At 65.2% G+C, this 111,593-nt stretch carries 113 protein-coding genes, 2 tRNA genes and 2 pseudogenes (2 of these 117 cut by a window edge); 35 read left to right on the forward strand and 82 right to left on the reverse strand.

Translation table 11 applies throughout. From position 1 onward, the window contains the following. The 4 genes from AWB66_RS14945 to AWB66_RS14960 all read right to left on the reverse strand — a co-directional run. Positions 1 to 458, reverse strand: the 5' end (the start) of a protein-coding gene (locus AWB66_RS14945; RefSeq protein WP_087631053.1) for an amine dehydrogenase large subunit. It extends 697 nt beyond the left edge of the window; only the first 458 of its 1,155 coding nucleotides appear in the window; it begins with the start codon at positions 456 to 458; its stop codon lies off the left edge, out of view. A 164-nt stretch (positions 459 to 622) separates the two neighbouring features. Next, a complete protein-coding gene (locus AWB66_RS14950) occupies positions 623 to 1,561 on the reverse strand; it encodes a helix-turn-helix domain-containing protein (protein WP_087631054.1) in 939 nt (312 codons plus the stop codon). A 279-nt stretch (positions 1,562 to 1,840) separates the two neighbouring features. Then, on the reverse strand, positions 1,841 to 2,716 hold the full coding sequence (gene bla, locus AWB66_RS14955; protein ID WP_087631055.1) for a class A beta-lactamase: 876 nt from the start codon (positions 2,714 to 2,716) through the stop codon (positions 1,841 to 1,843). 382 nt (positions 2,717 to 3,098) lie between these two features. Next, a complete protein-coding gene (locus tag AWB66_RS14960; protein ID WP_087631056.1) occupies positions 3,099 to 4,004 on the reverse strand; it encodes a LysR family transcriptional regulator in 906 nt (301 codons plus the stop codon). Between the two features lie 94 nt (positions 4,005 to 4,098). On the opposite strand from AWB66_RS14960, the gene AWB66_RS14965 reads away from it, so the two are divergent. From AWB66_RS14965 to AWB66_RS14995, 7 genes are all read left to right on the forward strand, one after another. Then, positions 4,099 to 5,043: a ketopantoate reductase family protein gene (locus tag AWB66_RS14965; protein WP_087631057.1), complete on the forward strand. Its 945-nt coding sequence runs from the start codon at positions 4,099 to 4,101 to the stop codon at positions 5,041 to 5,043. Between the two features lie 55 nt (positions 5,044 to 5,098). Then, entirely contained in the window at positions 5,099 to 5,491 is a 393-nt protein-coding gene (locus AWB66_RS14970) for a VOC family protein (protein WP_087631058.1), read from the forward strand. Between the two features lies 1 nt (position 5,492). Further along, a complete protein-coding gene (locus AWB66_RS14975; protein ID WP_087631059.1) occupies positions 5,493 to 5,951 on the forward strand; it encodes a MaoC family dehydratase in 459 nt (152 codons plus the stop codon). Then, positions 5,951 to 7,171, forward strand: a complete 1,221-nt coding sequence (locus AWB66_RS14980) for a CaiB/BaiF CoA transferase family protein (RefSeq protein ID WP_087631060.1) — start codon at positions 5,951 to 5,953, stop codon at positions 7,169 to 7,171. The genes AWB66_RS14975 and AWB66_RS14980 overlap by 1 nt, the downstream gene beginning before the upstream one ends. After that, the gene (gene aroE / locus AWB66_RS14985; RefSeq protein WP_087631162.1) at positions 7,171 to 8,004 is read left to right on the forward strand and encodes a shikimate dehydrogenase; all 834 of its coding nucleotides are present in this window, start codon (positions 7,171 to 7,173) and stop codon (positions 8,002 to 8,004) included. Before AWB66_RS14980 ends, aroE begins: the two co-directional genes overlap by 1 nt. A 540-nt stretch (positions 8,005 to 8,544) precedes the next feature. Beyond that, positions 8,545 to 8,952 (forward strand): SRPBCC family protein, encoded by a 408-nt coding sequence (locus AWB66_RS14990; protein WP_087631061.1) that lies wholly within the window; start codon positions 8,545 to 8,547, stop codon positions 8,950 to 8,952. Between the two features lie 10 nt (positions 8,953 to 8,962). Next, the gene (locus AWB66_RS14995) at positions 8,963 to 10,216 is read left to right on the forward strand and encodes an NAD(P)/FAD-dependent oxidoreductase (RefSeq protein ID WP_087631062.1); all 1,254 of its coding nucleotides are present in this window, start codon (positions 8,963 to 8,965) and stop codon (positions 10,214 to 10,216) included. Positions 10,217 to 10,225: 9 nt separating this feature from the next. On the opposite strand, the gene AWB66_RS15000 is transcribed toward AWB66_RS14995, so the two are convergent. The 4 genes from AWB66_RS15000 to AWB66_RS15015 all read right to left on the reverse strand — a co-directional run bounded on the left by AWB66_RS15000 (position 10,226) and on the right by AWB66_RS15015 (position 17,447). Beyond that, positions 10,226 to 11,722, reverse strand: coding sequence for an efflux transporter outer membrane subunit (locus AWB66_RS15000; RefSeq protein WP_087631063.1), 1,497 nt, complete (start codon positions 11,720 to 11,722; stop codon positions 10,226 to 10,228). Further along, positions 11,719 to 12,909, reverse strand: a complete 1,191-nt coding sequence (locus AWB66_RS15005; protein ID WP_087631064.1) for an efflux RND transporter periplasmic adaptor subunit — start codon at positions 12,907 to 12,909, stop codon at positions 11,719 to 11,721. Before AWB66_RS15005 ends, AWB66_RS15000 begins: the two co-directional genes overlap by 4 nt. 22 nt (positions 12,910 to 12,931) lie before the next feature. After that, on the reverse strand, positions 12,932 to 16,126 hold the full coding sequence (locus AWB66_RS15010; RefSeq protein ID WP_087631065.1) for an efflux RND transporter permease subunit: 3,195 nt from the start codon (positions 16,124 to 16,126) through the stop codon (positions 12,932 to 12,934). Positions 16,127 to 16,376: 250 nt separating this feature from the next. Next, complete coding sequence (locus tag AWB66_RS15015; protein ID WP_125469733.1) at positions 16,377 to 17,447, reverse strand: hypothetical protein; 1,071 nt, start codon at positions 17,445 to 17,447, stop codon at positions 16,377 to 16,379. A 228-nt stretch (positions 17,448 to 17,675) separates the two neighbouring features. Here AWB66_RS15015 and AWB66_RS33685 point away from each other — a divergent pair, with 228 nt between their 5' ends. Beyond that, positions 17,676 to 17,921, forward strand: a complete 246-nt coding sequence (locus tag AWB66_RS33685; protein WP_159462909.1) for a hypothetical protein — start codon at positions 17,676 to 17,678, stop codon at positions 17,919 to 17,921. 94 nt (positions 17,922 to 18,015) lie between these two features. Here the strand turns inward: AWB66_RS33685 and AWB66_RS15025 are convergent, their stop codons facing one another. The 7 genes from AWB66_RS15025 to AWB66_RS15055 all read right to left on the reverse strand — a co-directional run bounded on the left by AWB66_RS15025 (position 18,016) and on the right by AWB66_RS15055 (position 23,989). Next, the gene (locus tag AWB66_RS15025) at positions 18,016 to 18,390 is read right to left on the reverse strand and encodes a hypothetical protein (protein WP_087631066.1); all 375 of its coding nucleotides are present in this window, start codon (positions 18,388 to 18,390) and stop codon (positions 18,016 to 18,018) included. Between the two features lie 34 nt (positions 18,391 to 18,424). After that, a complete protein-coding gene (locus AWB66_RS15030; RefSeq protein ID WP_087631067.1) occupies positions 18,425 to 18,610 on the reverse strand; it encodes a hypothetical protein in 186 nt (61 codons plus the stop codon). Positions 18,611 to 18,816: 206 nt separating this feature from the next. Then, positions 18,817 to 19,788 carry a hypothetical protein gene (locus tag AWB66_RS15035; protein ID WP_125469734.1) on the reverse strand — a complete coding sequence of 324 codons (972 nt, stop codon included), beginning with the start codon at positions 19,786 to 19,788 and terminating at the stop codon, positions 18,817 to 18,819. A gap of 220 nt (positions 19,789 to 20,008) precedes the next feature. After that, positions 20,009 to 21,253: a porin gene (locus AWB66_RS15040; RefSeq protein ID WP_087631069.1), complete on the reverse strand. Its 1,245-nt coding sequence runs from the start codon at positions 21,251 to 21,253 to the stop codon at positions 20,009 to 20,011. Positions 21,254 to 21,633: 380 nt separating this feature from the next. Then, on the reverse strand, positions 21,634 to 22,272 hold the full coding sequence (locus tag AWB66_RS15045) for a LysE family translocator (RefSeq protein WP_087631070.1): 639 nt from the start codon (positions 22,270 to 22,272) through the stop codon (positions 21,634 to 21,636). A gap of 169 nt (positions 22,273 to 22,441) precedes the next feature. Beyond that, positions 22,442 to 22,717: a hypothetical protein gene (locus tag AWB66_RS15050; RefSeq protein WP_087631071.1), complete on the reverse strand. Its 276-nt coding sequence runs from the start codon at positions 22,715 to 22,717 to the stop codon at positions 22,442 to 22,444. Between the two features lie 96 nt (positions 22,718 to 22,813). After that, complete coding sequence (locus AWB66_RS15055) at positions 22,814 to 23,989, reverse strand: aromatic ring-hydroxylating oxygenase subunit alpha (RefSeq protein WP_087631072.1); 1,176 nt, start codon at positions 23,987 to 23,989, stop codon at positions 22,814 to 22,816. A 273-nt stretch (positions 23,990 to 24,262) separates the two neighbouring features. Here AWB66_RS15055 and AWB66_RS34360 point away from each other — a divergent pair. After that, a pseudogene (locus AWB66_RS34360) lies at positions 24,263 to 24,510 on the forward strand (EamA family transporter); the annotation flags it as partial. A gap of 20 nt (positions 24,511 to 24,530) precedes the next feature. On the opposite strand, the gene AWB66_RS15065 reads toward AWB66_RS34360, so the two are convergent. After that, positions 24,531 to 25,157: a DUF938 domain-containing protein gene (locus AWB66_RS15065; protein WP_087631073.1), complete on the reverse strand. Its 627-nt coding sequence runs from the start codon at positions 25,155 to 25,157 to the stop codon at positions 24,531 to 24,533. 339 nt (positions 25,158 to 25,496) lie between these two features. Between AWB66_RS15065 and AWB66_RS15070 the strand changes: the two genes are divergently transcribed. The 3 genes from AWB66_RS15070 to AWB66_RS15080 all read left to right on the forward strand — a co-directional run bounded on the left by AWB66_RS15070 (position 25,497) and on the right by AWB66_RS15080 (position 28,612). Beyond that, positions 25,497 to 26,048 carry an ankyrin repeat domain-containing protein gene (locus AWB66_RS15070; RefSeq protein ID WP_087631074.1) on the forward strand — a complete coding sequence of 184 codons (552 nt, stop codon included), beginning with the start codon at positions 25,497 to 25,499 and terminating at the stop codon, positions 26,046 to 26,048. 143 nt (positions 26,049 to 26,191) lie between these two features. Further along, complete coding sequence (locus AWB66_RS15075; protein WP_087631075.1) at positions 26,192 to 27,346, forward strand: hypothetical protein; 1,155 nt, start codon at positions 26,192 to 26,194, stop codon at positions 27,344 to 27,346. 24 nt (positions 27,347 to 27,370) lie between these two features. Beyond that, entirely contained in the window at positions 27,371 to 28,612 is a 1,242-nt protein-coding gene (locus AWB66_RS15080) for an MFS transporter (RefSeq protein WP_087631076.1), read from the forward strand. Here the strand turns inward: AWB66_RS15080 and AWB66_RS15085 are convergent, their stop codons facing one another. Further along, the gene (locus tag AWB66_RS15085; protein WP_087631077.1) at positions 28,613 to 30,007 is read right to left on the reverse strand and encodes an FAD-containing oxidoreductase; all 1,395 of its coding nucleotides are present in this window, start codon (positions 30,005 to 30,007) and stop codon (positions 28,613 to 28,615) included. Positions 30,008 to 30,192: 185 nt separating this feature from the next. Between AWB66_RS15085 and AWB66_RS15090 the strand changes: the two genes are divergently transcribed. Further along, a complete protein-coding gene (locus AWB66_RS15090; RefSeq protein WP_087631078.1) occupies positions 30,193 to 31,497 on the forward strand; it encodes a cation:proton antiporter in 1,305 nt (434 codons plus the stop codon). Between the two features lie 51 nt (positions 31,498 to 31,548). Continuing rightward, positions 31,549 to 32,124, forward strand: coding sequence for a P-loop nucleotide/nucleoside kinase family protein (locus tag AWB66_RS15095; protein WP_087631079.1), 576 nt, complete (start codon positions 31,549 to 31,551; stop codon positions 32,122 to 32,124). Positions 32,125 to 32,171: 47 nt separating this feature from the next. Here the strand turns inward: AWB66_RS15095 and AWB66_RS15100 are convergent, their stop codons facing one another. The 9 genes from AWB66_RS15100 to AWB66_RS15140 all read right to left on the reverse strand — a co-directional run bounded on the left by AWB66_RS15100 (position 32,172) and on the right by AWB66_RS15140 (position 40,918). Further along, positions 32,172 to 33,281: a saccharopine dehydrogenase family protein gene (locus AWB66_RS15100; RefSeq protein ID WP_087631080.1), complete on the reverse strand. Its 1,110-nt coding sequence runs from the start codon at positions 33,279 to 33,281 to the stop codon at positions 32,172 to 32,174. A gap of 134 nt (positions 33,282 to 33,415) precedes the next feature. Beyond that, complete coding sequence (locus tag AWB66_RS15105) at positions 33,416 to 33,871, reverse strand: Lrp/AsnC family transcriptional regulator (protein WP_087631081.1); 456 nt, start codon at positions 33,869 to 33,871, stop codon at positions 33,416 to 33,418. Positions 33,872 to 33,959: 88 nt separating this feature from the next. Then, a complete protein-coding gene (locus AWB66_RS15110) occupies positions 33,960 to 34,499 on the reverse strand; it encodes a hypothetical protein (RefSeq protein ID WP_235021121.1) in 540 nt (179 codons plus the stop codon). 42 nt (positions 34,500 to 34,541) lie between these two features. Then, entirely contained in the window at positions 34,542 to 34,895 is a 354-nt protein-coding gene (locus AWB66_RS15115) for a hypothetical protein (RefSeq protein WP_125469735.1), read from the reverse strand. Positions 34,896 to 34,915: 20 nt separating this feature from the next. Then, complete coding sequence (kdpC, locus tag AWB66_RS15120) at positions 34,916 to 35,494, reverse strand: potassium-transporting ATPase subunit KdpC (protein WP_087631084.1); 579 nt, start codon at positions 35,492 to 35,494, stop codon at positions 34,916 to 34,918. Between the two features lie 43 nt (positions 35,495 to 35,537). Beyond that, on the reverse strand, positions 35,538 to 37,595 hold the full coding sequence (gene kdpB / locus AWB66_RS15125) for a potassium-transporting ATPase subunit KdpB (protein WP_087631085.1): 2,058 nt from the start codon (positions 37,593 to 37,595) through the stop codon (positions 35,538 to 35,540). A 120-nt stretch (positions 37,596 to 37,715) separates the two neighbouring features. Then, positions 37,716 to 39,524, reverse strand: a complete 1,809-nt coding sequence (kdpA, locus tag AWB66_RS15130; protein ID WP_087631086.1) for a potassium-transporting ATPase subunit KdpA — start codon at positions 39,522 to 39,524, stop codon at positions 37,716 to 37,718. Beyond that, positions 39,521 to 39,616, reverse strand: a complete 96-nt coding sequence (gene kdpF / locus AWB66_RS15135) for a K(+)-transporting ATPase subunit F (RefSeq protein WP_087631087.1) — start codon at positions 39,614 to 39,616, stop codon at positions 39,521 to 39,523. The genes kdpA and kdpF overlap by 4 nt, the downstream gene beginning before the upstream one ends. Positions 39,617 to 40,021: 405 nt before the next feature. Continuing rightward, the gene (locus tag AWB66_RS15140; protein ID WP_087631165.1) at positions 40,022 to 40,918 is read right to left on the reverse strand and encodes a fructose bisphosphate aldolase; all 897 of its coding nucleotides are present in this window, start codon (positions 40,916 to 40,918) and stop codon (positions 40,022 to 40,024) included. Between the two features lie 166 nt (positions 40,919 to 41,084). On the opposite strand from AWB66_RS15140, the gene AWB66_RS15145 reads away from it, so the two are divergent. Beyond that, entirely contained in the window at positions 41,085 to 41,711 is a 627-nt protein-coding gene (locus AWB66_RS15145; protein WP_087631166.1) for a dihydrofolate reductase family protein, read from the forward strand. Positions 41,712 to 41,848: 137 nt separating this feature from the next. Here AWB66_RS15145 and AWB66_RS15150 read toward each other — a convergent pair. Further along, positions 41,849 to 41,924, reverse strand: a tRNA-His gene (locus AWB66_RS15150). A gap of 106 nt (positions 41,925 to 42,030) precedes the next feature. After that, complete coding sequence (dusA, locus tag AWB66_RS15155) at positions 42,031 to 43,047, reverse strand: tRNA dihydrouridine(20/20a) synthase DusA (protein WP_087631088.1); 1,017 nt, start codon at positions 43,045 to 43,047, stop codon at positions 42,031 to 42,033. 184 nt (positions 43,048 to 43,231) lie between these two features. On the opposite strand from dusA, the gene AWB66_RS15160 reads away from it, so the two are divergent. Continuing rightward, entirely contained in the window at positions 43,232 to 43,480 is a 249-nt protein-coding gene (locus AWB66_RS15160; RefSeq protein WP_087631167.1) for a hypothetical protein, read from the forward strand. Between the two features lie 26 nt (positions 43,481 to 43,506). Here the strand turns inward: AWB66_RS15160 and AWB66_RS15165 are convergent, their stop codons facing one another. From AWB66_RS15165 to ssuE, 5 genes are all read right to left on the reverse strand, one after another. Continuing rightward, positions 43,507 to 43,722, reverse strand: coding sequence for a TOBE domain-containing protein (locus tag AWB66_RS15165; RefSeq protein WP_087631089.1), 216 nt, complete (start codon positions 43,720 to 43,722; stop codon positions 43,507 to 43,509). Positions 43,723 to 43,749: 27 nt separating this feature from the next. Further along, entirely contained in the window at positions 43,750 to 44,622 is an 873-nt protein-coding gene (locus AWB66_RS15170; protein ID WP_087631090.1) for an ATP-binding cassette domain-containing protein, read from the reverse strand. Beyond that, entirely contained in the window at positions 44,622 to 45,461 is an 840-nt protein-coding gene (ssuC, locus tag AWB66_RS15175) for an aliphatic sulfonate ABC transporter permease SsuC (protein ID WP_087631091.1), read from the reverse strand. Before ssuC ends, AWB66_RS15170 begins: the two co-directional genes overlap by 1 nt. Positions 45,462 to 45,475: 14 nt before the next feature. Continuing rightward, a complete protein-coding gene (gene ssuD, locus AWB66_RS15180) occupies positions 45,476 to 46,624 on the reverse strand; it encodes an FMNH2-dependent alkanesulfonate monooxygenase (RefSeq protein ID WP_087631092.1) in 1,149 nt (382 codons plus the stop codon). Between the two features lie 101 nt (positions 46,625 to 46,725). Then, positions 46,726 to 47,358, reverse strand: a complete 633-nt coding sequence (gene ssuE / locus AWB66_RS15185) for an NADPH-dependent FMN reductase (RefSeq protein WP_087631093.1) — start codon at positions 47,356 to 47,358, stop codon at positions 46,726 to 46,728. A gap of 265 nt (positions 47,359 to 47,623) precedes the next feature. Here ssuE and AWB66_RS15190 point away from each other — a divergent pair, with 265 nt between their 5' ends. Continuing rightward, the gene (locus AWB66_RS15190; RefSeq protein WP_087631168.1) at positions 47,624 to 48,082 is read left to right on the forward strand and encodes a hypothetical protein; all 459 of its coding nucleotides are present in this window, start codon (positions 47,624 to 47,626) and stop codon (positions 48,080 to 48,082) included. A 4-nt stretch (positions 48,083 to 48,086) separates the two neighbouring features. Here AWB66_RS15190 and AWB66_RS15195 read toward each other — a convergent pair whose 3' ends face one another. The 6 genes from AWB66_RS15195 to AWB66_RS15220 all read right to left on the reverse strand — a co-directional run bounded on the left by AWB66_RS15195 (position 48,087) and on the right by AWB66_RS15220 (position 51,532). Further along, a complete protein-coding gene (locus tag AWB66_RS15195) occupies positions 48,087 to 49,202 on the reverse strand; it encodes an enoyl-CoA hydratase/isomerase family protein (protein ID WP_087631094.1) in 1,116 nt (371 codons plus the stop codon). A 51-nt stretch (positions 49,203 to 49,253) separates the two neighbouring features. Then, the gene (locus AWB66_RS15200; RefSeq protein WP_087631095.1) at positions 49,254 to 49,919 is read right to left on the reverse strand and encodes a TetR/AcrR family transcriptional regulator; all 666 of its coding nucleotides are present in this window, start codon (positions 49,917 to 49,919) and stop codon (positions 49,254 to 49,256) included. 57 nt (positions 49,920 to 49,976) lie between these two features. Then, positions 49,977 to 50,159 carry a hypothetical protein gene (locus AWB66_RS15205; RefSeq protein WP_087631096.1) on the reverse strand — a complete coding sequence of 61 codons (183 nt, stop codon included), beginning with the start codon at positions 50,157 to 50,159 and terminating at the stop codon, positions 49,977 to 49,979. Between the two features lie 306 nt (positions 50,160 to 50,465). Continuing rightward, positions 50,466 to 50,750 carry a DUF1488 family protein gene (locus tag AWB66_RS15210; RefSeq protein ID WP_087631097.1) on the reverse strand — a complete coding sequence of 95 codons (285 nt, stop codon included), beginning with the start codon at positions 50,748 to 50,750 and terminating at the stop codon, positions 50,466 to 50,468. A 159-nt stretch (positions 50,751 to 50,909) separates the two neighbouring features. Further along, positions 50,910 to 51,263, reverse strand: a complete 354-nt coding sequence (locus tag AWB66_RS15215) for a hypothetical protein (RefSeq protein ID WP_235021123.1) — start codon at positions 51,261 to 51,263, stop codon at positions 50,910 to 50,912. Next, positions 51,263 to 51,532, reverse strand: a complete 270-nt coding sequence (locus AWB66_RS15220; RefSeq protein ID WP_087631098.1) for a hypothetical protein — start codon at positions 51,530 to 51,532, stop codon at positions 51,263 to 51,265. The genes AWB66_RS15215 and AWB66_RS15220 overlap by 1 nt, the downstream gene beginning before the upstream one ends. Before the next feature lie 299 nt (positions 51,533 to 51,831). On the opposite strand from AWB66_RS15220, the gene AWB66_RS15225 reads away from it, so the two are divergent. Beyond that, complete coding sequence (locus AWB66_RS15225; protein WP_125469736.1) at positions 51,832 to 52,182, forward strand: hypothetical protein; 351 nt, start codon at positions 51,832 to 51,834, stop codon at positions 52,180 to 52,182. 37 nt (positions 52,183 to 52,219) lie between these two features. On the opposite strand, the gene AWB66_RS15230 is transcribed toward AWB66_RS15225, so the two are convergent. Beyond that, complete coding sequence (locus tag AWB66_RS15230; RefSeq protein ID WP_062637728.1) at positions 52,220 to 52,558, reverse strand: DMT family transporter; 339 nt, start codon at positions 52,556 to 52,558, stop codon at positions 52,220 to 52,222. A gap of 5 nt (positions 52,559 to 52,563) precedes the next feature. Next, positions 52,564 to 53,079 carry a heme-degrading domain-containing protein gene (locus AWB66_RS15235; protein ID WP_087631099.1) on the reverse strand — a complete coding sequence of 172 codons (516 nt, stop codon included), beginning with the start codon at positions 53,077 to 53,079 and terminating at the stop codon, positions 52,564 to 52,566. 612 nt (positions 53,080 to 53,691) lie between these two features. On the opposite strand from AWB66_RS15235, the gene AWB66_RS34910 reads away from it, so the two are divergent. The 3 genes from AWB66_RS34910 (at position 53,692) to AWB66_RS15245 (ending at position 54,137) form a co-directional block, all read left to right on the forward strand. Beyond that, a complete protein-coding gene (locus AWB66_RS34910) occupies positions 53,692 to 53,799 on the forward strand; it encodes a hypothetical protein (RefSeq protein WP_268811154.1) in 108 nt (35 codons plus the stop codon). Further along, the gene (locus AWB66_RS34915; RefSeq protein ID WP_268811152.1) at positions 53,796 to 54,044 is read left to right on the forward strand and encodes a hypothetical protein; all 249 of its coding nucleotides are present in this window, start codon (positions 53,796 to 53,798) and stop codon (positions 54,042 to 54,044) included. Before AWB66_RS34910 ends, AWB66_RS34915 begins: the two co-directional genes overlap by 4 nt. 16 nt (positions 54,045 to 54,060) lie before the next feature. Continuing rightward, positions 54,061 to 54,137 (forward strand) — tRNA-Met (locus AWB66_RS15245). A 5-nt stretch (positions 54,138 to 54,142) separates the two neighbouring features. Here AWB66_RS15245 and AWB66_RS34050 read toward each other — a convergent pair. Then, complete coding sequence (locus tag AWB66_RS34050; RefSeq protein ID WP_200818995.1) at positions 54,143 to 54,298, reverse strand: hypothetical protein; 156 nt, start codon at positions 54,296 to 54,298, stop codon at positions 54,143 to 54,145. Here AWB66_RS34050 and AWB66_RS15250 point away from each other — a divergent pair. From AWB66_RS15250 to AWB66_RS15260, 3 genes are all read left to right on the forward strand, one after another. Beyond that, positions 54,297 to 54,659 carry a DUF2946 domain-containing protein gene (locus AWB66_RS15250; protein WP_235021124.1) on the forward strand — a complete coding sequence of 121 codons (363 nt, stop codon included), beginning with the start codon at positions 54,297 to 54,299 and terminating at the stop codon, positions 54,657 to 54,659. The two genes, AWB66_RS34050 and AWB66_RS15250, sit on opposite strands and share 2 nt — an antisense overlap. Positions 54,660 to 54,755: 96 nt before the next feature. Next, entirely contained in the window at positions 54,756 to 55,118 is a 363-nt protein-coding gene (gene copC / locus AWB66_RS15255; RefSeq protein ID WP_087631100.1) for a copper homeostasis periplasmic binding protein CopC, read from the forward strand. Positions 55,119 to 55,125: 7 nt separating this feature from the next. Beyond that, positions 55,126 to 55,581: a copper chaperone PCu(A)C gene (locus tag AWB66_RS15260; protein ID WP_087631101.1), complete on the forward strand. Its 456-nt coding sequence runs from the start codon at positions 55,126 to 55,128 to the stop codon at positions 55,579 to 55,581. An 83-nt stretch (positions 55,582 to 55,664) separates the two neighbouring features. On the opposite strand, the gene AWB66_RS15265 is transcribed toward AWB66_RS15260, so the two are convergent. Beyond that, on the reverse strand, positions 55,665 to 58,172 hold the full coding sequence (locus tag AWB66_RS15265) for a penicillin-binding protein 1A (RefSeq protein ID WP_087631102.1): 2,508 nt from the start codon (positions 58,170 to 58,172) through the stop codon (positions 55,665 to 55,667). Positions 58,173 to 58,749: 577 nt separating this feature from the next. Between AWB66_RS15265 and AWB66_RS35105 the strand changes: the two genes are divergently transcribed. Beyond that, the gene (locus AWB66_RS35105; RefSeq protein WP_087631103.1) at positions 58,750 to 59,175 is read left to right on the forward strand and encodes a plasmid mobilization protein; all 426 of its coding nucleotides are present in this window, start codon (positions 58,750 to 58,752) and stop codon (positions 59,173 to 59,175) included. Positions 59,176 to 59,253: 78 nt separating this feature from the next. Here AWB66_RS35105 and AWB66_RS15275 read toward each other — a convergent pair whose 3' ends face one another. Beyond that, on the reverse strand, positions 59,254 to 59,451 hold the full coding sequence (locus AWB66_RS15275) for a DUF2177 family protein (RefSeq protein WP_087631104.1): 198 nt from the start codon (positions 59,449 to 59,451) through the stop codon (positions 59,254 to 59,256). A 270-nt stretch (positions 59,452 to 59,721) separates the two neighbouring features. On the opposite strand from AWB66_RS15275, the gene AWB66_RS15280 reads away from it, so the two are divergent. Both AWB66_RS15280 and AWB66_RS15285 read left to right on the forward strand, forming a co-directional pair. Continuing rightward, positions 59,722 to 60,402, forward strand: a complete 681-nt coding sequence (locus AWB66_RS15280) for a PspA/IM30 family protein (protein ID WP_087631105.1) — start codon at positions 59,722 to 59,724, stop codon at positions 60,400 to 60,402. A 121-nt stretch (positions 60,403 to 60,523) separates the two neighbouring features. After that, entirely contained in the window at positions 60,524 to 61,729 is a 1,206-nt protein-coding gene (locus AWB66_RS15285; RefSeq protein ID WP_087631106.1) for a tetratricopeptide repeat protein, read from the forward strand. A gap of 347 nt (positions 61,730 to 62,076) precedes the next feature. Here AWB66_RS15285 and glgX read toward each other — a convergent pair whose 3' ends face one another. Beyond that, the gene (gene glgX, locus AWB66_RS15290) at positions 62,077 to 64,287 is read right to left on the reverse strand and encodes a glycogen debranching protein GlgX (RefSeq protein WP_087631107.1); all 2,211 of its coding nucleotides are present in this window, start codon (positions 64,285 to 64,287) and stop codon (positions 62,077 to 62,079) included. Positions 64,288 to 64,587: 300 nt separating this feature from the next. Between glgX and AWB66_RS15295 the strand changes: the two genes are divergently transcribed. From AWB66_RS15295 to AWB66_RS15310, 4 genes are all read left to right on the forward strand, one after another. Further along, the gene (locus AWB66_RS15295) at positions 64,588 to 65,997 is read left to right on the forward strand and encodes a DUF2252 domain-containing protein (RefSeq protein WP_087631108.1); all 1,410 of its coding nucleotides are present in this window, start codon (positions 64,588 to 64,590) and stop codon (positions 65,995 to 65,997) included. 182 nt (positions 65,998 to 66,179) lie between these two features. Further along, entirely contained in the window at positions 66,180 to 66,620 is a 441-nt protein-coding gene (mscL, locus tag AWB66_RS15300) for a large conductance mechanosensitive channel protein MscL (protein WP_087631109.1), read from the forward strand. 384 nt (positions 66,621 to 67,004) lie between these two features. After that, complete coding sequence (locus tag AWB66_RS15305; protein WP_087631110.1) at positions 67,005 to 67,496, forward strand: hypothetical protein; 492 nt, start codon at positions 67,005 to 67,007, stop codon at positions 67,494 to 67,496. A 354-nt stretch (positions 67,497 to 67,850) separates the two neighbouring features. Further along, positions 67,851 to 68,060: a dodecin gene (locus AWB66_RS15310; RefSeq protein WP_087631111.1), complete on the forward strand. Its 210-nt coding sequence runs from the start codon at positions 67,851 to 67,853 to the stop codon at positions 68,058 to 68,060. Between the two features lie 105 nt (positions 68,061 to 68,165). Here AWB66_RS15310 and AWB66_RS15315 read toward each other — a convergent pair whose 3' ends face one another. From AWB66_RS15315 to AWB66_RS15330, 4 genes are all read right to left on the reverse strand, one after another. Then, positions 68,166 to 69,260, reverse strand: a complete 1,095-nt coding sequence (locus AWB66_RS15315) for a BMP family ABC transporter substrate-binding protein (protein WP_087631112.1) — start codon at positions 69,258 to 69,260, stop codon at positions 68,166 to 68,168. Positions 69,261 to 69,402: 142 nt separating this feature from the next. Next, positions 69,403 to 70,332 (reverse strand): ABC transporter permease, encoded by a 930-nt coding sequence (locus AWB66_RS15320; RefSeq protein ID WP_087631113.1) that lies wholly within the window; start codon positions 70,330 to 70,332, stop codon positions 69,403 to 69,405. Between the two features lie 19 nt (positions 70,333 to 70,351). Further along, entirely contained in the window at positions 70,352 to 71,464 is a 1,113-nt protein-coding gene (locus AWB66_RS15325) for an ABC transporter permease (protein ID WP_087631114.1), read from the reverse strand. A 5-nt stretch (positions 71,465 to 71,469) separates the two neighbouring features. Further along, the gene (locus AWB66_RS15330; RefSeq protein WP_087631115.1) at positions 71,470 to 73,041 is read right to left on the reverse strand and encodes an ABC transporter ATP-binding protein; all 1,572 of its coding nucleotides are present in this window, start codon (positions 73,039 to 73,041) and stop codon (positions 71,470 to 71,472) included. A 237-nt stretch (positions 73,042 to 73,278) separates the two neighbouring features. Between AWB66_RS15330 and AWB66_RS15335 the strand changes: the two genes are divergently transcribed. Continuing rightward, complete coding sequence (locus AWB66_RS15335) at positions 73,279 to 74,211, forward strand: LysR substrate-binding domain-containing protein (protein WP_062636860.1); 933 nt, start codon at positions 73,279 to 73,281, stop codon at positions 74,209 to 74,211. Positions 74,212 to 74,251: 40 nt separating this feature from the next. On the opposite strand, the gene AWB66_RS15340 is transcribed toward AWB66_RS15335, so the two are convergent. Further along, entirely contained in the window at positions 74,252 to 75,619 is a 1,368-nt protein-coding gene (locus AWB66_RS15340) for an 8-oxoguanine deaminase (RefSeq protein WP_087631116.1), read from the reverse strand. A 453-nt stretch (positions 75,620 to 76,072) separates the two neighbouring features. Between AWB66_RS15340 and uraH the strand changes: the two genes are divergently transcribed. Together uraH and AWB66_RS15350 are read left to right on the forward strand one after the other, a co-directional pair. Beyond that, positions 76,073 to 76,426, forward strand: coding sequence for a hydroxyisourate hydrolase (gene uraH, locus AWB66_RS15345; RefSeq protein WP_087631117.1), 354 nt, complete (start codon positions 76,073 to 76,075; stop codon positions 76,424 to 76,426). 72 nt (positions 76,427 to 76,498) lie between these two features. Then, a complete protein-coding gene (locus AWB66_RS15350; protein WP_087631118.1) occupies positions 76,499 to 77,692 on the forward strand; it encodes a urate hydroxylase PuuD in 1,194 nt (397 codons plus the stop codon). Positions 77,693 to 77,743: 51 nt separating this feature from the next. Here the strand turns inward: AWB66_RS15350 and AWB66_RS15355 are convergent, their stop codons facing one another. The 21 genes from AWB66_RS15355 to guaB all read right to left on the reverse strand — a co-directional run bounded on the left by AWB66_RS15355 (position 77,744) and on the right by guaB (position 98,395). Next, the gene (locus tag AWB66_RS15355) at positions 77,744 to 78,226 is read right to left on the reverse strand and encodes a DUF1579 domain-containing protein (protein ID WP_087631119.1); all 483 of its coding nucleotides are present in this window, start codon (positions 78,224 to 78,226) and stop codon (positions 77,744 to 77,746) included. 188 nt (positions 78,227 to 78,414) lie between these two features. Further along, entirely contained in the window at positions 78,415 to 78,915 is a 501-nt protein-coding gene (locus AWB66_RS15360; RefSeq protein WP_087631120.1) for an ureidoglycolate lyase, read from the reverse strand. Continuing rightward, on the reverse strand, positions 78,912 to 79,925 hold the full coding sequence (gene alc, locus AWB66_RS15365; RefSeq protein ID WP_087631121.1) for an allantoicase: 1,014 nt from the start codon (positions 79,923 to 79,925) through the stop codon (positions 78,912 to 78,914). Before alc ends, AWB66_RS15360 begins: the two co-directional genes overlap by 4 nt. Positions 79,926 to 79,975: 50 nt before the next feature. Next, positions 79,976 to 80,494, reverse strand: a complete 519-nt coding sequence (gene uraD, locus AWB66_RS15370) for a 2-oxo-4-hydroxy-4-carboxy-5-ureidoimidazoline decarboxylase (RefSeq protein WP_087631122.1) — start codon at positions 80,492 to 80,494, stop codon at positions 79,976 to 79,978. Further along, positions 80,491 to 81,447, reverse strand: a complete 957-nt coding sequence (gene puuE / locus AWB66_RS15375) for an allantoinase PuuE (protein WP_087631172.1) — start codon at positions 81,445 to 81,447, stop codon at positions 80,491 to 80,493. Before puuE ends, uraD begins: the two co-directional genes overlap by 4 nt. A 96-nt stretch (positions 81,448 to 81,543) precedes the next feature. After that, positions 81,544 to 82,305: an aspartate/glutamate racemase family protein gene (locus AWB66_RS15380; protein ID WP_087631123.1), complete on the reverse strand. Its 762-nt coding sequence runs from the start codon at positions 82,303 to 82,305 to the stop codon at positions 81,544 to 81,546. 94 nt (positions 82,306 to 82,399) lie between these two features. Next, the gene (locus AWB66_RS15385) at positions 82,400 to 83,896 is read right to left on the reverse strand and encodes an NCS1 family nucleobase:cation symporter-1 (protein WP_087631124.1); all 1,497 of its coding nucleotides are present in this window, start codon (positions 83,894 to 83,896) and stop codon (positions 82,400 to 82,402) included. Between the two features lie 353 nt (positions 83,897 to 84,249). Then, positions 84,250 to 84,984, reverse strand: coding sequence for a GntR family transcriptional regulator (locus AWB66_RS15390; protein WP_087631125.1), 735 nt, complete (start codon positions 84,982 to 84,984; stop codon positions 84,250 to 84,252). Between the two features lie 288 nt (positions 84,985 to 85,272). Beyond that, on the reverse strand, positions 85,273 to 86,202 hold the full coding sequence (gene ldcA, locus AWB66_RS15395; protein ID WP_087631126.1) for a muramoyltetrapeptide carboxypeptidase: 930 nt from the start codon (positions 86,200 to 86,202) through the stop codon (positions 85,273 to 85,275). Further along, entirely contained in the window at positions 86,199 to 86,786 is a 588-nt protein-coding gene (gene tadA / locus AWB66_RS15400; protein ID WP_235021125.1) for a tRNA adenosine(34) deaminase TadA, read from the reverse strand. Before tadA ends, ldcA begins: the two co-directional genes overlap by 4 nt. Then, on the reverse strand, positions 86,783 to 87,172 hold the full coding sequence (locus AWB66_RS15405; RefSeq protein WP_087631127.1) for a DnaJ family domain-containing protein: 390 nt from the start codon (positions 87,170 to 87,172) through the stop codon (positions 86,783 to 86,785). The genes tadA and AWB66_RS15405 overlap by 4 nt, the downstream gene beginning before the upstream one ends. A 231-nt stretch (positions 87,173 to 87,403) precedes the next feature. Next, on the reverse strand, positions 87,404 to 88,186 hold the full coding sequence (locus AWB66_RS15410; RefSeq protein ID WP_087631128.1) for an ABC transporter ATP-binding protein: 783 nt from the start codon (positions 88,184 to 88,186) through the stop codon (positions 87,404 to 87,406). A 3-nt stretch (positions 88,187 to 88,189) separates the two neighbouring features. Continuing rightward, positions 88,190 to 89,068: an ABC transporter ATP-binding protein gene (locus tag AWB66_RS15415; protein ID WP_087631129.1), complete on the reverse strand. Its 879-nt coding sequence runs from the start codon at positions 89,066 to 89,068 to the stop codon at positions 88,190 to 88,192. Further along, complete coding sequence (locus AWB66_RS15420; RefSeq protein WP_087631130.1) at positions 89,058 to 89,972, reverse strand: ABC transporter permease; 915 nt, start codon at positions 89,970 to 89,972, stop codon at positions 89,058 to 89,060. Before AWB66_RS15420 ends, AWB66_RS15415 begins: the two co-directional genes overlap by 11 nt. 53 nt (positions 89,973 to 90,025) lie before the next feature. Next, positions 90,026 to 91,096: an ABC transporter permease gene (locus AWB66_RS15425; RefSeq protein ID WP_087631131.1), complete on the reverse strand. Its 1,071-nt coding sequence runs from the start codon at positions 91,094 to 91,096 to the stop codon at positions 90,026 to 90,028. Continuing rightward, complete coding sequence (locus AWB66_RS15430; RefSeq protein WP_087631132.1) at positions 91,097 to 92,725, reverse strand: ABC transporter substrate-binding protein; 1,629 nt, start codon at positions 92,723 to 92,725, stop codon at positions 91,097 to 91,099. A gap of 46 nt (positions 92,726 to 92,771) precedes the next feature. After that, positions 92,772 to 93,335, reverse strand: coding sequence for a D-alanyl-D-alanine dipeptidase (gene ddpX / locus AWB66_RS15435; RefSeq protein ID WP_087631174.1), 564 nt, complete (start codon positions 93,333 to 93,335; stop codon positions 92,772 to 92,774). Between the two features lie 382 nt (positions 93,336 to 93,717). After that, complete coding sequence (locus AWB66_RS15440) at positions 93,718 to 94,272, reverse strand: 2'-5' RNA ligase family protein (protein ID WP_087631133.1); 555 nt, start codon at positions 94,270 to 94,272, stop codon at positions 93,718 to 93,720. Positions 94,273 to 94,336: 64 nt separating this feature from the next. Continuing rightward, positions 94,337 to 95,920, reverse strand: coding sequence for a glutamine-hydrolyzing GMP synthase (gene guaA, locus AWB66_RS15445; RefSeq protein WP_087631134.1), 1,584 nt, complete (start codon positions 95,918 to 95,920; stop codon positions 94,337 to 94,339). Positions 95,921 to 96,097: 177 nt separating this feature from the next. Then, a complete protein-coding gene (locus AWB66_RS15450; RefSeq protein WP_087631135.1) occupies positions 96,098 to 96,931 on the reverse strand; it encodes a hypothetical protein in 834 nt (277 codons plus the stop codon). A 3-nt stretch (positions 96,932 to 96,934) separates the two neighbouring features. Next, positions 96,935 to 98,395, reverse strand: a complete 1,461-nt coding sequence (gene guaB / locus AWB66_RS15455) for an IMP dehydrogenase (protein ID WP_087631136.1) — start codon at positions 98,393 to 98,395, stop codon at positions 96,935 to 96,937. A gap of 284 nt (positions 98,396 to 98,679) precedes the next feature. Between guaB and AWB66_RS15460 the strand changes: the two genes are divergently transcribed. Further along, complete coding sequence (locus tag AWB66_RS15460; protein WP_087631175.1) at positions 98,680 to 99,645, forward strand: DMT family transporter; 966 nt, start codon at positions 98,680 to 98,682, stop codon at positions 99,643 to 99,645. Positions 99,646 to 99,727: 82 nt separating this feature from the next. Here the strand turns inward: AWB66_RS15460 and AWB66_RS15465 are convergent, their stop codons facing one another. The 11 genes and pseudogenes from AWB66_RS15465 to bamB all read right to left on the reverse strand — a co-directional run. After that, on the reverse strand, positions 99,728 to 101,620 hold the full coding sequence (locus AWB66_RS15465) for a potassium transporter Kup (protein WP_087631176.1): 1,893 nt from the start codon (positions 101,618 to 101,620) through the stop codon (positions 99,728 to 99,730). Positions 101,621 to 101,898: 278 nt separating this feature from the next. Next, entirely contained in the window at positions 101,899 to 102,459 is a 561-nt protein-coding gene (locus AWB66_RS15470; RefSeq protein WP_087631137.1) for a phosphoribosyltransferase, read from the reverse strand. 92 nt (positions 102,460 to 102,551) lie between these two features. After that, a complete protein-coding gene (locus AWB66_RS15475) occupies positions 102,552 to 103,898 on the reverse strand; it encodes an adenylosuccinate synthase (protein WP_087631138.1) in 1,347 nt (448 codons plus the stop codon). 138 nt (positions 103,899 to 104,036) lie between these two features. Continuing rightward, positions 104,037 to 105,188: an ATP phosphoribosyltransferase regulatory subunit gene (locus AWB66_RS15480; RefSeq protein ID WP_087631139.1), complete on the reverse strand. Its 1,152-nt coding sequence runs from the start codon at positions 105,186 to 105,188 to the stop codon at positions 104,037 to 104,039. Between the two features lie 100 nt (positions 105,189 to 105,288). Beyond that, the gene (locus AWB66_RS15485) at positions 105,289 to 105,480 is read right to left on the reverse strand and encodes a DUF2065 domain-containing protein (RefSeq protein ID WP_035930454.1); all 192 of its coding nucleotides are present in this window, start codon (positions 105,478 to 105,480) and stop codon (positions 105,289 to 105,291) included. Positions 105,481 to 105,518: 38 nt separating this feature from the next. After that, positions 105,519 to 106,412, reverse strand: coding sequence for a protease modulator HflC (hflC, locus tag AWB66_RS15490; protein WP_087631140.1), 894 nt, complete (start codon positions 106,410 to 106,412; stop codon positions 105,519 to 105,521). Between the two features lie 11 nt (positions 106,413 to 106,423). After that, on the reverse strand, positions 106,424 to 107,821 hold the full coding sequence (hflK, locus tag AWB66_RS15495) for an FtsH protease activity modulator HflK (protein ID WP_087631177.1): 1,398 nt from the start codon (positions 107,819 to 107,821) through the stop codon (positions 106,424 to 106,426). A gap of 300 nt (positions 107,822 to 108,121) precedes the next feature. Continuing rightward, positions 108,122 to 109,204: pseudogene (hflX, locus tag AWB66_RS15500) on the reverse strand (GTPase HflX); the annotation flags it as partial. 75 nt (positions 109,205 to 109,279) lie between these two features. Continuing rightward, the gene (gene hfq / locus AWB66_RS15505; RefSeq protein WP_035930711.1) at positions 109,280 to 109,516 is read right to left on the reverse strand and encodes an RNA chaperone Hfq; all 237 of its coding nucleotides are present in this window, start codon (positions 109,514 to 109,516) and stop codon (positions 109,280 to 109,282) included. Positions 109,517 to 109,658: 142 nt separating this feature from the next. Then, a complete protein-coding gene (gene der, locus AWB66_RS15510) occupies positions 109,659 to 110,996 on the reverse strand; it encodes a ribosome biogenesis GTPase Der (protein WP_087631142.1) in 1,338 nt (445 codons plus the stop codon). Between the two features lie 399 nt (positions 110,997 to 111,395). After that, positions 111,396 to 111,593 carry the 3' portion of an outer membrane protein assembly factor BamB gene (gene bamB / locus AWB66_RS15515; protein ID WP_087631143.1) on the reverse strand. The gene runs 945 nt beyond the window's last position, so the window shows 198 of its 1,143 coding nt (coding positions 946–1,143); its start codon lies beyond the right edge, outside the window; it ends in the stop codon at positions 111,396 to 111,398.

Genomic DNA, 111,593 nt, shown 5'->3' on the forward strand with positions numbered 1-111,593 from the left:
TTCGCGACATAGAGGAAGTGGCCGTCGTCGGATAGCGCGGTGTTGTACGGCGACGGCACGTGCTGTCCGTGCTTCGGCGGAATCGCGATTTCGCCGGTGACGGCGAGCGTCGTGTTGTCGATCAGTTCCACGACGTCGGTGCGATCGCCGTGCGAGCCGCGCGCGAAATACGTGGTCGCGATGTAGCTCGTCTTGTGGTCCGGCGAGATCGCGAAGCCCGGTGCAAAGCCGCCGTCGATCTGGCCGAGGAAGCGGTTGGCATCGGCATCGAAGACATGCACGCGCGCATCGGTCATGCTCGCGAACGAGATGTCCGGCACGTAGATCTGGTGCGGACTATAGGGCGGAACCTTGGCGACGGTCAGCTCTTCCGGCTTCTCGGCGGCGCTCGCCAGATGCCATGCCACCACACCAGACATCACTGCCGCCATCGAGGCGGCCAGCCGTCTGCGTTTCATCGTATCCCCTCCGTAGGTCTATCGTGGGACAGACTCTAAGGCGAGGAAAAACGGCGGTCGCGCCGGGAACGGCAAGGCGTGCTTGCCGATTTGGGATAGTCGAAAGACGGGTGAAAGAGAGGACCGCGAACGCTTGTTCTAAACGTTCGCTGGGCGGCGGAGGCTTAAGAACGGCGAGCGGTCTGCGACGGCAGTTCGCCGAACTGGTTGCAATAGTCGCTCGCGAAATGGCCCAGATGCGTGAAGCCCCAGCGGGCCGCGGCTTCGGCAACCGGGACGTCGCACTGAGGCGTCGAAAGCAACAGGCGCCGCACCTCCATCAGCCGGATCGAGCGCAGGTAGTTCGCGGGATTCGTCTGCGCGACCGCCTGAAAGCTGTTTTGAATCGTGCGGCGGGAGACGCGCAGCGCCGCGCACAGATCGAGCACCGACACCGGTTCCTCCGGGCGCGCGAGCACGAGTTCGTGGCTGCGCCACACGATCTCGTGCTGGCAGGCCTGCGTGAGGCGGCTCGTCTGGTCGGGGAAATAATAGGTGATGAGATCGAGGATGCCCTCCGCCACTTCCTGCGCGAAGCGGCGCTGCCCGTCCTGATCGGCGATGCGCTCGGGCTGCGCGAGCACGCGTTCGAGCGCCTCGACCATCCGCCGGCCCGCCCGGATGCCGGCCGCGGGCGGAATGTCGATCACATCGCGGTCGAACAGGTCGTCGTCCAGGTCGATGCCGGCGGCGTCCGCGACCCTGCCGAGCACGCGCGGTTCGATGGCGATGCCGACGAGCGACATGTCCGCCGGCGAATGCAGCGTGAATTCCTTCGCGCCCGATGCGACGACCATCGCGCCCTGCGCCAGCTTCACGCCGCGAAAGGTGAAGGGCGCGCCGTTGAGCGCGAGTCCGAACGTGGTGTAGCCCGCCGGCAGGCCGCCGCACTGGACCACGCGCACGTTCGCCGCCTCCTGGAAGACCTGCACGCCTTCTACGGCGACCTGCTTGACCGTGCTTTGGAACGCGCCCGCACCGATCTGGTCGTAGCGCTGGTCCCAGCCGCGCAGCGAGGCCGCATGCCGGTCTGCGTCGTTGAATACTTCGTGATTGACGTACACGGCGTCTCCTTTGTCCCATGCAACCGGTTGCCGAGGCGTCTTGCGCGCCGATCGGCAAGGATAAACCGGCCACGCGGATGGTCAATAAAGATTAACCATGTCTCGCCTAAAGGATTGGCCGGTGCGGTTTTGGGGTCAGGTCTGCGCGCGGTCGAAACAATTTGCGGCGGAGTCACGACGCACAGCGGCACAGCAGGCAGCGGCTCGTCGATAGAAATTTTCACGAGGCGCTCCCCGAGCGTCCGCACGCTCATCGCGACCGCGTGACGCGCTGTATGCTCAGCCGAATTTCCCCGCGACGATCTTCGCCGCCGATGCGAGCACGTCGTTGCGCGCCTTGGCATCCTGCTCGCGTTGCGTGAAATAGATCACGACGACGATCGGCGCCTTCGATGGCGGCCACAGCACGGCGACGTCGTTCGAGGTGCCGTAGTCGCCCGTGCCGGTCTTGTCGGCGACTTGCCAGTCGAGCGGCACGCCGGCGCGAATGCGCGCGTCGCCTGTCGTGTTGCCGCGCATCCACGCCTGAAGCTGGTCGCGCTCGCGTGCGCCGAGCGCATCGCCTAGCGCGAGCCGCTTAAGCGACCGAAGCATCGCGGCGGGCGTCGTCGTGTCGCGCAGGTCGCCGGGAATCGCCGTGTTGAGCTCGGTCTCCGTGCGGTCGAGGCGGAATTCGTCGTCGCCGATCGAGCGCGCGAATGCCGTCACCGCCGATGATCCGCCGAGCAGCCGGATCAACAGGTTCGCCGCCGAATTGTCGCTGTACTGAATGGCGGCGGCGCACAGTTCGGCAACCGTCATGCCGTCGGCGACGTGCTTCTCGGACACCGGCGAATAATTGACGAGATCGCTTTGCGTGTAGCGGATGCGCTGGTCAAGGAGACCGTCTTCGTGCGTGCTGCGCGTGAGAATCGCGGACGCGAGCAGCACCTTGAACGTGCTGCAAAACGGGAAGCGTTCGTCCGCGCGATAGTTGACGATCGCGCCGTCGCCGGTATTGAGCGCCGCCACGCCGAGGCGCCCGTTCGATGCGGCTTCGAGCGCCTTCAGCTGCGATGCGGCGGATTGGTCCGCGGGCCATGCGGTGCAGGCACTGGCGAACGGAACGGATGCGATAGCGGCGAGCAATGCGCGGCGAACGGGGGAATGCGTCATCTGGCATGGACCTCGATGGTGGACAGAGGGCGCAATTTTACGGGCGTATTCGTGGGCGGTTCCACAGGCGGGGTTCACGTCACTCTGAACTATCCCGATCCCGGTTCGCTTAACGCTGAACTTTCGGCCGCCACTTCCAACGTCAGAAATAGCGCGGCCTGCTGCTCTGCGATCCATTGCGGCCGTTCAATGCTGTGTCAACCGACGGCCGCTTCCGGCAGTAGAATTAACGATCGTATTGCCGGTCGGACGCTGTGGCACGGCTAGGAATTCCCGCATGGCGACTTCCCGTTGCAGACGACGTCAGCGAGAAACCAGTTTCACAAACGGCAACAAGTTAGAGCCCCCGGCACGGCACGACAACCGCAGCCAACGCGCATCGTCACCGCAAACTACTGAACAACTGCGCCACCAGATCGCGCAGCCAGCGATTTCCCGCTTCATGGTGATAGCGGGCATGCCAGTGCTGCCGCACTGCAAATCCCTCCACCGGGATCGGACACGGATGCACCGACAGGTCATTAACCCTCCCCAGCGTCTCACCGATATGCCTCGGCAACGTGGCGATCAGATCGGTGCTCTTGATGATGGCCCCGAGCCCCAGAAAACCCGGCAGTTCAAGTACGACGCCCCGTTCGACGTGCTCGCGCACCAGCGCCTGCTCCAGCAATTGCGCCCCCGTCCCTGCCGAGATGGCGACATGGCCCTCCGTGCGGTAATGCTTAAGCCCAAGCTTGCCGCGCACGCGCGGATGATGCCTGTTCATCAGACACACCCAGTCCTGCGTGTATAGCTGCTGCTGGTAGATGCCGCCGCCGAGCCAGGGCACGTGACCGATTGCAAGGTCGGCCTCGCCCGATTCCAGCGCGCGTTCAGTATTGCCGTCGATCCTCGCGGCTTCGAGACGGATCCCCGGCGCCTGCGCACGCACGTGCGCCAGCATTCGCGGAAGCAGCGTGATATGGCTCGCGTCGGTCATGCAGATGCGGAACCGCCGCTTGGCGGTGGTGGGATCAAAGGCAATTTCCCACGCCGCAAAGCGCCGCAGCGATTCGAGAATCTCCCGGCACGGACCGATCAGCGCGTCGGCTTGCGGCGTCGGCGCCATGCCGGCTGGCGTTCGTATGAAGAGCGGGTCTTGCAGATGCTGCCGCAAACGGCCGAGCCAGATGCTGATGGTCGGCTGGCTTTGCCCGAGCTGCTCCGCGACGCGCGTCACGCTGCGAACGTCGTAGAGAAGATCGAAAAGCTGCAGCAGTTTCAGATCGGGGAGTTCTGCCGGGTTCATGGCGATATTGTCTGGCGCAATGGCGTCATTGTATCCATTGCATTGCCTGCATGACCACCGAATCGTATCTTGATCTCCAGACAAGGAGACGACAGTGAAGATTGCGATTCTGGGTGCGGGTGCACTGGGCTGCGCCATCGGCGCGGCGCTGACGGAAGGCGGCAACGAGGTCTGGCTGCTGAACCGATCGCCCCCCCACGTGGGAGCGATGCGGCGTAACGGGCTGCTCGTAGACGATGCAAACGGCTCACGTCGCGTGCGTGTGCAGGCCACGACGCGGGCCGCCGAAGCGGGTGCCGTCGATCTGGTCGTCGTGCTGGTCAAGTCCTTTCATACCGACGCGGCGATGCGCGGTGCGCTGGCGCTGCTCGGCCCCGAAACCGTGGTGCTGTCGCTGCAAAACGGCCTTGGACACGAAGACGTGCTCGCGGACATCGTGGGTCGCGAGCGCGTGCTGGCGGGCAAGACCTACGTCGGCGGTGTGATGCGCAATCCGGGGCACATCGAGTCCGGCGTCGCCGGCAAGGCGACTTACATCGGCGAACTCGACGGCCGCATCACGTCCCGTGTGACGGCCATCGCCGCAACCTTCAACGCCGCCGGACTGGTCACCACGGTCAGCGACAACATCGTCGGCACGATGTGGGACAAGCTGCTGGTCAATGTCGCAACGGGCGCACTAACGGGCACGACCGGCTTGACCTACGGCCAGCTCTACGACGAGCCGCTTCTGAAAACAGCCGCACTGGCAGCCGTCGCCGAAGCGATCGCAGTCGCGCAGGCCGCCGGCGTGACGCTTTCCACCACCGATCCCGAACGCCCGTGGACCCTTGCCGGCGAAGGGCTTTCCGCCGGCTTCAAGACTTCGATGCTGCAAAGCCTCGAAAAAGGCTCCATCACCGAGATCGACTTTATTAACGGCGCGGTCGTGCGCTGGGGACAACGCCTTGGTGTGCCGACGCCCGTCAACGCGACGCTGGTGGCATGCATCAAGGGCATCGAACGCGCGATGGCCGACCGACAACACGCAACAACTTGAATGGGGCCCGGGTCAGTGCGTCGCACCAATTCGGGTCGACAACGGAGACAACCTTATGAACGGCAGCAAAGCCTATCTTGAGCATGTCGCTATCTGGGTGAAGGACATCCACTGGCACATCCGCTTTTTCGAAGACGTGCTCGGCATGACGATGCGGGAGGTCGACGGCACGATAGAGGAACCCCGTCAGTACTGGACGCTCGGCGGCTTGCAATTCATCCATGACCCGCAACACGATGCGCCCGAAGGCCGCCTCGGCCACCTCGGCGTGATGTGCGAAGACATGGAGGCAGCGCTCGCTGCAGCGCAAACGTACGGCGTCAGCGAAATGCCGCAAGGACGCAACTGGTTGCGCCTGCCCGACGGCCTCGCCGTCGAACTGATTCAGGCCAGACCTGCCACATGCGTCGCGCAGGCACTGGCGATCAACCCACGTTCAGAGGTGTGACATGACAACAATTGAAAAATACTGGGATGACGCCAGCGAAGGCGACGAGTGCGTGAGCCCGGCTTATACCGTCACCAAAGAACGGATTCTCGCCTACGCCGACCTCACAGGCGACCACACGCCCGTGCATGTGGACGAGGAATACGCGAACGCGAGCCACTTCGGTTCGATCGTCGCCCACGGTCTCTTTGGCCTGTCTATCGCCGATGGCCTCAAGACTCAAAGCGATTACCGTTTCCTGCCAGGCATGTCGCTCGGCTGGACGTGGGACTTCAATCTGCCCATCAAGGTCAACGACGTGCTGCACGTCAAGTTCCGCGTCGGCGCGATGCGCGCGAGCAAGAGCCGTCCAGACTGGGGGATCGTCGTACTCCCGTCCGAGCTTGTTAGCCAGGACGGCAAGGTCGTCCAGCATGGCGAGCATCGTCTGATGGTGCCGCGCCGCCCGGGAGCATTCTGATGCAGGCACGTCCTCTCGAAGGTATTCGCGTCGTCGACTACAGCCATTTTCTGGCCGGTCCGTATGTCGGGCGCTGTCTTGCGGCGCTGGGTGCCGAGGTCATCAAGGTCGAACGTCCCGGCAGCGGCGACGCGGGACGTCAGCATGCCACGGTGCTCGATGACGAACAGAGCGGTTACTTCCTGCAACTCAACATGGGCAAGCGCGGCGTCAGCGTCAACATGCGCGACCCGCGTGGCAAGGCGTTCATGCAACGGCTGTGCGACTCGGCGGATGTGTTCGTCGAAAACTACCGGCCCGGTGCGCTGAACAAACTCGGGCTCGGTTACGACGAACTGTCTGCGCGCAATCCGAAGCTCGTCTACTGCTCGATCTCGGCCTACGGCCATACGGGACCGGATGCGCATCGCGCCGGTTTCGGTCTAATTGCCGAAGCGAAGAGCGGGATCATGCAGATGATCGGCACGCCCGGCGAGCCGCCGCCGCTGATGCGCATTTCGCTCGGCGACATGTACACGGGCATTCACGCGGTGGCGGCGATCAACGCCGCGCTGCTCGGTCGCGTGAAGAGCGGCCGCGGCCAGCATATCGACATGGCGCTTTACGACACACTGGTGTCGATGCACGAATACGCCGTGCAGTGCTACACGATGCAAGGCATCCTGCCGGAGCAGACGGGTCATGACATGCCCACGTCGACGCTCTATGGCGTGTTCCGTGCCGCCGACGGCGACCTCGTCATCGCCGCGCAGGTGGACGACGCGTGGAAGCGCTTCGCGGCGCTCGTCGAAGCGCACGGCGGACCAGCCGCCTTCGGCACCGACGCACGGTTCCACACGCTCGCAGGACGCAACACGAACCGTGCGGATATTTTGTCCGTCGTGAAGCCCTGGGTGGCTAGCCGACCCGTCGCACAGGTGCTCGAACTGCTGGATGGCGTCGACGTGCCGTGCGCCAAGGTGCAGCGCATTGACGAAGTGCTTGCCGATCCGCAGATCGTCGCGCGCGGCATGGTGGTCGAGCAGGAGCATCCGCGCTACGGCAAGTTGCGGATGCCGAACCTGCCCTTTCGCTTCTCCGACTGCGACACGACGATCCGCGAGGTCGCGCCCGACCTGGGTCAGCACAACGCGGAAGTGGCGCGATCGCTCGGCTTCGGCGCGGCCGAGATCGACGCGATGCAAACCGATGGCGTGTTGTATTCAAAAGTGAGGCCATGATGAGCGACCAGTACGCAGTGATCGGCAGCCCGATCGGACACACGAAATCTCCGCTGATCCATGGTCTCTTTGCACAGGAGACCCGGCAGGACATGTCCTATACGGCTATAGAAGGCCCGCTGGAGCCGCAGGACGCATTTGCCGCGACCGTGCGTGCGTTCATTGCGGCGGGCGGCAAAGGCATGAACGTGACCGCACCGTTCAAGCTGAAGGCCTTCGCCATGGCCGACGAACGTAGCGAACGGGCGGAACTCGCGGGCGCCGCCAACGCGCTGAGCTTCAAGGACGGCCGGATCATCGCCGAGAACTTCGACGGCGTCGGCCTGTTACGCGACATCGAGGTCAATCTGAACCTGCCGATGAGCGGCAAGCGCGTGTTGATCCTCGGCGCGGGCGGCGCAGTGCATGGCGCATTGCTGCCCTTCCTTGCCGCGCGACCCGCCGAACTGGTCGTCGTCAATAGAGACGTCGCGAAGGTCAAGGCGCTGGCGGCGCAGGTCGTCGCGGGCGGCGCACTCCTCGCCTGCGGCTACGGCGATCTCGAGGCAATGGGGCAGTTCGATCTGGTGGTCAACGCGACGTCGGCCAGTCTCACCGGCGATCTGCCACCCGTGCCGCCGGGCGTTTTCAGTCCCGCAGGCGCGGCTTACGAGCTCGCCTACGGCAAGCGATTGACACCATTCCTGCGACTCGCGCGCAATGCAGGCGTGCGGACGATTGCGGACGGCGTGGGCATGCTGGTCGAGCAGGCGGCAGAGGCCTTCGCCTGGTGGCGCGGAGTGCGGCCGGAGACGCGGCCTGTGATCGACCGGCTAACGGTGCCGCTGGATTGAAAGTGCAATGGAGTTACGACTGAAAACGATCGCGATGACAAGCGGACAGGTGACGATCGCCAGCGCGCCACGACCCGTAGCTGTGGTGCGACCAGATCCCGGCGCGATCGGCACAAATCACAACCTTTCTCCAAGGCCCGAAGCTTTCGGGCTTGAGTGGCAGCTTTCGAAGCAAATGCGACTTTTGAGGTCCGTCTGCACGTGCGCGCGAACGATTGTAGTTGGCCGAACCGAGCCGGGCGCCCTCCCGATCATCCACACCTACACGCCGCGCCCCTCGACCGACCCCCCTTGGCCTGCGCCGCGAGTTAAAAGTCAAGTGAATCTCGACAGTCGGGGTTGCTCATCGTGTTCCTGATGAAGCACACTTGAGGCAAGCCTTCCATCAGGCGCTGTTCGTTCGGGCCCGGACGGTTCATCTGAAATCCTCCTGATCGACAGCCGTGTTGTCACGGCCATTCGCGCGCTTCGACAAAAATAAGCGCGTGGAACGGGCTGCCCGTGAGCCGTTTTTTCCCTAATGACATCGAGGAGCCAAGTATGTGGACGCATCACGAGAGCATCGAGATCGCCGCGGAGCCTGAGCGCATCTGGGCGCTATTCAGTGATGTGGCGAGCTGGCCGCGATGGAACAGCGGTATCGAGCGCATCGAGCTTCACGGACCGTTCGTGACCGGCACGACGTTTTCCATGACCGTACCCGGCGCGGACACGTTCACGAGCCGGCTTCTGAACGTTCACGAGAACGCCTCCTTCGTCGACGAAACCATTCTGGACGGCACGCGCGTCGCGGTGCTGCACAATATCGCCCCGCTGTCTTCCGGCAAAAGCCGCGTGACCTACAGCACCGAGATCACCGGTCCGAACGAGGATGAATTCGGCCCGATGGTCACCGGCGATTTCGGGGATGTCCTGAAGGCGCTGAAGTCGCTCGCAGAATCATCCTGAGCAGCACGCCATGACCAAAGACGTGATCGTGCTCGGCGCGGGCATCGTCGGCGTGAGTGCCGCCTTGCATCTGAGGCAGCGCGGCTGCGACGTCCTGCTCGTCGACAAACGCGCGCCCGGCGAAGAAACCAGCTTCGGCAATGCAGGCCTGATCGAGGCGTCGTCGGTCGTGCCCTACGCGTTCCCGCGCGACTGGCGCACCGTGCTGCGCTTCGCATGCAACGGTTCGACAGCGCTGCGCTACGACCTGCGCTCGCTGCCCGCCTACGCGCCGTGGCTTGCGCGCTACTGGCGCGAATCGGCGCCGGAGCAGCTCGCCGCCGCCGCGCGCGACATGCTGCCGCTCGTCTCGCGATGCGTCGCGGAACACGAGGCGCTGATCGATCGCGCTGGCCTGCACGCGCTCGTGCGACCGACCGGCTGGCTCGAAGCGTGTCGCTCGCGGGCCTCGTTCGAACGCACGGCGCGTGAAGCGCAGCGGCTCGCGGCCACGCACGGACTCGCCGTCGACATCCTCGACAGCGCTGCGCTGCAACGTGCCGAAGCATCGCTCGCGCCCGGCTACGCCGGCGCGGTCCACTGGCACGATCCGCTCAGCGTGTCGGACCCCGGCGCGCTCACGAAGGGCTACGCACGGCTTTTCGAACGCGAAGGCGGACGCATCGTGCGGGGCGACGCCGCGACGCTCGAAGCCCTCCAAACGCGCGGCAACGGCTGGCGCGTGCAGACCGACGACGGCGCGATCGAGGCTGCGACGGTCGTCGTCGCGCTCGGGGTGTGGTCGGGCGATGTGCTGCGGCCGCTCGGGTATCGCGTCCCGCTGATGGCAAAGCGCGGCTATCACATGCATTACGAAGGCGCGGCAAACGCCGCGCTGAACCGTCCTGTCGTCGATATCGAGAACGGCTTCGTCGTGGCACCGATGAAGCGCGGGCTGCGGCTCACGACCGGCGTGGAACTCGCGCGTCGCGAGACACCGCCGAACTACGGGCAACTGGATGGCGCCGAACGCCTCGCCCGGCCGGTGTTCGGCCTCGGACGCAGGCTCGATGAAAAGCCGTGGCTCGGCCTGCGTCCATGTACACCGGACATGCGGCCGGTCATCGGTGCCGCCGAACGGCACGCAGGCTTATGGTTCGACTTCGGACACGCGCATCACGGCCTGACGCTCGGCCCCGTGACGGGGCGTCTGATCGCGGAACTGATCGTCGGCGAGACGCCGGTCGTCGATCCGGCGCCATACCGTCCAGCGAGATTCGCCTGAGCGCCGCGCTCACTCGCCTCGCGAAATCTGCTCGGCGCTGGGTAGATCGGCCACCGTCCAGCCGCCGCCCAGCGCCTTCACGAGCGCGACGCTCGCGGCCATGCGCCTGCGTTCGATATTGACCGCCGCGCGCTGGTCCGAGAGCACGATCGCCTGCGTGACGACCACGCTCAGGTACGTGATCGCCCCGTTCTCGTAACGATTCCCCACCTTGTTCAACGCGCGCTGGGCCGCATCAACGGCTCCGCGCTGCGCCGCGAGGGCGCGCTTGAGGACCTGCAGCGCGTTGAGGTTGTCCTCCACCTGCCCGAACGCGGTGAGCACCGTCAGCCGATAATCGGCGACGCTCTCGTCGTACGCCGCGCGCGCCGCATCGCGGGCCGCCGCGCGGCCGCCGAAGTCGAGCACCGTGAACGCGAGTTGCGGCCCGAGCGACCAGAAGCGGCTCGGCGCCATCAGCCAGGAACTGAAGTGGGTCGCTTCCAGGCCGCCCGTCGCCGCGAGCAGGAGATTCGGAAAGAACGCCGCCGTCGCCACGCCGACGCGCGCATTCGCCTCCGCCACGCGCCGCTCGGCGGCCGCGATGTCGGGACGCCGCTCGAGCAGCGCCGACGGAATGCCGAGCGGCAGCGCGTCGAGCGCAGCCGCGGGGTTCGGCACGTTGCCCGCGTTGAGCGGCGCGACCTCGAGCGTGAACGTCGATGGCGGCTCGCCGACCAGAATCGCGATGGCGTTCACGAGGCGGCTCTTCGTCGTTTCCAGATCGATGAGCTGCGCCTGCGTCGACTTCAGTTGCTCCTCGGCCTGCGCGACGTCGGATTCCGCCGCGATGCCGCCCGCGAAACGGTCCTTGGTCAGCGTGAGCGCCTTCTGATAGGCCCCGAGCGTCTCCGTGAGCAGGCGCTCTTCCTCGACCGTGCCGCGCAGTTCGAAGTAGTTGGTTGCGAGTTCGGCCTGCATCGAGAGAATCGCGCTGTGCAGATCGGCGGCGCTCGCCTCGGCCTCGGCGCGCCCGCCCTCGACCGCGCGCGCGATGCGGCCCCACAGGTCGGGTTCCCAGGAAATCTGCGCATTGATCATGTAGTCGGGCAGCGTGACGCCCGCACTCGACTTGTACAGCACGTTCTCCGATGCGCGCGACTGGTTGAACGCGGCGTTCGCGGTCACGGTCGGGAAGTACGCGGCGCGCGATTGCGCCACGGCCGCGCGCGCGCCGCGAAAGCGCGCGGATGCCGCCGCGACCGTCTGGTTCGCCGATGCGACCTGCTCTTCGAGCGCGTTCAGTTGCGCATCGCCGTAGATTTCCCACCACGGCGCGCGCGCGTGGGCGTCGGCGGGCTGCGCGGGTTTCCAGTCCTTCGACGCCGCCGCCTGCACGCCGGCCTGCACGCCCGCATCAATCGACTTGTAGCTCGCGGGCGTGCTCACGTCCGGACGCACATAGTCGGGACCGGCGACGCAGCCCGCGAGCATCAACGCCATGGCGCAGACCGGCCAGCGTTTCATGACGCCTTGTCCTCTTTCTTGTCGCCGGTCTTCTTCTGTGCGTCGCTCACGCGCACGGCGGCGCCGTCGATGATCGAATCCGGCGGATTGATGATCACGCGCTCGTCGCCCGTCAGGCCCGAGACGATCGACACGCGCGTCCCGTAGTCGGTGCCGAGCACCACCGGCAAGAGCTTCACGCGGCTGTTCGCGTCGACGGTGGCGGCGCGCACGCCTTCGGGCCGAAACAGCAAGGCATTGCCCGGCAGCATCAGCCCGGGGTTCGCGCTCGTCAGCCTGAAACGCACCTGCGCATACGCGCCCGCGAGCAGTTCGCCCGCCGGATTCTTCACCTGCACCTCCACGCGCATCGTGCGCGCGACCGGATCGACGGCGCCCGCCGTGCGCACCGTGACGCCCTCGAACCGGCGCTCGTTCTGCTCGGTGAGCAGCAGTTCGGCGGGCAGACCCACATGCACGAGCCGCGCATACGCCTGCGGCACATCGACGAACACGCGCAGCGTCGTCGGATCCTGCACGTGGAAGAGTTCGCGCGTCGCCGTGCCGCTGCCCGCGTCGATCAACTGGCCGACGTCGGTATTGCGTGCGGTGACGACGCCGTCGAACGGCGCGTAGATCTTCTGGAACGACACGAGTTGCGAAAGCCGCGACACGTTAGCCTGCGCGGCGTTGAGCGCGGCTTGCTTCGCGAGCATGTCGCCGTTCTTCTCGTCGGTTTCCTGGCGCGACACCGAATTGTTCTTCGCCATCTGTTCCCAGCGCTCGGCCGTCGTCTTCGCGAGCAGATAGTTCGCGCGCGCGGTCTGCTCGTCGGCGCGGGCCTGGCGGAGCTGATCGCGGGTCTCGGGCGCGTCGATCTCCGCGAGCAGTTGCCCCTTCTTCACATGCTCGCCGATATCGACCGTCCAGCGCCGCAGATAGCCGTTCGTGCGCGCGAAGATCGGCGCGTCGGAAAACGCACGGATGTCGCCCGCGAGGATGAGGTCCTGGGTCGCCTTCATGCGCGTCGGCGTGATGACTTCGACCGTCTGCACGCTGTAGCGCTCGACATTGCGTTCGAGTTCCGCATGCGCCGAACGGCGCGAGACGATGCCCTGCACGATCAGCGCGAGCACGACCAGCACCGCGAGCAGTAGCCAAAGCCTGCCGCGTCGCCAGTGAGGTCGTTGCGATTGCTGCTCTTCCATTTATGCTCCGCTGGATTCTTCTTCAGTGCTGTTGGCGTGCGACCGCGCCCGCGTCCGGCTTGTTGCGCTCGCGCGCCTCGATGCGCTTGTAGATCATAGAAAAGACGACGGGCACGAAAAACAGCGTCGCGATGGTGCCGACCATCAGCCCGCCGATCACCGCGCGCCCGAGCGGCGCGTTCTGCTCGCCGCCCTCGCCGAGTCCGATCGCCATCGGCACCATGCCGATCATCATCGCGAGCGCGGTCATGAGCACCGGGCGAAACCGCGTGTAGCCCGCTTCGAGCGCGGACGCCACCGCGTCGCCGTGCTCCTGCAAGGCCGAGCGCGCGAAGCTAACGACCAGGATGCTGTTCGCGGTCGCGATGCCGATACACATGATCGCGCCGGTGAGCGCCGGAATGGAGAGCGTCGTGTGCGTGAGAAACAGCATCCAGACGATGCCCGCGAGCGCGCCCGGCAGCGCCGTGATGATGATGAACGGATCGAGCCATGACTGGAAGTTCACGACGATCAGCAGATACACCAGCACGACCGCGAGGATGAGGCCGAGCGCGAGGCCGTTGAACGACGTGTTCATCGTCTCGACCTGGCCGCGAATGCGGATCGACGAGCCTTTGGGCAACTCGCCGCGCGATTCGTCGATGAGGCGCTGCACGTCGTCCGATACCGCGCCCAGATCGCGCCGCTCGGTACTCGCGTAGAGGTTGATGCTCGTCTGCGCGTTGTAGTGATAGACGACCGCCTCGCGCGAACCGCGCGACAGCGTGGCGAGCGAGCCGAGCAGATTGGTCCGGCCGGAGGCGGACGTCAGCGGAATGTTCGCGACGGATTGCAGCGAGTCCATGTCGTATTGCGGCGACGACGTGATGACGTTGTAGCTCACACCATTCGCTGGATTGAGCCAGAACGTCGGCGTCGTCTGCTGGCTGCCGGAGAGCGTGATGAGCAGATTGTTCGCCACGTCGCGCTGCGTGAAGCCCGCTTGCAACGCCTTCGTGCGGTCCACTTCCACGTTGATCGAAGGCAGGTCGGACGGCTGCTGGATACGCGCATCGACCAGGCCGGGCACGCGGCGCATCTTCTCCAGCAACCGGTTCGCGAACGCGCGATTGCCCTTCACGTCACGCCCGACGATCTCGATGTCGATCGGCGCGGGCACGCCGAAATTGAGGATCTGGCTCGTGATGTCGGCGGGAAGAAACGAGAAGCTCACGCCCGGAAACTCGGCCGGCAGACGCTGCCGCAATTCGTGGATGTAGTCGGCGGTCGGCTGGTGGTCTTCGGTGAGACTGATGAGGACGTCGGCGTCGGCGGAACTGATCGTGCCCGTGTTGCTGTACGACAGGTTGATGCCCGACACCGGCAGGCCAATGTTGTCGATGATCGAGTGCACTTCGTTCTTCGGGATCAACTGGCGCACGCGCTGGTCGACGCGATCGGTGAGCGCGGCCGTCTCCTCGATACGCGTGCCGGTACGCGTGCGCAGATGCATCGCGATCACGCCCGCATCGACGGACGGAAAGAAGTCGCGGCCGAGAAACGGCGCGAGCCCGAGCGAGAGCAGGCAGCACAAGAGGAAGATCAGCGCGAAGCGGCCGGGATGCGCGAGTTGCGCTTCGAGAAAGCTGCGATAGCGCGTGCGGACCGCTTCGAAGCGCCGTTCGAAGCCCAGATGAATGCGCACGAACGGATTGCGCGAGCCCTTCATTCCTTCGACATCGCCGCCCATGTGTTCGTGATTGCGCAACAGGTACTTCGCGAGCGTCGGGATCAGCGTGCGCGAAAAGAAGTACGACGCGAGCATCGCGAACACGACCGCTTCCGCGAGCGGCACGAAAAGATAATGCGCGACGCCCGTCAAAAGGAACATCGGAATGAACACGATGCAGATGGAGAGCGTCGAGACGAGCGTCGGCACGGCGATCTGCTGCGCGCCGTCGAGGATCGCCTGCTCCAGTTCCTTGCCCTGCTCCAGGTTCTGGCTGATGTTCTCGATGGCGACGGTCGCATCGTCGACGAGAATACCGACCGCGAGCGCGAGGCCGCCGAGCGTCATGATGTTGATCGTCTGGCCGATCGCCGAGAGCGCGACGATCGAGGTCAGCATCGAGAGCGGAATCGAGATCGCGATGATGAGCGTCGCGCGCCAGCTGCCGAGAAAGAGCAGCACCATCAGCGCGGTCAGTCCCGCGGCGATCACCGCTTCGCGCAGCACGCCCGACACCGACGCGCGCACGAAGAGCGACTGGTCCGCGACCGGGTCGATCTTGAGCGATTCGGGCACGAGCCCGCGCAGCGTCGGCAGGAGCGCCTTCACGCGCGCGACGATGTCGAGCGTCGAGGCGTTGCCGCTCTTGTTGATCGTGAGGAGCGACGCGCGCGTGCCGTCGAGGCGCACGATGTTGGTCTGCGGCTGGAAGCCATCGCGCACGTGGGCGACGTCCTTGATGTAGATCGTGCCGTTCGGGCCGGTGCGGATCGGGATGTCGTTCAGGCCTTCGATCGAATTCGGGCTCGCGTTCAGGCCGACGGAATATTCGGTCGGACCGATCTTGGTCGTGCCGGTCGGCAGGATCAGGTTTTGCGCGGTGATCGCGTTGACGACGTCGGTGGGCGCGAGGTTCTTCGCCTGCAACCTGGCCGAATCGATGTCGACCATGATCTGGCGCTGCTTGCCGCCGTACGGAAGCGGCACGGACGCGCCCTGCACCGTCGCGAGCTGCGTCTTGAGGAAACTGTTGCCGAAGTCGTAGAGCTGCTGCTCGGTGAGTTCCGGCGACGACAGCGCGAGCCGCAGGATCGGCACCGTCGATGCATTGAAGCGCAGGATGTTGGGCGGCGTGATGCCGGGCGGCAGCGAGCGAAGCTGGGTCTGCGAGAGCGCGGTGATTTCCGCGATCGCTTCATCGACGTTCGCGTTCGGCTGGAAATAGATGCGGATGACCGCGATGCCCGGCAGCGATTCCGATTCGATGTGCTCGATGTCGTTGACCGCCACCGAGAGGCCGCGCTCGTAATTGAGTGTGATGCGGCGTTCCATCTCGGCGGGCTGCAGGCCGTTGTACGACCAGATGACGGAGACGACCGGGATGTCGATGTTGGGAAAGATGTCGGTCGGCGTGCGCAGGATCACGAGCGGACCGATGATCAGCAACAGCAGGGACAGAACGATAAACGTGTACGGGCGCCTCAGCGCAAGTCTGACGATCCACATCGATTTCGCTTGCCCGGTTGGTCCCTGTAAGCCGGTTATTGGACTACGCAACGCACCCGCTACGATGACACAACTGAAGCTTACAAAACAAATTGCGCAAACGGTTGCGGACGTTTGCGCAGAAAATAATCTGCTGAAGAATAGGCGACCGACGTGCTGCCGGTTTTTCGCGCACGTGTAGGACGTTCAGGAATCGATAACGCTTCGCACCCGCTCCACGCAGTGAAGCCGATCGCCCGGCGCGCGGCGGCTAATTCGCGGGAATCGTCACGATCGGCGCTTTCGAACTCTGCGTGACCTCGGCGAGCGCCATCAGGTTCTGCACGACGGTAAAGGCGTATTTGGAATCGAAGTCGCGCCGGTCGATCCAGTACTCCTGCTGTCCATACAGAATGTCCACGTACGCATCCGGCGGCGCCTTTTTCCCCACATTCACGATGATCGTCGGCCGCGTTTCTCCGCCGATGAGGCCGATGGTCGGCTTGGTCGCGCCGCTCCCGATCTGCTCGTCGGGCACGTTCACCTGCGCGCCCAGGTCGGTGAGAATGCCGAGCACCGAACGCGTGACCATCTGAACGTGGTCGCCGCGCTGCGTCGATTGACCGTAGACGATCTCGTACGTCTTCGTCTTCGGCGAAAGCTTCAGCAGCTTGCGCACGCGCGTGAGATCGTCGGAGGTTGCCTTCGACGTGCCGCTCGTCGTCGCGCCGAGCGTGATGAACACACGACCGACATGATCGTCGTCGCGCGACTCGATGTTCAGTTCGCCCGCCAGTTGCAGGCGTCGCAGCGAGCGCAGCAACTGGAAGAATTCGGGCGCGCCCGAGTTGTTCGGGCCGCCGAGCGCCGTGCCGTTTTGCAGCCCGCCGATCGACTGCGCGGTGATGCGCAACAAGAGATCGATTGGCATGCCGCTTTCGGCCAGCGGCATCACGAGCGTCGGCGAAAGTGGCCGGATGTAGGCGCTCGCGTAGGCTTCGCCGGTCGTCGGCGTGAACGTGAAGGTCGGATGGTTCGAGTACGAGACGGTGCCCGTCGCGAGCGCATAGTTCGGCTGCGCGCCGGACCCGGCGTTGAGCGTCGTGCCGGCGGTCGTGTCGAACGTGTAGGCCGCGATGATCTGGCTGACGGTCAGGAACGCCGGCGAATCCGCGAATCGCAAGCCGACGATCGCGGCAAGAATTTCACGCTTCTTGGCGTCGCCGAGCGCACGCGCATAGTCGACCTGATCGGCCTTCAGCCGGTTCGGTCCGATCATTGAACATCCCGCGCAAAGGCACGCGAGACCGAGCACCGCTGTCGAAATTGCTTTCCTTGTCATGGCCTTTTGAGAGCTGGATCGGTTTCGATCAGGCGACAGCACGCCGCCAACTCCGGGCCGTGGGCGCAAATTTCATACCTTTAAGGTTGAATCAGCGACGCGGATGCGCGATTTGCGCGGCCGATGTCTCTCCCCGCGCGCACGTTCGTGCGCGCGTGAGCGGTGCGGGAACGGATCGGGCTATCGGGGCGTTGACGTGGCCGACGTCGGGGCTGGCGCTGGAACGCCATGTCGATCCGCGATGTGGCGAGCGGCCTCGGCGTGCTGCGCGACGAGCGTATCGAGCCGATCGGAGGCGAAGCGCGGTCCGTCGTCGCGTGCGAAAGCGGGGGCGGCAAACGAAGCTGCCAGTGCCAGCAACGACACGACCAGAAGCTCTCTTTTCATGATGCGCTCCAGAAGTCTCCGAACTTGCTCAGGACGAAACAATCCGAGGGCGTCGCCGGGGATTACGTCGCCCTCAGCCGTATTTGACGTCCGCGCGCGCTCGCCGTTCAACCGCCGACTGCCCCGCCATGAGGCGCGCCGCACAGATTCCGCCCGTCTCTTTTGCCGCGAAGCGCCCGGTTCAGAGACGATGCGGCGGCGGCCGGTCCGTGACGTCGCCGGGCAGGGTTTCATCGAGCGAGAACTCTACGTTCGGAAAGTCCTGCAGGCGTCCGTTGACTTCGGCCTCGCGCTCGCTGGTGAACAGCCCGTCGAGATAGTCGAACGAGAGCTTCGGCACCAGCGCCTTCAGCGCGAGTTCCGCACTCTTTTTCGGCTCGACGGCGATCTCGTCGACGTCGAGGCACGCGCAAAATTGGCCGCCCTTTGTTTCCATCGCGCCCACGTCGATGACCTTGCCATCGACGTTCTGCGCCAGAATGCGCTGCTCCACCGCGAACAGCCTGAACGGGCGTTCCAGGCGCGCGGCGGTATCGCCAGTATCCTTGGTTGTCATTTTCTGCTCCAGTGGGTCGCGGCGAGGAACCGCGTCAGCCCGCCTCGCCGACGCTGCCCGGATCGGGCAGATCGGGCTTGCCTGCTGCCGGCGTCGGTGGCTTCGGCTCCGCCTTAGAGTCGCGCTTTTGTTCCGGGGTCAGGCGCCGGTCGGCAGCGTTGGGGTCGGTCGTGGTCTGCTGCGGAGGCGTCGGGCGGGCCGGCTGCGTGTCGTCTGTCATGGCGATGTGTCCGTTGAAAGGATTCCATCGCTATGTAGCACGTCGCGCGCCTACCACCTTGCGGGGGGCTTCGACGCGTTCAGGAACGAGCGGCGTAATGCGGATGTCGGCCCGCTGCCGTTCCAGAACGCAAATAAGCGCGAACGACGTGCGCCGCAAGGAAACTGCCGCGATACGCCTGCGTCGTGGCTAGCCGCGATCGGGCGTTACCACACGCCCTGCGCGTCCATCGTCGCGATATGCGGGCCGGCCGCGCCGACGCGCGTCCAGTCGTCGAACCTGGCATCGTGAGCAAGCGATGTCGTGGCTATCGCGGAATCGGAAGCCGCGTCCAGGCCCTGCCCTGTCGCAGAAACCGCGCGCGCCGATTGGCCGTGCGTCGATTTGCTCCATTCGAGCCACGCGGTGCTCCACGGATCGGGCTCGGAGTCGCCGGGCGGCGTGGCGTGCGACACGGACGCGCCATTCGGTGAATTCCTGGCCGGCGTTGCATTTGCGCGTTCTTGCGATGCCGCAGTCGCAGTCGCCGCGTGGCGCTGCGGGGCACGCGGGTCGTCGTCAATCCATTGCGCTTGACTGACGCTCGCGGCCAGATGCGGTGCGGGTTGCGCTCGCCCGGCCATCGTGTCGATGTGCGGCGAATTCAGTCGGCCGTCCGTTGCGCCGCCGACGCTCGCGGACGACACCCAATCGTCCGCAGGGCCCGTTGCCTGCGCGTCGGCGGCAATTTGCGGGCTGCGCGAGATGCCATGAACGGGCGGCGCAGCACGCACGACGTGGCCTTCGGACGCGCCGACGCGCGGCCGGATAGCAGCAACATGTACATTGAACGCGGGTCGATGATGCGTGCCCCGCCTCTTGTTTGCCGTGCCATCGGGCCGCTTGGCTTCGGAAAACCGCTGCGGGACGTATTCGAGAACGGAATCCATCCTTCCGCCGCCCAGCGACGCGCGGGCGCCGCCCGCATTCGTCGCCATCGACTGCGTGACGTCTGCCGCATCGGGCAGAAACAGCGCCTGCGTTCCGGCGAACGACGGCGCCCATCCCGCGAGCGCGAGCACGCCGAGCGCCGCCCGCCTGAGGAGCGCCAGTGAAGCGACACAGGCAGTAGAACTCGCCGCACCGCGAGCAAGCGTGGCCTGAGTCGGACGAAGCGCGAGACGGTGGCGAGCGTTCATTTTCATTGGCATCACTGATTTGATGAACTTGCCAACATAGCGCAAACGCCAGTCGCCCACTGTGAACAATTGTTTAGGCGCCCTTCACGGCTTCACGTCGATTGGGCGCGTCGAGTATGGCGCATGGGCCAAAAATCCACGCCGGACAGTCCCGAACGACAAAAAAAACCGGACGCCTGGGCGTCCGGTTTCGTGCTGCTTGCCGCAGAAGCTGCGCGGATCAGAAGCGGTGGATGATACCCACGCCCGCCGCGAACATGCTGCGCGAGGCCGACGGTGCGCCCTGGAAGCCATCGCCGATCGACGCATTGGCCGCCGTCTGGCGATTTACGCCCGTACCCGACGGGGTGGCAAGCGTGTTGCCGTTCGCGCGCTGGAACGCTTCGAGCGCGTACAGGCCCGTGCGCTTCGAGAGCGAGTAGTACTGGGACAAGTTGAACTGGTGGTACGACGCTGCGTCGTTGATGCCGTTCGCCTTGCTGGCCCACGTGTAGCTGTAGCCCGCGCCGAAGTCCCACACCGGCGATGCCTTCCAGTGCAGCACGGTACCGGCCGTGTTGAAGACCGCTTCGTTCGTGAACAGCGAATTGACGCCCGGGATGTACTGAACGTTCGTGTACGTCGCCGTGATATCCCACGCGCTGTTGAACGTGTAGCCGCCCGCGACCGCGAAGCGCTGTTGCGCCTGCGCACGCTGATAGCCGTTGGTGACCGCGGACACGCCCGGCTGGCCGCCGCCCGTGGTGCTCGTCGTGTCGTTGATGGTCGTCGAGCTGCCGCTGTAGATACCGCCGCCGTTAGCCGCGTTGTTGATGCGCGAGAACGCCACCGCGAGGCCGATCGGGCCTTGAGCATACTGCGCGCCGGCCGACCACGTCGAGCCCTGATACACGCTGCCCGGCACGCCGGCGAACGAGTACGAGCCGCTCACCGTCACGCCGTAAAGCTTCGGCGACGTATAGACGATGGAGTTGTTCGCGCGGTAGATCGTGTCGAGGCCATCCAGATCGCCCGGGTGCGCGCCGAAGTAGCCGGTCAGCCAGTTCGTCGGGCTATACGGCGAGAGGAGCGTGTAGTACGACGTGTACTGACGGCCGGCCGTCAACGTACCGTAGGCGGGGTTCGTCAGGCCGACCCATGCCTGGCGCGCGAACAGCGCGTTGGAAAACTGAGCCTGGCCCGAGTTGATGTCGAAGCCCGACTCCAACTGGAAGATCGCCTTGCTGCCGCCGCCGAGGTCTTCCGCGCCCTTCAGGCCGAAGCGGCTGCCGGCCCAAATGCCCGAAGCCATCTTGACGTTCGAACGGCCCGGTGTGGATTTGGCTAGGTTCGTCTGGCTGCTCTGATAGACGACCGAGTCATCGACGATACCGTACAGCGTCACGCTGCTCTGCGCGAACGCCGGTGCTGCGCTCAGCGCCGCACCGGCGATCACGGCGGCTTTAGTCTTGTTGTAGCGCTTCATTCTCATCTCCTCTGAGCGGTTTGTCGGATTCTTTGGATTTGCTTAGGAACAAGGCCTAACGCCCGACACCTTTATGGCAGTTGGCTTAAGGCGCGGCCTTAGAATGCTCGCCAGTGTAATGTTATCGAGATCGAAAGCGAAAGTTCCACGAACAGCGACTGTCGTTTTTTTTCACTGTCTGGTTAACCAGTATTTTCGCGGCCGACTGGTTGAGGCGAGCTTCGGAAACCGCACGGGACATGACCTCCGGACGAGGCCACCAAGAAGAAAAAATCATCAACGAACCAGCGTCCGCGACCTGCTTTCATACAGCTTTCGATTGCAGGTCGAAGGCTTATGGATCGCGCTTCGAGCCGCTTACGGCCCGCAACCAGAGCGTGTCAGCGACGCGCTTCGGTCGCCATGCGCCACGCGAGTCCGGCGAGCACCGTGCCCATCAGCCAGCGCTGGACGACGAGCCAGAACGGCCGGCCCGCGAGGAACGTCGCGATGGATCCGGCCATGATCGCGATGACCGAATTCACGGCGACACTGATCGCGATCTGCAGCGACCCGAGCACGAGCGACTGCGCGAGCACGCTGCCGTGCCCTGCTGCGGGCGTGATGAATTGCGGCAGCAGCGAAAGGTACATGACCGCGATTTTCGGATTGAAGAGATTCGTGACGAAGCCCATCCCGAAGAGCTTGCGGGGACTGTCGGCGGGCAGCGCGCGGACCTGGAACGGCGAATGTCCGCCAGGCCTGACGGCCTGCCAGGCGAGATAGAGCAGATAGGCCGCACCGCCGAAACGCAACGCGTCGTAGGCGAACGGCACGGCGACGAGGAGCGCCGTGATGCCGAGCGCCGCGCACAGCATGTAGACGACGAAACCGAGCGCGACGCCCGCGAGCGAGATCAGTCCGGCGCGCCGGCCCTGGCAGATCGAGCGCGAGACGAGATAGACCATGTTGGGTCCGGGCGTGAGCACCATCCCCAGCGCGACGAAACCGAACGCGACGAGATTGCTGGTTTCAGGCATGACTTCGTTTGATGGTATCGACGGATCGATAAAAAAAGCAGCCTAGGACGTGCGCCCAAAACGGTACACGCTCCCCGCTGGCAATTCATCCCGAGCGGCCGCTCACGCGAGCCGGACGCCGCGGTTCGCATGGCGCCGCCGAACGCGACGCCGCTCTTCGCCGACGTTTCTAAGGCTCGATACGCGCGCGCAGTTCGCGCGCCGTCTCGAGCAGGCCTTCGTAGCCCGAACGCGCATGCGAAGGCAGGTCGGGATCGCCGACGAGCGTGCCGAGCGTCTCGATGATGCTGTACAGGATGCCCTTCGCCGCGCCTGCGGCCATTCGCCCGGCGGCGACCGAATCGTCGACGTGAGCGATCGCCGCATCGAAATGTTCCAGCTCGGGCTGCGGGTGCTCGGGTGCCGCGGTGTCGTCGGCGGACGGGTCAGTCGAGTCGCGTGTCATGGTGACAACCTCCTTCGTGTGGAGCGTTCTTTCTGTATAGCGCCAGCGCGCGTTTCGCGCCAGTAGGCCCTGTCCCGATCGGACGGGATTGGCGAATCACGGCGCCGGCGCTTCGGTGACGGGCTGGATCAGGTGCACGCGGCGGGTGTCGAAACCGTGCGCCGGTCGCATGCCCGCGGGCGCGCCGCGCTCGGTCAGGAGCGCGCGCAGGTCGTTGATCACCGGAAAGACCTCCTGGTTGTGATCGGCGCCCTGCCGGTCGTGCGCTTCCTGCTCCCGCTCGACGATCCAGCGGTCTTCCTTGAAAATGCGCTCGGTAAACCAGACGAGCAGCGGCCAGGCGGCATCGAGCAACGCGCCGAACTTCGGGCGGCGGATCGACAAGAGACCAAAAGTGCGGTTCGTGCGCTGCTCGCGGTCGAGCGGCACATAGACGATCCACAGGTCCATGACCATCGTCCCGTCCTTCGTGTGGATCCTGAGCGTCTGGTACGGATACGCGGTGCGGATCGTCATCACGTCCTTGTGGGCGCCCTCGGGATCGTCGCTGCCATCCTTGCCGCGCTTCTGGCCGAACACCAGCGCCTCGCCGATCGGCTGGCGGCCCTCCTCGCGCGCAAACGTGTAATCCACTTCGACCCAGTCCTCGCCGCGCCGGCGCCCGAGCGAGCGCGCGCGCATCCGGCCCATCTGCCGGCGATGCAGGAACTGATGGTTCATGTCCATCAGGTTCTCGTGCATGAAGGTGTAGTGGCACTGGACCTCGCGGCCGAAGCGGCGCGTCTTGTAGGCCTTGTCGCTTGCCGAGGCGAGTTCGGGGAACACCGCCGTGTCGGCGAGCAGCGGGTCGCCCGGGAACACGAAGACGAGCCCCGCCGCCTCGCGGCACGGATACGCGCGCACGCCGTTGGGCAGGCGCTCGCGTCCGAGATAGGGAACGTCGGTGCAGCGCCCGGAGCAGTCGTAGGTCCAGCCGTGATAGCAGCAGCGGATCGACTCGCCGTCGACGACGCCCGCGTGCAGCGGCACCTGCCGGTGCGCGCAGCGGTCCTCCAGCGCGAACACGCGGCCCGACTCCGTGCGCACGATGACGATCGGGTCGCCGGCGAAGGACACGCCGTGTGCACGGCCGGCCTTCACCTCGCGCGACCACGCGAGCGGATACCAGTGATCGGGGTGGATGTCGACGCGTCGCAGGTCGCGCGGCGTCTGCGATGCGGGAGCGTCGCTGGAACCGGCTTGCGCTGCTTGCTGCGGCGATGCTGCGTGCATGTACGAGCCTCCGTGCGCGAATACGACGAATCGCTGCTCGCGAGGGCAGCGTTGTGAACGAGCATTCGCAGTCTACACGGCGACGGCGATTCGAGTGCGCGACTCCGGGAAGTCACGGAGCGCTCCCGAAGACGCCGCCCCGTCACCGCAGCCGTTGCGCCTGGAAATCGGCGCAAAGCACCCGGCGGATTCGCCCGAGTGGCCGGTCGGTCGCGCGGATCACGAGATCGAGGTCGCTCGCGAGCGGATCGATTTCGTGAATGGGCGCTGCTCGCCCGCACGTTGTTCGCGTTCTTCGCGCAGAATTTCGCGATCGGTCGCAGCACTCCGACGCGCGTTTCGCTGCTGATGCGCAGCGAGCCGCTTTCGGCGCGCTGTTCGCGAGCGTGTGGCTCGGCGAGGCGGTGTCGGCGAGCGGATGGATCGGCGGCGCGATGATCGTCGCGGCAACGCTCATGGCTACCGTGCCGTGGACCAGCGCCCTCGGGAATCGCCGGCGCGCGTCCGGCGCCAGAACCTGATTGACCGCGACCGCGCCGGATCAGCCCTTCCTGAACACCAGACTGAAGTTGTTCGCCGGCATCCGGACGACTTCCTCCAGCGCGAGCCCGGCCGCCCGCCCGAGCGCTTCGACGGCTTCCATGTTGCGCACGCCCCAGCGCGGATCGGTCGCGCGCAACTGGGCGTCGAACGCTTCGTTGCTCGGCGCCGTATGCGCGCCGTGGCGCCGGTACGGGCCATACAAATACAGGACGCCGCCCGCCGCCAAGAGCCGCTTCGCGCCGTCGAACAGGTCCTCTGCCGCTTGCCACGGCGCAATGTGGATCATGTTGATGCAGACGATCGCCGCAGCCGATTCGATGCCCCAGTCGGCCGAGCGGACGTCGATCGCGAGCGGCGGCTTCAGGTTGGGAAGCTTCTCGTGCATGCGCCACGCGTCGATCGACGCGCGCGATGCGGCGTCCGGGTCGCTCGGCTGCCAGTCGATGCCCGGCAGCGCGGCGGCGCAATGCACCGCATGCTGACCGGTGCCGCTCGCGATCTCCAGCACGACCCCGCTTGCGGGCAGCACGCGCGCGAGCACGGCGAGGATCGCGTCGCGATTGCGCGTCGCGGCGGGCGCGTTGCGGCGCACTGCGGGATCGGCGCCGGCGTCGGGGAGGTTCATGATGGCGAGGTTCCTTGTCGAAGCGGTGAAGTGATGTACGCGCAAAGCGAACGGCATTGGGCCGGACTGGGCCGAGCCTAAGCGCGCGGCTTGTGGCACGTCAAGCAGGCAAGCGGGCAGACAGGCGAGCGCGAATCGCTCCGGCCCGCCTGTTGCCCATGGCGCGAATCGTGCTGACGAGGAGCCCGCGCGAACGCCTCCCGCGAGCAAACCTGTATCCTTCGAACTGCGCCGGAAGCCGCGCGAGCATGAAGCGCCGGTTCGACCGGCGTCGCTCGCCGCGCATTTTTCTCCACGCAGCAATACCAGGCAACGACCAAGCAAGGACGGAGCAATCCCATGCAAGAACCCGACGACGCAAAGCAGCAAGGCCCCGACGACGAGATGATCGCGTTCGCAAGCGAAGTCTTCGAGGTCGCGCGGCGCGGTGACGCCGCCATGCTCGACGCGCTGCTGCACAAGGGCCTGCCGCCGAACCTGCGCAACGACCGCGGCGACACGCTCGTGATGCTCGCGAGCTACCACGGCCACGCGGACGCGGTGCGCGTGCTTCTCGAACACAAGGCCGACCCGGACGTGCGCAACGACCGCGGCCAGACGCCCATCGCGGGCGCGGCGTTCAAGGGCTTCAGACCGGTGATCGAAGTGCTGCTCGATCACGGCGCCGACGTCGAAGGCGCATCGCCCGACGGCCGCACCGCGCTGATGATCGCGGCGATGTTCAATCGCGTCGAACTGGTCAACTATCTGATCGGGCGCGGCGCGAACCCCGACGCGCGCGATGCGAACGGCTTCTCCGCGCGCGACGCCGCCGAAAAGATGGGCGCGCCCGATACGGTCGCGCGGCTCGCCGCGGCGGCCGAAGCGCGCGAACGCCCGTCCGGCGTGTGACGCCGCGCCCGGCAGGCGCATGACAAAAGCATGATCGGCGTTCCGGCAGGCACGCTTTTACGACTTCTCGCAAATCAATCCGCTCCGGTTCGCCCGGGGCGATCTGACCCAGGCAGGTGGCCCGGACACATGGAGCTTTTGTGATGACTGGCGGTTTCTCGCGTCGAGGTTTCTCAGCCCGAGGTCTGTTCATTTCGATATTCACGGCCGCGCTCGCCCTCGCGAGCGCCGCGCTTCTTCGCGTGCTCGCGACGCGTCGATGCCTGGCGCCGCTTCTCGGTCCGCTTCTCGCGCTCACCATGCTTCCGGCGTGCAGCCTGCTGCCGCAGCAGACGCCCGTGCCGATCGTCGAGCATTCGTTCCAGCCGCCCGCGCCGACCGAGGAAACCACCGAAGCCGAAGAGCCGTCGACGGTGGCCGCCGCCGAGCCCGCATCCGAACCGAAGACGCCGCGCCCGGCGAAGCCCAAGCGCCGCGTCGTCAAGCCGAAGCCCGCCGCACCGCCCGCACCGCCGCCCGCGGAGGAACCGGAGCCGCCGCCCCCGCCGCAGATCATCTCGACGCGCATCCTCCAGCACGACCAGTTGCACGGTCTGCTCGACAGCGAAGTGCAGCGCCCGGACGGCAAGGTGATCGGCCGCGCGGTCGACATGTACATCGATGCCGCCGCGAAGCCGAAGGTCATGATGGTCAATCTGGCGGGCTTTCTCGGCGTGGGCGATCGCAAGGTGATTTTCCCGTGGTCCGCGTTCCGCTTCACGCCGGCCGCGAAGACCCCGGCGATCACGCTGGGCGCGTCCGCCGCGCCCGCTGCCGGCAAGCCAAAAGCCGATGCGGCGCCGCCCAAGCCGCAGCCGGTCAAGGACGTGCCGCCCAACCTGATGCAACTCGTCGATTCGACCGTCCTGCAGAAAAACGGCGCGCGCATGGGCCGCGTCGTGGACGTGCTGATCGATTCGCAGGCCGAGCCGCAGGCGGTCGTCGTCGACCTGAGCGATTCGCTTTCCGGCGACAAGCGCCACGTCGCGGCGAGCTGGGGCGACCTGCACGTGCTGACGCGCAACAAGACGCCGACACTCCAGATGGATTTCACCGACGCCCAGTTGAAGGCATCGCCCACTTACGGACCCGACCAACCGATCAAGATCGTTTCTCCTGTCGTGCCCGCGCCCGCGTCGGCGCCGGCTTCCACTGCGGCTGCTGCCTCGGCTGCGTCGGCGCCCACCTCGTCCGGGCCGGTCGCGACCGGTCCCGTGGCGTCGGGCGCGGGCGCCTCCGGCGCGCGCGCTTCCAGATAACGACACCGGTATCGATCACAAACAATGGTAACTGCACGAAGTCTTCGCGCACTCGACTGGCTGAATTTCTTCGTCGCCAACGTGCAGACCGGCTTCGGCCCTTTCATCGCTTCGTACCTCGCCGCCAACAAATGGACGCAGGGCGAAATCGGGCTGATGCTCTCGGTCGGCACGATCAGCGCGATGGCGAGCCAACTGCCGGCGGGCGCGCTCGTCGATGCGATGCGCAACAAGAAGTTCGCGGCGGCCTCCGCGATCGTGGCGATCATCGCGAGCGCCCTCTTTCTCGCCGCGAGCCCGACCTTCGTGCCGGTGTTCGCGGCCGAAGTGCTGCACGGTTTCGCGAGCTGCATGCTGGTGCCCGCGATGGCGGCGATCTCCTACGCGCTCGTCTCGCGCGCCGATCTCGGCGACCGGCTTGGGCGCAATGCGCGCTGGGCGTCGATCGGTAGCGCGTTGACCGCCGCGCTAATGGGTGTCTTCGGCGAATATTTCTCGCTGCGCTCGGTGTTCTTCCTCACGGCCGCGCTCGCGCTGCCGGCGCTCGTCGCGCTGTCGATGATCCATCACGAGATGCCGGCGAAAATGCCTCGCGGCGCCCCGAAGCCGAACGGCAAGGTCACGCCCGAAGGTGAGGAGCGCGTCTCGCTGCGCGAACTGCTGCGCGACAGGCGGCTCCTGATCTTCGCGGCGTGCGTGGTGCTGTTCCACCTGTCGAATGCGGCGATGCTCAATCTCGCCGCCGGCGAAGTCACGGCGCACATGGGCGACAACGTTCAACTCGTGATCGCGGCGTGCATCATCGTGCCGCAGTTCCTGGTCGCGGCGATGTCGCCGTGGGTCGGGAGGCAGGCGCAGCGCTGGGGGCGGCGGCCGGTGCTGATCCTCGGCTTCGCCGCGCTGCCGGTGCGCGCGCTGTTGTTCGCCGGCGTGTCGAGCCCTTACCTGCTCGTGCCGGTGCAGATGCTCGACGGCATCAGCGCGGCGGTGTTCGGCGTGATGCTGCCGCTGATCGCCGCCGACGTCGCGGGCGGCAAGGGCCACTACAACCTGACGATCGGTTTCTTCGGCCTCGCGGCGGGCATTGGCGCGACGCTCTCGACGGCGGCGGCGGGCTTCGCCGCCGACCGCTTCGGCACCGCGATGAGCTTCTTCGGACTCGCGGGCGCCGGTGCGTTGGCCGTCGCGCTCGTATGGCTCGCGATGCCGGAGACGCGCGAAGCGGTCGTCAAGCAGGAAGTCGAAAAGCCGGCGGTGGAAGCGTGATCATTTCAGCGGCTTGAGCATGCCGAGCAGCGTCGGAATCAGTTCGCTGACGGTCGGATGGATGTGCATCGCGTTCTTGAGCGTGGTGTACGGCGCGCCCGCGTTCATGATGTCGACGAAGGTGTGGATCGCCTCGTCGCCTTCGATGCCGTGGATCGCGGCGCCCAGAATCTGCTTCGTCTTCGCATCGACGAGCGCCTTCATGAAGCCGTCCGTTTCGCCGCGCTCGCGCGCGCGGCCGACGCGCGACATCGGCATCGTCGCGATCAGCGCCTCGCGGCCGTTCTCGCGGCTCTCTTTCCTCACCTCGCTCTCGCTCATGCCCACGCGCGCATAAGGCGGATCGACGAACACCGCGTAGGTCATGATCCGGGTATCGACGCTGCGCGGTTCGTTGTCGATCACGTTTGCCGCGACGATCTCGAAGTCGTTGTACGACGTATGCGTGAACGCGCCGCGCCCGTTCACGTCGCCGATCGCCCAGATACCCTCCACCTGCGTGCGCAGCTCGCCGTCAACGTCGATCAGACCGTGCGCATTCACCGCGACGCCCGCCGCGTCGAGCCCGAGGTCGTCGGTATTCGGCTGCCGGCCGGTCGCGATCAGCAGATGCGACGCATCGAGCGTGTCATCGTTGAGCCAGATGCGCGCGCCGGTGCCGAGCGGCTCGACGCGCGTCGGCTCGCCCCCGAAGCGGAATTCGACGCCCTCCTTCGCCAGCACCTTCTGAATACTTTCCGCGAAATCCGCGTCCTCGCGCGTGAGCACGCGGTGGCCGCGCACGAGCACGGTCACACGGCTGCCGAAGCGGCGGAACATCTGCGCGAATTCGAGCGCGATATAGCTCGCGCCGACGATCACGAGATGCGCAGGCACCTCGGTCAGTTCGAGCAGCGTCGAGTTGGTCAGATACGGCACGCGATCGATGCCGTCGATCCGGGGAATGGTTGGGCGCGTGCCGGTGTTGATGAAGCTCGCCCTGCTTTCCAGCTCGTGCTGCTGGCCGTCGTGCCCGTCGACGCGGATCGAATGCGGCCCCGTGAAGCGCCCGTGGCCGGTAAAGACGGTCAGGTTCGGCGTGTTGCGCAGCCATTGTTCGACGCCGTCGCGCGACGCGCCGATCACCTCGTCCTTGCGCGCCTTCACGCGCGCCATGTCGATCCGCACGTCCCCGCCGATCAGCACGCCGTACTCCGCGGCGTGACGCGCGACGTGCGCGGCGCGCGCGCTCGCGACGTAGGTCTTGGTCGGCGTGCAGCCGACGTTCACGCAGGTGCCGCCGAACAGATGCCGCTCGATGACGGCCGTCTTGCGCCCGCTTTCCGCGAGCCGCACGGCGAGCGGTGCGCCGCCTTGTCCGGTGCCGATCACGACGGCGTCGAAATGGTGTGACATGCCAGCCTCCCGCGAAAGCGTGACGTTGAAGAGGGTCGTGCCGAGGAAAGATCGTTGCCATCTTACGCGCGAAGCGGGCGGCTCGTCCGCATCGCGCGGTCACGGGCACGGCCCGTGCTACCTTGTCCGGACTCCGGCCCCATTGATGCAATGCACACCGGTCACTCCACAGCAGACAGGTTTCCATGACCGAGACGATGTGGTTTCTCGTCGTTGGCGGTGTACTCATCTTCATGGGGCTTGCCAGTTCGACGTTCAAGCATCTGCCGATCAGCACGGCGATGTGCTATCTCGCGATCGGCTTCGCGCTCGGCCCCCTGGGCGCGGGCCTGCTCACCCCCGATCTCGCCGCCGACGCCACGATCCTGCGCCGCATCACCGAAGTCGCAATGCTCGTATCGCTCTTCGCGATCGGCCTGCGCCTGCGCGTGCCGCCGACCGACCGCATCTGGCTGCTGCCCGTGCGGCTCGGCATCGTCGCGATGGTGTTGACCGTCGTCGCGCTCACGCTGTTCGCCGTGCACGTGCTGGGACTGAACTGGGGTCCGGCGCTGCTGCTCGCCGCGATGCTCGCGCCGACCGACCCCGTGCTCGCGCACGACGTGCAGGTCGAAAGCCCCGGCGACGTCGATTTGCTGCGCTTTTCGCTGACGGGCGAAGGCGGCCTGAACGACGGCATCGCGCTGCCGTTCGCGCTGCTCGGCCTCGCCGTGTGCAACTACGAGGCGTCGCCGGGCGAGGCGCTTTCGTGGACGTTCGCGGGTTTCGCGCTCTGGGGCGTCGCGGGTGCGCTCGCGAGCGGCTGGCTCCTCGGCGAGCTGTCGGTGCGGCTCGTGGCATTCCTGCGCACGCGCCACGGCCAGGCGCTTGGTCCGGAAGGCTTCTATGCGCTCGGTCTGATCGCGCTGTCTTATGGCGTGGCCGAGCTGCTGCACACCTACGCGTTTCTCGCGGTGTTCGCGGCGGGCCTCGCGATGCGCCGCGTCGAACAGAAAGCGAGCGGCGACAAGTCGCCGAGAGAGGCGGTCGGCACCATCGATTCGGCGGACGTCGGCGCGACGGCGTCCGATCCCGAACGCGCGCATGCGTTCATGGCCGAGCGCGTGCTCGGCTTCACGATCGAACTGGAGCGCATCGCGGAAGTGGCGATCATGCTCGTCGTCGGCGCCACGCTCGCGGGCGTCTGGCGGCAGTTCATGAACTGGCAGGCAGCGGCGCTCGTCGTCGCACTGTTCGCGATCGTGCGGCCGGCGGCGGTGGAGGCGTCGCTGATCGGCTCGCTCGCGACGGCGTCGCAGCGGCGCCTGATGAGCTGGTTCGGGATACGCGGCGTCGGCTCGTTCTACTATCTGATGTACGCGCTGGAGCACGCGCCGAAGAGCGCGGCGGCGCCGCTCGTGCCGCTCGTGATCGGGGTCATCACGGCGTCGGTGATCGTGCACGGCATCACGTCGACGCCGCTCATGAAGTGGTACCAGCGCGGACGCTGACAGCGCCGCTGGCTATGATGGAAATCCGCTGGTTCACATGGAGCGTTGGGCATGACGCATCTGATCTTTTTCTGCGGCCACGCGGGCACGGGCAAGACGACGCTCGCGAAGCGCCTCTTCCCGCGTCTCGCGCAGGCGAGCGGCGAGCCGTTTTGTCTGCTCGACAAGGACACGCTCTACGGCGCATACAGCGCCGCCGCGATGAACGCGCTGACCGGCGACCCGAACGATCGCGACAGCCCGCTCTTCCTTCAGCATTTGCGCGATCCCGAGTACCGCGCGCTGATCGATACCGCGCGGGAAAATCTCGATCTCGGCGTGAGCGTCGCGGTGGTCGCGCCGCTTACGCGCGAAGTCCGCGAGGGGCGGCTCTTCGACCGCACATGGCTTCGCATCGGCGACGAGGTGCAGGTGCGCGTCGTCTGGGTGCACGTGACGGAGGACCTCGCGCGCGAGCGGATCGTCGCGCGCGGCGATCCGAACGACGCCTATAAGCTCGCGCACTGGGACGACTACCGGCAGCGGCGCTTCGTGCCGGACGGACCCGCGAGCCGCGGGCTCTTGATGTTCGACAACGCGTCGCCGTCGGACGAGGCGCATGAGGACCTGCTGCAGCGTCTCATATAGCGCCGCTGCGCCCTTTTCGTCTCTCGGTGGCTCTGCCGGCCCTCGGTTCACGCCGCGGCCAGTTGCCGCGTCGCCTTCAATACGCTCTCCCCTTCGTAAAGACGCCCGAAGCGGTTGTTCAGGAACGCTTCGAGCGGCACCTGCTCCTGACGAATGAAACCGCTTTGCGGCAGCACGCCTTCGCGGAACAGGTCGAGTTCCGCGCAGACCGCGCCCGCCGTCGTGATCTGGATCGCGCTCATCGGCGCGCCGCACACTTCCTTCGCGAAGATCTTGCGCGTGAACACGTCCTGCACGAGCTGGCCGCGCCGCATGCCGGTGGCCGTCACGAAGATCAGCACGACATCTTGCGCCGTCGACGGCACCGCGCGCTTGAGCATCGCCTTCAGGCCGTCGCGGTCGGTCGACATGCGCAGGTCGTCGAGCAGGAACTTCATCAGGTCGCGGTGGCCCGGATAGCGCACCGACTTGTAGTCGAGCGCCTCGACCTTGCCCGCGAGCGTCTCGCAGAGCGTGCCGAGCCCGCCCGAGGTGTTGAACGCCTCGTACTCGATGCCGTCGAGCGAGAAATGTTCGACGCCTTCGAGCGGCTGCACCCATTGCTGGCGGCTGTCGCGGATCGCCTCGCACGGCTGGCAATACTCGTTGATGAGGCCGTCGATACTCCACGTCAGGTTGTATTTCAGCGCGTTGGTCGGAAACTCGGGCAGCGCGCCGACGCGCATCTTGACGTCGCGCAAGTCGTCGAGGCGCTTCGCCAGATCGTGCGCGACGATGCCGATGAAACCAGGCGCCAGCCCGCATTGCGGCATGAACGCGTGCGTCGCGCCGTCGGCGATCGCGCGGATCGCGTGAGTTGCGCGCACGTCCTCGGTGAGGTCGAAGTAATGGACGCCCGCCGCTTTCGCCGCCGACGCCACGTTGATCGCGAGGTAATACGGCAGCGCGTTGACGAGCGCGTCGAAGCCCTGCAGCGCGTGACGCAGCGCGGTGGCGTCGGCGGAATCGACGCGGCGTGTTCCGATGCCCTGCGCGTCGAGCAGCGCGAGCGCGCCGGCGTCGCGATCGAACGCGACGACTTCGAAGTCCCCTGTTTCACGCAACAGGTGAGCAATGCTTTGACCGATCAGTCCGGCTCCGACGAGGGCTACTTTCATCTTTATCTCCTTGTGCGTGAAATCCTTCCTGCACAAGTGTAGAAGCGCCCGAATACTGATCCTAGAGCCAAAATGATGCGGTTCGACGAGCGTTTTCGTCGTTTTGACGTAACAGCAATGCAATTCGTCGAAAATCAGCCGACTCGGTCGATCTTGCGCGCGAGGATGATCGACGTCGTCGTGCGCTCGACACCTTCCAGCGCGCCGATTTCATCGAGCAGGTCGTTCAGGCGATCGGGGGAATCGGCGCGCAGCCACGCGACGTAATCGAACTCGCCGCTCACCGCGCAGAGCAACTGGATCTCGGGCATCTTCGCGAAACGCTTCTGCACGTCGCGGCCGTACTTCGGCGCGAGCTTGATGCCGACATACGCCTGGATACTCGCGTCGAGCACGTCCTGTCCGAGCCGCACGCCGTAGCCCGCGATCACGTTGTTCTTTTCAAGGCGAGCGATGCGCGCGATCACCGTCGTGCGCGCGACGCCGAGTTGCCGCGCCAGGTTCGCCACGCTCTCGCGCGCGTTCGTTTGCAGGAGCGCGACGAGGTTGCGGTCGATGTCGTCGAGTTGATCGAGGCGCGGCGGTCTCATGCGGGCGTCGTCCGTCGGGTTCAGGAGCGCGCATTATCGCCCACCGCAGACGTCGAACGGACGCGCAAAGGCGCCCGGCCGCGCCGGATCAGAGGACGCTGTCCTTCAGTTCCAGCGTGAGGACTTCGCCCTTTTCCTGCGAGCGGCTCGCGAAGTCGATGCCGGAGCGCTCCATGACCTTGCGGATCTCCTGCGGGACGCGATCGCTCACGCTCGCCGCGACGATCGGCCGATCGATGTTGGAGAGAAACTGGCGAATACCCGGCGCCGGCCAGTAGACGAACACGTTGAGCGGATAGGAGAGCCGCGCCCCCGCGCTGCGATGGGCGGTGATATGCAGGCCAACAGTCGGCGACGCGCTCATCTGGCGCGGCGAGACATGAAAATCAAGCCCGAAGTCAGTCGCGACGCTTCGGACGAGAAACGGCAGACATTTGTCGCTGAACACCTTGTTTTCGGTTTTGCTGAGCGCCATTTCGGCCTCCGGTTGCTGAGCAGGATTCGCAGCACGAGAGTAGAACCGAAGCGGCGCGGCTTCTGTTACGCGGAGCACATCTGAAATGAAAATGGCGAAGCGGATGTGGGCGTTCGGGCGCGCTTCGCGCCGGTGACAACGCAGTTGGGGCACTTGCCGCCAGCGGTTTGCATCGCCGCTGACGGGGTGTCCCCGTCACAACGCATTCGACGATTTTCCCGCGACGAGCCCGTCGATGATCGACTCCCCGTAAGCAAACGCGGCGCGCTGGGCGTCTCCCAGGTCTTCGTAGCCGTGGGTCGTGTTGATCTTGAACACCCGGAAAGGCGCGGAAGGGTCCGCACCGTCCGATGGCCGAAGACGGATCGCCGCGTCGTAGCCCTGTCCGTCGCGCATGTTGCGGCGCATGAGCGGGTCGCTCTCGCGCGGATAAACCAGAGCCTCCAGGTCGTATCCCTGATAAAAATGATGCTTGCCTGCCATGATCGCCTCCAATGTGATGTATGAAGCATACGCGCCTTGTGGCTGCGCCCGGGCGAGAATTTTCATCGGGCTCACGATGCCATGCTTCACGGGCGCGTCGCGGCATCGAGCGCCAGGTTGAGCCTGAGCACGTTCACGCGCGCTTCGCCCAAGACGCCGAACTGACGGCCGGTCGTGTTGCGTTGCACGAGCGCTTCCACGTCCTCGCGCGCCAGCTTGCGCGCCTTCGCGACGCGGTCGATCTGATAGGCGGCGGCAGCCGGGCTGATCTCCGGGTCGAGCCCGCTGCCCGAGGACGTCACGAGATCGACCGGCACCGGCGCGGTGCTGGACGGATCGGCGTCGCGAAGTGCGCTCAGACGGCCCTTCACTTCGTCGGCGAGCGCGGGGTTGGTCGGCCCGAGGTTCGAGCCGCTCGACGCCTGCGCGTTATACGGATTCGGCGACGTGGCCGAGAGCCGTCCCCAGAAATATCGAGGCGCGTCGAACTGCTGGCCGATCAGTTCGGAACCGACCACCTTGCCGTTCTGCTCGATCAGGCTGCCGCCCGCCTGCCTCGGAAATACCGCGTTGCCGATCGCGGTGACGGCGACCGGGTAGACGACGCCCGTGACGACCGTCAACGCGGCGAACAGCACGAGCACGGGACGAATGAGGTTTTTCATGATGGTTGACTCGTTTGTTTGAAGCGATTTACTCGATATGCGTTCACGCCCAGCCGAAACCGGCCAGCACCATGTCGATCAGCTTGATGAACGGAAACGGCAGCACCAGCCCGCCCAGACCGTAGATCAGCAGGTTGCGCCGCAAGAGGGACGCCGCGCCCAACGCGCGGTATTTGACGCCCCTGAGCGCCAGCGGAATCAGGAACACGATGATCAGCGCATTGAAGATCACCGCCGAGAGGATCGCCGAGGCGGGCGAGCTCAGGTGCATCACGTCGAGCACGCGCAATTGCGGATAGGTCGTTGCGAACGCGGCCGGGATGATGGCGAAGTATTTGGCGACGTCGTTGGCGATCGAAAACGTCGTGAGCGAGCCGCGCGTCATCAGCATCTGCTTGCCGATCTCGACGATCTCGATCAGCTTCGTCGGGTTCGAATCGAGATCGACCATGTTGCCGGCTTCCTTCGCCGCCTGCGTGCCGGAGTTCATCGCCACCGCGACGTCGGCCTGGGCGAGCGCCGGTGCGTCGTTGGTGCCGTCGCCCGTCATCGCGACCAGGCGCCCTTGCGCCTGGTGCGCCCGGATCGTCGCAAGCTTCGCTTCGGGCGTGGCTTCGGCCAGATAGTCGTCGACGCCTGCTTCGGCCGCGATCGCCGCCGCCGTCAGCCGGTTGTCGCCCGTCACCATCACGGTCTTGATGCCCATCTTGCGCAACTCGGCGAAGCGCTCCTTGATGCCGCCCTTCACGATGTCCTTCAGTTCGATCACGCCGAGCACGCGCGCACTCTCGCCCTGCTTCTCGGCGACCACGAGCGGCGTGCTGCCGCGCCGCGCGACGGTGTCCACGGCTGTCTGCACCTCCTGCGGATAGCGGCCGCCGTTCGTCTCGACGTAGCGCTTCACCGCATCCGCGGCGCCCTTGCGAATCTCGTGGTCCGGCAAATCGACGCCGCTCATGCGCGTCTGCGCGCTGAAACCGAGGAAGGTCGCGTGCAGCGTCGCCATGTCGCGCTGGCGGATGTCGAAGCGCTGCTTCGCGAGCACCACGATGCTGCGGCCTTCCGGCGTCTCGTCGGCGAGCGACGCGAGTTGCGCGGCATCCGCGAGATCGTGTTCCGAGCGTCCCGGCGCCGGCAGGAAAGCCGATGCCTGGCGGTTGCCGAGCGTGATCGTGCCGGTCTTGTCGAGCAAGAGGACGTCGACGTCGCCCGCCGCTTCCACCGCGCGGCCCGATGTGGCGATGACGTTCGCCTGCATCATGCGGCTCATGCCCGCCACGCCGATCGCCGACAAGAGCCCGCCGATGGTGGTCGGGATCAGGCAGACGAGCAGCGCGACGAGCGCCGTGATCGTCACGACGTGACCGGACTTCATGGCTGCAACCGAGAAGATCGAGAACGGCAGGAGCGTCGCGGTGGCGAACAGCAGCACGAGCGTGAGCGCGACGAGCAGGATCGTGAGCGCGATCTCGTTGGGCGTCTTCTGCCGTTTCGCGCCCTCGACCATCGCGATCATGCGGTCGAGAAACGCCTCGCCCGGATTGACCGACACGCGCATCACGATCCAGTCGGAGAGCACCCGCGTGCCGCCCGTGACCGCGGAAAAGTCGCCGCCCGACTCGCGGATCACGGGCGCGGACTCCCCCGTGATCGCCGATTCATCGACCGAGGCCACGCCTTCGATCACGTCGCCGTCGGCGGGAATGACGTCGCCCGTTTCGACCAGCACGACATCGCCCTTGCGCAGATCCGTCGATGCCATGATCTGCACGGGCGACTTCGGATGCGGCATGTTCAGCTTCTTTGCCATCACGTTGTGCTTCGCGTGCCGCAACGACGCCGCCTGCGCCTTCGAACGGCCTTCCGCGAGCGCCTCGGCGAAGTTCGCGAAAAGCACGGTGAACCACAGCCAGAGCGCGACCGCGAGGATGAATCCCGAGGGCGCCTCCGCCTGACCGGCGAGCGCCGCGAACCACAGCACCGTGGTCAGGATGCTGCCCACGTAGACGCAGAACATCACCGGATTGCGCAACTGGGTGCGCGGCGTGAGCTTCCTGAACGAATCGACGATAGCCGGCCTGACGATCCGCGGATCGAACATCGAACGTGCTGCCGAACGCGTATGGGCGCCCGGCTCCGGCGTCTTTCGGGGTGCCTGATCGGGATTCTCGACAGGCGGTTTGACAAGTGTAGACATGCTTTCCTCTGGATCATTGACCGCTTATTGGCCCGTGAGCATCATCAGATGCTCGACGACCGGACCGAGTGCGAGCGCCGGCACGTAGGTGAGCGCGCCGACCAGCACCACCGTGCCGAGCAGCAACACGACAAAGAGCGGACCGTGGGTCGGCAGCGTGCCGGCCGTGACGGCAATGCGCTTCTTGGCCGCGAGCGCGCCCGCGATGGCGAGCACCGGAACGATCGAACCGAAGCGGCCGAACCACATCGCGATGGCGAGCGTCGTGTTATAGAACGGCGTGTTCACGGACAAGCCAGCGAACGCGCTGCCGTTGTTGTTGGAAGCGGAGCTGTACGCGTAGAGCACCTCGGAGAAACCGTGCGGACCGGGATTGAAGATGCCGGCGGTGCCCGCCGCGCTCAGCACGCCGATCGACGCGCCGACCAGCACGAGGAACGGCGTAAGCAGCACGACGATCGCCACCATCTTCATCTCATACGATTCGATCTTCTTGCCGACGTACTCGGGTGTGCGCCCGATCATCAAACCGGCGACGAACACCGCGAGCAGCGCGAACACGAGCATCCCGTAGAGACCCGATCCGACGCCGCCGAAGATCACCTCGCCCAACTGGATCAGCAGGAGCGGAACGAAGCCGCCCATCGGCGTGAGCGAGTCGTGCATGTTGTTGACGGCGCCGCACGATGCCGCTGTCGTCGCGACCGTGAAGAGCCCCGACTGCGCGATGCCGAAGCGCGTTTCCTTGCCTTCCGCGTTGCCGCCCGCCTGCAACGCCGACGCAGTCTGATCGACGTGCAGCGATGCAAAAACCGGGTTGCCGGCCTGCTCCGCCGAGATTTCGCCCCAACAAGCGACCGCAAACGCGATCGTCATCGCGGCGAGCACGGCGTAGCCTTGCCGCCGGTCGCCGACCATGCGGCCGAACACCACGCAGAGCGCCGCGGGAATCGCGAGCATCGCGATCATCTGCACGAAGTTCGAGAGCGGTGTGGGATTTTCGAACGGATGCGCGGAGTTCGCGTTGAAGAAGCCGCCGCCGTTGGTGCCAAGCATCTTGATCGCTTCTTGCGACGCGACCGGGCCCATTGCGATCGTCTGCTTGTCGGCCTGGTGGTCCTCCATCACCGGATTGCCCTTCTCGTCCTTGACGGCGTTGCCTTGCGCATCGGTCTTGGGCGTCTGATAGGTCGTGACCTGTAGCGTCGACACCTCCTTGTACGATTCGAAGTTCTGGATCGCACCTTGACTCACGAACACCAGCGACACGACGACGGCAAGCGGCGCGAGCACGTATAACGTGATGCGCGTGAGATCGACCCAGAAATTCCCGATCGTGATCGCGGTGTGACGCGCGAAGCCGCGGATCAACGCGACCACGACCGCGATCCCGGTCGCCGCGGACAGGAAGTTTTGCACGGTGAGCCCGAGCATCTGCGACAAATAGCTGGCGCTCGCTTCGGGCGAATAGTCCTGCCAGTTGGTGTTGGTGACGAAGCTCACGGCGGTATTGAACGCACCGTCGGCGGTCATCGGGCCGATGCTTTGCGGATTGGCGGGCAGCCATTGCTGCACGCGCAAGAGACCGTAAAGCGCCAGCGCGCCAAGCGCATTGAAAGCGAGCACGGCAAGCGCATAGCGCTTCCATGACATTTCGGCTTGCGCATCGACCCCCGCGAGCTTGTAAAGCGCCGCTTCGATCGGTCGTCCGATACGGCGCACGACGACCGACGATCCATCCATCACCCCGGTGATATAGCGGCCGAGCGGTATCGCCAGCGCAATCAGCACGATGATGAAGAGCGCGGTTTGAAGCAGGTTGTTGGCGTTCATTCCAGATCCTCCGCACGCAGCAACGCGTACACGAGGTAGACGAACAAAAGCAGCGTCGATGCACTCGCGAGCCACAGCATCCAAGGCGTCATGGGCGACCTCCCGGAGCGCGGCGGAGCTTTTCGCAGCCAGCGACGAGCGCCACGCAAAGGCCGACGAAAACGGCCATGCCGGCGATGTAAAGCAAGTCCATTGTGATGAGCTCCCGTAGCGGATTCGGACGAACTGAAGCGTACGCAAATCAGCGTAAAAGCCCGGCTAAGAATCAGGTCTCCGGTATAAAAATCGTATAAACGTCGCCACTAAACGTGAGCGCGGCGATAAGGCGGGATGGGAACGGGAGACGGGGATCGGAAGACGCCGGCGCCGCTGACGCGGCCCGTCGCACGATCGAATGATCGAATGATCGAATGAAGATTTGGCAGAGAACGGCAGCCGCGAAGGAATCTGTCTTCGCGCTGCCGCCTTGGGGTCATGCAGACGCCGCTATCGACGGGTCAGGTTTTCTGAACCGACGCGTTGTAGATTTCGTCGATGGAACCTTCGAGCGTCGTATTGAACTCGTCGTCGCTCATCGACTTCTTCAATTCGTTGATGAGCGCGCGCGAGAAGCTCGCGATCATGCCGTGGTTCTTCGCAAGACGCTCGCACGCATCGCTGCGCGTATAGCCGCCCGACAGCGCGACGACGCGCACGACACGCGGATGCTCGATCAGCGGACGATAAAGGTCCGTTTCGTCCGGGATGGTCAGCTTGATCATCACCTGGCTCGACTCGGGCAGCGCGTCCAGTCCCTTGATCAATTCGTCGCGCAGGATTTTTTCCGCGCCCTTCTTGTCCGGGCTCTTGATCGATACCTCGGGTTCGAGAATCGGCACGAGACCATGTCCGATGATCTGCGCGCCCACTTCGAACTGCTGTTTCACCACGGCGGCGATGCCCTGCTCGTTCGCCTGGTGGATCACCGAACGCATCTTCGTGCCGAAGATGTCGAGCTTGGCCGCGCGTGCCAGCAGCGCATCGAGGCCCGGGTTGGGCTTCATGACCTGCACGCCGTCGGCTTCGGCTTCAAGGCCCTTGTCGACCTTGAGGAAGGGCACCACGCCGCGGTCTTCCCACAGGAACGCAGGCACCGGCTTGCCGTTCGCCTGACCGTCCATGGTGGCTTCGAAGAGAATGGCGCCGATCACCTTTTCGCCCGAGAACGACGGCGCGGTGATGATGCGCACGCGCATGTCGTGCATCAGCTTGAACATCTCGGCGTCGCCGTTGTAGGCGTCATCCGGAATACCGTACTGCCGTAGCGCGCCCGGCGTCGAACCGCCGCTCTGATCCAGAGCGGCGATGAATCCCTGCTTCTCCCTCATTTGCGCCAGCATTTTTTCGTTAGCCACGAACATGTCCCTCCTCAAGGTCAAACGCCGGAACGCGAGCACGGTCCGTGCCGTGAGTTTACTGTTTTTGACGCGCGTGCATTATTTCATCGACTGGCGGTCGATCCACACGGGGGTCGTTCGTCGTATTGACGGACCGGCCGGGTTCATCGAACTGGAGGACAGGATGCGCAAGCTCGTTGTTTCCGCTTTCATCAGTCTGGATGGCGTCATTCAATCCCCTGGCGGGCCCGAGGAAGATCCCGGCGGTGAATTCGGCCTCGGTGGGTGGATCGTTCCGTATGCCGATGACGCCATCGGCCGGCATTTGCAGGACCTGCTCGCGCAGCCGTTCGAACTGCTGCTAGGGCGCTTCACCTATGACATATTCGCGTCGTACTGGCCGCGTGTGCCGGCCGATTCGGCGAGCCGCGCCATTGCTGACCGGTTGAACAGCGTACCCAAGCACGTCACCACGCATCGCCCCGATACGCTCGACTGGCAGAACAGCCGTGCGCTGGAAGGCGATCTTGCCGATGCGATACGCGCGCTTCAACGTCAGGACGGCGCCGATCTCCTGACGTTTGGCAGCGGCGACATGGTGTGTCAACTGCTCGCGGCCGGCTTAGTCGACGAGCTCAGGCTTCTGACTTACCCGATCTTGCTTGGACGTGGAAAGCGCCTGTTCGGCGACGACGTCCTGGCGTCCGCGTTCACTCTGGCGCACTCGGTCGGCACGCCGGGCGGCGTGCTGATTAACCGATACGTGCGCAACGGCGAGGTGCGCACGGGGTCGTTCGGAGAGGTTGATTAACGTACGGATTGCAGCCTGACGAATCATTCAGTCGGCTTAACGCGGATCGGGGGACGGGAATCAGGAAGGAGCGGTTACAAGGAACGCAGAAAGCAAAAAGCCCAGTTACGAGGACTGGGCTAGCGCTTTGATTCGATTGGGGTGGCTGATGGGACTCGAACCCACGACGACAGGAATCACAATCCTGGACTCTACCAACTGAGCTACAGCCACCACTGACCAAACTTGATTTACTGCTCCCGGGCTTGCCAGAACTGGCTTGCCGATCGAGAAGCGAGATTATACGAATAAAGATTCCGTTTGCCTAGCCCCTCGCGAATCAATTCGTGCCAGACTCTTCGGCCAGTTCCAGCGTCTCGCGCAGATGAGCGCGCGCCTCGTCGAAGATCGCGAGGTCGCGCGCTGCAAGCCGACGGCTGTCCGACAGCACACGGCGCCAGCCGCGCGCCCCAGGCACGCCCCGGTACAAACCGAGCGCGTGCCGCACGATCGCACCGAGATACGTCCCGCGCGCAAGTTCCGCGCGCGCGTAGGCGATCAGTCCCGCTTCGATCTCCTCGCGGGTCGGCACCGGCGTGCTGGCGCCGTAGAAGCGCGAATCGACACCCGCCAGCACGAACGGATTGTGATACGCCTCGCGTCCGAGCATCACGCCGTCGACGTGCTTCAGGTGCTCTTCCACTTCGTCGAGCGTCTTGATGCCGCCGTTGATTGAAATCTCCAGATGCGGGAAATCGCGCTTCAGCCGGTACGCATACTCGTACTTGAGCGGCGGAATCTCGCGATTTTCCTTCGGGCTCAGGCCCTTCAGGATCGCATTGCGCGCGTGCACGATGAAGACCTCGCACCCCGCATCGGCGATTGTGCCGACGAAATCGCGCACGAACTCGTAGTTCTCGACCGCATCGACGCCGATGCGGTGCTTCACCGTCACCGGAATCGCGACGGCATCGCGCATCGCCTTCACGCAATCGGCGACGAGTTGCGGCTCGTTCATCAGGCACGCGCCGAACGCGCCGCGCTGCACGCGCTCCGACGGGCAGCCGCAGTTCAGGTTGATCTCGTCGTAGCCCCATTGTTCGCCGAGCTTCGCGCTCTTCGCGAGGTCGGCCGGCTCGCTGCCACCTAGCTGCAGCGCGACCGGCGCTTCGGCGGGCGTGAAGGCGAGATGCCGCGCGACGTCGCCGTGAAGGAGCGCGCCGGTGGTCACCATTTCGGTGTAAAGCCACGTGTCGCGCGTGATCAGACGATGAAACGAACGGCAATGCCGGTCGGTCCAGTCCATCATCGGGGCGACGCTGACGCGGCGGGGGCTGGGCTTGGAAACTGCTGACATGGAAAACGCGGGAAGATGGCATGGGGCGCGCAAAGTCGCGCCGAATCCACGATTTTACCGCAGGGCGGTGAAACCGGCCGGCTGCGCCGCCGCGACCGCCGTCGAACTGCTACGCCCGCAACCGGGCACATCAGAAAGCGACGCCGCGCGAAAACGCCACGCCGGCGTAAATCGGGAGCAAGTCATGACGAGCCGACCCTTGTTCGCAGCCCTTTTCGCGTTCGCGAGCGTGCTGAGCGCGGCGAACGCCTGGGCGCAAACGGCGCCGCCGGGCGACGCCAACGCATCGATGGTCAAGCCGCCGGGCGCGGCGGCCGCGAGCGCCACGCGCCCGAACAATCCGGACAACATGCCGGTCAAGCGCCCGGTGCCGCCGCCGAACAGCGACCGCATGCTCCACCACAGCCCCGCCAGCGACGCGATTGCGAAATAAGCCCGATCGCGCGTCCAGACGAGCGCTCAGATCAGCGCGATCGAGACTTCCGTCGACTTGACGAGCGCCACCACTTCCGTGCCGACGGCAAGCGCGAGTTCGTCGATCGAGCGCGTCGTGATCACGGACGTGACGATGCCGAACGGCGTATCGACATCGACTTCCGACACCACCGGTCCCCGGATGATCTCCTTCACTTTGCCCCGGAACTGATTGCGCACGTTGATGGCGGTGATGGTCATTGCTCGGTTCCTTCGTGTGGGGTTGTTTCAGGCGACGGACGCCGCCGGAAAAGAACGAAACTCGCCCGGCGCGTGCCCGAGCACGCGCGTGAGCACCGCTTCCTCCAGCGCGGCGAACGCAGGCGAGGTCCGCGAACGCGGTCTCGGCAGACGAATCGCGGCATCGTAGGCAATGCGCCCCGCCTCGATCAGCACGATGCGATCGCCGAGCGACACGGCCTCCTCTACATCGTGCGTGACGAGCAGCGCCGTGAAGCGATGCTCGCGCCAGAGCCGTTCGATCAGCGCGTGCATTTCGATGCGGGTGAGCGCATCGAGCGCGCCGAGCGGCTCGTCGAGCAAGAGCAGATCCGGCCGATGCACGAGCGCGCGCGCCAGCGCAACGCGCTGACGCTGGCCGCCGGAAAGCTGCGCGGGCCAGTCGTTTTCGCGATCGCTCAGGTTCACTTCGGCGAGCACCGCGCGGGCATCGTCGCGGGCGGTGCGCGGCAGGCCGAGCATCACGTTCTGCAGCACCGTCTTCCAGGGCAGAAGCCGCGCGTCCTGGAACATGATGCGGGTTTGCAACGCTTCGCTCCCGCGCGCGCCGTGTCGGTCGAACGTGCCGCCGCCCGGCGCTTCGAGTCCCGCGACGAGCCGCAGCAGCGTCGATTTCCCGCAGCCGCTCCGGCCGACGATCGACACGAAACTGCCCCGCTCGATCGCGAAGTCGAAATTCGAGAGCACGTTGCGCTCGCCGTAGCGCTTGTCGACGCCGCGCATTTCGACGGCGAAATCCGCACCCGGCGCGGGCGTCGCGGCGCGCGCGAGCGGCGCGGCCCGCTTCGCGTCTCGCCTCGGTTCGAGGTCGAGGTCGAGTTCGCCGCGTGGGAAATCGGTGGAAGAGGTGATCGCGCTCATCAACGGGCTCCTTTTGCCTGATAAGCCGGGTGCCAGCGCAGCGTCGCGCGCTCGATGCCCTTCGCGAGCATGTCGGCGAGCTTGCCGAGCAGCGCGTACAGCAGGATGCCGACCACCACGACGTCGGTCTGGAGAAATTCGCGCGCGTTCATCGTCATGTAGCCGATGCCCGATTGCGCCGAAATCGTTTCCGCGACGATCAGCATCACCCACATGAGCCCGAGCGCGAAACGCACGCCGACCAGGATCGACGGCAGCGCGCCCGGCAGGATCACGTCGCGGTAGAGCGCGAAGCCGGAGAGCCCATAGCTTCGCGCCATCTCGATCAGGCCGGCATCGACGGAACGGATACCGTGGAACGTGTTCACGTACACCGGGAAAAACACGCCGAGCGCGACGAGAAAAAGCTTCGCCTCCTCGCCGATGCCGAACCACAGGATCACGAGCGGGATCATCGCGAGCGCGGGGATGTTGCGGATCATCTGGATGGTCGAATCGAGCGCGGTTTCGGCGTTGCGGGAAAGACCCGTCGCGAGCCCGAGCGCGAAGCCGATGCCGCCGCCGATCGCGAAACCCGCCAGCGCGCGCCACGCGCTCACTTTCACGTTCGCCCACAGGTCGCCCGACTGCACGAGCGTCCACGCGGCCGTGACGACCGCGAGCGGCTCGGGCAGGATTCGCGCCGACAGTCCGCCGGTGCGCGCGGCGAGTTCCCACGCGACGAGGATCGCGAGCGGCACGAGCCACGGCGCGCACGGAGCTGCGACGCGGCGCAAGAGGCCGGCTACGCGAGCGCCGGCACGCGCGGTGCCCGGCTGGGCGATGTCGATATGCGCCATGAGTCGCTCCTACGTCAGCTTTGCGACGCGCGCGGCACGTACGTATTGCCGACGACCTCGCCGAACGGACCCGACAGCGGGCCGGCGATGCGTTCCTTCTGCTCGCGCGGCAAGAGCGGGAACACGAGTTCCGCGAACCGGTACGACTCTTCGAGATGCGGATAGCCGGAGAGAATGAACGTATCGATGCCGAGCGCCGCGTACTCCTTCATCAGCCCCGCGACCTGCTCCGGATTGCCGACGAGCGCCGTGCCCGCCCCGCCGCGCACGAGTCCGACGCCCGCCCACAGATGCGGATAGACCTCGAGCTTGTCGCGCCGTCCGCCGTGCAGCGCCGCCATGCGCCGCTGGCCTTCGGAATCCATCTTCGCGAACTGTGCCTGCGCGCGCTGGATGGTTTCGTCGTCGAGCTTGCTGATGAGCTTGTCGGCGGCGGCCCACGCTTCCTCTTCGGTCTCGCGCACGATCACGTGCAGGCGGATGCCGAATTTGATCTGGCGCCCTTCTGCCGCGACGCGTTTCCGCACGTCCGCGAGCTTCTTTTCGACGTCGGCAGGCGGCTCGCCCCAGGTGAGATAAGTGTCGATGTGATCGGCGACGATCCCGTGCGCCGCCGCCGACGATCCGCCGAACCATAGCGGCGGATGCGCCTTCTGCACCGGCGGATAGAGCAGCTTGCCGCCCTTCGACGCGAGATGCGTGCCTTCGAAATCGATCGATTCGCTCGTGTGCGACGCCGCGAGCAGCTTCTTCCAGATGTGCAGGAATTCGTCGGTGACTTCGTAGCGCATGTCGTGATCGAGGAACACGCCGTCGCCTTCCAGTTCGGCCTGATCGCCGCCCGTCACGACGTTGATCAAGAGCCGCCCGCCCGAGAGCCGGTCGAAGGTGGCGGCCATGCGCGCCGACAATCCCGGCGACGAGAGTCCCGGCCGGATCGCGACGAGAAACTTGAGGCGCTTCGTCGCGGGAATCAGGCTCGACGCGACGACCCACGCGTCCTCGCACGAGCGTCCGGTCGGCAGCAGCACGCCTTCGTAGCCGAGCGTATCGGCAGCGACGGCGATCTGGCGGAAATAATCGGCGTCCGCGGCGCGCGCGCCTTCGGTCGTGCCGAGATAGCGGCTGTCGCCGTGGGTCGGAATGAACCAGAACACATTCATCAGGGGCTCCTGCACTGTTTTTTGTGAATTCGACGAGAAAATGAGGCGATGCGGTGCCGCAGGAGGCGAGCGCCCGCGAGCCCGAAACGACGATGTCGCAGTCAGCTCGCGCAGCGGATCAGCGCGGCGAGCGTCGCGGCCGTTTCGCGGGGCGCGCTGGCCGCCGCGACGCTCGCGGCCTTCGTGCGCAGTTCGCGCAGTTGCGCCTGTTCGTCGAGCGCGTGTGCGAGCGCATCGGCGGATGCGCTCACGCGCTGCACGGTTTCCGGGGACGCGGCGTAGCCATTCGCCGAGCGCGGCAGATCGGCGTCGGAGGCGAACACGTTCGGCAGATGGTGCCGCGCGCCGAGCGACGACAGCACGGGCTTCAACGCATAGTCGAGCGCGAGCAGATGCGCGAGCGAACCGCCCGTCGCGATCGGCAGCACGATCTTGCCGGCGAGCCCCGTCTGCGGCAGCAGGTCGAGCAGCGTCTTGACGAGGCCGCTGTAGGACGCTTTGTAAAGCGGCGTCGAGATCACCACCGCCTGCGCGTGCTCGATCAGTTCGAGCGCCTCGCGAATCGACGGATGGGCGAAGTCCGCATGCATCAGTGCGGCAGGCGGCAGCGCGCGCGCGTCGATGCGCCTCACGGCGATGCCACGCGAGCGCAACGCGCTTTCGGCAAGCGAGAGCAGATGCGTACTGCGAGACTGGGCGGCGGGACTTCCCGAAATCGACACGACATAGGACATCGCTGCTGTTTCCTTGTGCTCGCGCTCGTGATGTCAGTCGCGCGTTCGCGCGGGACGGCCGTTCCGTCCCGCTGGTGAAACAGTCTAGGGATGCCCCCTATCGTTTAGAACGATTTTTTCGAGCTTAGGTTTTCCGCTTTCGTGATTTGGCTGGCGCGCGAAGCGCTTCGGCGTCGCATGAGCGGCAAGAGCGGGAAAAGACCGGAAGCGCGCCACTATAATGGCGCTCATCCCAAAAAATACGGCGCAGCCGGCGGTGCACTCAATGCAAAAAGTCATTTTGCCGTTCGTTTCCGGCTTTCTCGCGGCCCTGTTTTTCCGCGAAGCGACGCTCGCGCTGCTGCACGCGGCCGGCGTCGTCGATCCGGCCGGGTATTCCACCGCTCCGTTCCTGCCGCTCGGCATCCCCGAATTCATCGCCAACGCGCTGTGGCGTTCCGTGTTCGGCGTGCTGATGGCGTGGCTGTTGCGCATCGCGCCCGATCGCAACGCGCCGTGGGTCGGCGCACTCGTCTTCGGCGGCATCGTGGTGACGGCGGCGAGCGTGTTCGTCGTCGATCCGGCGCGCGGCATCTGGCCGAGCGGCAACCTGCTGCCGCGCCTCGCGATCGGCTTCGTGACCAACGCGATGTGGGGCTGGGGCGCGCTCGTCTTCATGCGCGCCTTCATGGCGGAAACCGCGGGCGCGCGCCGCGACGAGCGCAGCGGGCGCCGGCCGTCTTAGTCTTTTAGTCCTTCAGCAGCTTCAGCGGATGGTGGTCGCGCGACCACGGGCTTTCGAGCATCCGCTTCACGTCCTCGGGCGTGACGTCTTCCAGACGCGCGATCTTCCACGCCGGCCGGTTGTCCTTGTCGACGATGCGCGCCCGGATGCCCTCCACCACGTCGCCGTGCTCGAACACGTTGCGCGTCACGTCGAGGTCGCGGCGCAGCGTGTCGGCCATCGTCGAGAGCCGCGCGCGGTCGACGAGTTCCAGCGCGATCTCGATCGACAGCGGCGAGCGCTCGCGCAGCACGCCGATCGTCTCGCGCGCCCACTCGGCGGCGGCGCCGCCATCGGCTTCCTTTTCCAGCGACGCGAGAATCGACTTGCCGTCGCCCGCCGCGAAATGCTTGTCGATCGACGTGCGGACCGCGGCGAGCGGACTCGCGTCGGGCGTGGGCGCGACCTTGTGCTTCACGCACTCGGCCCCGATGAAACGCACGATGTCGACGCCGTCGTTCAGACGCTCGTGCTTCAGCGCCTCAATCAGGCCGGGCAGCGCGGCGTCGTCGAGATAGGCGTCGGCGAGACGCGCGTAGAGCGCGTCCGCGGCGCCGATCGTCGCGCCGGTGGCCGCCAGATAGCGCCCGATCGCGCCGGGCGCGCGGGCGAGAAACCAGCTCGCGCCGACGTCTGGAAAAAGGCCGATGCGCGTCTCCGGCATCGCCATCTTCGTCGAGCCGGTCACGATCCGCAGGCCGCCCGTGTGATGCGCGCCCTGCGAAATGCCGACGCCGCCGCCCATCACGACGCCGTTCGTCACCGCGATATACGGCTTCGAAAACGTGAAAACGGTGTGATTGAGGCGATATTCGTCGGTGAAGAATTTGTCGACGGTCGCGCGTTCGCCCGCCGTCGCCGCCTCGTACAGGAAACGGATGTCGCCGCCCGCGCAGAACGCGCGCGCGTGCGGGCTGTAGACCACCACGGCTCGGATCGCGTGGTCGTGGCGCCAGTCGCCGAGCGCGTTGCGAATGGCGTGCAGCATGCCGCTCGTGAGCGCGTTCAGCGCCTGCGGCCGATCGAGCGCGATAAAGCCGATGCCGTTGGCGGTTTCGATATGGATGTCGTGGGTTCTCATCGGTGCAAAAAGGTTCGGTTCGCTGGGTGTCGATTCGTTTCCACGCGAGGTTCATGCCCGCCCGGGGTCGCGGCCGAACCACGCGTCGAGCGAAAGCTCGGCGAGCGCTTCAGCCGACGAGCGCGGCAGCGCGAGTTGCGCGGAATGCGTTGAAGAAACGGGATGCGACGCGTGCGAAACACGCGACGACCGCGCGGAATTCACGATGGCAAGCGCGACGATGCCGTGCAGGTTCGCCCACAGCGCCTCCGCGCATGCGGCGGCGGGCGCTCCGGCCGACAGGCGACCGGCCGCGCGCAATTCGACGAATGCGTCGGTCACGAGCGACAGGGTTTTCGCGGCATCGGCGGTGGCGGCGCTCGCGTCGACGCCCGACGCTTCCATGAACATCAGGCGATAGGTTTCGCAATGGCCGAGCCCGAATTCGACGTACGCGCGCCCCATGGCCTTCAGCCGCTCGGCGGCATCGACGATGCTCGCGTGCGGCGCGAAGGCCGTCAGCAGTTGCGCGTACCCCTCGCTGCGCAACGCGCGGGCGATCTCGGCACGGCTTTTGAAATGCAGGTACAGGGCGGCGGGCGAATAGTCGATCGCCTCCGCGATCTTGCGCATGGACAGCGCGGCGAAGCCCTCCCGGCCGACGATTTCCCGCGACGCACTCAAGATGCGCTCCCGCACCGCCTGCCGCTGTTCGGTCCGTCGTTCCTGGATTCCCATGCGGGCACTCTCGGAAAATGAGCCCGGACTGACGGTCGTTCAGCCCGGCCGGGCGCTTCAGACTATTATTTTGCGCTTATTGTCGGATCGCGGCGCGGCACGCTCGAACGGTTCTTCCTGCTCGCTCGTAATGGCCGACGCGATCACGATGCACGCGGCCAGAAACAGCACGCCGGCGGCGGCCCAGATCAGCCAGAACGCATTGAATTCGACGAGCGAACTCGCCAAGGTATGCAACATGACACCCCCGAACGACTTTTATAGTTGTGCTGCTGCCGCGAAACGCGTCTCGCAGAGCAAGCTGCGTGCCGCACCAGTCGCGATGCGCGGCGCACGATAACTGGAATGGTAATCGCAAATCGGGGCGCGCGTGAGGTCGCTCACGGCTTTTGCCGTGCGTTTATGGGCGTCTGGGTGCGCTGCGGAGCGGATGCGCGCTTCGGGGTCGCCGCACTGCGCGTCGACGGCATGATCGCGCGCGGCGGGCAGGCCTTACAAGGGCGTGTAATTGCGTCCCGGCGTGCGGGACAAACGAAGGCGACGCGCTCAGGCGATGACTTTTCCCGGCGGAAAATGTCCGCTCTTAAGTAGAACCGGCGAGCCGTTGCTCACCCGCAGATGTTCACGCGCCACGGCTTCGATGCGTGGACGCCCGGCGTCGAATGCGTTGATCCAGCCGCTGCTGTCGAAGCTCTGCGCGTCGAAATGATCTTCCAGCGCCTCGACCGAGATCGCACACGGAACCCGCGCGCCATCGACGAGCGCCGCGAAGACGATCGTCAGGTTGGCGCTGTGATAGTCGGGAGCGTCTGAGGGAAATTCGATAACCATGATCGCCTCGTGACTGGACAAGAAAGATCGGAAAGTGGCCGATAGCGGCTCGAATTCCGATGGATCGGCGGATATGGTACTCGCGAGCGCGATGCGCGGTCCAGAGCGAACAGCGACGGCCCGGCGCATCGCTATGTAACGAGCGACGCAAGGCGTCGGTCATGCCTCGAACACGGCCCTCGGCACATCGACGATGAAAAGCGACGTCGCCTGAGGGTCCGCGTAGTCGAAGCGCAGGTGCCGGCTCATCTCGCGCACGCGCTCGCGTGCAAGATCGCACGCTTCGCGGGTGAGTTCGGTGCCGCTCTTCAGCAATTGCGGGTCGAACCGGTAGTGCACGCCCCACGCGACGTTGCCCGGATGATTCGCGACACCGCTCGTGCGCCAGCTCACGAAGAGCGAAGGCGCGAGTTCCGGGCCGACCTCGCTCACATCGGCGTTGCTCGGGAACAGATCGAGCAGGCAACGCGCGATGTCGTGCAACAGCGGATGGCGGACGTTGAGCTGGCGCATCAGGTCACGGAGAGGAGTCGATCGATGTAGTCGCGGGCCGCCTGTTCGACGTGCGCGAGCGCTTCGTCTTCGGTCGCGAAGCGCTGCTCGCTGCCGAGATCGACGAGTGCCTCGAAGCGATGCGCGTCGTCCGGACCGCGCTGCGCGACGCTCACGGCGCCGACGTAGATCGGCGCTTCGGCGGCGTCGTCGGACGGATGCGAATGGGTCAGCCGCGCCGACGCGCTGATGTAATAGCCCCGGTAGGGACCGGAAACACGTTCTGCCATGGAGTTCTCCTTGTGCGGTTCGAGGCGCCGGTACGCCGGTCGCCGGCTCGTGGCCGCGACCCGCGGGCGCATGCAGTAAGGTTCGCGATTCGGAAATTAGTTCGCGTCGATTTCCGCTTTGCGGCAAACCGTGCCGGTTATCGCGCCCGCCTCCTCATCGACCGCCCCGCGCTCTGCCTGACGCTCCCGCAAACCGCACGCCCGCGTGACGCCGCGCTAACAACCGCTTACGCGGCACGTAAAGCGCGTGTGGGAAAATACGGCATCCCAGCTTGAAACCACTCTTTCACGAGGTAGAAATGAAGGAATTCGCGCGGCGCATGCGCCGCACTTCGCCGAGATCGCCCGGCCTGCCGCTTGGCGCGGCCCTTGTCGTCGTGGCCGCGGGTTTGTCGGCGTGCGCGTCGTCGAACAATGCGTCGCTCATCAACCTGCCCGACGGGCAAACCGGTTACGCGGTCAACTGCAGCGGCGCGGATGCGTCGTCGAGCTGGGGAAGCTGCTATGTGCTCGCGGGCAAGGCCTGCGGCGCGACCGGCTACGACATCGTCTCCAAGGACAACGAGGAAGGCGGCCCGACCGGAGGCGGCATCAGCAACGTGATCTCCGCGAACGTCAAGAACCGCTCGATGGTCGTGCGCTGCAAGTGAGCGCGGGCGTCAGGAAGGCGCCCGCCCGGCAACGCCGTCAGTGGGCGCTGACCTTCGAGAACACATTGAGCACCACGACGCCCGACACGATCAGGCCCATGCCGAGCACGGCGGGCCAGTCGGGGATCTGCTTGAAGAGGATCGCGGCGACCGCCGTGATCAGCACGATCCCCGCGCCGGACCAGACGGCATAGACGACGCCGACCGGAATCGAGCGCAGCGTGAGCGACAACAAATAGAACGAAAAACCGTAGCCCACGACCACGACGATCGACGGGATCAGGCGCGTGAAACCGTCGGAAGCGCGCAACGCGGACGTCGCCACGACCTCGGCGACGATCGCGAACGCAAGGAGCACATACGCGGACGAACGCATGCGCCCTATTCCCTTGATTCCCCCGCTTGCCGCGTGAGCAGAAGCGCGCCGAAGTCCTGACCGAGCACCGCGCAGAGCGCTTCGACCACCAGTTGGTGATCGTCGCGTTGCGGCATCCCGGAGACCGCCACCGAGCCGATCACGCCCGCGCCCGCCACCGAGAGCGGAAAGGCGCCGCCATGCGAGGCGAACTCGGCGACGGGAAGACCGTATTTCTCGCCGAGTGTCACGCCCTGCTGCTGGAGTTGCAGTCCGATCGCGTAGGAGCTGCGCCGGAAATGCTCGACAGTGCGCGACTTGCGCTCGATCCAGGCGCTGTTGTTGGGCGTCGCGCCGTCGAGCGCGGCGAAGAAGAGCCGCTGGCCGAACGTGCGCACGTCGATCGCGACGGCCGCGCCGCGCGCAAACGCCATCTCGCGCAGTTGCGCGCCGATCTGCCATGCGCGATCGCAGTCGAACTTCGGAAAGACCAGCGTTTTTTCCTGATGGGCGATGGCGTTGAGGTCGTGGGGGATGTCCATGGGGATGCCTTCGTGATCGTGTCGAATGAAGTGGAACTCGCATGAGCGAATGCGATTTTGACACGCCCGCGTGCAAACGACGCAGCGCGCACCGTCACGGACCTTCATTGCAGCGACATGGCGCGTCGTCATGAGACGAAATTCAGATCAAAGCGATTCTTTGAGTTTCACCGCGGATTGATCGCAGGTCTCGCTGCGCGATCTAGAGCGTGCGCCTCGGAAAGGGTTCATGTATTTCATTGCGCCTGCTGCCAAATAATTCAAATTATATGTTTCGCGCTACGAAACGTAAGCCAGGCAATTACATTCCAGCGCGCGTCGACAGACGCGATCGGTCGGTCGCGCGCACCGGCTATAAATCGGTATGAAAGGAGTCGGTCGGTGCTTTGGTAGCCGTGTCGGAAACAGCGGGCGCCGCGGCAAGAAGGCGTCGAGCGTCAAGCTCGCACCTGCGCTGTCGTTGGGTGTAGCGCTCGCGGGCGAACGAGCGCGGGCACTTCGCTCGGCAATGTGGCTAACTCGGGCTTATCGGGTGATCTCGCGGTTGGCGACGGCGCCTACGGCGTTTCAAGTTACTGCCCCAACACCACCACCTATGGCTGAGCGTCGGCAATCGGTTATGGCTCGACGGCTCAGGGCTGCGCGGACAACTCGATCGCGCTCGGCTCTAATTCGATCGCGGATCGCGGATCGCGGATCGCGCCAATACGGTATCGGTGAGCGCGAAGGGCAGCGAACACCAGATCGCGAACGTCGCCGCAGGGACGGCAACGACCGATGCCGTCAACGTCGACCAGTTGAAATCGGTAGCGAGTTCGGTGAGCGCGCTCGACAGCAGCGCAGTGAAATACGACACCAACGCCTATAGACTTTTCTTGAAATCGGGCGAGACGCGCATGAATCGACCTCTGCGCGTCTCATCAAAATCTCGAAAAGCTTGCGGCGGCTATCCTGATGCTCTATAATCTTTTCTTCGACGGACGCGGGGTGGAGCAGTCTGGCAGCTCGTCGGGCTCATAACCCGAAGGTCGTAGGTTCAAATCCTACCCCCGCAACCAAGCATTCAAGGCAAAAAGCCCGGCTCGCCGGGCTTTTTGCTTTTCCGGCCTCGCGCGCGTTCGACGCCAATTGCCGCACCGTCCGCCATGGCGCGGGCGTCGCTTATCGCGCATGGCATAATCGCCTGCTCGTTCCCCATTCGATGCATCCACGCGTTCATGCGTAGCGCCCTGATACGGAAGATCGGCGGTATCGTCGGATTGTTCGCGATCCTGATGACGGCGCTCGCCCCTGCCGCATCGCAGATGCTCGAACGCACGCGCATCGAATCGATGCTCGCGGCGTTCTGCTCGGTCGAGACAAAGGTATCGAAGCACGGCGACGACACCGCCCTCCCGCACTTGCAGGCGTGCGGCTATTGCAACCTCGCCGCTCATACGCCCGTCACGCCACCGCCCGCGCACGCGCATCGCGTGCCTGTCCTCGCGGACCCGACGCCCGTCGCACGACTGGATACGCTCGAGCGGCCGCATGCGGCCCTCATCGCGGCCCAGCCGCGCGCCCCGCCCTCGTTCGCCTGATTCACTCGCCTTGTCGCGACGCACGCATTGCCGCCAACGGCTTCGCGCGTGCGCGCCGCTCGTCAACACCTTCCCATCCGGCGGGAGTCAATCGATATGAACGCATCTATCATCAAACACGGCACGCTTGCCGTCAGCCTATTCGTCGCTGCGCAATTCGCCTTCGCGCACGCCGTCCCCAAGCAGCAGGACCCGGCGCCCAACTCCACTGTGTCCGCGCCGCAGGAAGTCGCCATCGAATTCGGCGAAGCGCTGGAGCCGTCGTTCAGCAAGCTGGTTGTCGTCGGTGCGGGCGGCAAGCAGGTGAACACGGCGCCGTCGGCCGTCGATGCCAGCGACAAGAAGCACATGAGCGTGGCGCTCGGCACGCTCCCGCCGGGGACGTATCGCGTGAACTGGACAGCCGTCGCCGACGACGGCCATCGCACGCAAGGCCACTACAACTTCAAGGTCAAATGAGACTCGCATGAAAAAAATCGCCGCCCCTTTCACCACGCTCTGCGCGACGCTCGTCGCCGCGCTGCTCGGCGCGCCGCTCGCTCACGCGGCGACGCTTTCGGTCAGCGACTGCTGGATTCGCTCGATGCCGCCGAACCTGCCGTCGTCGGGCTACTTCACGGTGTCGAACGACGGCGACGCGCCCGCATCGCTCGTCGGCGCCGAGACGCCCGCGTTCGGTATGGCGATGCTCCACAAGTCGGAAAGCAACGGCAGCACCGCGACGATGTCGCACGTGGCATCGGCGGAAGTGCCTGCGCACGGCACGCTGCGCTTCGCGCCGAAGGGCTATCACCTGATGCTCGAAGGCGCGGGCAAGCCGCTCCAGGTCGGCTCGACGGTCCCGCTCTCGCTTTCCTTCGCCGATCACTCGAAGGTCAGCACGACCTGCACCGTGAAGCCCCCCTCCGCGCTCGGTAACTGATTAGCGACATCGAAAAAGAAACGCGCCGCAGTGTGAACTGCGGCGCGTTTCTTTTAGGCGATGCCGGTTGCGGCCCGGACAGTCTAGTGCTTGCTGAACAGATCCATGATCTGCTTGCGCTCGTCGGCGTTCACGTTCGGCGCCTGCATGCCGCCCGGGCCGACTCCGCCCGATGTCGTCGTCACGGCGCCGGCCGGATCGGCCCCGTCCATGCCGATGCTCGCGATGAAGCCGCTGCCGGGCGTCCGGTCGGCGTAAAAGAGTTCGCCGTCGAAATCGGTGATGCCGTCGGGCTTCGGCATCTGCTGCTGCGGCACGTTGCGCAGCGCGCGTCCCATGTAATCGACCCAGATCGGCAGCGCGAGCTGCGCACCGAACTCCTTGCTGCCGAGCGACTTCGGCTGGTCGTAGCCCATCCACGCCACCGCCACGAGCGAGTGCTGGTAGCCCGCGAACCAGCCGTCCTTCGCGTCGTTGGTCGTGCCGGTCTTGCCTTGCAGGTCGTTACGCTTGAGTGCGTTGGTCGCGGCACCCGTGCCTTGCGTCGCGACCGTGTGCAGCAGGCTGTTCATCATGTACGCGTTGCGCGGCTCGAGCGTCTGCGGCGCGTTGCGGCCGGCCGTCAGCGGGTCGGCGCGCGAGATCACCGTGCCGCGCGCATCAGCGACTTCGGCGATCAGGTACGGATTGATGCGATAACCGCCGTTCGCGAACACCGAATACGCGCCGGAAAGCTGCAGCGGCGTGACGAGCCCGGCGCCGAGCGCGAGCGGCAGATACGGCGGCGTCTTTTCGACGTCGAAACCGAAGTTCTTCGTGACGAACTCCTGCGCGTAAGCCGTGCCGATGTACGACAGGATACGGATCGACACGAGGTTCTTCGAACGCTGCAAACCCGTGCGCATCGACATCGGGCCGTCGGGCTGGTCGTCGTCCTTCGGCTCCCACGCCTGGCCGCCGGGTGTCGTCGGCGGGAAATAGAGCGGCGCGTCGTTGATGATCGTCGCCGGTCCGAGGCCCTTGTCGAGCGCCGCCGAGTAGATGAACGGCTTGAAGCTCGAACCCGGCTGGCGCCACGCCTGCGTCACGTGGTTGAACTTGTTCTTGTTGAAGTCGAAGCCGCCGACAAGCGCGCGAATCGCGCCGTCCTGCGGCACGAGCGAGACGAGCGCGCCTTCCACTTGCGGCAATTGCGTGATCTGCCAGTTGTCCTTCGCGTCCTTCGTCAGGCGCACGATCGAACCGGGCTTGATGCGCAAGGCCGCAGCCGCATTGCTGCGCAGCGCGGGCGCGGCGAAGCGCAGGCCGTCCCCGGCGATGTTCGCGGTCTCGCCGCCGACGAACTGCGCGCTCACCTGCTTCGGGCTCACGGCCGTCACGACCGCAGACTCCAGATCGCCGTCGTCCGGGTGATCGACGAGCGCATCCTCGATGGCCTGCTCGCGGTCGTCGTCGTCCTTCGGCAGATTCACGAAGCCTTCCGGCCCGCGATAGCCGTGGCGCCGCTCGTAATCCATGATGCCCTTTCGCACCGCGCGATAGGCGGCGTCCTGATCGGCGGAATCGATGGTCGTCGTGACCGTGAGGCCACGCGTGTAGGTCTCTTCCTTGTACTGCGCGTACATCATCTGCCGGACCATTTCCGCGACGTATTCCGCATGCACGCCGTACTCGGTGCCGGTGGATTTCGTGTGGATGTCCTCGACGACGGCTTGGTCGTACTGCTCGCGCGTGATGTAGTTCAGGTCGAGCATGCGCTTCAGGATGTACTGCTGGCGGATCTTCGCGCGCTTCGGATTGACGACCGGGTTATACGCGGACGGCGCCTTCGGCAGGCCCGCGAGCATCGCGGCCTGCGCGAGCGTGATGTCCTTCAGGTCGCGGCCGAAGTAGACGCGCGCCGCGGCCGAGAAGCCGTAGGCGCGCTCGCCCAGATAGATCTGGTTCATGTACAGCTCGAGAATCTGGTCCTTCGTCAGCGCGCGCTCGATTTTGTACGCAAGCAGCATTTCATAGATCTTGCGCGTGTAGGTCTTTTCGCTCGACAGGAAGAAGTTGCGCGCGACCTGCATCGTGATCGTGCTCGCGCCCTGCGATGCGCCGCCATGCATCACGTCGCTCACGCCCGCGCGCAGGATGCCGAGAAAGTCGACGCCGCCGTGATCGTAGAAACGGTAGTCCTCGATCGCGAGGACCGCCTTCTTCATCTGGTCGGGAATATCCTGGAAGCGCGCGAGCGACCGCCGTTCCTCGCCGAATTCGCCGATCAGCACGTGATCGGCGGTATAGACGCGCAGCGGCACTTTCGGCCGATAATCGGTGAGCGCGTCGAGCGAGGGCAGGTTCGGTCCCATCACGACGAGCGCATAGCCGATGATGAGCGCGCCGATCACGCCCGCGAGCGCGAACAGCCCCGCAAACCACAATGCGATGCGCGCGAAGAACGAGCGCCCTTCGGGTTCGTCGCGATAGCGGCCGTCGTTGCGGTCTTTGCGGTCATTGCGGTCGTCGTCGTGACGGTTGCCGTCGCCGATGTAATGCCGGACGTCGCGTGAAGGGTTCGAGGAATTCGGTCGTTTGATGATTGGCATGACTTCGATGGTTCGGCGCGTGACCCGGACGCATGGCCTGGTCGGCTGCGCCGGTTGACTGAATCAGTCACGTGAGTGGTCGCGTGAGGCTCGCGGCTGGTGGCCGCGCGCCACGATGAACCGGACCGCGCGAGCGATGTGTGCCGGCACGGGCCGGGCGGCATGGCTCGGACGTTCGGGACGCGCACGGCGGCAAAGCGCCTGTTCGGCTGCACGCGCAGGGTAACAGCGTATTTTAAAGAATTCGAGCTCACTTCCCCGCGAGACGCCCGATTTTTTTGTAAGTGAATCACGCCGACGGTACGCGTGCGCACGGACAGTTACCCACAGAAACTGTTGAGAGCGCTGTGGACAACCGTATGAGAAAATCGCCAAGTCATTGAGCGCGCGCCACTTTTGGCGTGTGCCGCGATTTCGGTTCGAACCCGCCGGACCACCCGCACGGAAGCACAAAACGATATGATGGATGCGTCGGGCTGCGTCGTTAAGAGGTAGAACGAACGCGGCCGGCGAGCCGTCTTGCGGTAACTTTGTCGCATCGCTTCTTTGCAATCGCCTTACTGTTTGCGAGCCGCTCATGTCTACCAAACCCAGCGAACGCATCGTTGTTTTCGTGACACCCGCGCAGAAACTCGCCATCAGCAACACTGCCGAGGGACTCGGCATCAGCGTGAGCGAACTCATGCGGCGGGCCGTCCTGAATTTCAATGCCACGAGCGAGCAGATCAAGGTGGCCGGTCTCGTCGAGCGCCTGCGCGCGCCGAAAACACCCGATGCGCTGAACGTCGCGTTGCGTCACGTCGCGGAAAAAGCCGCGGCGCGCGAAGCGAAGACCGCCGCGGTGAATGCGTCGCAGAATGCAGCCGCCGCGCACAAGGCGGCGCTGGCGAAGGCGCAGCCCGAAGCCGAATCGCCGCACTCCACTGAACCGGCCGACCCCGGCGACTCCGATTCCGACGAAGGCGAAGGCGCGTCCCTCACGGGCGGCCATTCGGAGCAATGAACGTCGGTGTCATGTGCCAGGACACGAAACGCATCGGCACGCGACCCAGGACGAGACCGGGCATCACGCAGAAATACGTCATCGCGGCGAGATACAGGACGTAGAACACGGCCGCCGCGCGAAGTTCGGCCGTTCCACCAATAACGCGCCGATCTCGCGCTGACAGAGACCGCGCCCCACGACCCCGACCCAAAGCGCATCGAGCGCGAGAAACACGACGGCCCCGACCGCGAACGCTACGACGAGCACCTTCGACTCGACGTTCCGCTGGCTCATCCGATGGCGTTCGATGGCGCCTACGCGGCTTTCCGCGTCGCGCCTGCCGTTACATTCCTTAACGCTGCGCGCCCGGTCGATTAAGACCCGCTTAAGCTGCATCGTGCTCTAATAGACGACGCGAGAAACAGCATCCGACCCAGGCTGCGCGTCTTATTGAAGCTTGTGCTTGCAATCCGCGCGCCCGGCCCGAACTTACGTGGCGCGGATCGCGCACGAGCGCCGCGTGGCAGCCTCGGGCGATCCGCCGCCTTCATCAAGGAGAAACACATGTCGCTTTTGGATTCCATCACGCGCACCGTCAAGGGTCTGCTGAACGACGCCGCGGACACGATGCAGGACCCGTCGCGCGACTCGCGCCAGATCGTGCGCGAACTCGACGACAGCATCGCGAAGGCGGAAAACGCGCTGATCGAGATTGAGGCGCAGGTCGCGACCCAGCAAAGCAAGCGCGACGTCGCCGCCGACAAGGCGAAGAAGTACGAAGACGGCGCAAAGCGCGCGCTGCAAACGGGCGACGAAGGGCTCGCCCGCGAGGCGCTCGCCGCGCAGGCGAATGCGGAAACCGAGCGCGACGCGCTCGCCGGAGAGCTTGCCACGCTCGAACCGTCGGTCGATCATCTGAAGCAACAGATCGCCGACATGCGCCAACGCCGCAACGACCTGAACGCGCGCTCCAACATCCTGCAGGCGAAGCAGCAGATCGCCCAGGCAAAGGACGTCGCGGCGACCGCACTCGGCGGCATCGGCGGGAAAAATCTGTCGGAGGATTTCCAGAAGCTCGAAGACAAGGTGCAACTCGCGAACGCCCGCTCGGACGCTCGCCTGAATTCCGCCGACCAGAAGTCCGGCAAGGCGCTCGACGACAAGCTCGCGGCGCTCAACCGCGGCCCGTCGGTCGAGGACCGGCTGGAAGCGCTGAAGAAACAGTTGAACTCGCCGTCGCAGTAAGCTCGACGAGGCTGTACCGGGCGGCGCGCGGCGAACTTATCGGCTCGGCGCGCGTCGCACTGGAATGTGTCATCGATTGGGATCGACAGGAGGCGGGCGTTCATCGCGCCCGGCCCGCATCATGAAAAAATATTTGACGGCTGTCGCGGCGTCGCTGCTGTTCGTCGCTTCTGCGGCGTTCGCGGTGCCGACCGCCCAGCAGATCGAGCAGGCGATGTCGCAGGGCAACTGGCAGAAAGCCGACGCCGGTCTGACCGAAGTCCTGCAGGCGCATCCGAACAATGCGCACGCGCATTATCTCTATGCGCAGGTGCTCGATCGCGAGGGCCGCTACGACGACGCCCTCTCCCATCTGCGGCAGGCGAAGTCGCTCGATCCGCAACTCAAGTTCACCGACCCGATGCGTTTCGCGGCCACCGAAGCGCGCATTCGCGGCGACGCGAATCGCGCGAACGTCGTCGCCAACGTGCCCGGCGGCGGGCAGCAGGCGAACCAGACCGGCTCGGTCGCGCAAAATCCGTTCAACCCGGCGCCCGTGCCGGCGCCGGTGCAGGAAAAACATGGGCCGTCGGTCGGCGCGTGGGTCGGCTTCGCCGTGCTGTTCGCGGCCATCGCGCTCGTGTTGCGCTGGGGTCTGCGCCGCGCCCGCGCGCGCGACGACGGCCGCGCCAACGACGATCGCCGCACGCAATTGAAGCGCGCGACCGAACTGCTCAACGACGTGCGCACGCTCAAGCTCGATGTGCGGCTGTCCACAGCGCCCGGGCACGAAGCGCTGCTGAAGGACGTCGAGGGCGTCGAGACGCAATTGCGCGAACTGGTCGAAGCGCTGTCGAATGCGAAGAACCCGGTGCCGCCGTATCAGGTCGAGGACCTCGCCAACCGCGTCGAGAGCCTGAAAGCGCGCGCGGAAGGACGGCCGGATCCCAATGCCGCGAATGCCGCTGCGGCTTCAGCACGCGAAGGCGACTCCGTGTACGCGCAGGAAGCCGAGCGTTTCGGACGCAACCAGCAAGGGCCCTATCCGCCGCAGCAGCCTTATCCGCAGCAACAAGGGCCCGTCATCATCCAGCAGGGCGGCGGCGGTTTTGGCGGCGGCATGGGTGGATTGCTGACGGGCGTGCTGCTCGGCGAAGCGCTGTCGCACGGGCGTGACCGGGTGATTGAGCGCCCGGCGCCCGACAACACGTTCGGCAACGGCGGAGGCAATGGCGGCAGCGACGGCGGCGGACTCGACTTCGGCAATGGCTCGAACGACTGGAACGACGGCGGTGGCGGCGGCGGCGTGGATCTCGGCAACAACGATGACAACTGGCGCGATACCTGATTCGGATTCGCCGACGTTGGTAGATAAGCAAAAGGCTCCGGTGTGATGACCGGAGCCTTTTTCATTGTTGCGTCAGTTCGCGCTTCAACCGCCGCCGAGAAAGCGCAACAGCGCCCACAGAAACTTGAAGAACCCGACGATGAACTCCCACACGCGCTCCAACTGGTCCCAACCCGCAACGCGCACGATGGCGTGAAGAATCATGTCGCTGGGCGCAGGCAGGGTCGGGCTGGCGTGGCTGTTTCGTTCATCGTTCGGAAGGCGCTTGCGTCAATGGAAAAGCGGGACATGCCGCAGGGGCATCCCCCAGCGGCAGCCCCGCATGATAACGCGTCGAACGCCCTCGCTTATTCCTTCTTCGACGCCTCGCCCTCCGGCTCGATTTCATCGGTCAGCGCTTCTTCCAGCCGCTTGAAGATGCGCCGCGTCGCGCCGCGCGCATGCAGCGCGAAGAGCAGGAGCGAGCGCCCTGTCACCTGATAGACCGCGCCCGAATCGAAGTCTTCCAGTTCCTCGCGGATCGGCGCGTTGGTGTCGATAAGGCAGCTCCATTGATCGCTGCCCGGCACGTCCGGCAGCGTGAAATCCACGACATCGTGATGCGCGTTCACGACGAGCAGCAGCGTCGCATCCGACGCCGGCCGGCGAATCCCGGTCGCCTGGGCGCGGCCGTCGATCACGAGGCCGAAGCAGCGCATCGACGGGTCGTCCCATTGCTCGGGCGTCAGTTCGTCGCCCGACGGGCTCAGCCACTTGACATCGGCCACCTGCAGGTCCTCGCGCCACTCGCCCGTGAGGAACCGCCCGCGACGCAGCACCGGCAGCGTATGGCGCAGCGTCGTCAGCTTGCGGACGAACTCGGTCAGCGCGCGGCCGTCGTCATCGATGCCTTCCCAGTCCACCCAGCTGATCTCGTTGTCCTGGCAATACGCGTTGTTGTTGCCCTGCTGCGTGCGGCCGAACTCGTCGCCGGCGAGCACCATCGGCGTGCCCTGCGAGAACAGCAGCGTCGCGAGCATGTTGCGCTTCTGGCGCTCGCGCAGCGCGCGGATTTCCGGGTCGTCGGTCGGGCCTTCGACGCCGCAGTTCCACGACTTGTTGTCGGAATGGCCGTCCTTGTTGTCCTCACCGTTCGCCTCGTTGTGCTTGTCGTTGTACGACACGAGATCGTTGAGCGTGAAGCCGTCGTGCGCGGTGATGAAGTTGACGCTCGCCCACGGACGGCGTCCGCGGTGGTTGAACTTGTCGCCCGAGCCGGTGATGCGCGTCGCGAGTTCGGCGGCCACGCCGTCGTCGCCCTTCCAGAACGAGCGCACCGTGTCGCGATACTTGTCGTTCCATTCCGCCCAGCCCGGCGGAAAACCGCCGACCTGATAGCCGCCCGGGCCGCAATCCCACGGCTCGGCGATGAGCTTGACGCTCGACAGGATCGGGTCCTGACGACAGCTATCGAGAAAGCCGCCGCCTTCGTCGAAGCCGTACGGCTCGCGCCCGAGAATCGTCGCGAGGTCGAAGCGAAAGCCGTCGACGTTCATCTCCGTGACCCAGTAGCGCAGGCTGTCGGTGACCATTTGCAGCACGCGCGGATGCGACAGGTTCAGCGTGTTGCCGGTGCCCGTATCGTTGATGTAGTAGCGCGGTTCGTCGGGCATCAGACGGTAGTACGACGCGTTGTCGATGCCGCGAAACGAGAGCGTCGGGCCGCGCTCGTTGCCTTCGGCCGTATGGTTGTAGACGACGTCGAGAATCACTTCGAGCCCGGCCTCGTGCATCCGGTCGATCATCTCCTTGAACTCGGCGACGACGCCTGGGCCGCGCGAGAAGAAGCGCGGATCGGCGGCGAAAAAGCCGATCGTGTTGTAGCCCCAGTAGTTGGTGAGACCCTTGTCGAGCAGATGGCTGTCGTTGACGAACGCGTGGATCGGCAGCAACTCGACGGAGGTCACGCCGAGGCTCTTGATGTGCTCGATGACTTCCTTCTGCCCGAGGCCTTCGAAGGTGCCGCGCATGTGCTCCGGGACGGCCGGATGGCGCTTCGTGTAGCCGCGCACGTGGGTTTCGTAGAAGATCGTGTGTTCCCACGGTACGCGTACGCGCGTCGCGTGGGTCCAGGTGAACGATTGGTCGACGACCTGGCACTTCTGCATGAACGGCGCGCTGTCGCGTTCGTCGAAGGTGAGATCGTCGCCGTCGGCGTTGAGCGTGTAACCGAACACCGCCGGGTCCCACTTCAGTTCGCCGACGTGCGCTTTCGCGTACGGGTCGAGCAGCAGCTTGTTCGGATTGAACCGATGCCCCGCTTCGGGCTCGTAAGGCCCGTGCACGCGATAGCCGTACACGGCGCCCGGCTTCAGCCCGAACACGTAGACGTGCCAGACTTCGTCCGTGTATTCCGGCAATTCGATGCGTTCCAGTTCCTTTTCGCCCTTCTCGTCGAACAGGCACAGTTCGACTTTCGTCCCGTTCGCTGAAAAGAGCGCGAAGTTGACGCCTTCGCCGTCCCACGTGGCGCCGAGCGGAAACGGCGAACCTTCTGCAATGCGGATATCGTTCGGCATGAGGTGGTGTTTCTCGGTAATGGTGATGCGCCGCGTTGAAATGTCGATCGGTGCGGACGTTGGGCAGCCTCGTGCGGCTCCGAGCGGTCGAGTTAAGCAGGTTACGTGCCCGGGGTCGCTTGTGCTTCTTGCAACGGCTCTTGGGAAAGCGAGTTCCACATAAGCACAGAAACATCAAAACGGTGTAAACCTCAACGCACCCCGCTGTAAAACGTACACGTATCGCGCGCGCAAGTGCGCACAGGAACGAAACCCGCGACGCGCCCTGCGAAACAAGACAACCCCTCAAGGAGAAAGCGCTTGCCGACCCCAGCCAGCTCGACGAAGGATTCCCCGTCCAACCGGCATGCAGCGGGCGGAACCGCTGACGAAAGCCGCGCGACCGGCCGGTCCCTGCGCGATGCCGTCTCATTCGACGCTCACGCCGACTGGCACCCCGCCCCCGGCCGCCCCGACCCGGTCGAACGCGTGCTCGCCGTCAACGCGGGCCGCCAGGAGCGGCTGATTCCGCTGCGCATGGCGCGCATGGCCGAATCTCCGTTCGCGTTCCTGCGCGGCTCGGCGACCGTGATGGCGTGGGATCTCGCGCAGTCACCGTCGATCGGCCACAACGTGATGATCGACGGCGACGCGCACGTCAGCAACTTCGGCCTCTTTCGCACGCCGCGCCAGGATGTCGTGTTCGACCTGAACGATTTCGACGAAACCCTCGTCGCGCCCTGGGAGTGGGACCTCAAGCGGCTCACGGCGAGCATCAACGTGGCGGCGCGCGAAAACGGCGTCGACGCCGAAGGCCGCGCCCGCGCGGTGCGCTCGGCCTGTGCCGCTTACCGCACGACGATGGCCGAACTCGCGCAGGTGAGCCCCTACGACCTCTGGCAGATGCGCTCGTACGCAAGCGCCACGCACATCGACGCCCCGACGCACCTGAACGCGGCCGAGCGCGCGACCATCGAAAAAACGGTCGAGCGCGCGATGAAGCGCTCCCACGCGACGATGCTCGCGAAAGTCGCGGAGCCGGCGGGCAAGAGTTGGCGCTTCAAGGACGATCCGCCGATCCTCACGAAGCTCGACGCCGCCGAGCGCAATCACGTCGTCGACGGGCTGAAGGCGTATCTGCTGACCATCGCGGGCGAATGGCGCATGATGCTCGAGCGCTACGACGTGGCGGACGTCGCGCATCGCGTGGTGGGCGTGGGCAGCGTCGGCACGCGCGCGTATCTCGTGCTCTTGATCGGCCGCGCGCTCGGCGACCCGCTTTTCATCCAGGTGAAGGAAGGCATCGTGCCGGCGGCGGCGCCCTTCGTGCCGCCGCTCGACGAGCCGTTCCGCCATCAGGGACGCCGCGTCGTGCACGGACAGCGCCTCTTGCAGAGTTCGTCGGATGCGCTGCTCGGCTGGACGACCATCTCGGGCCGCGACTTCTACGTGCGGCAAATGAAGGACATGCGCGGCTCGATTCCGGTCGACTGGCTGCACGGCGCGACCTTCGACTTCTACGCGTGGTGTCTCGGCCTGCTGCTCGCGCGCGCCCATGCCCGCACCGGCGACGCCGCGCTCATCGCCGGCTATTGCGGCAGTTCCGACAAGCTCGATGCCGCCTATGCCGGGTGGGCCGAGCGCTACGGCACGCAGACGGTCGCCGACCACGCGGCGTTCGTCGCGGCGATCGCGAAGGGGCGCATCGTGGCGGCGGTGCTGGAGAAGTAGCCGCGTCCGGATCACCGGCCCGGAAAAAACCGCGCACGCCATGTAAATCGAGCGGCTATCATTGCTCCGAAGACCCGAGCGAATGAACGAGTCCGAGGAATAATTACCCGCTCTATCATTGGCACGGCCCTTGCGGCCCGCTCGTGCCGATCCAAGCGAACTTTTACTGGAGGAAGCCGCGCATGAGCATGATTGAGGAATTCAAGAACTTCGCCCTGAAGGGCAACGTCATGGACCTCGCCGTCGGCGTGATCATCGGTGGCGCGTTCTCGACCATCGTGAACTCCATCGTCAAGGATCTCATCATGCCGGTCGTCGGGCTCGCGACGGGCGGGCTCGACTTCTCGAACCTGTTCGTCCGGCTAGGCCCCATACCGGAGACGTTCAAAGGCAATCCCGGCTCGTACAAGGACCTGCAGACAGCGGGCGTCGCGGTGTTCGGATACGGCTCGTTCATTACGGTGCTGATCAACTTCATCATCCTCGCGTTCATCATTTTCATGATGGTCAGGTTCATCAACAACCTTCGCAAGCCCGCCGAAACGGCGCCGGCCGCCACGCCCGAAGACGTGTTGCTGCTGCGCGAGATCCGCGATTCGCTGAAGGGCTCGCCGCGCGTCTGAATTTTTCCTGGCCGCGGCCGGTGCCGGTTCCGCACTGAACCGGCGCATTGGCGCCGCTCAAAGGTTTCGTCTGTACGCCTTGCCACCGAACCCGCGCCACGGCGCGGGTTTTTTGCGTCTGCGGCACGCGCGTTGGTGGGCGATGCATCTTTTTTCTGCGAGATTTTTCGTCGCACGCGGAATTGCGGGACTATTATTGAGACTGATGCCAAGCGAGCCGCCGCAGGTCTTCGGCACGATTCGTGCGCGTGGCGCATCGTCGGAGAAACATCGCCGGCGACGTGCAGCGCCCTTCCCGAATCACCGTGAACCGACCACTTCGATGTGCTATAAAAGATCGACGTGCAAAGATCGATGTACGGCCCGCAAGACGGGAGTGGCCGCATGAGGACGCTGCGTTTCTTGCAATTCTTTTTCAGGCGAATTTTTATGTCCTTCCCGAAAAAGCGTAAGCGCGTGAAGGCCGACGGGGACGAGTCGTTTCTCGCCGTGCTTCGTCATTTCAAGGCGTTCGGTCAACTCGACACGAAGATCGCGCGCGCCCGCGCCCAGGACGAACCCGTGCTCTATGCACACGTTCTGCCCGGGCTCGACGTGCTGCTGTGCAGTGTGCGCGGCGCGCAGCCGCCCTATCCCGCCACCGAGGAACTGCACCGGCGCTGCATCGAATCCATCACCAATGCGCTCGAACAGCCGCTCGACGGTCTAGAGAACGGCGGCTACTGGTACGAGGCCAACGGCTTCGGTTTCCTCGTCTTCGCAAGCCGCGCCCGTTCGCAGATCCTGAGCGAATTCGGTGCATCGGCAACGACCCGCACGCGTCGCGGCACGCGCCGGCAGGATGCGGGCGACGCGGCATCGCGGCCGCTGCGCTGAGCGCCATCGCACGGTCGCCTGGCGTGCTGGCGTCCAGGCGACTTCAACACTTCAATTACCGCCGACAAATCGTCTTCGGAACACGCCGCGTCTTGCGACGCGGCCTAAACCGTGAGCGATCGCGTCGGTGTCAATTCGAAGCGTGCAAAGCGTTGCAGTCTCAGCGCATCCCTGCGGCCCGGTCCGCCAAATCCTCTCTTCACCGTCGCTCGTTCGTGTCCTTTAATTGAGTTCACGCACGCCGCACGCCGATCCCCGAAGCACGGTCAGCAAATCCGTGGCGCACGCCTTGCTGCTGCACCGTTGCATATTCACCAATGCAACGTCAATCCGCTTCATTCCAAGGAGAAAACCATGTCGGAACACGTCTACAAGATGATCGAACTCACCGGCTCCTCGACCCAGTCGAGCGACGATGCCGTGCGTGTCGCGCTGACGAAGGCGGCCAAGACGCTGCGTAACATGCACTGGTTCGAAGTACTGGAAACGCGCGGGCATATCGAGGAAGGCAAGGTGCTGCACTGGCAGGTCACGCTGAAGGTGGGGCTGCGGCTCGAGGACTGAAATCAGGCGTGACGCTCATGTGAAAAGGCCGCGCTTTTCGCGAAGCGCGGCCTTTCGTTTGGGTGCTGCACCGGCGGCCGGCCGTCGAAGCCCGGCCGCACGCACTTACTTCGGCAACGACCCGTCCACGCCTTCCACGTACCAGTTGATGCGCTGCAGTTCCGGATCGGTGAGCGTCTTGCCCGCCGCAACCTTCTCCGCGCCCGACTGATCCTTGATCGGACCGGCAAACACGTCCCACTTGCCGCCGTGCAGTTCTTCACGCTTCGCGGCAACCGCCTGCATCGCCTTCGCGGGGATCGCCGTGCTGTTCAGGTCTTCGAGGTCCACTGCCTTCTGCGGCATCCCGAGCCACACCGGATCGTTCTTCCACTTGCCATCGAGCACTTGCTGGATCACCGCGTTGTAATACACGCCCCAGTGCGCGACGACCGAGCCCAGATGCGCGCTCGGGCCGAACTTCTTCATGTTCGAATCCCAGCCGAACGCGAAAACCTTCTTTTCCGCAGCCGTCGCGAGCGTCGCATTCGAGTCGGTGTTCTGCAGCAGCACGTCGGCGCCCTGGCCGATGAGCGTCTCGGCGGCCTGCTTTTCCTTGCCCGGATCGAACCAGCTGTTGATCCAGATGACCTTCGTGTGGATCTTCGGATTCACCGAACGCGCGCCCATCGTGTACGCGTTGATGTTGCGGATCACTTCGGGAATCGGCACCGATGCCACGAAGCCGAGCGTGTTGGTCTTCGTCACGTAGCCCGCCGCGACGCCCGCGAGGTACGCGCCCTGGTACATGCGCACGTCGTAGGTGCCGAAGTTCTTCGCCTTCTTGAAGCCGGTGGCCGTCAGGAAGATCGTGTCCGGGAAGTCCTTCGCCACTTTCAACTGGAAGTCCTGATAACCGAAGCTCGTACCGAAAATGACCTTGTTGCCCTTGTTCGCGAGATCGCGGAACACGCGCTCCGAATCCGCCGATTCCGGCACGTTCTCGACGCGCGCGATCTTCACCTTGCTGCCGAACTTCGCCTCGGCTTCCTTGCTGCCGGCGTCGTGCGCGAACGTCCAGCCCGCGTCGCCGGGATTGCCCAGATAGACGAACGCGATGCCCGGCGCGTCGGCCGCGCGGGCGCTCGCTGCCGCAAGCGTGGCGGACAGCGCGACTGCGGTGGACGCAGCCGTCAGCGCGTTCAGCCATGATTTCTTCATTGTGATTCTCCTGGTCGATGTTGTTTGTGAAAAGCCGGATGGGTTCGAGACGCCGTGCGTCAGTTTCGTCTGTCAAAAATGGGAGCGGAGCCCGAAGCGCCGCGCGTGCAGCCGATGTACAACACCGGCTGCAAACGCCCGCTTAGCTCGCCGCGAGGAACGGCTTACCGAGCGACGCCGGCGCGTTCAGCTTGATCGTGTTCGGATTGCGCGAGATGAGGACCAGCACGACGATCGTCGCGATATACGGCAGCATCGCGAGGAACTGCGTCGGCACGGGCACGCCGATCGCCTGCGCGTAGAACTGCAGCGCCATCACCGCGCCGAAGAGCAACGCGCCGATCATGAGGCGCCCCGGACGCCACGTCGCGAACACGACGAGCGCCAGCGCGATCCAGCCGCGTCCCGAGGTCAGTTGCTCCTGCCAGATATGCAGATAGACGATGGAGTAGTAGCCGCCGCCGATGCCCGCCATCGCGCCACCGAAGAGCGTCGCGCCGTAGCGAACGCCGACGACCGGAAAGCCCACCGAATGCGCGACCGCCGGTGATTCGCCGACCGAGCGCAGCACGAGCCCCGCGCGCGTGCGGTACAGGAACCAGCCGATCACGCCGAACATGATGAACGCGAGATAGCCGAGCGGCGTCAGCGTGAAGAACGCCGGCCCGAGCACCGGGATCGACGCGAGGCCGGGAATCGGCATCACCTCGATCGACGCGCGCACCGCCGCCGACGTGTACGGCTTGCCGATGTAAGCGGAAAAGCCGATGCCGAAAATCGTGAGCGAGAGGCCCGTCGCGACCTGATTGGCGAGCATCGTGATCGTGAGAAAGCCGAACAGCAGCGACATCGCGAGCCCGGCGAGCATCGACGCGCCGATGCCGAGCCACGGATTGCCCGTGATCGCGGTGACCGCGTAGCCGCTGACCGCGCCCATCAGCATCATCCCTTCGACGCCGAGATTGAGCACGCCCGACTTCTCGGCGACGAGTTCGCCCGCGCCCGCGAACATCAGCGGAATCGCCGCGACGACCGCGCTCGACGCGAGCGTGCTGGCCTGGTTGATATCCATCTCGTGAGTCCTTCGAAATTCAGGAGTGCGCCGCGTGATGGGCCGATACCCGGCGCCGCACGCGATAGTTGACGAAGAGATCGGCGCCGAGCAGGCAGAACAGCAACAGGCCCTGGAACACGCCCGCGAGCGCCTGCGGCAGTTGCAGCGACGTCTGCACCGCTTCGCCGCCGAGATACAGGAGCGCCATCAGCAAGCTCGCCAGCACGATCCCAAGCGGATGCAGCCGTCCGACGAACACCACGATGATCGCCGTGAAGCCGTATCCCGGCGACCAGCCTGCCTGCAACTGGCCGATCGGCCCCGCCACTTCGCCCATCCCCGCGAGACCCGCGAGGCCGCCCGAGAGCAGGAGCGAGGTCCAGATCGTTTTCTTGTCGGAGAAGCCCGCGTAGCGCGCGGCGAGCGGCGCCAGTCCGCCCACGTTCATCCGGTAGCCCGCGAAGCTCTTTCTCATGAACACCCAGACGAGCGGAATCGCGATCGCCGTCAGGAACACCGACGCGTTGATCCGCGTGCCCTTCAGCCACGCCCAGTGCCAGTCGCCGTAGAGACGCGGAAAGAGCGCGTCGTCGACGAACATCGCGGAGATCGGGAAGTTCATGCCTTCGGGATCGCGCCACGGGCCGCTCACGAGATAGATCAGCAACTGCGTCGCGACGTAGGTGAGCATCAGGCTCGTCAGGATTTCGTTCGTGTTGAAGCGGCTCTTGAGCAGCGCGGGAATCGCCGCCCACGCCATCCCGCCGACGACGCCGCCCAGCATCATCAGCGGCAGCGTCCACCAGCCGGAGGCGTCGCCGAGATGGATCGCGATGCCGCCCGCGACGATCCCGCCGAGCAGCATCTGCCCTTCCGCGCCGATGTTCCACACGTTCGCGCGATAGCCGACCGCGAGCCCGAGGGCGATCAGGCAAAGCGGCGACGCCTTCAGCACGAGCTCGGACCAGCCGTTCACGTTCGAGAGCGGCTCGACGAAGAACGCGTGCATCGCGCGCCACGGGTCCTGCCCGACGAGGCTGAAAATCAGGAAGCCGATGACGAGCGTCGCCACCGCCGCCACGAGCGGAACGGCAAGCTGCATCGCGCGGGACGGCGTCGGGCGCGCTTCGAGTCGGTAGGGAAAGATCATCGTCGTTACTTGTTGATTGAGTCGATGGCGGCGGGCTCGGCGCGCTTGCCGTCGAAAAGTCCTGCCATGAAGAGGCCGATTTCTTCCGCGTTGGTCTCGCCCGTCGCGCGCACCGGCGAGAGCTTGCCGCGCGCGAGCACGGCGAGCCGGTCGCAGATGTCGAAGAGTTCTTCCAGTTCCTCGGAGATCACGAGGATCGCGACGCCGCGCGCCGCGAGGTCGAGCAACTGCTGGCGGATGAACGCAGCCGCGCCGACGTCGACGCCCCAGGTCGGCTGCGCGACGACCAGCACCTTCGGCTCCTGCAGAATCTCGCGCCCGACGATGAATTTCTGCAGATTGCCGCCCGACAGGCTCTGCGCGAGCGCGCCGTTGCCGCCGCAGCGCACGTCGAACGATTTGATGCAGCGGTCGGCGAACGCGCGCACGGCCTTCGTGCTGATCCAGCCGCCCTTCACCATGTTCTCGCGATACGCGGTCAAGAGGCCGTTTTCGGCCAGCGACATCGCCGGCACCGCGCCGCGTCCGAGCCGCTCTTCCGGCACGAAGGCGAAGCCGAGCGAGCGGCGCGCGCCGGCCGACAGGCGCGCGGCGGGCTTGCCGCAGATCGTGACGGCGTCGGCGGCGACGTGCCGGTCGCGGATTTCGCCCGAAAGCGACGCGAGCAGTTCCGCCTGGCCGTTGCCCGACACGCCCGCGATCCCGAAGATTTCTCCGGCTTTCACGGCGAACGAGACGTTGTCGAGCGACGTGCCGAACGGATCGGGACTCGCCACCGACAGACCCTTCACGACGAGCCGCGCGTCGCCCGGCGTGTGGGCGCGCCGCGTGTAGCCGGGCAGCGAATGCCCGACCATCAGTTGCGCGAGCGACGCGTGCGTTTCCTTCCTCGGATCGACGCTGCCCGTCACGCGGCCGCCGCGCATCACGGTCGCGGTTTCGCAGAGCGCCTGGATTTCGTCGAGCTTGTGGCTGATATAGAGAATGCTGCAGCCCTCCGACGCGAGCCGCCGAAGCACCGTAAAGAGCTTCTTGACCGCCTGCGGCGTGAGCACGGAAGTCGGTTCGTCCATGATGAGCAGACGCGGATTCTGCAACAGGCACCGCACGATTTCGACCCGCTGCCGCTCGCCGACCGTGAGGCTATGGACGTGCCGCTGCGGATCGACGTCGAGCCCATAATCCGCCGACACCTCGCGGATGCGCTTGGCGAGCGTCTTCAGGTCGTACTTGTCGTCGAGCGCGAGCGCGATGTTTTCGCCGACCGTCAGCGTCTCGAACAGCGAAAAGTGCTGGAACACCATGCCGATGCCGAGCTTGCGCGCGGCCGCCGGGCTGCCGATTTCGACGGGCTGCCCCTCCCAGCGGATCTCGCCTTCGTCCGGCCGCACGGCGCCGTAGATGATCTTCATCAGCGTCGACTTGCCCGCGCCGTTTTCGCCCAGCACGGCGTGAATCTCGCCGGGCATGACGACGAGCGTGACGTCGTCGTTGGCCTTGACGGCCGGGTACTGCTTGCTGATGCCGGTGAGCGAAAGACGCGGCGGCGGATTGGAGGTGGAGGTAGCGTCGCCCATGAGATCAGAAAGTGCGCAATGCCGTGATTCGAAAGGCCGGTTCGCCCAGGAGGCAAACCGGACCGCGGGCAGAAGATACCGAATTCGACGCCATCCGTCGATAACTCAAAAAAGCCGGGGACACCTCGCCAAGCCAGTGTTTGCGGGTAAGCCCACCTTGACGCAATCTTTGTGTCATATTAAAAATGATATGGTCCACACCGTTGTCGATCAGCCAGAACATATACCGGAGATAACATGAGTCAGCAGCGCGAGGCGATCGATACCTATTTATTGCGCGTCTTGCACACCTTGCTGATGGAGCGCAGCGTCACGCGCGCGGCCGTCAAGCTGAACCAGTCGCAACCTGCCATCAGCGCGGCGCTCAGGCGTTTGCGCGACATCACCGGCGATCCCCTTCTCGTGCGCGGCAAGTCCGGCATGGTGCCGACGGAATACGGCCTGCGCCTGCTCGAACCGACCCAGAACGCGCTGCGCGAAATCGAGCGCATCAAGGTCCAGCAGCACAACTTCGATCCGGCGACCTCCGTGCGGTGCTATCGCATCGGCTGTCCCGACTACCTGAACGTGCTCTTCGTGCCGACGGTCGTCGAGCGCTTTCGCATCGCCGCGCCCAACGCCACGCTCGAATTCCATTCGCTCGGCCCCGCGTTCGACTACGAACTCGCGCTGGAAGACGGCAAGCTCGATATCGTCGTCGGCAACTGGCCGGAGCCGCCGGAGCAGCTGCACCTGTCGAATCTCTTCGTCGACAAGATCGTGTGTCTCGTTTCCAACACGCATCCGTTCGCGAAACGCGGCGGGCTCACGCTCGACCAGTACCTGAACGCGCCGCATCTCGCGCCGACGCCCTATTCCGTCGGCCAGCGCGGTGCGATCGACGTGCATCTGGCGCGCGAGCGGTTGAAGCGCCATGTCGTCGTCACGCTGCCTTACTTCAATCTCGCGCCTTACGTGCTGATCAAGTCCGACCTCGTCTTCACGACGACGCGCCTTTTCGCCGATCACTACGCGCGCTTTTTGCCGCTCGCCGTGGTGCCGGCGCCGCTCGACTTCCCGCCGATGCAGTACTACCAACTCTGGCACGAGCGCTGTCATTACTCCGACGAAGTGCGCTGGCTGCGCGGGCTCGTCGGCGAGGCGACGCGCTCGCTCATCGATCAGCCTTGATTTCCGCCGGCCGCCGCTCATGCGCCGGCCAGCTTTTCGATCAGGCCGCGTTCGCCAGATCGCCCGCGAGCCGGTTGTGCCGCTCGACCAGCGTTCCGAGTTCGAGCGTGGTCAACCGCCCTTCCCGCACGACGACTTTTCCGTCGATCACGCTCGTCGCCACTTGTGACGGCGCGCAGAAGACGAGCGCCGCGACCGGATCGTGCAACGCGCCCGCAAACGTCGCCTGCGACAGATCGAACGACACGAAATCCGCCGCCATGCCGGGCGCGAGCGCGCCGATATCGTCGCGGCCGAGCACTTTTGCGCCGCCGAGCGTCGCAATTTCGAGCGCTTCGCGCGCGGTCATCGCATCCGGCCCGAAACCGACGCGTTGCAGCAAAAGCGCCTGGCGCACTTCGCCGACCATCTGCGCGCCGTCGTTCGACGCCGAGCCGTCGACGCCGATTCCGACCGGCACGCCCGCGTCGCGCATCGCGCGGATCGGCGCGATGCCGGAGGCGAGCCGCATGTTCGAGCACGGACAATGCGCGACGCCCGTCCCGGTGCGCGCGAACAGGTCGATGCCCGCGCGGTCCAGTTGAACACAGTGCGCGTGCCACACGTCGTGGCCGACCCAGCCAAGATCCTCGGCGTATTCGGCGGGCGTCATGCCGAACTTCTCACGGCTGTACGCCACGTCGTTCACGTTTTCGGCCAGATGCGTATGCATCGAGACGCCGTATTGCCGCGCGAGCACCGCCGAATCGCGCATCAGTTCGCGGCTCACCGAGAACGGCGAGCACGGCGCGACGACGACCCGCAGCATCGCGTAACGGCCTTCATCGTTATACGTTTCGATCAGGCGCTGCGTATCCTTCAGGATCGCGTCTTCCTTTTCGACGACCGAATCCGGCGGCAGGCCGCCGTCCTTCTGGCCGACGCTCATGCTGCCGCGCGCCGCGTGAAAGCGCATGCCGATCTCGCGGGCCGCGGCGATGCTGTCATCCAGCCGGCTGCCGTTCGGGTAGAGGTAGAGATGGTCGCTCGACGTCGTGCAGCCTGAAAGCAGCAGTTCGGCCATCGCCGTCTGCGTCGATACCGCGATCATCTCGGGCGTCAGGTTCGCCCAGATCCTGTACAGATTCGTGAGCCAGCCGAACAGCTCGGCGTTCTGCGCGGCGGGAATCGCGCGCGTCAGGCTCTGATACATGTGGTGATGCGTGTTGACGAGGCCCGGCATCACGAGATGGCCGCGCATGTCGAGGACTTCGTCGGCGGTGTCGGGCAGTTCGCCCGTCGCGCCGACCGCGACAATCCGGTTTCCTTCGATGAACATGCCGCCGTCGCGAATCTCGCGGCGCGCGCCATCCATCGTGACGAGCACCTGAGCGTTTTTGACGAGCAGCGTTTTGGCGCGTGGTTCCATACGGTCGATCTCCCTATCGGCGGGGACAACAAGGGTGAGAGAAAAGCCCCGGTTACCCAGCGTCGATCGCCGTCTTCGGGACGCACAGCCGTTCTGCGCGAGGCCTCAATGTCGGTTGCCAAAATCCCGCTGGCAATGTGAACGCCGCCATAGTCGCCTTCACGCCCCCAATATAGTCGCGAATTTTGGCGCAGGTAGCATCGCCCGGTAGCCGTGACCGTTTGAAGCGCATAACGAACTCCAGATGCTTACGCGCCGCTGTCATGTGCCGTGGATTATCTTTCCTATCGCGGGCGCACGGCGGCGCGCAAGTTTCTAAAATGCTGTACACGGCGCGCATCTGATCACGCCGACGGGTATGTAGCCACTCACGAGTGGAGCCTCGATCCGCCGCCGACGCAGTTGGTTGGATCGATGCGCAGCCGTTCATCGCACAACACAAGGAACATGCGAATGGGCAAGCTCACAACCCATGTGCTCGACACCGCGCACGGCCGACCCGGCGCCGGCATCAAGGTCGAACTCTTCGCGCTCTCGGGCGACACCCGCCGCGCGCTCAAAACCACCCTCACCAACGACGACGGCCGCTGCGACTCGCCGCTGCTCGAAGGCGACGCACTCGTCATCGGCGAATACGAGCTCGTGTTCCACGCGGGCGATTACTTCGCGGCGATCGGCGTGAACGTGCCGGAACCGCGCTTCGTCGATCGCGTGGTGCTGCGCTTCGGGATCGCCGATTCGACTTCGCACTATCACGTGCCGTTGCTCGTCTCGCCCTGGGCGTACAGCACGTATCGCGGAAGCTAGAACGCATATCTATAAGCGCGGCCGGCGTCATGTCCCCTGACCGCCGCGCGACACAATCGGTTGGAGGAGTTCATGGAAGGTTTTGTCACCGACTGGCTCAATCTCGTATTGCGCTGTCTGCACGTCATCGTCGCGATCGCGTGGATCGGCGAGTCGTTTTACTTCGTCGCACTCGACAACAGTCTGAAACCGCCGCAGGACCCGAATGCCAAGCGACGCGGCGTGTTCGGCGATTTCTGGCACGTGCACGGCGGCGGCTTCTATCACATGCAGAAGTACTCCGTCGCGCCGCAAGACATGCCGGAGAACCTGCACTGGTCGTTCTGGCCGTCCTACACCACGTGGATGTCGGGTTTCGGCCTGTTCCTCGTGCTGTACCTGCTGTCGCCGAGCACGTATCTCATCGACAAGAACGTCCTCGACATGGGACCGGTCGTCGCCGTATCGGCCGCGCTCGGCTTCCTGATGGCGGGCTGGATCGTGTATGACTCGCTGTGCCGTGTGCTCGGCACCAAAGACAAGCTGCTCGGCATCTGCGTCGGCGTGTATGTGCTGATCGCGGCGTACATCGCGTGCCACGTGTTCGCCGGGCGCGCCGCGTACCTGATCACCGGCGCGATGATCGCGACGATCATGTCGGCGAACGTGTTCTTCGTCATCATTCCGGGCCAGCGCAAGATGGTCGCGGCGATGCTCAAGGGCGAAACGCCGAACGCGATCTACGGCAAGCGCGGCAAGCAGCGCTCGGTGCACAACACGTATTTCACGCTGCCAGTGGTGTTCGCGATGCTGTCGAACCACTACGCGATGACTTACACGCACAAGTACAACTGGCTGATTCTCGTGCTCATCATGCTGGCGGGCGCGCTGATCCGGCAGTTCTTCGTGATGCGCCATCGCGGACAGGTGCTGTGGTACATGCCGGTCGCGGGTCTCGTGCTGGTGCTGGGCGCGTTCGCGTGGACGATGCCGGCGCCGACCGTACCGGTTGCGCAGGCAGCGGGCGCGCCGGCGATCAAGGTCGCCGACATCGCCCCGATCATCCAGCAGCGCTGCGCGTCGTGCCACTCCGCGCATCCGACGATGATGGGCAGCGCGCCGGCTGGCGTGATGCTCGATACGCCTGACGAAATCTCGCAGAATGCGAAGCGCGTGCATCAGCAGGCGGTGACGCTGAAGGCGATGCCGCTTGGCAACGTCACGCAGATGACCGACGCGGAACGTCAGAAGATCGCCGCATGGTTCGATGGCGGCGCGGTGAAGTAAGCGGTTTTCTCGCTTGAAACAAGGCCATGAATGCAGATTCATGGCCTTGTTTTACTTCTTGCGCCGGTAGTCCGCGCGCATGATCTGGTTCCAGTTGCCGTCGTCGGTATGCATCCAGCTCGTCAGCGTGCGATGGTCGTCGTCGATGATCTCGATCACGTCCTTGTACTTCGCATACGTGCCCGGCTTGCCGAAATCCGGACCTTCGGTGTTGAGCGTCAGCACTTTTTCGCCGTCATCGAGCGTGCCTTCGTAGATCCACATGTGCGTCATCATCGACGCGATGAAGTTGCCGACGAATTCCTTCGTCGCCGGATCGTAGCCGAGCGTCATGACGGTCGTGCCGATGGTGCCGTCCTTCATTTCGGTGCGCCCTTCGCACTGCACCCAGATGTCGCCGACCGGGCTGACGCGCTCCGTCGATGCCCAGGTCTCCGGTAGCTTGCCCGGCTCCCCCGCCATCTCGCCCTTCGATGTCCATTCGCCGCACAGCTTCATCAGCCACACGTGTTCTTTCTGCTGTTCAATCTGCATTGTCTATCCTCCTTGTCTGCCGCGGCGTGTGAATCGATGCGACGCACGCCGGTTCGATCGCACCGCGATGCGGTGCGCCGAAAGGAGATTGTAATGCCACGACCGTGGCGGCGTGTTCATCAGCCGCTGCGTAAAGAAAAAGGACCGTTTCCGGTCCTTGGTTCTTGCTGCCTTGCCTGCTTCGCGGATCAACGCATCGCGTCCTCCGTAAGCCACAGCGATTCGCGCAGATCCTGCTCGTTGAGATTGAGCCCGTCGCCGCCGCGATCCACGACGATGAAGTCGCTCACTTCGTCGAGCGCGATCAGCGGATGGTGCCAGACGCCCTTCGCGTAATTCACGCCCTGCCACCCGCGCGTGACGAACGCGCGAATCGCACTTTCGTCGAGATCGCCGACAGGCGCCACGACCAGGAGATAAGGCTTGTCGTTGAGCGGCAGGAACGCCTGGCTGCCGAGCGGATGCCGCTCCATCATCTTCACTTCGAACGGCAGCACGCGCGGCTGGCCCCGAAAGAGGTTCACGAGCGGCCGGCCGTTCTGCTCCTCGACGTCGATATGCGCGAGATCGTGAAAGCGGATCGTCGTGCCGAGGTTGATCGGAATCTGCTTCGCGCCATCGAGTTCGATGACGTCGCCGAAAGGCTCGAACGCAGCACGCGTCAACGGTTCGATGGCGAGCTTTTTCATGATGCGAGCGTTCCAAAGAGACGCAGACGCGATACGCCGCCGTCCGGGATGATGTTGAAGCGCACGTGCGTCACGGGGCCGAGCGCCGCCAGTTCCGATTCGAAGAAATGCTGCTTGTCCATCTGCAGCTTCTGCTCGCCGAGCAGCACCGGCCAGAACATCGCCTGCGTGACGAGCGAGCTGTCGGTGCCACCCGTCACATACGCCGCCTGCAGCGAGCAGCGGTCCGGATAGTTGCCCTTGAAGTGCGCGGTATCGACTTCGATCTTCTTGATGACACCCGGCTGCGCGAGCGCGACGATACACCAGTCGTTGCCCGGCTCGCGACGGCGCCGCGTTTCCCAGCCGTCGCCCATGTTCACGCCGCGCCCCGGCATCAGGAGCGTGGAGGCGAGCCCGAAGTGCTGGTTGTTCGTGCCGACGAGATACGCGCCGTTTTCCATCGCGCCGAGGTCGAACAACTCGCTCTTGCTCGCGTTGCTCCAGTCGAGCTGCGGCTGGCCGTACACCCGCAGACGCGCGATGCCGCCGTCCGGGTAAATGTTCACGCGCAGGTGCGTGACCGGCTGCTCGACGCTGACTTCCAGGTAATGATGGCTGTTGCCTTGCAGCGTCGTCGACGGGACGATCTCGGTCCACTGGGTGGACTGGTTCGGCGCGCCGTCGGCGACGTGCGCGCCTTCGATCGAAGCGGCCGGCGGGAAGTTGCCGGTGAAGTGGCTCGTGTCGAGGTCGATGCCCTTGATGACGCCCGGACGCGCAAGCTTCACGACGCACCAGTCGTAGCCCGTCGAACGCTTGCGGCGCGTTTCCCAGCCGTCCATCCACTTGCCGTGATCGTCGAACTTGCCGGGGATGAATACCGCCGGTTCCGGGTTCAGCATGCGCTCTTTCGGCGCGAAAAAATCGTCGCTTGCTTCGAGGGCCGCCGCGCCCAGACGCGGGTCCGCGAGATTCACAAAGCGGCGCGTGAATTCGGGCGCGTTGGGATCGAGTGTCGGGATTGCCATTGTCTTCGTCCTTGTTCGTTCTGCGGTGAAAAGCGGATCAGCCGTTCAGCTCATTGAATCAGATCATCAAGCCTGAAGCGCGCTATCCGGTAGATCTGTTCGAGACTCGCACGAAGCTCTTCGGCGCGGCTGTGATTCACGCGCTTTTCGAAGTTCGCGATGATGCCGTGACGGTCGTAGCCACGCACGGCGAGGATGAACGGAAAACCGAACTTCTCGCGATACGCGGCATTGAGCGCCTGCAGGCGGTCGAACTCTTCCTGCGTGCAGAGATCGAGGCCCGCGCCGCTTTGCTCGCGCGTCGATTCCTCGGTGAGCTCGCCGCGCACCGCGGCCTTGCCCGCAAGCTCCGGGTGAGCGTTGATGAGCGCGAGCTGCTTCTCTTCGCTCGCCGCTTCCACGGCGCCCGACATCGTCTTGTGTAGCGCGTCGACGCTCGCGAACGGCCGCTGCGAAGCGGCCGCCTCGGCCACCCACGGCGAGTGCTCGAAGATGCCCGATAGCACCGTCACGAAGGTTTCGGCGGGCAGCGCGTTGAGTTGATCGAGTGTGGTTTGCATCGCCTTCATGCCGTCGTCCCGTTGGTGTCGTTGCCGCCTTGATAGGGGTGATGTTCGCGCCAGTGCCGCGCGATATCCACGCGACGCGTCACCCATACGCGGTCATGTTTTTCGATGTGATCGAGAAAGCGTTGCAGTCCGCGAAAACGCCCCGGGCGTCCGAGCAGGCGGCAGTGCATACCGATCGACAGCATCTTCGGCGCTTCGTCGCCTTCTTCGTAGAGCACGTCGAACGCGTCGCGCAGGTACGTGAAGAAGTGATCGCCGGTGTTGAAGCCCTGCGGCGTGGCAAAGCGCATGTCGTTGGTGTCGAGCGTGTACGGCACGATCAGATGCGGCGTCTTGTTGCCGCCCGTCACTTCGACTTCCGTCCAGAACGGCAGGTCGTCGCCGTAGTTGTCGGAGTCGTAGAGAAAGCCGCCGTACTCCGCCACCAGCCGATGCGTATTGGGACTGTCCCGGCCCGTGTACCAGCCGAGCGGACGCACGCCCGTCACGCGCTCGATCGCTTCCATGCCGAGGCGCATGTGCTCGGCCTCGCGCTCCGGCGACATGTCCTGATAGTGAATCCACCGGTAGCCGTGGCACGCGATTTCATGCCCCAGCTCGACGAACGCTCGTGCCAATTCCGGATGCCGCTCGATCGCCATGCCGACGCCGAAGATGGTAAGCGGCATCTTGCGCTTCTCGAACTCGCGCAGGATGCGCCAGACGCCCGCGCGCGATCCGTATTCGTAGATCGACTCCATGCTCATGTGCCGCGACGGATACGAAGCCGCGCCGACGATCTCCGAAAGAAACTGCTCCGAGCCCGGATCGCCGTGCAGCACGCAGTTCTCGCCGCCCTCTTCGTAGTTCAGGACGAACTGCACGGCGACGCGCGCACGCCCCGGCCAGTTCGCCTGCGGCGGGTTACGGCCGTAGCCGGTCAGGTCGCGCGGATAGTTCGGGTCGTTTGACATGGCGATGATGAAGAGAATGACGATGAGCGGAAAAGCGATGGTCCAGTTTAGCGAAAACACCCCCGTGCGCCCATACGGCCACGCAGATAGTGCGGGTCACTTGCGGTGTATGTGAGCCGCCGCGTCACGCGGGCTGTAGTCAGCGAGCACGCCGTCATAGCGTTTGGCGAGCGGCCGCGCGAAGTCGCCGCGTTTGGACGTGTGCAACTTCAGCCCGATCAGCGCCTCGGCCCATTTGACCGCGGCCGTCACGCCCTCGACGACCGGCGCGCCGATCGCATCCTCCACTTCGTGGCAGAACTCCGCCATGCCCGCGCAGCCAAGCACGATTGCGTCGGAGCCGTCTTCGTCGAGCGCCCGGCGGCATTCGTCGATGATGATGTTGCGCGCAGCGGACCCCGGCACATCGAGGTCGAGCACCGCGACGTCGGTCGCGCGCACGTTCTTGCAAAAGCGCGTCATGCCGTAGCGCTCCGCCAGATGCCACGCCATGCCGCAGGTTCGCGCAAGCGTCGTGACGACCGAAAAGCCCGGCGCGATCACGCTCGCCGCGTGCATCGCGGCCTCGGCAATGCCGATCACCGGACCGCGCGCCAGTTCGCGCGCGGCATACAGCGCCGGATCGCCGAAACACGCGATCACATAGCCGTCGAAGCCCTCGCGCTCGCCCGCCTCCACTTCGGCGAGCAGGCCGAGCGAGGCGATCGCTTCGTCGTAATAGCCTTCGATCGACGGCGGTCCCATCGTCGGGCTCACCGCGACGATGTCCGTGCCCGGAGAGGCGACCTCGCGCGCGCAACGGCCCATCGATTCGGTCATGCGCTGCGTCGTGTTCGGGTTGATCAGCTTGATTCTCATGGCCCTGCTCCTTCTCGTGCTTTAGTGCCGCTGTGGTGCCGCTTTGTACTTTCCTTTGCAGCGCGGGCGCACATCGCCCGCGCTTTCTCTCAGGTTAGTTCGAACCCTTCCGGTCTGCCAGGAACCAATAAAACACCGCGCCGAGTCCCGCGCCGACGAACCACGAAAAGTTCGCGGCACCGTCGAGCGACGGAACCATCACGCACGCCACCGCAATCGCCGCAGCGGGCAACAGCGCCGCCACCGCGCGGCGATTCACGCCCTTCGTGTACCAGTAGCGGCCCGTTTCCGAGACCGTGTACAGGTCGTCGACGACGAGCTTGCCGCGCTTCATCAGGAAGAAATCGACGATCAGCACGCCGTAGAGCGGTCCGATGAAGCTGCCGAGCACGTCGAGCGTGTAGTGGATCACCGCCGGATTGTTGAAGAGATTCCACGGCGTGATGAAGATCGACGCGACCGCGGCCATCATCCCGCCCATGCGCCAGCTGATGTGACGCGGCGCGACGTTGGAAAAGTCGAAGGCCGGCGACACGAAGTTCGCCACGATGTTGATGCCGATCGTCGCGATGGTGAAGGTCAGCGCGCCGAGGATCACGGCCGTCGGATGATCGATGCGGCCGACGGTTTCCACCGGATCGGTGATGAGCTGGCCGAAGACCGGGAGCGTCGCCGCGGTCGTGATGACGGTGACGAGCGAGAACGCCAGGAAGTTGACCGGCAGGCCCCAGAAATTGCCGCGCTTCACGCTGCGATAGCTCTTGCAGTAGCGCGAGAAGTCGCCGAAGTTGAGCATAGGCCCCGAGAAGTACGAGACGACGAGCGAGATCGCGGTGATCATCACGGGGATCACTTCCGTGCCGTGATACTTCACGCCGCCGAGATTCAGGCCGATGTTCTTCAGCCCCGCGCGCCACACCATGTAGCCCGCGAGAATGAACATCACCACATACACGGCGGGACCGGCGAAGTCGATGAACTTCTTGATCATCTCCATGCCGCGCCAGAACACCACCGCCTGCAATACCCACAGCAGCATGAAGCCGGCCCAGCCGAGCGCCGACAAGCCGACGAAGCCGTACTTGTGCACGTCCGCATATGGCATCCACTGCGGCACGAACTTGAGCACGACGATCACGAGCGCGCTCGACGCGAGGAAGGTCTGGATGCCGTACCATGCCACCGCGATCAGTCCGCGCAGCACGGCGGGAATGTTCGCGCCGAGCACGCCGAAGGTCGCGCGGCATGCGACCGGATACGGCACGCCCGCTTGCTGGCTCGGTTTCGCGATGAGATTGCAGAGCGCATTCACGAGCCCGATGCCGATCAAGAGCGACACCAGCACCTGCCAGCTCGTCAGGCCGAGCGCGAAGAGACTGCCGGCGAACACGTAGCCGCCGACGCTGTGCACGTCCGACATCCAAAACGCGAAGATGTTGTACGCGCCCCAGGTCTGGTGTTTGAGCGGCGCGAGGTCTTCGTTGTAGAGACGGTCGCTGTAGCCTGCGGGAAGATGCGACTCGTGGCCGCCCGCTTGCTCGCCGTACGGCGGCAGCGTGCTCTCACTGGATGCTGCACTGAACTGGGCCATGACTTCTCCTTAGATGAGAAAGGCAACTGGGGTAATGAAAATTCCGGTGCGTGCGTTCGAGCGCGTTTCACGCAGTACAAATCGATTCGGATACCTTCGCATTTGATGCGCGGTATTCTTCGTGATTGTCGAATGTCTCCCGACAGTGCTTCGCCCGGCTCGTGCTGCGCGCGAGCCCTCGAAACGACGCCGGGACGGCTTTTCATGCGCTCGTTGGAGCGCTTAGTTCAGTGCGGCCGCATGCTGCGCATGAAGGCGCACGCAGGTCATCGGTTCTGCTGTCACGCGCCCTCTGGCGGGGCGCGGTCTCCATTACTTTGATACGGCGCCGGTCCTGGCCGGCTTGCCTTCCGTCACATGCCGGGCGTCTTGTTCCGCTCGACAGGCTTTGCAAATACTTCCCGCAGATCGACCGCGCCGCGCGCAGGCCGCTCCAGCATCTTCAATTCGACGTCGCGCAGATGCCGCGCCATGAGTTCCGTTGCCTTCGCGCTGTCGCCCGCATCGAGCGCCGCGAGAATCTCTTCGTGATCTTCGAACGAGCACGAACTCTTGCCGAGCGATTCGTACAGCGCCGAGATCAGCGTCGAACGCGCGACGAGTCCCGACAGGCATTCGCACAACACCGTATTGCCGGTGAGCGCGGCGAGTTCGGTATGAAACTCGCCTGAAAGCCGGATCCACGCCGTGAAATCGTGGCTTTCGAAGGCGCGGCGTTCGCGTCCGATGGTCGAGCTGATCGACTTCAGCCGCCGCGTGCCGTGACCGCTGCAAATACGTTCGACCACCGCCATTTCGATGATCCGCCGCATCTCGAACACTTCATGCACTTCCTGAAGCGTCGGACTCGCGACGAACGCACCGCGATTCGGCTCCAGATCGACGAGCCGCTCGCCCGCGAGTTGCACGAGCGCCTGACGCACCGTCCCGCGCTTCACTTCGAATACTTCGCACAATTGCGCTTCCGTCAACTTGGCGCCGGGCGCGAGGCGATGCTCGAGGATCGCGGCGCGAATGTTCTCGGCAATCGACTCGGCGTTTGCCGTGCCGTTGACGTTCAATGAAGCGCTGATGTTTGGGTCGGACATGATGTGTTCGCTCGCATGTTGATCATCTTAGAACCGACATAATTATTGTCAACAATTCATTTTGTAAATTGTCGCCAATCGCGTTTGGAATGCGGATGTAGTGCGCCTGTAGCCCCGTACAGACAAGGCTTTGCCGAAATAAGGCACGTTTTTGTCAGGATTGAACGCACCTTTTTGTCGACAATCTCGTCGTCGCCCCTTCCACTGGGGTTAACTCCGAGGTTTGATTAGTAGACGGTTAGTTGCGTATTTAGGGCCCAAAAAAGCGCCCTCGCCGGGCGCCTCGTATCACGCAAGGTGCGGATAGTCGCTGAGCGTCATCTTGAACCCCTGTGGACGCGCAACCAGGTGTGCCGTCGCGCCGAACGGCAGCGTCAGCAGGTTCTCGACGTGGCCGAACTGCAATCCCGTCACCACCGGAATGCCGATCACCGCGCGCACCTGTTCGAGCATCGCGTCGAAGGAGTAGCCGTTGTCGTAGTCCGCGAGCCGCGCGCCGGAGAATTCGCCCAGCACGAGCGCCTGCTGGCGCCCGAGAATGCCGGACAGGTGCAATTGATAGATCATCCGCTCGACGCGGAACGGATGTTCGTTCACGTCCTCGATAAAGAGAATGCCGCCCTCCACCGGCGGCATGTACGGCGTGCCGACGAGCGACGCCAGGATCGCGAGGTTGCCGCCCCACAGCATGCCGGTTGCATCGACGGACTGTTGCTGCGGCGTGTCGCCCGTCACCGTGAAACTGGGGCGCGTGATCGCGTGCCAGAAATTCTGCATCGTGAACGCGCTCGGCTGCTCGGCGCCGAAGTCGCCCGCGAACATCGGACCGCCGAAGCTCTTCACGCCGGCGCGCGCGAAGAGCGCGCACTGGATCGCGGTGAAATCGCTATGACCGACGATCGCAATGGGCTGCCCCGCGAGCCGACGCTGCAGCCCATCGAAATCCAGTCCATGCAGGATACGCGCCGCGCCGTAGCCGCCGCGCACCGCCAGCACGATGTCCGGCAGGCGGCGCGCGGGATCGGCGAGACGGTTCAGGTCGGCGGCGCGCTCGCCGTCGGTGCCGCCGAAGCGCTGGAAACGCCGCTCGGTCGCGCTCAGGTTGTCGAGCCGATGCCCCTCTGCGCGCAATCGCTGCAGCCCCCGCTCGACCGCCGCGGGATCGTGCGGATAACCGGAAGGCGCGACGAAATCGATGGTACGGGGCTTGACGTTCATGGATTGGCGGATGAAGGGTCGATTGGATCGGCGGCTTCGCGCGCCTTGCGCAGTTCGCGCTCGGCGCGCGCGAGTTGCCGGCGCTCCGCAAAGAAATTGCGCAGCGCGTGGCCGCATTCGTCGGCGAGCACACCGCCGACGACCGTCGTGTGATGGTTCAGTCGCTCGTTGGCAAACACGTCGATGACGCTGCCGCAGGCGCCCGTCTTCGGATCGGCGGCGCCGAACACGACCCGCGCGATGCGCGCGTGCATGATCGCGCCGGCGCACATGACGCACGGTTCCAGCGTGACATAGAGTTCGCAGCCGGGCAGCCGGTAGTTTTCGAGCGCGCGCGAGGCCGCGCGCAACGCGACCATTTCGGCATGCGCGGACGGATCGTGTCCGCGGATCGGATGGTTGAAACCCGTCGCGATGACTTCGTCGCCGCAGACGAGCACGGCGCCCACCGGCACCTCGCCCGCTGCGCGCGCCGCCTCGGCGGCTTCCTGCGCGAGCGCCATGAAGCGGCGGTCGCGTTCGGCGGCATCCGCTCGCACATCCGGTTCGGCGATGTGGGTTGCGGCGGGCGCCGGCGCGCTCACTTCGGCTCCGCAGCGCGGTTTTGCGCCCGCTCGGAGAGCCGTTCGGCGATGCGCCGGCGATATTCGTGGGGCACGGTCGAGCCGCCGCGCAGCGATTCGAGCGCCATGTCGAGCGCGAGCATCTTCGCCTGGAGACGGCAACGCGCCGCCGGATCGGTGACCAGGTCGAATTCGGCCTGCACATCGCGCAGCGCCCGCAGTTGCTCGACGGCGGGCGGCACGAAGCCGGCGTTTTTCAGAATGCGGTTCGCGATGCGAACCTCCTCGGGAACAAGGGCGTCGTCGTCGAATTCAAGCGGCGCGCCCGCACCGGGCAAATCGTCGAACTCGCCGCGCGCGGCGGCAGCGGTGATCCGCTGTTCGACTAAGGCATCTAGCAGTTTCATCGGGGATTACGACCAGCTTGCAGCTTGACGGCCTGCCGGTCTTTCGCGATTTCGTTGAAGTGGCCTTGGGGCCGGAACGCCCGACACGGCGGGTGTCGCCGTGTCGAGGGCATCGGAAATTCATTTCGCATTCTATCAGCCGGCGCGGGGCGCTTCGGCCGCAAGGCACGAACGTTCGGAGCCAGTCTGCTTTACGCAACGGCCCGCTATTGACGCCACCGCGCGCGTGCTCTAAAGCGCCGCATCTACACCGATGACGTCCGCGACTTTCCGCTTGTACCCGTCGGTGGCGAGGAGCAGCGTGCGCGTGTATTCGTGCTGCACATCACGCGCCCGCACGGCCTCGATGGAAAGCTGCTCGATCACTTCACCGTTCTTCATCACCGCGATGCGCTGACACAGAAACCCGACGACCGCGAGATTGTGACTGACGAGAATCATCGTGAGCTTGCGCTCGCGATGCAGCCGCCGCAGCAGGTTCAGGATCTCCGCCTGCACGGAGACGTCGAGCGCGGACGTCGGTTCGTCGAGCAGGAGCACGCGCGGCTCGACGATCAGCGAGCGCGCGATCGACACGCGCTGCCGCTGGCCGCCCGACAACTGGTGCGCATAGCGAAAGCGGAACGCCGGTCCAAGCCCGACTTCGCGCAGCGCGTTCAGGATGCGCTCGTCCTCGTCGCCGATGCCGTTGATCGCGAGTGGCTCGCGCAACGTCTGATCGACGGTGAAACGCGGATGCAGCGATCCATAGGGGTCCTGAAAGACCATCTGCACGTCGCGGCGAAACGCGCGGTCGATTTTTCGGCCGACCGTGTGCGCGCCGACCTGCATCGTGCCCCCGGCGAGCGGCACGAGACCGGTGAGCGCGCGCAGGATCGTCGACTTGCCGGAGCCCGATTCGCCGACGAGACCGAACACCTCGCCTTCGCCGACATGAAACGACGCGTCGCGCACCGCGTCGACGTGGCGGGTCTTCGTTTTGAAACGGATGTGCGCGTTCTTTACGTCGATCATCGTTCAGCGCTCCTTGGCGGACGGCTCGACGAGCCACGCGGCATCGCGGCGCAAGGTCGGCAGCTCGTCGGGCGGATCGGTCAGCGGCGGATTCGCCGCGAGCAGACCGCGCGTGTACGGATGCTCCGCGTGCTTCAGGTCGCGCGCGGCGCACGTCTCCACGACGCGCCCGCCAACCATCACGACGACGCGGTCGCAGAACGACATCACGAGCGGCAAGTCGTGGCTGATGAAGACGAGTCCGGTGTCGTGTTTCTCGATCATCTCGTCGAGCACGGCAAGCACCTGCATCGAGACGAGCACGTCGAGCGCGCTCGTCGGCTCGTCGGCGACCAGAAGGCGCGGCCCCGCCGACACCATCATCGCGATCATCACGCGCTGTCCCATGCCGCCCGACAGTTCGTGCGGATACGCGTCGGCGACGCGCTCCGGATTGCGGATATGCACCGCCGCCAGCGCCGCGACGATCTTCTCGCGCATCGCCCGCGCGCCGAGCTTCGGCTCGTGCCTGCGAAACGCCTCGCGCAACTGTTGCGCGACCGTCATCACCGGGTTCAGCGAATACTTCGGGTCTTGCAGGATCATGCTCATCTGCGTGCCGCACAGGCGCCGCCGCTCCTTCGGACGCATCGCGAGCAGATCCTGGCCGTCGAAGCGCAGCGTATCGGCCGACCATTGCGCCGATGGCGGCAACAGACCGAGCAGCGCGCGGCCCGTGAGCGACTTGCCCGAGCCCGACTCGCCGACGATGCCGAGCCGCTCGCCCCTTTGCAGCGTCAGCGAGATCCCGCGCACCGCGTCGGCCATCGTGCCGTCGTGGGCAGCGAAGCCGATGCGCAGGTTCTCGATTTCACACAGCGGCGTGCTCACGCTAGCCTCCATGACGCGGATCGAAGACGTCGCGCAGGCCGTCGCCGAGCAGATTGAACGCGAGGCTCACAAAGAGGATCGCGAGACCGGGGATCGTCGCGACCCACCACGCGTCGAGCAGCACGTTGCGGCCCGACGCGACCATGTAGCCCCACTCGGGACTCGGCGGCTGTGCGCCCAGCCCGAGAAACCCGAGGCCCGCGACCGCGAGGATGATGCCCGCCATGTCGAGCGTCGCGCGCACCATCACCGACGACGAACAGAGCGGCACGATATAGCGCAACAGAATGCGCATCGACGAAGCGCCCTGCAGCCGCGCCACGTGGATGAAATCCGCCTGCACGAGCCTGAGCGTCTCCGCGCGCGCGAGCCGCGCATACGGCGGCCACGCGGTGATCGAAATCGCGATGACCGCATTGAACACGCCCGGCCCAAGCGCCGCCGCGAACGCAAGCGCGAGCACGATCTTCGGGAAGGCGAGCGCGACGTCGGTCAGGCGCATCAGCACGGTATCGACGAAGCCGCCGCAAAAGCCCGACGCCGTGCCGATCAGAAGCCCGACCGGGACGACCAACACCACCACGAGGATCGCGATGGACAGCGTGAGGCGCGATCCGTGCACGAGCCGCGAGAGGATGTCGCGGCCCAGCTGATCGGTGCCGAGCCAGTGCGCCGCCGTGCCCGGCGGCAGCAGGCGGTCGGAGAGCACTTGCCGCAGCGGGTCGTCGCCGACCAGCAGCGGGCCGATCACCGCGGCCACGATCAAGACCAGCAGGATCGCGAGCCCGAACATGCTGAGCGGATTGCCGGAAAACCGCCGCCAGCGCCGATACGCGCGGCCGAACGCGGCTTGTCCGCGCGACGCGGGCGTGTCGGTGAGCAGCCACGCTTTCCACTGACCGCGCTTGTCCTTCATGGGCCAGTCCTGGGTCGAATCGTCGGTTGGAGGCATGGGTGTCGATTAGCGCCTCAGCGCGCACGCGGATCGAACACGCGGTAAAGCGCGTCCGTCAGCAGGTTGAGCGTGATGAACGTGGCGCCGATCACGAGCGTGCTGCCGAGCACGGCGTTCATGTCGGCGTTGAGAAGCGCGCCCGTCAGGTACGAGCCAATCCCCGGCCAGGCAAACACGATCTCGGTCAGCACCGACCCTTCGAGCAGGTAACTGTACGCCAGCGCGATCACCGTCAGAAGCGGCACCGCGATGTTGCCGAACGCGTGCCGCCAGATCACGCGACGCTCGGTCAGGCCTTTCGCGCGCGCGGTCGTCACGTATTCCTGGCTCAGCTGGTCGAGCATGAACGAGCGCGTCATGCGGCTCAGATACGCGATCGAATAGAACGCGAGAATGCCGGCCGGCAGCACGATATGCGAGAACGCATTGGCAAACACATCCCACTCGCCCGCGATCGCGGAGTCGATCAAGAGACTGCCGGTTCGGGTATCGACCATGCCGTCGTAAAGCGGATCGAGACGGCCCGGACCCGAGACCCAGTGCAGGCGCGCGTAGAAGAGCAAGAGTCCCATCAGCGCGAGCCAGAACACCGGGACCGAACTGCCGATCAGGCCGATGACGCGCGCCGCGTGATCGATCCAGCGGTTATGGCGCACCGCCGCGATCACGCCGAGCGGCACGCCGACCATCACGCCGACGAAAGTCGAGAGCGTCGCGAGTTCGAGCGTCGCGGGGAACACGCGCCTGATGTCGTCGATGACGGGGTTCGCCGTCAGCAGCGACACGCCCAGATGCCCGTGCAGCACGTCACGCGCGTAGATGAAGAACTGTTCGACGAGCGGCCTGTCGAGCCCGAGTTCGAGGCGCGCCGCCGCATACGCCGAGGCCGACGCGCGGTCGCCGAGAATCGCCAGCACCGGGTCGATCGGAATCTTGCGGCCGATGAAGAACGTGATCGCGAGCAGCCCCGTGAAGGTGACGGCGAGCATCGCGATCCAGCGCGCGAGACGCAACGTCACGCGCACGTCGGCCCGGCGCGCGGCGAGCGCGCGCACGCGCTCGACTGTGCTCGTCGCGGTCGTCACTTATTGCTTCTTCAGGTCGCGGTAGGACACCAGGTCGTTGATCGGCCCCACTTCGAGCCCGGTCACGCCCGGCCGCGCCGCCACCTGCGACACCTTCTCGAACATGATCACGAACGGCGAGTTCGCGAGCATTTCCTTTTGCATCGTCTGGTACCTCTGCGCGCGCTTTTGCGTCGACGATTCCGCGAGCGCCGCGAGCGTCTCCTTCGTCAGTGCGGGGATGTCCCACGAATTGCGCCATGCGAGCATCTTGTAGCTCGATGCATCCGAGTTGTCCGGGTTCCACGCGAAGCCCTGCGCGTTGCTGTGCGGATCGATGTAATCCGCCGACCACTCGCCGATATAGATGTCGTGCTGACGCGCGCGATAGCGGCCGAGCGTCTGCTTGTTGTCGCTCGGCATGAGTTGCACCTTGATGTTGCCGAGCGCGAGATTCGCCTGCACGGCCTGCGCGATCTCGCTGTACGGATAGTCGTTGCGCACGTCCATCTTCACGGTGAAGCCGTCTGCGAGACCCGCCTTCGCGAGCAGCGCTTTCGCCTTCGCGACGTCCTGATGATACGGATTCGAATTCAGCGCGCCGAGGAAGCCTTCGGGCAGGAAGGTCTGGTGCACTTTGTACGTCGTGCGGATCACGTTCTTCTGAATGCCCTGATAGTCGATGAGCCACTTCATCGCTTCCTGCACGTCGGGCTTCGCGAGATTCGGGTTCTTGTTGTTCAGCCCGAGATACATGAGCGTCGCCTGCGGCACCGACGTCACCTTGATCTTGCCGGCCTTCGAGAGCGTGTCGAGATCGTCGGGGCTCAGGTCGCGCGCGACATCGATGTCGCCGTTCTCGATCATCAGACGCTGGCTCGCCGCCTCGGTCACGTGACGCAGCACGATGCGCTTCATCGCGAGCGGCACGCGGTAGCCTTCGGAGCGCTGCAGGACGATCGAATCGTTCGCGGTCCACTTCACGAGCTTGTACGCGCCCGAGCCCGCTTCGTTCGTCTTCAGCCATTCGTTGCCGAAGTCGTTACCCTTCGCATGCGACTCCGCGAGCTTGCGATCGACGACCGACGCAGGCCACGCGCCGAGCACGTTGAGGACGAAGGTCGGGGCGTACTTCTGGTCGGTGGTGATCGAAACGGTCGTGCCGTCGATCTTCTTCACGTTCGTAAGCGCGTTGTCTTTCGTCAGGCCGATGCCCGCCAGCACGGCGGCCGCGCCCTTGTCGAGCAGCGCCGTGCGCTGGATCGACCAGGCCACGTCATCGGCCGTGAGCGGGTTGCCCGAATGGAACTTGAGCCCCGTGCGAATCTTGAAGGTGAAGGTCAGGCCGTCGGGGCTCACGGTCCACGACTCTGCGACATCGCCGTTGAACTTCGACGGGTCTTTCAGATCGACTCGCACGAGCCGGTCGTAGGTATTCGCGACGTATTCCTCCGGCACCAGTTCGTAGATTTCGCCGGGATCGAGCGTGGTGAATTCGTCGAGCAAGGTCGCCATGACGAACATGTCCTTCGGCGTCGCGGCCTGCGCCGGGCCGGCGGATGCCAGCGTCAATGCCGATGCGACTGCGAGTGCGGTGAAGGCTGCGAGGGTTGCTAGGGTTGCTTTTGCGTCAGGCAATACGAGTTTCATCTTCGCGTTCCCGTTCGGTCGATGGTTGTTGTCTGCTGCTTTCGGCTTACATCAGGCGCAGCGGTCCGCTTTCGCTGTTGTCGATGACCGCGAGATCGCGCGAACCCGGCAATTCATAATGCCACCACTCGCTCGCGATATGAGTAAAGCCCGCGCCGTGCATCACGCCAAGCAGCAGCGTGCGGTTGCGTTGCACGTGCTCGGGCAGGCCAAGATGGAAATGCTCGGACGCCGCGACCATCGCGTCGAAGCCCGTGCCCATGTCGAGTTCGGCGCCGCTTGCATCGACGAGCGTCAGATCGATCGCCGTGCCGCGGCTGTGGTTCGAGCCGCGACCCAGTTCGGCGATGAAGGTCGGGTCCGGCAGGAAGTCCCAGAGCACCTGCTGGGCTTGCGGCGGGCGGTAGGCGTCGAAGATCTTCAGCGTCGTGCCGATGCTCCGCGCGATCCCGACCGCACGGCGCAGTGCGGCTTCGGCCGGTTCCAGCAGCAGGCAATGCGCGGCTTGGTAGATGGGCTTGCCGGTGAAATTGCGATCGGTCGCGTAGGCGAGGTCGATCTGGACGTGGTGCGACTCAGGCGTGATCGGGATGAGGCGTGCTTGGGTCATCGTGTTTTCTGAAGCGGTAGGGAGCACGCGGCGGCGCGTCGTGCGCGCGGGACGTCGATTGACTGCGCAGTCGCGCACGATCGCAGCGCCGCGAAGGTAGATCGATTCGACAAGTGGAACGGGAAAACGGCTTTGGCCGGATGGCCGGGATGGCCGCCGACGACGCCAGCGGCGTGCGGTGCATCCCGCGGCGCCAGCGGCGCGGGTCGTCCGCAGGAGAGTGCTTCGAGTGTCTTCGCGAGGGAAGTCGGCATCGGCGCGTCGGTGGTCTTGTCGTCCGCTATTGTGAGACAAACATTAGACCGGGCCAATATTCATGCGACAGCTAATAAAACTTATTGAAATTCGACGGTGATTGACAAAAGGCACCGACGACCCGCATTCACGCGGAGGACAGCCACCGCGCAAGCTGCACATACTGCGAGCGCCCCAGCAAGCTCCGCACGAACACGAACTCGTGCGCGGTCCATCGAATCGGTTCGACACGCTGCTCGCCGAGATGCCGCTCGTCGTAGAGCAAGGTCACGTGCGGGGTGAAGCGGGAATTGACCTTGACCGCAAGGCCGGCGGTTTGCAGCGCGATGCCGAGCGTTTGCTGAAAGTCGTGGAGCGCCCCGGCATTGGCGTCGGCGCCCGATCGAAGGACGAACGGCTTCTTGTTTCGCCGGCCGGGAAAACTCGACACGCGATCGAAGGTCACGTCGACCGGCGGCATCGGCACCTTCGACGCCGCTTCCTTCGCGCGTGCCACGATGTCTTCCGGCAAGCCCGCGAACGCTCCCAGATGATGTAGCGTCACATGAAAGCGGTCCGTCCCGGCGGGTTTGCCCGTCAGGCCGTGCTCGATGTTGAGCCCGAGCGCGAGCTGCGCGATGCGCGCGGCCGCCGCCGCGTCGGGATAGATGGCGAAGAAGAGCGAGTCGGTCAGGGCAGCCATCGCGATGCTGCCCGGTCCTGGAAGGCCGCCATGCTGACGAACGACATGAGCGGGCGCCCCGCCCTCACTCCCACTCGATGGTCGCCGGCGGCTTCCCCGAAATGTCGTACACGACCCGATTGATCCCGCGCACCTCGTTGATGATGCGATTCGACACATGTCCGAGCAATTCATGCGGCAGGTGCGCCCACTGCGCCGTCATGAAATCGAGCGTCTGCACTGCGCGCAACGCCACGACATACTCGTAGGTCCGCCCGTCGCCCATCACGCCGACGCTCTTCACCGGCAGGAACACCGCAAACGCCTGGCTCGTCAGGTCGTACCACGACTTGCCGGTTTCCTGGTCGATGGTCGTGCGCAGCGTCTCGATGAAGATCGCGTCCGCGCGGCGCAGCAGCTCCGCGAACTCGCGCTTCACTTCGCCGAGAATCCGCACGCCGAGGCCCGGCCCCGGGAACGGATGCCGATAAACCATCGCGGGCGGCAAACCGAGCTTTACGCCCAGTTCGCGCACTTCGTCCTTGAAGAGTTCGCGCAGCGGCTCCAGCAGCTTCAGGTTCAGCGTCTCCGGCAAGCCGCCGACGTTGTGATGGCTCTTGATCGTGTGCGCGCCCTTCTTGCCCTTGCCCGCCGACTCGATCACGTCCGGGTAGATCGTGCCCTGCGCGAGCCACTTCGCATCGGTCAGTTTGTTCGCCTCGGCCTGGAACACCTCGACGAACTCCGCGCCGATGATCTTGCGCTTCGCCTCCGGATCGCTCACGCCTGCGAGCTTCGAGAGGAACTCGGCGCTCGCATCGACGTGGATTACCTTCACGCCGAGATGGTCCGCGAACGTCGACATGACCTGCTCGGCTTCGTTCAGCCGCAGCAAACCATGATCGACGAACACGCACGTCAGCTGGTCGCCGATCGCGCGATGCAACAGCGCCGCCGCCACCGACGAATCGACGCCACCCGACAGGCCCAGGATCACATGCTCGTCGCCGACCTGCTCGCGAATCTTGTCGACGGCTTCGTCGATGTAATGGCCCATCTCCCAGTCGGGATTCGCGCCGCACAGCTCCAGCACGAAACGATCGAGCATCGCGCGGCCCTGCACCGTGTGCGTCACTTCCGGATGCCATTGCAGGCCGTAGAAACGGCGCTCGTCGTCGGCCATCGCGGCGATCGGGCACGACGGCGTCGACGCCATCAGCCTGAAGCCGGCCGGCATGTCGGCGACCTTGTCGCCGTGGCTCATCCACACTTTCAGCATGCCGTGGCCGTCGGCGTCGCGGAAGTCTTCGATGTCGTTCAGGAAGCTCGTGTGGTTGTGCGCGCGCACTTCCGCATAGCCGAATTCGCGCAACAGGCCGAGTTCGACCTTGCCGCCCAGTTGATCGGCCATCGTCTGCATGCCGTAGCAGATGCCGAGCACCGGCACGCCGAGGTCGAAGACGATCTGCGGCGCGCGCGGCGATCCGGCTTCGGTGACCGAGTTCGGACCGCCCGAGAGGATGATGCCCTTGGGCGCGAACTCGCGGATGAAGACCTCGTCGACGTCGTACGGATGGATTTCCGAGTAGACGTGCGATTCGCGGATGCGTCGCGCGATCAGCTGGGTGACTTGGGAGCCGAAATCGAGGATCAGGATTTTGTCGTGCATGGCAGCGGCCAAAGGCGAAGAGAACGGTTACGGTAAGGAGCGGCGCTGTGGCCGGACGTCATCGCGACGCACGGCTCGCACCGGAAAATCGACGGCCGGCACGAATGGCCGACCGCGGGTGATCTTGTCATCGTGAAACGCCCGGACCGGAAATCGCGCGTTTCGCTCATGCGGCGTTCAGCGCGTGTCGGGGCGCAGCGGGTCCGGTGCAATCCGGGGCTCCGCGCGCTCGCCCGTCACGGGGTCGATGGTGCGGCCCGTCAGCGGGTCGATCGCCCGGCCGGTGACCGGATCGATCTTGTGGCCGTGTTGCGGGTCGATACTGCGGCCTGTCGCCGGATCGAAAGTGACGCCGGTCGGACGGCCCGTGGCCGGGTCGATCGTGCGGCCCGTCACCGGATCGATCGCGGTGGCGGCGGGCGCACGCGCCGCCGGACGGCCCGCGACGTCGAACGATTCGCCTGCGACCGGTTCGCCCGCGAGCGGATCGGCGCGGCGCGCGGCGGGGGTTGCGGGCGGCACGACTGGCGGCGTCGTGCGGATTTCATCGCGCTTGTCCGCTGCACGCTTCTCGGCGCGTTCCGCCGACACCGCGCCGGCCGCCTGCGCGCGCTCGCGCCGGCGCACGGCCGACGCGAGCCGCACGCTGCCGAGTCCGAGGACCAGCAGCACGACGCCCGTCAGCGCGGAAACGATCTGACCGAACGCGGCGAGTTCCGGGGTGCGCAGGCCGAGCAGCCAGACCAGCAACACGACGCCCGAGAGCCACTCGACATGCCCCGACACCTTCGCGGCAGTCGCGGTGAGCGCGCCGTCGACGGCCGCATGAAACGAGAGCCACGACAACCCGATCAGCGCGATCCCGAGCAATTGCCCGGCGAACGCAGGCTGCACCTGAACCAGTTGCAACGCGCTGTACAACGCAGCCCAGGGCGTTAGCAAAAACAGCACGCCGAACGCGAGAAAAATCAGGGCATTGATGACGAGTACCGCCCGCAGCAACGGTTTCATGGTTTAGTCCACGTGGTAGTTGGGCGCTTCCTTGGTGATCTGGACGTCGTGCACGTGCGATTCGCGCATGCCCGCCGCCGTGATCTGAACGAACTCGGCCTTGTCGTGCATCTCGCCGATCGTGCGGCAGCCGCAGTAGCCCATGCTCGCGCGCACGCCGCCGACGACCTGGAACAGGATCGCGTTGACCGAGCCCTTGTACGCGACGCGGCCCTCGATGCCTTCCGGCACCAGCTTGTCGATATTCGCGGAGTTGTCCTGGAAATAGCGGTCCGCCGCGCCGTCCTTCATCGCGCCGACCGAGCCCATGCCGCGATACGCCTTGTACTGGCGGCCCTGGAACAGGAACACGTCGCCGGGCGACTCTTCCGTGCCCGCGAGCATGCTTCCCATCATCACTGCGTCCGCGCCGGCGGCGAGCGCCTTCGCGACGTCGCCGGAGAAGCGCACGCCGCCGTCGGAGATGACCGGCACGCCGCTGCCCTTCAGTGCTTCCGACACGTTCGACACCGCCGTGATCTGCGGTACGCCGACGCCCGCGACGATGCGCGTCGTGCAGATCGAGCCCGGGCCGATGCCGACCTTCACCGCGTCCGCGCCGTATTCGACGAGCGCCTTGGCCGCCGAGGCCGTCGCGATATTGCCGCCGATCACTTCGATATGCGGATAACGCTGCTTCACCCAGCGCACGCGTTCAAGCACGCCCTGGCTGTGGCCGTGCGCCGTATCGACGACGATCACGTCGACGCCCGCCGCCGCCAGCAGTTCGACGCGCTCTTCATTGTCCGCGCCGACGCCCACCGCCGCGCCCACGCGCAGCTTGCCGTGTTCGTCCTTGCAGGCGTCCGGGTGCTCGGTCTGCTTGGTGATGTCCTTCACCGTCATGAGGCCGCGCAGTTCGAACGCGTCGTTCACGACGAGCACGCGCTCCAGCCGATGGCTGTGCATCAGCGCTTTCGCTTCGGCGAGCGGCGTGCCTTCCTTGACCGTCACGAGCCGCTCGCGCGGCGTCATGATGCTGCGCACCGGCTCGTCCATGCGCTCTTCGAAACGCAGGTCGCGATTGGTCACGATACCGATCAGCTGCGCGCCCTCGACCACCGGAAAGCCCGAAATGCCATGCTGTTGCGTGAGGGCAATGACGTCGCGCACGCGCATCTGCGGCGGAACGGTGATCGGATCGCGCACGACGCCGGATTCGAAGCGCTTCACTTTGGCGACTTCGCGGGCCTGCTCGGCGGCGGTGAGGTTCTTGTGGACGATGCCGACGCCACCCATCTGCGCCATCGCGATCGCGAGGCGGCCTTCGGTGACCGTGTCCATGGCGGCGGACACGAGGGGCATGTTCAGGGAAATCTTGCGGGTCAGCTGGGACTTGAGGCTGGTATCGCGCGGGAGAACGTTGGAAAACGCGGGCACGAGGAGCACGTCATCGAACGTGAGTGCTTGATGGATCAGACGCATGGCAAATCCTATGGGCGCAAAAGCAGATTATACCGATAGTTCCCCGGTTTTTCACTGACCGAACATCGGCTTACGCGTTTTGGAGGCAATTTCCGGGCCTTCTTTCGACCGTCGATTTCGCTTCCTCGTTCGCCCTGTTTTCGCGCCGTTTTCGGATGTTCGACCGGCTTCGCGAACGTTTTTCCCGCGGCCGGGCGGCGTCCGATTGCAGCTTTCGACAAGACGGCCTCCCCGGCCGGCGTGATACGCTGCGCGCCTTTCCTAACGTCATGCTGGAGCAGTCGATGCAACGCGGTGTCGCATATGGGGTGATGGCCGGTGCCATCTGGGGTTTCATTTTTCTCGCGCCGCGCCTGTTGCCCGATTTTTCGCCGCTCTACCTGAGCAGCGGGCGCTACGTGATGTACGGCCTCGTCTCGCTCGCGTTCGCGCTGCCTTTCGCGCGGCGGCTCGCCGCCAAGCTCACGCGCGCCGACCTCGTCGCGCTCGTCAAGCTGGCGCTCGTCGGCAACCTGCTCTACTACATGCTGCTCGCGACCGCCGTGCAGATGGTGGGCGTCGCGCCGTCGTCGCTGATCGTCGGGATTCTGCCCGTCACCGTGACGCTCGCCGGCCGGCGCGATCACGGCGCGATCGACCTCAAGCGCCTCTTCTGGCCCCTCGCGATGGTCTTGGCGGGCATCGTGTGCATCAACATCGACGTTTTCAGCGACGCCGCCGGCGGCACGACGAGCGTCGCCACCAAGCTCGGCGGCCTCGCGTGCGCGGCCGGCGCGCTCGCCGCGTGGACGTGGTACGCGGTCGTCAACTCGCGCTATCTGCAGGCCAACACGCACTTCGACGGCAACGAGTGGTCCGTGCTGTGGGGCATCGTGACGGGCGTGCTCGGCGCCGTCGTGTGGCTCGTGCTGATGCTGCTACCGGACGGCACCGTGCAGGCGAGCGTCGCCCCGGCGCGTTGGCACACGTTCTGGATCGTGAGCTTCGCGCTCGCGCTCGGCGGATCGTGGCTCGGCAACACGCTCTGGAACGCGGCGGCCAAGCGCCTGCCGCTCACGCTGTCGGGTCAGATGATCGCGTTCGAAACGCTCTTCGCGCTGCTTTACGCGTTCGTCTACGACGGACGGCTGCCGCGCGTGCCCGAAGTGCTGGCGATCGTGCTGCTGCTGGGCGGCGTGAGCTGGTCGGTGCGCCAGCACGCGGTGGCAAGGGCGCCGACGTGCGCCGAGATGGAAGCGCCCGCGCACTGAATCGCGCCGCGTAGTCCAAAAGCATTCGAGCCCCAGTTGGGGCTCGATTGGGGCTCGAATGCTTTTACGACATCACCGCGACTCAGATTTCGATCTTCGTCCCGAGTTCGACGACCCGGTTGGCCGGAATGCTGAAGAAATCGGTCGGCTTCGCCGCGTTCTGGTGCATCCAGGCGAACACGCGCTCGCGCCAAACCGACATGCCCGGCAGTTCCGTCGGCACAACGGTCTCGCGCGCCATGAAGAACGACGTGTCCATCAGTTCGAAGGTCATCGCGTGCGTGCGGCTGATCTGTTCAAGCACAGCCTTCACGTCGGGCGTCTCGTTGAAGCCATAGGCCGCCTTCACGAGAAAGAGCCCGCCGCCGATGTCCTTCACCTCCAGCCGCTCCGTATCCTCGACGTAGGGAATGTCGCGCGTCTTGAAGTTGAGGAAGATCGTGCGCTCGTGCAGGACCTTGTTGTGCTTCAGATTGTGCAGCAGGCTCACCGGCACGAGCGAATCGCTGCCGGTCAGATAGATGGCCGTGCCCGACACGCGATGCGGCGGATGCGCGAGCAGCCCCTGCAGGAACGGCATCAGCGGGATGCCGTCGGCCGCGGTGCGGTCCTTCACGATCATGCGGCCCTTGTACCAGGTCATCAGCAGGAAAAAGAGCGCCCCGCCGATGCACAGCGGCAGCCAGCCGCCCTGCTCGATCTTCAGAAGACTCGCGCCGAAAAAGCCGAGATCGACGAGGAAGAACACGCCGATGATCCCGGTCACGACCGCCTTGTTCCATCCCCAGAGCTTGGTCATCACGACGGAGGCGAGCATCGTCGTGACGATCATCGTCGCGGTGACGGCGAGGCCGTAGGCCGCCGCCAGGTTCTCCGAACTCTTGAAGCCGATCACGATGCACAGGATGATGAAGAGCAGCATCCAGTTCACGAGCGGAATGTAGATCTGGCCGATCGCCAGTTCCGACGTATGCAGGATCTTCATGCGCGGCACGTACCCGAGCTGGATCGCCTGGCTCGTCAGCGAATACGCGCCCGAGATCACCGCCTGCGACGCGATCACGGTCGCGATGGTCGAGAGGATCACGAGCGGCAGCAGCGCCCAGTCGGGCGCGAGCAAGAAGAACGGGCTCTGGATGGCCTGAGGCGAGTGCATCAGGAGCGCGCCCTGACCGAAGTAGTTGAGAAGCAGCGACGGCATCACGAGGCAATACCAGCCGATCCGGATCGGCTTCGCGCCGAAGTGGCCCATGTCGGCGTAGAGCGCCTCCGCGCCGGTCAGCACGAGCACGACCGAACCGAGCACGATATACGCCTGCAGGACATGCTCGGCCATGAACGAGATCGCGTAGTACGGATTGAGCGCGATGATCACGCGCGGTTCGAGCACGATGTGATAGGCGCCGAGCACCGCGAGCGTCAGGAACCACAGCAGCATGATCGGCCCGAAGAGCCGGCCGACGACCGCCGTGCCGCGCCGCTGGATCCAGAAGAGCATGACGAGGACGACCATCGTGATCGGCAGCACGTAAGGCGAGAGCTTCGGCGCCGCGATTTCCAGCCCTTCGACCGCCGAGATCACCGACATCGCCGGCGTGATGACCGCATCGCCGTAGAACATGCACGCGCCGAAGATGCCGAGCATCATCAGGATCCCGGACATGCGCCCGGTGTTGCTGAAGGTCCGCAGCGCAAGCGTCATCAGCGCGAGGACGCCGCCTTCGCCGTTGTTGTCGGCGCGCATGACGAAGAGCACGTACTTGATCGCGACCACGATCACGATCGCCCAGAACAGCAAGGAGATGACGCCGAGGATGGAGGCATCGGAGAGCCCGATGCCGTGCGATGGACTGAACGCTTCTTTCAGCGCATACAGCGGACTCGTGCCGATGTCGCCGAACACTATGCCGATGGCGGCGAGCGCCAGCGTCGGGAGAGGCTGCTTGCGCTCTTGCGCGTGAGTCAGGTTGGTCATAAACGCGAGGTATCCGTTTGAGGCGGAAAAAACGAACGCCATTCTAACGTCGCACGCAAACCGCCGGTTCCGTGTTGCCGGGACGCCACGGAAGCGGGAAAGACGAGGCAGTTTAGCATTGCGTCGGATTGGCTGAGGTGCGCACTCATGCGCACGGACCGCGCGAGCGCGTCGCGACGGCGATTACCCCCGCAGGCACGACACATCAATGAAAACGCCGTCCGGCCATGCCTCTGGCATGAGCGGACGGCGTCGAGCCGGAGCGGATCGCGGTGCAATCAGGCGCGGCCGTTTTGCGTGCCGCGCTTGATCCACGCGCCGAGATTGTGCGGACGCACCGTGTCCCACTCCTCGAACGGCTGATGGATCCACGGATTCGTTTCGAGGTGCTGCACATGGTAGTCGGGCTTCACCTTCGAGCACGCCTTGTACCACAGCACCGCCGAGCGCACCGCGGTGATCGCCGGGTAACGCTCCTTCAGATGCTCCTGCACGCGCGCGAGCGTGACGCCCGAATCGACCAGGTCGTCGACGAGCAGCACGTTGCCGGACAGATCGCCGCGCGTCATCGTGATGTATTGCGCGATGTCGAGATCGCCCTGCTCCGTGCCGGCAGCTTCGCGGTACGAACTCGTCGCGAGAATGGCGAGCGGCAGGTCGTAGATGCGCGACAGCTGATCGCCTACGCGCAGGCCGCCGCGCGCGAGGCACAGGATCTTGTCGAACTTCCAGCCGGATTCGTGCACCGTGAGCGCGAGCAGTTCGATCAGCCGGTGATATTCATCCCAGCCGACCCAGAGGTTCTTGTCGTCGTTGCGCGGATCCTTCATCGCGATCATGGTCTTGCTCTTTCAAATACGTACTACGGTTGATATGAAATATGGCCGCTCGACGCGGCCATACTTTTCGAAGCGATTGGTTCCAGGTCCGCTTAGACCTTGAACGGATGACGCAGCAGAATCGTTTCGTCGCGATCCGGACCGGTCGACACCATGTCGATCGGCACGCCCGCCACTTCCTGCACGCGCGAGAGATAAGCGCGCGCGTTCGCCGGAAGGCTGTCCCATTGCGTGATGCCGATGGTGCTCTCCTTCCAGCCGCCGAAGGTTTCGTACACCGGCTCGCAGCGCTCGACTTCCGAGGCGCCGCGCGGCAGGATGTCGACCGGCTTGCCGTCGAGCGTATAGCCGACGCACAGCTTCACTTTCTCGAGGCCGTCGAGCACGTCGAGCTTCGTCATGCACAGGCCCGAGATGCCGTTGATCTGAATCGAGCGGCGCAGCGCGGCGGCATCGAGCCAGCCGGTGCGGCGCGGACGCCCCGTGACCGAACCGAATTCCTTGCCGACGGTGGCAAGCGTCAGGCCGACTTGCTCCTGGCGCTCGGCGTTGTCGGCGTCGTACAGCTCGCTCGGGAACGGACCCGCGCCGACACGCGTGCAATACGCCTTCGTGATGCCAAGGATGTAGTTGAGTTTTTGCGGACCCACGCCCGCGCCCGCCGTCGCCGCGCCCGCGACGCAATTGCTCGACGTGACGTACGGATAGGTGCCGTGGTCGACGTCCAGCAGCGTGCCTTGCGCGCCTTCGAACAGCAGGTTCCGGCCGGCGTGGTTCTCGTCGTAGAGACGGCGTGAGACGTCGGTGACCATCGGCGCGAGACGGTCGGCGTAGCCGAGCATCGTGTCGAGCGTTTCCTGATAGTCGACCGCGGCCGCGCCCAGATACTGCGTCAGCACGAAATTGTGGAAGTCGAGCGTTTCGCGCAGGCGTTCGGCGAAGAGCGGCGCGTCGAAGAGATCCTGCACGCGCAAGCCGCGGCGGCCGACCTTGTCTTCGTACGCCGGGCCGATGCCGCGCCCCGTCGTGCCGATCTTGCCCGCGCCGCGGCGTGCTTCGCGCGCCTGATCGATGGCGACGTGATACGGGAGGATCAGCGTGGCGGCTTCGGAAATGAACAGACGTTTCTGAACGTCGATGCCGGCGGCTTCAAGCTCGCCGATTTCCTTGAAGAGCGCTTCCGGCGACAGCACGACGCCATTGCCGATGTAGCACGCCGTGCCAGCGCGCATGATGCCCGAGGGAATCAGACGCAAGATGGTCTTCTTGCCGCCGATGATGAGCGTGTGGCCCGCGTTGTGACCGCCCTGGAAGCGCACGACGCCCTGGGCGTGGTCCGTCAGCCAGTCGACGATCTTACCTTTGCCCTCATCACCCCACTGGGTGCCCACGACGACGACGTTGCGCCCCGGGTTCACATTCACTGCACTGGCAGACATGTTGATTCGTTAGCTGGTTAAAAACGTATTTTACCTATGTTCGCGAAAGGTTCCGAGTTTTTCCCGGTATTCGTGAACGCGCGTCGATCAGCGGATGCTGAAAAAATGCGTTGCCGATCAAGGATGTGGCCGTTTCCGTTACTGGCGGGCCTCGACGGTCCACCGGCCGTCGCGCTCGACGAGCACGCGGTCGCAGGCGAATTCATCGAGATCGTGGTCGTGGCCCGGCAGCGCCTGGATCACGACTTCGCCCGCGTCGCGCAAGGCCGCGACCGCCGCGCGCAGCGGCTCGTCGTGCTTCCACGGCGCGAGGATCGCGCTGCCGCGTGCGTCGACGGGGGAAATGCGCGCGACTTCGCGCAGATCGAGCGAGAAGCCCGTCGCCGGACGCGCGCGGCCGTAAGCGAGACCCACATCGTCATAACGGCCGCCGCGCGCGACTGCGTTCGGCACGCCGTCGACGTAGGCCGAGAACATGACCCCGCTGTGGTACGCGTAGCCGCGCAGATCGGCGAGATCGATCATCAGTTCGGCGCCGTTCGCCTGGGCCGCGAGGAACGCGAGATCGTCGAGCGCGCGGGCGATGACCGGCAGATTCGGCAGGCGGCCGCGCGCGGTTTCGAGCACCGAGGCATCGCCGTAAAGCGACGGCAGCGCGCGCAACGCCTCGCGCGGCACCTGGCCCAGATGCGCGGTCAGTTCGGTCAGACGCGGCACGTCCTTGCTCGCGAGCGCGTCGAAGAGCGCCTCGCCGAGCGACGCGGCCGCCGGCTCCAGTTCGAGCAGCGCCGCGAGCACGCCCGCGTGGCACAAATCCAGACGAACCTTGGACAGACCCGCCAGATGCAGCGAATCGAGCATCAGCGTCTGGATTTCGAGATCCGCTTCGAGGCCCGCGTGACCGTAGATTTCCGCGCCGATCTGAATCTGCTCGCGCGTCGCGTGCAGGCCGCGCGGACGCGTGTGCAGCACGTTGCCCGCATAGCAGAGGCGCGTCACGCCCTGGCGATTCAGCAGATGCGCGTCGATACGCGAGACCTGCGGCGTGATGTCGGCGCGCAGGCCGAGCGTGCGGCCGGAGAGCTGGTCGACGAGCTTGAACGTGCGCAGGTCGAGGTCCGTGCCGCCGCTCGTGAGCAGCGACTCGAGATACTCAAGCATCGGCGGCATCACGAGTTCGTAACCGTACGAACGGAAGCGATCGAGCAGCCGGCGGCGCAGCTCTTCGATCTTGCGGGCTTCCGACGGCAACACATCGGCGATATTCTCGGGGAGTAACCAGGTCGACATCGATACGTTTCCTACGGGTGTTGAGCGGCGCGCGGGCTTGTCCGGAGAAGCCAGGCCGCAACGGACGGCGCCGCCTCGCGTAAGCGCCGCGCGCCGGAGATCAGGTCGCGATCAAAAGCAGGATCAGCCCGAGCGCCATCGCGATCAGGCCGCCGATGCGGATATGGTGCGTCGGCCGCTCGGCGATGCGGCGAAACGTGTCGCGCCAGGCGGTCGGAAACACGAAGGGAAACATCCCTTCGATGATCAGCATCAGCGCAAGCGCCAGCAATAACGTCGCAGCCATATCCATATGCATGAAGGTGCCGCCGCGAGGCGGCACGCGGACAACTAGCGCTTGAGCGGGGCGAGCATGTCCGCTCCGCCATTCGGGCTGCGCATGAAGCGGAAAAAGTCGCTGCTCGGATCGACGACCATCACGTCACCGGGCTTGAACGTCTTCTTATACGCTTCGAGGCTCTGATAGAACTGGTAGAACTGCGGATCGGCGCCATACGCTTCGGCGGCGATCGCGGCGGCACGGCCGTCGCCTTCGCCCTTGATCGTCTGCGCCTGGCTGTAGGCTTCGGAGAGGATGGCCTGCTGCTGGCGGTCCGCGTCGGCCTTGATCTTGTCGGCGTCGGCCGTGCCCTTCGCGCGCTCGTCGGCGGCCGCCTGCTGGCGCGCCGCGATCATGCGCTTGTAGACCGAATCCGCGACCGCAGGCGGAAAGTCGATGCGCGTCAGTTGCAAATCGACGAGTTCGACGCCGAACGCGGCCGCCGGCTCCTGAACCGACTTCAGCGCTTCGCCGGCGAGCGCCTGCTGCTGCGCGAGCGCCTCGTTGAGCGAGCGCTTCGTGAACGCGCTGGCAAGCGACGTTCGCGCGAGCGCGGTAAGCCGTTCCTGCGCGGTCTGCGTATTCTTCTCGTTGCTCACGAAGAGCTTGAGCGGATCGGCCACGCGATACTTGATCACCGTGTTCACGAGCACTTCGTTCTTGTCCGAGGTCGTGAAGCGGTCGGAGCCGGGCTCGTCGATGGTGAGCGTGCGGGTGTCGATCAGCGTGAGGGTCTGGAACGGCGGCGGCAGCTTGAAATGCAGGCCCGGGCCGTCGAGCTTCGGATTGCCTTCGCCATGCGCGGACACGACGGCGGCATGCCGCTCGTCGACGACGAAGATCATCGATGATCCGATGAACAACACGATGACGACCGCCACGACGAGCGCAATGATTCGATTCATGGTCGCGCTCCTTATTGAAGGTCGTCTTGACGCGTGCGCGTGCGGAACGCATCGCGCGAGCGCAGCGGATCGTTTGCCGCGCCTTGGCTTGCGCCGCTCGCCGCGCTTGCGCTGGCCGCACTGGCCGGCACCGCGGTAGCTGCGGCGGCGCCCGAGGCCGGAGCGGCTGCCCCGGCCGCTGGCGCGCTGCTTGCCGCGTCGGCGGTGCCGGTGGCGCCGGGCGCTTCGCCTGCGCGCTGCCTGGCCGCCTCGGCGAGCTTGTCGAGCGGCAGATAGATGACGTTGTTGCCTGCCTTGCTGTCGACGAACACCTTCGTCGCGCGCGAATAGATCTGCTGCATCGTGTCCAGGTACATGCGTTGACGAACCACGGCGGGAGCCTTCGAGTATTCGGCGTAGACCTGCTTGTAGCGCTCGGCATCGCCTTGCGCCTGCGCGACCACGCGATTGCTGTACGCGGTGGCCTCGTCGATCGAGCGTGCCGCATCCGACTTCGCGCGCGGCAGCAGCTGATTGGCGTAGGCGCGGGCGGTGTCGCGGGCGCGCTCGTTGTCCTGGCGTACCTTGGCGGCTTCCTCGAAGGCGGGCTGCACCTGCGACGGCACCTGCACACTTTGCAGCGTGACGCCCGTCACCTGCAGACCGGTCTTGTACGCGTCGAGCGAACGCTGGATCGTATCGATCAGCCGGGCGCGCAGCGCCTCGCGATCGTTGTAGAGCAGGTTGTCGCTCGGCTCGGCGCCCGCGATCTCGCGGATCGCGGCCTGACCGGCCTGCGTCACGCTCTGGTCGGGATCGAGATTGCGAAAGAGGTAGTCGGTCGGCGACTTGATCTGATACTGCACGGCAAAGCGTACGTCGACGATGTCCGCGTCCTGCGTGAGCAGCGACGCGTCGCGCACGTTCGCCTGCGTGAGGGCGTTGTTGCGGCCCACTTCGACCGAGCGGATCTGCGCGGTGTTGACGATGTCGTGCGACTGGAACGGATAAGGCAGCCGCCAGTGGATGCCCTGCTCCGCCGTCGCCCTGAACTTGCCGAACTGCGACACGACGCCGACATGCCCGTCCTGTACGACGAACACGCCGCTGCCGAGATAGATCGCGATCAGCACGCCGACGACGATCCCGAAGCCGATCTTCGCGCCCCGGCCGTTGTCGGTGCGCGGCGCGCCGTTGCCGGGCTTCTTGCCGAACAGGCCGGCGAGGCGCCGGTTGAAGTCGCGCCACATTTCATCGAGATCGGGCGGACCTTCGCCGTCCCGCCCGTTGCCCGGGCGCTTCGGGTCCGAAGGACGCTTCTGGTCGTTCTTGCTGCCGCCATTGCTGTCGCCCCGCCCCCAGCGCGGATCGTCGATCGAAAAGACGGCATGCGAATGCTGCCGGTTACTCCGCTCGTTGTAGTCGTTCACTCGGTGATTCACCATTGGACAGCCGGGTCAATGCATCTGAAGCGCTCAATGCCCGTGCTCGGGGATCTTGCGGTCGTCGTGTTCGTCGTGCTGTTCGGCTGGCCGTTGGTCTTCCGGCAGCGCGGTTGCATCGTGCGACGAGGATTGCGTTGATTCGGTTGATTCTGTGGATTCTGCCGATTCCGTGACGTCGGGCGATTCGCTTTGCCCGCTCGATTCGGACTCGTCCGCTTCGGAGCCCGCTTCGGAGCCCGCTTCTGAGCCCGCTTCCGGACCTGCTTCTGAACCCGATACACCGGCATCGGCTACAGCGATTTCGGCGATGGCAGCGCGCAGCGCGTCGAGCCCCTGGCCCGTGCGTGCGCTCAAAAAGACGCGCGAAATATTACCATACTCGTCCCTTTCAACCGCGTCGCCGCGAGCCGCCAGCTCGGGCACGGCGTCGATCTTGTTGAAGACGAGAATCTGCGGAATCGTGTCGGCGCCGATGCCGCGCAGCACTTCGTTCACCTGTTCGATCTGGTCGAGGCGCACCGCGCTCGACGCATCGACCACGTGCAGCAGCAGGTCCGCGTGGATCGTTTCCTCGAGCGTCGCGCGAAACGCCGCGACCAGCTGGTGCGGCAACTCGCGGATGAACCCGACCGTGTCCGACACCACGACGTGCCCCGCTTCCTCGCCGAGATAGACGCGGCGCGAGGTGGTATCGAGCGTGGCGAAGAGCTGGTCGGCGGCGTAGGCCTGCGCCTTGGTGAGCGCGTTGAAGAGCGTCGATTTGCCGGCGTTCGTATAGCCGACGAGCGACACCGACATCGTCCGGTTGCGCACCCGCTGACGACGCTGCGTGCCGTGCTGACGGCGCAGCTTGTCGAGCCGCGTCTTGAGCGCCTTGATGCGCTCGCCGATCAGCCGCCGGTCGGTTTCGAGCTGCGTTTCGCCCGGGCCGCGCAGACCGATACCGCCCTTCTGACGTTCCAGGTGAGTCCACGCGCGAATGAGGCGCGTCGACAGATACTGGAGCTGGGCGAGTTCCACCTGCAGCTTGCCTTCGTGGCTGCGGGCGCGCTGCGCGAAGATGTCGAGGATCAGGCTCGTCCGGTCGACGACCCGGCGGTTGAGCGCGCCTTCGAGATTGCGCTGCTGCGCGGGTGCGAGGGCGTGATTGAAAATGACGAGTTCGACGTCGTTCGCTTCGCAGGCGAGACGCAGTTCCTCGACCTTGCCGCTGCCGACGAACATCTTGGCATCGGGGCTCGAGCGGCGGCCGGTGAGCGTGACGGCGGGATTGGCGCCCGCACTTTGTGCGAGCAGGCTGAGTTCTTCCAGACTGGCTTCGAAATCGATTTTGCCGAAGTCGATGCCGACGAGCGCGGCGTTGATCAAATTGAGGTTTTGGCTTATTTGAAGCGACCGGCGAGTCAGTTTTTATTGACGTTGGTTCGCCGGCCGCGACGTGGTTTAGGACGTTTCAGCGTCCGGGTGGAAATTCACCGGACGGGCCGGCACGACCGTGGAAATGGCGTGCTTGTAGACCATCTGGGTGACCGTATTGCGGAGCAACACGACGTACTGGTCGAACGATTCGATGTTCCCTTGAAGCTTGATGCCGTTGACCAAATAGATCGACACCGGCACGTGCTCTTTACGCAGTGCGTTCAAAAACGGGTCTTGTAACAATTGCCCTTTGTTGCTCATAGCAAACTCCGTGTTTTTTTGCAGGTTGAACGTAATTGTGTGCGAAGAAAAAGAGATCCGCCAACAATCGCTACACTATAGCCGATTTTCTTTTCCGCACCAGCGCCGCCAGAAGCGGCGAAACGCTTGGTGCGCGCGGGACTCAGCCCTTGTCCGCGTAAGGGTTTCGGCTTGAACGAAACTCTATTCGCAATGGAGTCCCGGCCAGCCCGAAAGTTTCGCGGAAGCGCCCTTCCAGGTAGCGCTTATACGTATCCGTGATCGCGTCGAGCGCGTTGCCGTGTACAACGATGATCGGCGGATTCTGCCCGCCCTGGTGCGCATAACGCAGCTTCGGACGCACCGGCCCGCGACGCCGCGGCTGCTGGAATTCCACCGCGTCGATCAGCGCGCGCGTGAGCCTCGGCGTCGGCAGTTTCGCCATCGCGGCGGCGTACGCATCGTCGACCGACTTCATCAGCTGGCCGATGCCCGTCTTCTCCAGCGCCGACACGTAGTGAAACTTCGCGAAGTCCAGGAACTTGAGCTTGCGCGTGAGATCCGCCTTGGTCCGCTCGCGCACGTGCGAATCGAGCCCGTCCCACTTGTTCACGCCCACCACCAACGCCCGGCCCTGCTCGACCACGAAACCCGCGATGTGCGCGTCCTGCTCGGAGATGTCCTGCTGGGCGTCGAGCAGAAGGATCACGACGTTCGCATCCGAAATCGACTGCAAGGTTTTCACGACCGAGAATTTTTCGATCGCCTCGAACACCTTGCCGCGACGACGCAGCCCCGCCGTGTCGATCAGGGTGTATTTGCGGCCTTGTCGCTCGAAATCAACATAGATCGAATCGCGCGTCGTGCCCGGCATGTCGAACGCGATCACGCGCTCCTCGCCGATCAGCGCGTTCACGAGCGTCGATTTGCCGACGTTCGGCCGCCCGACGATCGCGATCTTCACGCCGTGCTGCGCCTTCTCGTCGTCGTCCTCTTCCGGCTGGCCCGCGTAGGCGATTTCGAGCGCGTCGCCGATCATTTCGCTGACGCCGTCGCCGTGCGCCGCCGAGATCGCGCGCGGGTCACCGAGGCCGAGTTCGTAGAAGTCGGCGGCGACCGCGCTGTACTTCATGCCCTCCGCCTTGTTGACGACCAGAAAGAGCGGCCGCCCCGTCTTGCGCAGATAATCCGCGATCGCCTTGTCCTGCGGCGCGAGCCCGTTGCGCCCGTCGACGATGAACACGACGACGTCCGCCTCCTCCACCGCCTGGCGTGTCTGGCGCGCCATCTCGTGCAGGATGCCGTCCTTCGCGACGGGTTCGAAGCCGCCCGTGTCGACGACCAGATACGGGCGATCGCCGACGCGCCCTTCGCCGTAGTGGCGGTCGCGCGTGAGTCCGGGCAGGTCGGCGACGAGCGCGTCTCGCGAGCGCGTCAGCCGGTTGAAAAGGGTCGATTTCCCCACATTGGGGCGCCCAACGAGGGCAATTACGGGTTTCATCAGATCGTGTTCACAGTTGAACGCAAGGCGAGCGACACCGGCGCGTGAAACGCCCGGGCCACGGAAACGCCGCGGAAAAGCCTGCGTTTGTCGAAAATTAGCATGGATTCGGCATGCGGCGCCCTTGGACGCGTCGGATGCGCGGAGTCGGCACGAAGCCTGGCGCCGGTTAGCGTTCTTTCGCGGCTGCCGTGTCGCCGTTTCGACGCCCACCGCGCGTGGTCGTTACGAGTGTGCGCTCATGCCCGGCGCCTCGCTTCTACTTCTGTTTCTATCGAACGCGCAGCGCACCGCGCGTGGACGACTTCTTTGTTGCGCGCCGCGCCGTCATGCAAACGAAGCGCCGATAAAGCACGCGAGCCGGCAGCGCCGGCTCACAGGTCAGGTCACGATGAAAACTCAGCGCGGGCGGAAGCCGAACAGACCGCCGTCCTTGGTCTGAACGACGAGCGTGTCGCCGGCGAGCACGGGTGCGGCGCTGATCCCGCTGCCGTCCGTCTTCGCGCGTCCGACCAGTTCGCCCTTCGACGTTTCGAGGAAATGCACATAGCCCTCGAAATCGCCGACGACGACCGTGCGGCCCAGGATGTAAGGCAC

Origin of the sequence: Caballeronia telluris, assembly GCF_001544495.1 — a bacterium.
Lineage (GTDB): Bacteria > Pseudomonadota > Gammaproteobacteria > Burkholderiales > Burkholderiaceae > Caballeronia > Caballeronia telluris.

Bases quoted from the DNA above. Each gene is read 5' to 3' on its own strand.
- ssuC (WP_087631091.1), bottom strand. From the start codon at position 45,461: ATGGCGCATATCGACATCGCCCAGCCGGGCACCGCGCGTGCCGGCGCT.
- AWB66_RS15335 (WP_062636860.1), top strand. From the start codon at position 73,279: ATGAGTCAGCAGCGCGAGGCGATCGATACCTATTTATTGCGCGTCTTG.
- uraH (WP_087631117.1), top strand. From the start codon at position 76,073: ATGGGCAAGCTCACAACCCATGTGCTCGACACCGCGCACGGCCGACCC.
- AWB66_RS15215 (WP_235021123.1), bottom strand. From the start codon at position 51,263: ATGCGCCAGCTCAACGTCCGCCATCCGCTGTTGCACGACATCGCGCGT.
- AWB66_RS15350 (WP_087631118.1), top strand. From the start codon at position 76,499: ATGGAAGGTTTTGTCACCGACTGGCTCAATCTCGTATTGCGCTGTCTG.
- AWB66_RS35105 (WP_087631103.1), top strand. From the start codon at position 58,750: ATGTCTACCAAACCCAGCGAACGCATCGTTGTTTTCGTGACACCCGCG.
- AWB66_RS15115 (WP_125469735.1), bottom strand. From the start codon at position 34,895: ATGAAAATTCTCGCCCGGGCGCAGCCACAAGGCGCGTATGCTTCATAC.
- AWB66_RS15010 (WP_087631065.1), bottom strand. From the start codon at position 16,126: ATGTGGATCGTCAGACTTGCGCTGAGGCGCCCGTACACGTTTATCGTT.
- kdpF (WP_087631087.1), bottom strand. From the start codon at position 39,616: ATGACGCCTTGGATGCTGTGGCTCGCGAGTGCATCGACGCTGCTTTTG.
- AWB66_RS15380 (WP_087631123.1), bottom strand. From the start codon at position 82,305: ATGAGAATCAAGCTGATCAACCCGAACACGACGCAGCGCATGACCGAA.
- hflC (WP_087631140.1), bottom strand. From the start codon at position 106,412: ATGAATCGAATCATTGCGCTCGTCGTGGCGGTCGTCATCGTGTTGTTC.
- AWB66_RS15330 (WP_087631115.1), bottom strand. From the start codon at position 73,041: ATGGGCGACGCTACCTCCACCTCCAATCCGCCGCCGCGTCTTTCGCTC.
- kdpC (WP_087631084.1), bottom strand. From the start codon at position 35,494: ATGAAAAACCTCATTCGTCCCGTGCTCGTGCTGTTCGCCGCGTTGACG.
- puuE (WP_087631172.1), bottom strand. From the start codon at position 81,447: ATGTCAAACGACCCGAACTATCCGCGCGACCTGACCGGCTACGGCCGT.
- der (WP_087631142.1), bottom strand. From the start codon at position 110,996: ATGAAACCCGTAATTGCCCTCGTTGGGCGCCCCAATGTGGGGAAATCG.
- AWB66_RS15280 (WP_087631105.1), top strand. From the start codon at position 59,722: ATGTCGCTTTTGGATTCCATCACGCGCACCGTCAAGGGTCTGCTGAAC.
- AWB66_RS14975 (WP_087631059.1), top strand. From the start codon at position 5,493: ATGACAACAATTGAAAAATACTGGGATGACGCCAGCGAAGGCGACGAG.
- AWB66_RS15325 (WP_087631114.1), bottom strand. From the start codon at position 71,464: ATGATCTTTCCCTACCGACTCGAAGCGCGCCCGACGCCGTCCCGCGCG.
- AWB66_RS15030 (WP_087631067.1), bottom strand. From the start codon at position 18,610: ATGACAGACGACACGCAGCCGGCCCGCCCGACGCCTCCGCAGCAGACC.
- AWB66_RS15195 (WP_087631094.1), bottom strand. From the start codon at position 49,202: ATGAGAACCCACGACATCCATATCGAAACCGCCAACGGCATCGGCTTT.
- AWB66_RS15460 (WP_087631175.1), top strand. From the start codon at position 98,680: ATGCAACGCGGTGTCGCATATGGGGTGATGGCCGGTGCCATCTGGGGT.
- AWB66_RS15275 (WP_087631104.1), bottom strand. From the start codon at position 59,451: ATGAGCCAGCGGAACGTCGAGTCGAAGGTGCTCGTCGTAGCGTTCGCG.
- AWB66_RS15210 (WP_087631097.1), bottom strand. From the start codon at position 50,750: ATGGTTATCGAATTTCCCTCAGACGCTCCCGACTATCACAGCGCCAAC.
- bla (WP_087631055.1), bottom strand. From the start codon at position 2,716: ATGACGCATTCCCCCGTTCGCCGCGCATTGCTCGCCGCTATCGCATCC.
- AWB66_RS15285 (WP_087631106.1), top strand. From the start codon at position 60,524: ATGAAAAAATATTTGACGGCTGTCGCGGCGTCGCTGCTGTTCGTCGCT.
- mscL (WP_087631109.1), top strand. From the start codon at position 66,180: ATGAGCATGATTGAGGAATTCAAGAACTTCGCCCTGAAGGGCAACGTC.
- AWB66_RS15075 (WP_087631075.1), top strand. From the start codon at position 26,192: ATGACTGGCGGTTTCTCGCGTCGAGGTTTCTCAGCCCGAGGTCTGTTC.
- AWB66_RS15385 (WP_087631124.1), bottom strand. From the start codon at position 83,896: ATGGCCCAGTTCAGTGCAGCATCCAGTGAGAGCACGCTGCCGCCGTAC.
- AWB66_RS15485 (WP_035930454.1), bottom strand. From the start codon at position 105,480: ATGGATATGGCTGCGACGTTATTGCTGGCGCTTGCGCTGATGCTGATC.
- AWB66_RS15205 (WP_087631096.1), bottom strand. From the start codon at position 50,159: ATGTTGCATACCTTGGCGAGTTCGCTCGTCGAATTCAATGCGTTCTGG.
- AWB66_RS15080 (WP_087631076.1), top strand. From the start codon at position 27,371: ATGGTAACTGCACGAAGTCTTCGCGCACTCGACTGGCTGAATTTCTTC.
- AWB66_RS15220 (WP_087631098.1), bottom strand. From the start codon at position 51,532: ATGGCAGAACGTGTTTCCGGTCCCTACCGGGGCTATTACATCAGCGCG.
- AWB66_RS15315 (WP_087631112.1), bottom strand. From the start codon at position 69,260: ATGAAGAAATCATGGCTGAACGCGCTGACGGCTGCGTCCACCGCAGTC.
- AWB66_RS15470 (WP_087631137.1), bottom strand. From the start codon at position 102,459: ATGATCGCGATGAAGGATCCGCGCAACGACGACAAGAACCTCTGGGTC.
- AWB66_RS15320 (WP_087631113.1), bottom strand. From the start codon at position 70,332: ATGGATATCAACCAGGCCAGCACGCTCGCGTCGAGCGCGGTCGTCGCG.
- AWB66_RS15070 (WP_087631074.1), top strand. From the start codon at position 25,497: ATGCAAGAACCCGACGACGCAAAGCAGCAAGGCCCCGACGACGAGATG.
- AWB66_RS15410 (WP_087631128.1), bottom strand. From the start codon at position 88,186: ATGATCGACGTAAAGAACGCGCACATCCGTTTCAAAACGAAGACCCGC.
- AWB66_RS15480 (WP_087631139.1), bottom strand. From the start codon at position 105,188: ATGTCGACCTGGTTACTCCCCGAGAATATCGCCGATGTGTTGCCGTCG.
- aroE (WP_087631162.1), top strand. From the start codon at position 7,171: ATGAGCGACCAGTACGCAGTGATCGGCAGCCCGATCGGACACACGAAA.
- alc (WP_087631121.1), bottom strand. From the start codon at position 79,925: ATGGCAATCCCGACACTCGATCCCAACGCGCCCGAATTCACGCGCCGC.
- AWB66_RS15305 (WP_087631110.1), top strand. From the start codon at position 67,005: ATGAGGACGCTGCGTTTCTTGCAATTCTTTTTCAGGCGAATTTTTATG.
- AWB66_RS33685 (WP_159462909.1), top strand. From the start codon at position 17,676: ATGTCGATCCGCGATGTGGCGAGCGGCCTCGGCGTGCTGCGCGACGAG.
- AWB66_RS14990 (WP_087631061.1), top strand. From the start codon at position 8,545: ATGTGGACGCATCACGAGAGCATCGAGATCGCCGCGGAGCCTGAGCGC.
- AWB66_RS15415 (WP_087631129.1), bottom strand. From the start codon at position 89,068: ATGGAGGCTAGCGTGAGCACGCCGCTGTGTGAAATCGAGAACCTGCGC.
- AWB66_RS15090 (WP_087631078.1), top strand. From the start codon at position 30,193: ATGACCGAGACGATGTGGTTTCTCGTCGTTGGCGGTGTACTCATCTTC.
- AWB66_RS15170 (WP_087631090.1), bottom strand. From the start codon at position 44,622: ATGAGCGCGATCACCTCTTCCACCGATTTCCCACGCGGCGAACTCGAC.
- AWB66_RS15085 (WP_087631077.1), bottom strand. From the start codon at position 30,007: ATGTCACACCATTTCGACGCCGTCGTGATCGGCACCGGACAAGGCGGC.
- AWB66_RS15045 (WP_087631070.1), bottom strand. From the start codon at position 22,272: ATGCCTGAAACCAGCAATCTCGTCGCGTTCGGTTTCGTCGCGCTGGGG.
- AWB66_RS34050 (WP_200818995.1), bottom strand. From the start codon at position 54,298: ATGAACGCGTGGATGCATCGAATGGGGAACGAGCAGGCGATTATGCCA.
- ldcA (WP_087631126.1), bottom strand. From the start codon at position 86,202: ATGAACGTCAAGCCCCGTACCATCGATTTCGTCGCGCCTTCCGGTTAT.
- AWB66_RS15040 (WP_087631069.1), bottom strand. From the start codon at position 21,253: ATGAAGCGCTACAACAAGACTAAAGCCGCCGTGATCGCCGGTGCGGCG.
- ssuE (WP_087631093.1), bottom strand. From the start codon at position 47,358: ATGTCCTATGTCGTGTCGATTTCGGGAAGTCCCGCCGCCCAGTCTCGC.
- AWB66_RS14995 (WP_087631062.1), top strand. From the start codon at position 8,963: ATGACCAAAGACGTGATCGTGCTCGGCGCGGGCATCGTCGGCGTGAGT.
- AWB66_RS15015 (WP_125469733.1), bottom strand. From the start codon at position 17,447: ATGACAAGGAAAGCAATTTCGACAGCGGTGCTCGGTCTCGCGTGCCTT.
- AWB66_RS15235 (WP_087631099.1), bottom strand. From the start codon at position 53,079: ATGGACATCCCCCACGACCTCAACGCCATCGCCCATCAGGAAAAAACG.
- AWB66_RS15065 (WP_087631073.1), bottom strand. From the start codon at position 25,157: ATGAACCTCCCCGACGCCGGCGCCGATCCCGCAGTGCGCCGCAACGCG.
- AWB66_RS15095 (WP_087631079.1), top strand. From the start codon at position 31,549: ATGACGCATCTGATCTTTTTCTGCGGCCACGCGGGCACGGGCAAGACG.
- AWB66_RS14980 (WP_087631060.1), top strand. From the start codon at position 5,951: ATGCAGGCACGTCCTCTCGAAGGTATTCGCGTCGTCGACTACAGCCAT.
- ssuD (WP_087631092.1), bottom strand. From the start codon at position 46,624: ATGAATGTGTTCTGGTTCATTCCGACCCACGGCGACAGCCGCTATCTC.
- AWB66_RS15165 (WP_087631089.1), bottom strand. From the start codon at position 43,722: ATGACCATCACCGCCATCAACGTGCGCAATCAGTTCCGGGGCAAAGTG.
- AWB66_RS14960 (WP_087631056.1), bottom strand. From the start codon at position 4,004: ATGAACCCGGCAGAACTCCCCGATCTGAAACTGCTGCAGCTTTTCGAT.
- AWB66_RS15190 (WP_087631168.1), top strand. From the start codon at position 47,624: ATGCAAAAAGTCATTTTGCCGTTCGTTTCCGGCTTTCTCGCGGCCCTG.
- hfq (WP_035930711.1), bottom strand. From the start codon at position 109,516: ATGAGCAACAAAGGGCAATTGTTACAAGACCCGTTTTTGAACGCACTG.
- kdpA (WP_087631086.1), bottom strand. From the start codon at position 39,524: ATGAACGCCAACAACCTGCTTCAAACCGCGCTCTTCATCATCGTGCTG.
- AWB66_RS15390 (WP_087631125.1), bottom strand. From the start codon at position 84,984: ATGTCCGACCCAAACATCAGCGCTTCATTGAACGTCAACGGCACGGCA.
- AWB66_RS15360 (WP_087631120.1), bottom strand. From the start codon at position 78,915: ATGAAAAAGCTCGCCATCGAACCGTTGACGCGTGCTGCGTTCGAGCCT.
- AWB66_RS15405 (WP_087631127.1), bottom strand. From the start codon at position 87,172: ATGAAACTGCTAGATGCCTTAGTCGAACAGCGGATCACCGCTGCCGCC.
- AWB66_RS15465 (WP_087631176.1), bottom strand. From the start codon at position 101,620: ATGACCAACCTGACTCACGCGCAAGAGCGCAAGCAGCCTCTCCCGACG.
- copC (WP_087631100.1), top strand. From the start codon at position 54,756: ATGAACGCATCTATCATCAAACACGGCACGCTTGCCGTCAGCCTATTC.
- AWB66_RS15230 (WP_062637728.1), bottom strand. From the start codon at position 52,558: ATGCGTTCGTCCGCGTATGTGCTCCTTGCGTTCGCGATCGTCGCCGAG.
- AWB66_RS15145 (WP_087631166.1), top strand. From the start codon at position 41,085: ATGCGCAAGCTCGTTGTTTCCGCTTTCATCAGTCTGGATGGCGTCATT.
- AWB66_RS15160 (WP_087631167.1), top strand. From the start codon at position 43,232: ATGACGAGCCGACCCTTGTTCGCAGCCCTTTTCGCGTTCGCGAGCGTG.
- AWB66_RS15265 (WP_087631102.1), bottom strand. From the start codon at position 58,172: ATGCCAATCATCAAACGACCGAATTCCTCGAACCCTTCACGCGACGTC.
- AWB66_RS15440 (WP_087631133.1), bottom strand. From the start codon at position 94,272: ATGGCTGCCCTGACCGACTCGCTCTTCTTCGCCATCTATCCCGACGCG.
- AWB66_RS15250 (WP_235021124.1), top strand. From the start codon at position 54,297: ATGCGTAGCGCCCTGATACGGAAGATCGGCGGTATCGTCGGATTGTTC.
- AWB66_RS15050 (WP_087631071.1), bottom strand. From the start codon at position 22,717: ATGACACGCGACTCGACTGACCCGTCCGCCGACGACACCGCGGCACCC.
- AWB66_RS15225 (WP_125469736.1), top strand. From the start codon at position 51,832: ATGAAGGAATTCGCGCGGCGCATGCGCCGCACTTCGCCGAGATCGCCC.
- guaB (WP_087631136.1), bottom strand. From the start codon at position 98,395: ATGCGTCTGATCCATCAAGCACTCACGTTCGATGACGTGCTCCTCGTG.
- dusA (WP_087631088.1), bottom strand. From the start codon at position 43,047: ATGTCAGCAGTTTCCAAGCCCAGCCCCCGCCGCGTCAGCGTCGCCCCG.
- AWB66_RS15340 (WP_087631116.1), bottom strand. From the start codon at position 75,619: ATGGAACCACGCGCCAAAACGCTGCTCGTCAAAAACGCTCAGGTGCTC.
- AWB66_RS15355 (WP_087631119.1), bottom strand. From the start codon at position 78,226: ATGCAGATTGAACAGCAGAAAGAACACGTGTGGCTGATGAAGCTGTGC.
- AWB66_RS14970 (WP_087631058.1), top strand. From the start codon at position 5,099: ATGAACGGCAGCAAAGCCTATCTTGAGCATGTCGCTATCTGGGTGAAG.
- AWB66_RS15100 (WP_087631080.1), bottom strand. From the start codon at position 33,281: ATGAAAGTAGCCCTCGTCGGAGCCGGACTGATCGGTCAAAGCATTGCT.
- AWB66_RS15450 (WP_087631135.1), bottom strand. From the start codon at position 96,931: ATGAAACCGTTGCTGCGGGCGGTACTCGTCATCAATGCCCTGATTTTT.
- AWB66_RS15000 (WP_087631063.1), bottom strand. From the start codon at position 11,722: ATGAAACGCTGGCCGGTCTGCGCCATGGCGTTGATGCTCGCGGGCTGC.
- ddpX (WP_087631174.1), bottom strand. From the start codon at position 93,335: ATGACCCAAGCACGCCTCATCCCGATCACGCCTGAGTCGCACCACGTC.
- guaA (WP_087631134.1), bottom strand. From the start codon at position 95,920: ATGCACGACAAAATCCTGATCCTCGATTTCGGCTCCCAAGTCACCCAG.
- AWB66_RS15420 (WP_087631130.1), bottom strand. From the start codon at position 89,972: ATGAAGGACAAGCGCGGTCAGTGGAAAGCGTGGCTGCTCACCGACACG.
- AWB66_RS15025 (WP_087631066.1), bottom strand. From the start codon at position 18,390: ATGACAACCAAGGATACTGGCGATACCGCCGCGCGCCTGGAACGCCCG.
- AWB66_RS15260 (WP_087631101.1), top strand. From the start codon at position 55,126: ATGAAAAAAATCGCCGCCCCTTTCACCACGCTCTGCGCGACGCTCGTC.
- AWB66_RS15105 (WP_087631081.1), bottom strand. From the start codon at position 33,871: ATGAGACCGCCGCGCCTCGATCAACTCGACGACATCGACCGCAACCTC.
- AWB66_RS15200 (WP_087631095.1), bottom strand. From the start codon at position 49,919: ATGGGAATCCAGGAACGACGGACCGAACAGCGGCAGGCGGTGCGGGAG.
- AWB66_RS15035 (WP_125469734.1), bottom strand. From the start codon at position 19,788: ATGAACGCTCGCCACCGTCTCGCGCTTCGTCCGACTCAGGCCACGCTT.
- glgX (WP_087631107.1), bottom strand. From the start codon at position 64,287: ATGCCGAACGATATCCGCATTGCAGAAGGTTCGCCGTTTCCGCTCGGC.
- AWB66_RS15055 (WP_087631072.1), bottom strand. From the start codon at position 23,989: ATGCACGCAGCATCGCCGCAGCAAGCAGCGCAAGCCGGTTCCAGCGAC.
- AWB66_RS15005 (WP_087631064.1), bottom strand. From the start codon at position 12,909: ATGGAAGAGCAGCAATCGCAACGACCTCACTGGCGACGCGGCAGGCTT.
- AWB66_RS15430 (WP_087631132.1), bottom strand. From the start codon at position 92,725: ATGAAACTCGTATTGCCTGACGCAAAAGCAACCCTAGCAACCCTCGCA.
- uraD (WP_087631122.1), bottom strand. From the start codon at position 80,494: ATGAAGGCGATGCAAACCACACTCGATCAACTCAACGCGCTGCCCGCC.
- AWB66_RS15310 (WP_087631111.1), top strand. From the start codon at position 67,851: ATGTCGGAACACGTCTACAAGATGATCGAACTCACCGGCTCCTCGACC.
- AWB66_RS15475 (WP_087631138.1), bottom strand. From the start codon at position 103,898: ATGTCTGCCAGTGCAGTGAATGTGAACCCGGGGCGCAACGTCGTCGTC.
- kdpB (WP_087631085.1), bottom strand. From the start codon at position 37,595: ATGTTCGATCCGCGGATCGTCAGGCCGGCTATCGTCGATTCGTTCAGG.